This is a genomic window from Pseudomonas shirazensis, from assembly GCF_050496565.1.
Classification (GTDB): Bacteria; Pseudomonadota; Gammaproteobacteria; order Pseudomonadales; family Pseudomonadaceae; genus Aquipseudomonas; species Aquipseudomonas shirazensis_A.
On the sequence record NZ_JBNWAE010000011.1, the window covers coordinates 1 to 115,343 of the forward strand.

101 protein-coding genes, 5 tRNA genes and 2 pseudogenes (1 of these 108 running past the window's edge) are annotated in these 115,343 nt (G+C 61.6%); 81 read left to right on the plus strand and 27 right to left on the minus strand.

The window, feature by feature from the left end; genetic code table 11:
• Positions 1-95: 95 nt before the first annotated feature.
• Together ACQZ2L_RS16650 and ACQZ2L_RS16655 are read right to left on the minus strand one after the other, a co-directional pair.
• Positions 96-458, minus strand: a complete 363-nt coding sequence (locus ACQZ2L_RS16650) for a YbaN family protein (RefSeq protein ID WP_430327022.1) — start codon at positions 456-458, stop codon at positions 96-98.
• An 8-nt stretch (positions 459-466) separates the two neighbouring features.
• Positions 467-1,054, minus strand: a complete 588-nt coding sequence (locus ACQZ2L_RS16655) for a UPF0149 family protein (protein ID WP_430327023.1) — start codon at positions 1,052-1,054, stop codon at positions 467-469.
• A gap of 246 nt (positions 1,055-1,300) precedes the next feature.
• Here ACQZ2L_RS16655 and recQ point away from each other — a divergent pair, with 246 nt between their 5' ends.
• On the plus strand, positions 1,301-3,439 hold the full coding sequence (recQ, locus tag ACQZ2L_RS16660) for a DNA helicase RecQ (protein ID WP_430327024.1): 2,139 nt from the start codon (positions 1,301-1,303) through the stop codon (positions 3,437-3,439).
• Positions 3,440-3,587: 148 nt separating this feature from the next.
• Positions 3,588-4,025, plus strand: coding sequence for a MarR family transcriptional regulator (locus ACQZ2L_RS16665; protein ID WP_101317654.1), 438 nt, complete (start codon positions 3,588-3,590; stop codon positions 4,023-4,025).
• 46 nt (positions 4,026-4,071) lie between these two features.
• Here the strand turns inward: ACQZ2L_RS16665 and ACQZ2L_RS16670 are convergent, their stop codons facing one another.
• Positions 4,072-6,258: a patatin-like phospholipase family protein gene (locus ACQZ2L_RS16670; protein ID WP_430327025.1), complete on the minus strand. Its 2,187-nt coding sequence runs from the start codon at positions 6,256-6,258 to the stop codon at positions 4,072-4,074.
• Between the two features lie 67 nt (positions 6,259-6,325).
• Between ACQZ2L_RS16670 and ACQZ2L_RS16675 the strand changes: the two genes are divergently transcribed.
• The gene (locus tag ACQZ2L_RS16675; RefSeq protein ID WP_430327026.1) at positions 6,326-6,607 is read left to right on the plus strand and encodes a SelT/SelW/SelH family protein; all 282 of its coding nucleotides are present in this window, start codon (positions 6,326-6,328) and stop codon (positions 6,605-6,607) included.
• Here the strand turns inward: ACQZ2L_RS16675 and ACQZ2L_RS16680 are convergent, their stop codons facing one another.
• A complete protein-coding gene (locus ACQZ2L_RS16680) occupies positions 6,608-7,498 on the minus strand; it encodes a DMT family transporter (RefSeq protein ID WP_430327027.1) in 891 nt (296 codons plus the stop codon).
• Between the two features lie 159 nt (positions 7,499-7,657).
• The gene (locus ACQZ2L_RS16685) at positions 7,658-7,969 is read right to left on the minus strand and encodes an Mpo1-like protein (RefSeq protein WP_430327028.1); all 312 of its coding nucleotides are present in this window, start codon (positions 7,967-7,969) and stop codon (positions 7,658-7,660) included.
• A 154-nt stretch (positions 7,970-8,123) separates the two neighbouring features.
• Here ACQZ2L_RS16685 and ACQZ2L_RS16690 point away from each other — a divergent pair, with 154 nt between their 5' ends.
• Complete coding sequence (locus ACQZ2L_RS16690) at positions 8,124-9,179, plus strand: AraC family transcriptional regulator (RefSeq protein ID WP_430327029.1); 1,056 nt, start codon at positions 8,124-8,126, stop codon at positions 9,177-9,179.
• On the opposite strand, the gene ACQZ2L_RS16695 is transcribed toward ACQZ2L_RS16690, so the two are convergent.
• Positions 9,136-10,590, minus strand: coding sequence for a TrkH family potassium uptake protein (locus ACQZ2L_RS16695; RefSeq protein ID WP_430327030.1), 1,455 nt, complete (start codon positions 10,588-10,590; stop codon positions 9,136-9,138). The genes ACQZ2L_RS16690 and ACQZ2L_RS16695 overlap by 44 nt on opposite strands.
• A gap of 148 nt (positions 10,591-10,738) precedes the next feature.
• On the opposite strand from ACQZ2L_RS16695, the gene ACQZ2L_RS16700 reads away from it, so the two are divergent.
• Positions 10,739-11,293, plus strand: coding sequence for an NAD(P)H nitroreductase (locus ACQZ2L_RS16700; protein WP_430327031.1), 555 nt, complete (start codon positions 10,739-10,741; stop codon positions 11,291-11,293).
• Positions 11,294-11,347: 54 nt separating this feature from the next.
• Here the strand turns inward: ACQZ2L_RS16700 and ACQZ2L_RS16705 are convergent, their stop codons facing one another.
• From ACQZ2L_RS16705 to ACQZ2L_RS16730, 6 genes and pseudogenes are all read right to left on the minus strand, one after another.
• Positions 11,348-12,682, minus strand: a complete 1,335-nt coding sequence (locus ACQZ2L_RS16705; RefSeq protein ID WP_430327032.1) for a sensor histidine kinase — start codon at positions 12,680-12,682, stop codon at positions 11,348-11,350.
• Positions 12,683-12,749: 67 nt separating this feature from the next.
• On the minus strand, positions 12,750-13,166 hold the full coding sequence (locus tag ACQZ2L_RS16710; protein WP_314875957.1) for a Spy/CpxP family protein refolding chaperone: 417 nt from the start codon (positions 13,164-13,166) through the stop codon (positions 12,750-12,752).
• A gap of 369 nt (positions 13,167-13,535) precedes the next feature.
• Entirely contained in the window at positions 13,536-14,213 is a 678-nt protein-coding gene (locus ACQZ2L_RS16715) for a response regulator transcription factor (protein WP_101317674.1), read from the minus strand.
• Positions 14,214-14,220: 7 nt separating this feature from the next.
• A pseudogene (locus ACQZ2L_RS16720) lies at positions 14,221-14,322 on the minus strand (translation initiation factor 2); the annotation flags it as partial.
• A 101-nt stretch (positions 14,323-14,423) separates the two neighbouring features.
• On the minus strand, positions 14,424-14,723 hold the full coding sequence (locus ACQZ2L_RS16725) for a YciI family protein (RefSeq protein WP_314875955.1): 300 nt from the start codon (positions 14,721-14,723) through the stop codon (positions 14,424-14,426).
• Position 14,724: 1 nt separating this feature from the next.
• Positions 14,725-15,321: a septation protein A gene (locus ACQZ2L_RS16730; protein ID WP_314875954.1), complete on the minus strand. Its 597-nt coding sequence runs from the start codon at positions 15,319-15,321 to the stop codon at positions 14,725-14,727.
• A 67-nt stretch (positions 15,322-15,388) separates the two neighbouring features.
• On the opposite strand from ACQZ2L_RS16730, the gene ACQZ2L_RS16735 reads away from it, so the two are divergent.
• From ACQZ2L_RS16735 to ACQZ2L_RS16760, 6 genes are all read left to right on the plus strand, one after another.
• Entirely contained in the window at positions 15,389-16,249 is an 861-nt protein-coding gene (locus ACQZ2L_RS16735; RefSeq protein WP_430327033.1) for a PHP domain-containing protein, read from the plus strand.
• Between the two features lie 13 nt (positions 16,250-16,262).
• Entirely contained in the window at positions 16,263-16,892 is a 630-nt protein-coding gene (locus ACQZ2L_RS16740; protein ID WP_430327034.1) for an L-threonylcarbamoyladenylate synthase, read from the plus strand.
• Positions 16,893-17,002: 110 nt separating this feature from the next.
• Complete coding sequence (locus ACQZ2L_RS16745; protein ID WP_430327151.1) at positions 17,003-17,716, plus strand: segregation and condensation protein A; 714 nt, start codon at positions 17,003-17,005, stop codon at positions 17,714-17,716.
• 20 nt (positions 17,717-17,736) lie between these two features.
• Positions 17,737-18,501 carry an SMC-Scp complex subunit ScpB gene (scpB, locus tag ACQZ2L_RS16750; protein ID WP_430327035.1) on the plus strand — a complete coding sequence of 255 codons (765 nt, stop codon included), beginning with the start codon at positions 17,737-17,739 and terminating at the stop codon, positions 18,499-18,501.
• Between the two features lie 142 nt (positions 18,502-18,643).
• Positions 18,644-19,750 (plus strand): 23S rRNA pseudouridine(2605) synthase RluB, encoded by a 1,107-nt coding sequence (gene rluB / locus ACQZ2L_RS16755; protein ID WP_430327036.1) that lies wholly within the window; start codon positions 18,644-18,646, stop codon positions 19,748-19,750.
• 598 nt (positions 19,751-20,348) lie between these two features.
• Positions 20,349-21,770 (plus strand): amino acid permease, encoded by a 1,422-nt coding sequence (locus ACQZ2L_RS16760; protein WP_430327037.1) that lies wholly within the window; start codon positions 20,349-20,351, stop codon positions 21,768-21,770.
• A 65-nt stretch (positions 21,771-21,835) separates the two neighbouring features.
• Here the strand turns inward: ACQZ2L_RS16760 and ACQZ2L_RS16765 are convergent, their stop codons facing one another.
• The gene (locus ACQZ2L_RS16765; protein ID WP_430327038.1) at positions 21,836-22,720 is read right to left on the minus strand and encodes a LysR substrate-binding domain-containing protein; all 885 of its coding nucleotides are present in this window, start codon (positions 22,718-22,720) and stop codon (positions 21,836-21,838) included.
• Between the two features lie 151 nt (positions 22,721-22,871).
• Between ACQZ2L_RS16765 and ydiJ the strand changes: the two genes are divergently transcribed.
• On the plus strand, positions 22,872-25,892 hold the full coding sequence (gene ydiJ / locus ACQZ2L_RS16770; protein ID WP_430327039.1) for a D-2-hydroxyglutarate dehydrogenase YdiJ: 3,021 nt from the start codon (positions 22,872-22,874) through the stop codon (positions 25,890-25,892).
• A 160-nt stretch (positions 25,893-26,052) separates the two neighbouring features.
• On the opposite strand, the gene ACQZ2L_RS16775 is transcribed toward ydiJ, so the two are convergent.
• The 3 genes from ACQZ2L_RS16775 to phhA all read right to left on the minus strand — a co-directional run bounded on the left by ACQZ2L_RS16775 (position 26,053) and on the right by phhA (position 27,818).
• Positions 26,053-26,181, minus strand: a complete 129-nt coding sequence (locus tag ACQZ2L_RS16775; RefSeq protein WP_430327040.1) for a hypothetical protein — start codon at positions 26,179-26,181, stop codon at positions 26,053-26,055.
• A gap of 452 nt (positions 26,182-26,633) precedes the next feature.
• On the minus strand, positions 26,634-26,990 hold the full coding sequence (locus ACQZ2L_RS16780; protein WP_101317695.1) for a 4a-hydroxytetrahydrobiopterin dehydratase: 357 nt from the start codon (positions 26,988-26,990) through the stop codon (positions 26,634-26,636).
• 39 nt (positions 26,991-27,029) lie between these two features.
• Positions 27,030-27,818, minus strand: a complete 789-nt coding sequence (gene phhA, locus ACQZ2L_RS16785) for a phenylalanine 4-monooxygenase (RefSeq protein WP_181088171.1) — start codon at positions 27,816-27,818, stop codon at positions 27,030-27,032.
• A gap of 254 nt (positions 27,819-28,072) precedes the next feature.
• Between phhA and ACQZ2L_RS16790 the strand changes: the two genes are divergently transcribed.
• The gene (locus ACQZ2L_RS16790; RefSeq protein WP_430327041.1) at positions 28,073-29,635 is read left to right on the plus strand and encodes a sigma-54-dependent transcriptional regulator; all 1,563 of its coding nucleotides are present in this window, start codon (positions 28,073-28,075) and stop codon (positions 29,633-29,635) included.
• 46 nt (positions 29,636-29,681) lie between these two features.
• Here the strand turns inward: ACQZ2L_RS16790 and ACQZ2L_RS16795 are convergent, their stop codons facing one another.
• On the minus strand, positions 29,682-29,942 hold the full coding sequence (locus tag ACQZ2L_RS16795; protein WP_430327042.1) for a DUF2790 domain-containing protein: 261 nt from the start codon (positions 29,940-29,942) through the stop codon (positions 29,682-29,684).
• A 408-nt stretch (positions 29,943-30,350) separates the two neighbouring features.
• On the opposite strand from ACQZ2L_RS16795, the gene acs reads away from it, so the two are divergent.
• From acs to mgtE, 21 genes are all read left to right on the plus strand, one after another.
• A complete protein-coding gene (gene acs / locus ACQZ2L_RS16800) occupies positions 30,351-32,312 on the plus strand; it encodes an acetate--CoA ligase (RefSeq protein WP_430327043.1) in 1,962 nt (653 codons plus the stop codon).
• Positions 32,313-32,909: 597 nt separating this feature from the next.
• The gene (locus tag ACQZ2L_RS16805; protein ID WP_430327044.1) at positions 32,910-33,695 is read left to right on the plus strand and encodes an ABC transporter substrate-binding protein; all 786 of its coding nucleotides are present in this window, start codon (positions 32,910-32,912) and stop codon (positions 33,693-33,695) included.
• 91 nt (positions 33,696-33,786) lie between these two features.
• Positions 33,787-34,476 carry an ABC transporter permease gene (locus ACQZ2L_RS16810; protein WP_101317706.1) on the plus strand — a complete coding sequence of 230 codons (690 nt, stop codon included), beginning with the start codon at positions 33,787-33,789 and terminating at the stop codon, positions 34,474-34,476.
• Positions 34,473-35,171, plus strand: coding sequence for an ABC transporter permease (locus ACQZ2L_RS16815; RefSeq protein ID WP_101317708.1), 699 nt, complete (start codon positions 34,473-34,475; stop codon positions 35,169-35,171). The genes ACQZ2L_RS16810 and ACQZ2L_RS16815 overlap by 4 nt, the downstream gene beginning before the upstream one ends.
• A 22-nt stretch (positions 35,172-35,193) precedes the next feature.
• The gene (locus tag ACQZ2L_RS16820; protein WP_101317710.1) at positions 35,194-35,958 is read left to right on the plus strand and encodes an ABC transporter ATP-binding protein; all 765 of its coding nucleotides are present in this window, start codon (positions 35,194-35,196) and stop codon (positions 35,956-35,958) included.
• 99 nt (positions 35,959-36,057) lie between these two features.
• Positions 36,058-37,038 carry a transcriptional regulator ArgR gene (gene argR, locus ACQZ2L_RS16825; RefSeq protein ID WP_430327045.1) on the plus strand — a complete coding sequence of 327 codons (981 nt, stop codon included), beginning with the start codon at positions 36,058-36,060 and terminating at the stop codon, positions 37,036-37,038.
• A gap of 261 nt (positions 37,039-37,299) precedes the next feature.
• Entirely contained in the window at positions 37,300-38,508 is a 1,209-nt protein-coding gene (locus ACQZ2L_RS16830; RefSeq protein WP_430327046.1) for an aspartate aminotransferase family protein, read from the plus strand.
• 139 nt (positions 38,509-38,647) lie between these two features.
• The gene (gene aruF / locus ACQZ2L_RS16835) at positions 38,648-39,667 is read left to right on the plus strand and encodes an arginine/ornithine succinyltransferase subunit alpha (RefSeq protein ID WP_430327047.1); all 1,020 of its coding nucleotides are present in this window, start codon (positions 38,648-38,650) and stop codon (positions 39,665-39,667) included.
• A 78-nt stretch (positions 39,668-39,745) separates the two neighbouring features.
• A complete protein-coding gene (astA, locus tag ACQZ2L_RS16840) occupies positions 39,746-40,774 on the plus strand; it encodes an arginine N-succinyltransferase (RefSeq protein WP_430327048.1) in 1,029 nt (342 codons plus the stop codon).
• Entirely contained in the window at positions 40,771-42,237 is a 1,467-nt protein-coding gene (gene astD, locus ACQZ2L_RS16845; protein ID WP_430327049.1) for a succinylglutamate-semialdehyde dehydrogenase, read from the plus strand. Before astA ends, astD begins: the two co-directional genes overlap by 4 nt.
• A gap of 23 nt (positions 42,238-42,260) precedes the next feature.
• On the plus strand, positions 42,261-43,610 hold the full coding sequence (astB, locus tag ACQZ2L_RS16850; protein ID WP_430327050.1) for an N-succinylarginine dihydrolase: 1,350 nt from the start codon (positions 42,261-42,263) through the stop codon (positions 43,608-43,610).
• A gap of 16 nt (positions 43,611-43,626) precedes the next feature.
• On the plus strand, positions 43,627-43,923 hold the full coding sequence (locus tag ACQZ2L_RS16855) for a topoisomerase II (protein WP_430327051.1): 297 nt from the start codon (positions 43,627-43,629) through the stop codon (positions 43,921-43,923).
• Positions 43,924-43,933: 10 nt separating this feature from the next.
• Positions 43,934-44,941, plus strand: a complete 1,008-nt coding sequence (gene astE / locus ACQZ2L_RS16860; protein WP_430327052.1) for a succinylglutamate desuccinylase — start codon at positions 43,934-43,936, stop codon at positions 44,939-44,941.
• Positions 44,942-45,221: 280 nt separating this feature from the next.
• A complete protein-coding gene (gene alaS / locus ACQZ2L_RS16865; protein WP_430327053.1) occupies positions 45,222-47,846 on the plus strand; it encodes an alanine--tRNA ligase in 2,625 nt (874 codons plus the stop codon).
• Positions 47,847-47,930: 84 nt separating this feature from the next.
• Positions 47,931-49,166 (plus strand): aspartate kinase, encoded by a 1,236-nt coding sequence (locus ACQZ2L_RS16870; protein WP_101317730.1) that lies wholly within the window; start codon positions 47,931-47,933, stop codon positions 49,164-49,166.
• 166 nt (positions 49,167-49,332) lie between these two features.
• Complete coding sequence (csrA, locus tag ACQZ2L_RS16875) at positions 49,333-49,521, plus strand: carbon storage regulator CsrA (protein WP_314875928.1); 189 nt, start codon at positions 49,333-49,335, stop codon at positions 49,519-49,521.
• A 72-nt stretch (positions 49,522-49,593) separates the two neighbouring features.
• Positions 49,594-49,684: transfer RNA gene (locus ACQZ2L_RS16880), tRNA-Ser, on the plus strand.
• Positions 49,685-49,791: 107 nt separating this feature from the next.
• Positions 49,792-49,868, plus strand: a tRNA-Arg gene (locus ACQZ2L_RS16885).
• Between the two features lie 71 nt (positions 49,869-49,939).
• Positions 49,940-50,016 (plus strand) — tRNA-Arg (locus tag ACQZ2L_RS16890).
• A gap of 73 nt (positions 50,017-50,089) precedes the next feature.
• Positions 50,090-50,166: transfer RNA gene (locus ACQZ2L_RS16895), tRNA-Arg, on the plus strand.
• A gap of 379 nt (positions 50,167-50,545) precedes the next feature.
• A complete protein-coding gene (gene mgtE / locus ACQZ2L_RS16900) occupies positions 50,546-51,988 on the plus strand; it encodes a magnesium transporter (protein WP_186698583.1) in 1,443 nt (480 codons plus the stop codon).
• Positions 51,989-52,076: 88 nt separating this feature from the next.
• On the opposite strand, the gene ACQZ2L_RS16905 is transcribed toward mgtE, so the two are convergent.
• Positions 52,077-52,403: an Arc family DNA-binding protein gene (locus ACQZ2L_RS16905; protein ID WP_033699552.1), complete on the minus strand. Its 327-nt coding sequence runs from the start codon at positions 52,401-52,403 to the stop codon at positions 52,077-52,079.
• A 341-nt stretch (positions 52,404-52,744) separates the two neighbouring features.
• Here ACQZ2L_RS16905 and phnN point away from each other — a divergent pair, with 341 nt between their 5' ends.
• Together phnN and ACQZ2L_RS16915 are read left to right on the plus strand one after the other, a co-directional pair.
• Positions 52,745-53,335: a phosphonate metabolism protein/1,5-bisphosphokinase (PRPP-forming) PhnN gene (gene phnN / locus ACQZ2L_RS16910; protein ID WP_430327054.1), complete on the plus strand. Its 591-nt coding sequence runs from the start codon at positions 52,745-52,747 to the stop codon at positions 53,333-53,335.
• A gap of 111 nt (positions 53,336-53,446) precedes the next feature.
• A tRNA-Arg gene (locus ACQZ2L_RS16915) sits at positions 53,447-53,523 on the plus strand.
• A gap of 235 nt (positions 53,524-53,758) precedes the next feature.
• Here the strand turns inward: ACQZ2L_RS16915 and ACQZ2L_RS16920 are convergent.
• Complete coding sequence (locus ACQZ2L_RS16920; RefSeq protein WP_430327055.1) at positions 53,759-53,998, minus strand: hypothetical protein; 240 nt, start codon at positions 53,996-53,998, stop codon at positions 53,759-53,761.
• Here ACQZ2L_RS16920 and ACQZ2L_RS16925 point away from each other — a divergent pair.
• Both ACQZ2L_RS16925 and ACQZ2L_RS16930 read left to right on the plus strand, forming a co-directional pair.
• Positions 53,942-54,835: pseudogene (locus ACQZ2L_RS16925) on the plus strand (Fic family protein); the annotation flags it as partial. The gene ACQZ2L_RS16920 and the pseudogene ACQZ2L_RS16925 overlap by 57 nt on opposite strands.
• A 254-nt stretch (positions 54,836-55,089) precedes the next feature.
• On the plus strand, positions 55,090-56,640 hold the full coding sequence (locus tag ACQZ2L_RS16930) for a sensor histidine kinase (RefSeq protein WP_430327056.1): 1,551 nt from the start codon (positions 55,090-55,092) through the stop codon (positions 56,638-56,640).
• A gap of 49 nt (positions 56,641-56,689) precedes the next feature.
• On the opposite strand, the gene lpdA is transcribed toward ACQZ2L_RS16930, so the two are convergent.
• The 4 genes from lpdA to ACQZ2L_RS16950 are packed head-to-tail and all read right to left on the minus strand — an operon-like array spanning position 56,690 to position 61,652.
• Complete coding sequence (lpdA, locus tag ACQZ2L_RS16935) at positions 56,690-58,069, minus strand: dihydrolipoyl dehydrogenase (RefSeq protein ID WP_430327057.1); 1,380 nt, start codon at positions 58,067-58,069, stop codon at positions 56,690-56,692.
• Between the two features lie 2 nt (positions 58,070-58,071).
• Positions 58,072-59,358, minus strand: a complete 1,287-nt coding sequence (locus tag ACQZ2L_RS16940) for a dihydrolipoamide acetyltransferase family protein (RefSeq protein ID WP_430327058.1) — start codon at positions 59,356-59,358, stop codon at positions 58,072-58,074.
• The gene (locus tag ACQZ2L_RS16945; RefSeq protein WP_101317744.1) at positions 59,359-60,417 is read right to left on the minus strand and encodes an alpha-ketoacid dehydrogenase subunit beta; all 1,059 of its coding nucleotides are present in this window, start codon (positions 60,415-60,417) and stop codon (positions 59,359-59,361) included.
• Between the two features lie 2 nt (positions 60,418-60,419).
• Entirely contained in the window at positions 60,420-61,652 is a 1,233-nt protein-coding gene (locus tag ACQZ2L_RS16950) for a 3-methyl-2-oxobutanoate dehydrogenase (2-methylpropanoyl-transferring) subunit alpha (protein WP_103436616.1), read from the minus strand.
• A 197-nt stretch (positions 61,653-61,849) separates the two neighbouring features.
• Here ACQZ2L_RS16950 and bkdR point away from each other — a divergent pair, with 197 nt between their 5' ends.
• Both bkdR and ACQZ2L_RS16960 read left to right on the plus strand, forming a co-directional pair.
• On the plus strand, positions 61,850-62,335 hold the full coding sequence (gene bkdR, locus ACQZ2L_RS16955) for a Bkd operon transcriptional regulator BkdR (protein ID WP_054891915.1): 486 nt from the start codon (positions 61,850-61,852) through the stop codon (positions 62,333-62,335).
• A gap of 151 nt (positions 62,336-62,486) precedes the next feature.
• Positions 62,487-63,806 (plus strand): MFS transporter, encoded by a 1,320-nt coding sequence (locus ACQZ2L_RS16960; protein ID WP_430327059.1) that lies wholly within the window; start codon positions 62,487-62,489, stop codon positions 63,804-63,806.
• A 67-nt stretch (positions 63,807-63,873) separates the two neighbouring features.
• Here ACQZ2L_RS16960 and ACQZ2L_RS16965 read toward each other — a convergent pair whose 3' ends face one another.
• The 4 genes from ACQZ2L_RS16965 to flgA all read right to left on the minus strand — a co-directional run bounded on the left by ACQZ2L_RS16965 (position 63,874) and on the right by flgA (position 66,428).
• Positions 63,874-64,617, minus strand: a complete 744-nt coding sequence (locus ACQZ2L_RS16965) for a flagellar brake protein (protein ID WP_430327060.1) — start codon at positions 64,615-64,617, stop codon at positions 63,874-63,876.
• Between the two features lie 79 nt (positions 64,618-64,696).
• The gene (locus ACQZ2L_RS16970) at positions 64,697-65,164 is read right to left on the minus strand and encodes a flagella synthesis protein FlgN (protein WP_430327061.1); all 468 of its coding nucleotides are present in this window, start codon (positions 65,162-65,164) and stop codon (positions 64,697-64,699) included.
• 48 nt (positions 65,165-65,212) lie between these two features.
• Positions 65,213-65,524, minus strand: a complete 312-nt coding sequence (gene flgM, locus ACQZ2L_RS16975) for a flagellar biosynthesis anti-sigma factor FlgM (RefSeq protein WP_430327062.1) — start codon at positions 65,522-65,524, stop codon at positions 65,213-65,215.
• Between the two features lie 151 nt (positions 65,525-65,675).
• Positions 65,676-66,428, minus strand: coding sequence for a flagellar basal body P-ring formation chaperone FlgA (gene flgA, locus ACQZ2L_RS16980; protein WP_430327063.1), 753 nt, complete (start codon positions 66,426-66,428; stop codon positions 65,676-65,678).
• A gap of 65 nt (positions 66,429-66,493) precedes the next feature.
• Between flgA and ACQZ2L_RS16985 the strand changes: the two genes are divergently transcribed.
• From ACQZ2L_RS16985 to fliM, 41 genes are all read left to right on the plus strand, one after another.
• Positions 66,494-67,423: a chemotaxis protein CheV gene (locus ACQZ2L_RS16985; RefSeq protein ID WP_430327064.1), complete on the plus strand. Its 930-nt coding sequence runs from the start codon at positions 66,494-66,496 to the stop codon at positions 67,421-67,423.
• Between the two features lie 49 nt (positions 67,424-67,472).
• On the plus strand, positions 67,473-68,300 hold the full coding sequence (gene cheR, locus ACQZ2L_RS16990) for a protein-glutamate O-methyltransferase CheR (protein WP_103436621.1): 828 nt from the start codon (positions 67,473-67,475) through the stop codon (positions 68,298-68,300).
• 355 nt (positions 68,301-68,655) lie between these two features.
• The gene (gene flgB / locus ACQZ2L_RS16995; RefSeq protein ID WP_430327065.1) at positions 68,656-69,063 is read left to right on the plus strand and encodes a flagellar basal body rod protein FlgB; all 408 of its coding nucleotides are present in this window, start codon (positions 68,656-68,658) and stop codon (positions 69,061-69,063) included.
• Between the two features lie 2 nt (positions 69,064-69,065).
• Positions 69,066-69,509 carry a flagellar basal body rod protein FlgC gene (gene flgC / locus ACQZ2L_RS17000; protein ID WP_314875913.1) on the plus strand — a complete coding sequence of 148 codons (444 nt, stop codon included), beginning with the start codon at positions 69,066-69,068 and terminating at the stop codon, positions 69,507-69,509.
• A 15-nt stretch (positions 69,510-69,524) separates the two neighbouring features.
• Complete coding sequence (gene flgD, locus ACQZ2L_RS17005; RefSeq protein WP_430327066.1) at positions 69,525-70,226, plus strand: flagellar hook assembly protein FlgD; 702 nt, start codon at positions 69,525-69,527, stop codon at positions 70,224-70,226.
• A 27-nt stretch (positions 70,227-70,253) separates the two neighbouring features.
• Complete coding sequence (flgE, locus tag ACQZ2L_RS17010; protein WP_430327067.1) at positions 70,254-71,603, plus strand: flagellar hook protein FlgE; 1,350 nt, start codon at positions 70,254-70,256, stop codon at positions 71,601-71,603.
• Positions 71,604-71,671: 68 nt separating this feature from the next.
• A complete protein-coding gene (locus tag ACQZ2L_RS17015; protein WP_430327068.1) occupies positions 71,672-71,857 on the plus strand; it encodes a hypothetical protein in 186 nt (61 codons plus the stop codon).
• Positions 71,858-72,037: 180 nt separating this feature from the next.
• A complete protein-coding gene (locus ACQZ2L_RS17020) occupies positions 72,038-72,778 on the plus strand; it encodes a flagellar basal body rod protein FlgF (protein ID WP_430327069.1) in 741 nt (246 codons plus the stop codon).
• Between the two features lie 46 nt (positions 72,779-72,824).
• Positions 72,825-73,610, plus strand: a complete 786-nt coding sequence (gene flgG / locus ACQZ2L_RS17025) for a flagellar basal-body rod protein FlgG (protein WP_101317777.1) — start codon at positions 72,825-72,827, stop codon at positions 73,608-73,610.
• Positions 73,611-73,657: 47 nt separating this feature from the next.
• On the plus strand, positions 73,658-74,353 hold the full coding sequence (flgH, locus tag ACQZ2L_RS17030) for a flagellar basal body L-ring protein FlgH (RefSeq protein WP_103436628.1): 696 nt from the start codon (positions 73,658-73,660) through the stop codon (positions 74,351-74,353).
• Between the two features lie 12 nt (positions 74,354-74,365).
• Complete coding sequence (locus tag ACQZ2L_RS17035) at positions 74,366-75,475, plus strand: flagellar basal body P-ring protein FlgI (RefSeq protein WP_430327070.1); 1,110 nt, start codon at positions 74,366-74,368, stop codon at positions 75,473-75,475.
• A gap of 11 nt (positions 75,476-75,486) precedes the next feature.
• Entirely contained in the window at positions 75,487-76,683 is a 1,197-nt protein-coding gene (flgJ, locus tag ACQZ2L_RS17040) for a flagellar assembly peptidoglycan hydrolase FlgJ (RefSeq protein WP_430327071.1), read from the plus strand.
• A gap of 12 nt (positions 76,684-76,695) precedes the next feature.
• Complete coding sequence (flgK, locus tag ACQZ2L_RS17045) at positions 76,696-78,735, plus strand: flagellar hook-associated protein FlgK (protein WP_430327072.1); 2,040 nt, start codon at positions 76,696-76,698, stop codon at positions 78,733-78,735.
• A gap of 13 nt (positions 78,736-78,748) precedes the next feature.
• Positions 78,749-80,338: a flagellar hook-associated protein 3 gene (locus tag ACQZ2L_RS17050; protein WP_430327073.1), complete on the plus strand. Its 1,590-nt coding sequence runs from the start codon at positions 78,749-78,751 to the stop codon at positions 80,336-80,338.
• Between the two features lie 72 nt (positions 80,339-80,410).
• Positions 80,411-83,977: a glycosyltransferase gene (locus ACQZ2L_RS17055; RefSeq protein ID WP_430327074.1), complete on the plus strand. Its 3,567-nt coding sequence runs from the start codon at positions 80,411-80,413 to the stop codon at positions 83,975-83,977.
• Between the two features lie 57 nt (positions 83,978-84,034).
• On the plus strand, positions 84,035-86,764 hold the full coding sequence (locus ACQZ2L_RS17060; protein ID WP_430327075.1) for a glycosyltransferase: 2,730 nt from the start codon (positions 84,035-84,037) through the stop codon (positions 86,762-86,764).
• 182 nt (positions 86,765-86,946) lie between these two features.
• Entirely contained in the window at positions 86,947-87,717 is a 771-nt protein-coding gene (locus ACQZ2L_RS17065) for a class I SAM-dependent methyltransferase (RefSeq protein WP_430327076.1), read from the plus strand.
• A complete protein-coding gene (locus ACQZ2L_RS17070) occupies positions 87,714-88,319 on the plus strand; it encodes an HAD-IB family phosphatase (protein WP_430327077.1) in 606 nt (201 codons plus the stop codon). Before ACQZ2L_RS17065 ends, ACQZ2L_RS17070 begins: the two co-directional genes overlap by 4 nt.
• Entirely contained in the window at positions 88,295-88,957 is a 663-nt protein-coding gene (locus tag ACQZ2L_RS17075) for an NTP transferase domain-containing protein (RefSeq protein WP_430327078.1), read from the plus strand. Before ACQZ2L_RS17070 ends, ACQZ2L_RS17075 begins: the two co-directional genes overlap by 25 nt.
• Positions 88,950-95,024 (plus strand): methyltransferase domain-containing protein, encoded by a 6,075-nt coding sequence (locus ACQZ2L_RS17080; RefSeq protein WP_430327079.1) that lies wholly within the window; start codon positions 88,950-88,952, stop codon positions 95,022-95,024. The genes ACQZ2L_RS17075 and ACQZ2L_RS17080 overlap by 8 nt, the downstream gene beginning before the upstream one ends.
• A gap of 203 nt (positions 95,025-95,227) precedes the next feature.
• Positions 95,228-96,163 carry a ketoacyl-ACP synthase III gene (locus ACQZ2L_RS17085; protein ID WP_430327080.1) on the plus strand — a complete coding sequence of 312 codons (936 nt, stop codon included), beginning with the start codon at positions 95,228-95,230 and terminating at the stop codon, positions 96,161-96,163.
• A 249-nt stretch (positions 96,164-96,412) separates the two neighbouring features.
• Positions 96,413-97,261: a flagellin domain-containing protein gene (locus tag ACQZ2L_RS17090; protein ID WP_430327081.1), complete on the plus strand. Its 849-nt coding sequence runs from the start codon at positions 96,413-96,415 to the stop codon at positions 97,259-97,261.
• Positions 97,262-97,332: 71 nt separating this feature from the next.
• Positions 97,333-97,704, plus strand: a complete 372-nt coding sequence (locus tag ACQZ2L_RS17095) for a flagellar protein FlaG (protein ID WP_430327082.1) — start codon at positions 97,333-97,335, stop codon at positions 97,702-97,704.
• An 80-nt stretch (positions 97,705-97,784) separates the two neighbouring features.
• Positions 97,785-99,185 (plus strand): flagellar filament capping protein FliD, encoded by a 1,401-nt coding sequence (gene fliD / locus ACQZ2L_RS17100; RefSeq protein ID WP_430327083.1) that lies wholly within the window; start codon positions 97,785-97,787, stop codon positions 99,183-99,185.
• A gap of 139 nt (positions 99,186-99,324) precedes the next feature.
• Positions 99,325-99,720 carry a flagellar export chaperone FliS gene (gene fliS, locus ACQZ2L_RS17105; protein ID WP_340611476.1) on the plus strand — a complete coding sequence of 132 codons (396 nt, stop codon included), beginning with the start codon at positions 99,325-99,327 and terminating at the stop codon, positions 99,718-99,720.
• Positions 99,721-99,735: 15 nt separating this feature from the next.
• Positions 99,736-100,032: a flagellar protein FliT gene (locus ACQZ2L_RS17110; RefSeq protein ID WP_430327084.1), complete on the plus strand. Its 297-nt coding sequence runs from the start codon at positions 99,736-99,738 to the stop codon at positions 100,030-100,032.
• Between the two features lie 167 nt (positions 100,033-100,199).
• Entirely contained in the window at positions 100,200-101,675 is a 1,476-nt protein-coding gene (gene fleQ / locus ACQZ2L_RS17115; protein WP_430327085.1) for a transcriptional regulator FleQ, read from the plus strand.
• A 139-nt stretch (positions 101,676-101,814) separates the two neighbouring features.
• On the plus strand, positions 101,815-103,032 hold the full coding sequence (locus ACQZ2L_RS17120) for a sensor histidine kinase (RefSeq protein WP_430327086.1): 1,218 nt from the start codon (positions 101,815-101,817) through the stop codon (positions 103,030-103,032).
• The gene (locus ACQZ2L_RS17125) at positions 103,032-104,414 is read left to right on the plus strand and encodes a sigma-54-dependent transcriptional regulator (protein WP_430327087.1); all 1,383 of its coding nucleotides are present in this window, start codon (positions 103,032-103,034) and stop codon (positions 104,412-104,414) included. The genes ACQZ2L_RS17120 and ACQZ2L_RS17125 overlap by 1 nt, the downstream gene beginning before the upstream one ends.
• A gap of 107 nt (positions 104,415-104,521) precedes the next feature.
• The gene (gene fliE, locus ACQZ2L_RS17130; RefSeq protein WP_430327088.1) at positions 104,522-104,854 is read left to right on the plus strand and encodes a flagellar hook-basal body complex protein FliE; all 333 of its coding nucleotides are present in this window, start codon (positions 104,522-104,524) and stop codon (positions 104,852-104,854) included.
• Positions 104,855-104,868: 14 nt separating this feature from the next.
• Complete coding sequence (gene fliF, locus ACQZ2L_RS17135) at positions 104,869-106,650, plus strand: flagellar basal-body MS-ring/collar protein FliF (protein WP_430327089.1); 1,782 nt, start codon at positions 104,869-104,871, stop codon at positions 106,648-106,650.
• Complete coding sequence (gene fliG, locus ACQZ2L_RS17140; protein ID WP_101317844.1) at positions 106,643-107,662, plus strand: flagellar motor switch protein FliG; 1,020 nt, start codon at positions 106,643-106,645, stop codon at positions 107,660-107,662. The genes fliF and fliG overlap by 8 nt, the downstream gene beginning before the upstream one ends.
• 127 nt (positions 107,663-107,789) lie before the next feature.
• Positions 107,790-108,551, plus strand: a complete 762-nt coding sequence (gene fliH, locus ACQZ2L_RS17145) for a flagellar assembly protein FliH (protein WP_430327090.1) — start codon at positions 107,790-107,792, stop codon at positions 108,549-108,551.
• Positions 108,541-109,902, plus strand: coding sequence for a flagellar protein export ATPase FliI (gene fliI, locus ACQZ2L_RS17150; protein WP_430327091.1), 1,362 nt, complete (start codon positions 108,541-108,543; stop codon positions 109,900-109,902). Before fliH ends, fliI begins: the two co-directional genes overlap by 11 nt.
• A gap of 3 nt (positions 109,903-109,905) precedes the next feature.
• Entirely contained in the window at positions 109,906-110,358 is a 453-nt protein-coding gene (fliJ, locus tag ACQZ2L_RS17155; RefSeq protein ID WP_430327092.1) for a flagellar export protein FliJ, read from the plus strand.
• Between the two features lie 99 nt (positions 110,359-110,457).
• The gene (locus tag ACQZ2L_RS17160) at positions 110,458-110,763 is read left to right on the plus strand and encodes an STAS domain-containing protein (RefSeq protein WP_430327093.1); all 306 of its coding nucleotides are present in this window, start codon (positions 110,458-110,460) and stop codon (positions 110,761-110,763) included.
• 8 nt (positions 110,764-110,771) lie between these two features.
• Positions 110,772-112,463: an ATP-binding SpoIIE family protein phosphatase gene (locus ACQZ2L_RS17165; protein WP_430327094.1), complete on the plus strand. Its 1,692-nt coding sequence runs from the start codon at positions 110,772-110,774 to the stop codon at positions 112,461-112,463.
• Positions 112,464-112,504: 41 nt separating this feature from the next.
• On the plus strand, positions 112,505-112,852 hold the full coding sequence (locus ACQZ2L_RS17170; protein WP_430327095.1) for an Hpt domain-containing protein: 348 nt from the start codon (positions 112,505-112,507) through the stop codon (positions 112,850-112,852).
• 70 nt (positions 112,853-112,922) lie between these two features.
• Positions 112,923-114,218, plus strand: coding sequence for a flagellar hook-length control protein FliK (locus tag ACQZ2L_RS17175; RefSeq protein ID WP_430327096.1), 1,296 nt, complete (start codon positions 112,923-112,925; stop codon positions 114,216-114,218).
• A 161-nt stretch (positions 114,219-114,379) separates the two neighbouring features.
• Positions 114,380-114,877: a flagellar basal body-associated protein FliL gene (fliL, locus tag ACQZ2L_RS17180; protein ID WP_430327097.1), complete on the plus strand. Its 498-nt coding sequence runs from the start codon at positions 114,380-114,382 to the stop codon at positions 114,875-114,877.
• A gap of 9 nt (positions 114,878-114,886) precedes the next feature.
• Positions 114,887-115,343, plus strand: the beginning of a protein-coding gene (gene fliM, locus ACQZ2L_RS17185; protein WP_314875853.1) for a flagellar motor switch protein FliM. Its footprint extends 512 nt past the window's final position; only the first 457 of its 969 coding nucleotides appear in the window; its start codon is at positions 114,887-114,889; the stop codon falls past the right edge of the window.

Below are 115,343 nucleotides of genomic sequence, written 5' to 3' on the forward strand. Positions count from 1 at the left end.
GCCGCAAAGCGGCCCCGGCTATCCCAATTAGATCAGGGATGTTTCATGATTCGCAAAAATCTCGAAAGGGATGCGGCTAAGGCTAGAGGACTGGGTCAACTGCGGCGCAGGGTCTTCTGCTTGAGGATGTACAGGCTCACCAGCACCGCGCTGGTGAGCATGAATAGCCGCGCCCAGAACAACGGCACCAGATAGCAGGACAAACCGATACTGGCCCACATCAGGCCAATCGCGTAGACCTTGCCCTTGAGCGGGATCCCCTCACCACCGAGGTAGTCGCGGATCCACGGTCCCAGCTGCGGGTGAGTGACCAGCCAGGCGTGGAAGCGCGGCGAGCTGCGGGCGAAACAGGCGGCCGCCAGCAGTAGAAAGGGGGTGGTCGGCAACACCGGCAGGAAAATCCCCACCACCCCCAGCGCAACGCTGAGCCAGCCAGCGGCCAGCAACAGGTAGCGCACGGCTGCTGTCAGTGATGGCGCGGCTTGAGCAGCGCTGGCTTTTCTTCCGGGGCGTGCAGCAGCAGGTACAGTGCGGTCAGGGCTTCCGGAATCTGCACGATCATGTCGTCCTGCAGATTGGCGTCCTTGGCGATGTCTTCAAACTCTGGCTGCTCGTCGAACAGACCCGAACCGACCATGATCGGCAGCAGCATTTCGCTGACTTCTTCTTCGGCGTTCTCGAACCAGGCTTCTTCACGCAGGAACACGCCTTCCATGAAGCCGATGCACCAGCCGCGCAGTTCGGAATCGTCCGGGTCTTCACCCAAGTCGAGGTCGCACGGCAGCTCGAACTCTTCGTCACTGGCCAGTTGACGGCTGATGTGAGCCTTGAGGGCGACCAGTGTGGCTTCGATTTCGACGCGCTGGGCGTCGCTGCTGTATTTGGGCTCTTCGGCAAACAGCGCGTCGATCCATTCGCGGTCAGGAACGACCTCGGAAGTGATCGAAAGCGCGGTCAGGTAGCCGTGGGCGGCGACGTAATCCAGCGCTTCTTCGTGCAGCTCGTCGGCATCGAGGAAGACTTGCAGGCGGGTCAGTTGCTCGGCGAAGGACATTACGGGGCTACCTTGAAGAATAAACGATAACGAATTCTAGCACCTTGCTGCGATCACGGGGCAAAGGGAACGTCTGTCACCGTAGCGTCCTGTAGCACTCGTCGCTGGGGTATAATCCGCGGTTTTCAGCCGGGCACAGTGTTTGTGCGGCCCTTGGCAAAAGCTGCTTACGCATTCGCGCGTGTGCCGGACGAGTTTATCGTCCAGCCTGTGTTCGGGAATGATACGGCGATTTCGGAGTTTGCAATGCTCGAACAGGCTCAGCGCGTCCTCAAGGACATCTTCGGCTACGACAGTTTCCGGGGGCGCCAGGCAGCGATCATCGAATGTGTGGCCAATGGTGGCGACGCCCTGGTACTGATGCCTACCGGCGGCGGCAAGTCGCTGTGCTTCCAGGTGCCTGGGTTGTTGCGCCCGGGTTTGACCGTAGTGGTATCGCCGCTGATCGCCTTGATGGACGATCAGGTTGCCACCCTCGATGAACTTGGCGTGGCCGCGGCAGCCCTGAACTCGACCCTGAGCGCCGAGCAGCAACGTGAACTGGCCGGGCGCTTGCGCCGCGGCGAGGTCAAGATGCTCTACCTGGCCCCCGAGCGGCTGGTGCAGCCACGTATGCTCGAGTTCCTGCAGGGCCTCGACGTGTCGCTGTTTGCCATCGACGAAGCGCACTGCGTATCGCAGTGGGGCCATGACTTCCGGCCTGAGTACCTGCAACTGGGGCAGTTGGCCGAGCAGTTCCCGCATGTGCCGCGTATTGCCCTGACCGCCACCGCCGACATGCGTACCCGCGAAGAAATCGTACAGCGTCTGCACCTGCAGGGCGCCGAGCGCTTTCTGTCGAGCTTCGACCGACCGAATATCTTTTACCGCATCGTGCCCAAGGAAGCGCCGCGCAAACAGCTGATGGCGTTTCTTGGCGAGCGCCGCGGCAACGCCGGGATCGTCTACTGCCTGTCACGCAAGAAGGTTGACGAAACTGCGGCGTTTCTCTGCGAACAGGGCTTTCCGGCACTGTCCTACCATGCCGGCCTGGCTGCCGAAACCCGTGCCAGCAACCAGCGCCGCTTCCTCAACGAGGAAGGCCTGATCATGGTTGCGACCATTGCCTTTGGCATGGGCATCGACAAACCCAACGTGCGCTTCGTGGCCCATCTTGACCTGCCCAAATCGCTCGAGGCTTATTACCAGGAGACCGGTCGTGCCGGTCGTGACGGTTTGCCCGCCGACGCCTGGATGGCTTACGGCCTGCAAGACATGGTCATGCTCAAGCAGATGTTGCAGAACTCCGAAGGTGACGAGCGTCACAAACGGGTCGAGCAGCACAAACTCGACGCCATGCTGGCCCTGTGTGAAGAAACCCGCTGCCGCCGACAGTCGCTGCTGGCCTACTTCGACGAAGTCCTCGAACAGCCTTGCGGTCACTGTGACAACTGCGTCGACAAGGTGCAGACCTGGGACGCAACCGAGCCCGCGCGCCAGGCCCTGTCGGCGGTGTTTCGTACCGGTCAGCGCTACGGCGTTGGTCATCTGGTCGATGTGCTGCTGGGCAAGGACAACGAGAAGATCCGCAGTTTTGGCCACGAGAAGCTCTCGGTCTACGGCGTCGGCAAATCCCTGAGTGAGCATGAGTGGCGCTCGCTGTTCCGCCAACTTGTCGCACGCGGCCTGGTCGACATCGACCTGGAAGGCTACGGCGGCTTGCGTCTGTCCGACAGCTGCCGGCCGTTGCTGCGTGGCGAGGTCAACCTGCAGCTGCGCCGCGACCTCAAACCGCAGACCAGCGCCAAGAGCTCCAGCGGCGGCAGCCCGGCCAGCCAGCTGGTGCGTGGCGAAGAGCGCGAAATGTGGGAGGCCTTGCGCACCCTGCGGCGCAAGTTGGCCGAAGAGCACAGCGTACCGCCGTACGTCATCTTTCCCGATTCGACCTTGCTGGAAATGCTCCGCAGCCAGCCTGCCAGCCTTGCCGATATGGGCCAGGTCAGTGGCGTTGGTGCGCGCAAGCTGGAGCGCTATGGCCAGGCGTTTCTTGAGGTGCTCAACGGTGGCGAGAGCGCGCCGGCGCCGAAGGCGGTGCCCGACCTGCGCCATGAACTGGTAAGCCTGGCACGGGCGGGCATGACGCCGATGCAGATTGCCAGCCAGCTTAACTGCAGCGAGAAGAATGTCTACAGCCTGTTGGCCGAGGCGCTCGGCCGGCAGGAACTGAGCCTTGACCAGGCGTTGGATTTGCCCGAAGACCTGATGATGGAAGTGCAGGATGCCTTCCTCGATGGCGAGGGCGAGCTACCCGCGGTGGCAGCTATTGCACCTCAATTTGCCCAGCGCGTGCCGGAGGGTGTGCTGTATTGCATCCGCGCTGCGCTGGCGGCAGAGTTTGAGCTGTAACCAGGCGCGATGCCGCTGGGTGCGGCATCTGGCTGATCCTTGTCATATTTTTTGATGATTATCGGACATTTCCGTGGCGGCCAGCCTTGCCTGGAGCGCAATGCCATGATTAGCTGGCTAATAATTAGTTCTATCCATCGAGTTGTTTATGCCGCTTACCGACAACCAACACCGCTTTGGCATGCAACTGGCCCAGATGTCCCGGGGCTGGCGCGCTGAACTGGATCGCCGACTGGCCGGGCTGAATCTGTCTCAGGCTCGCTGGTTGGTGCTGTTGCACCTCGCTCGCTTCGCCGAGGCGCCGACCCAGCGTGAACTGGCGCAGAGCGTCGGCGTTGAAGGCCCGACCCTGGCGCGCCTGCTCGACAGCCTGGAAACCCAGGGTCTGGTGCGCCGCCAGGCGGTGCTGGAAGATCGTCGTGCCAAAAAAATTCTGCTCTGCCCACCCGCCAAGCCACTGATCGAGCAAATCGAAACCATCGCCAACCAGCTGCGTACCGAACTGTTCAGTGGGGTAGACGAGGCTGACCTGGATATCTGCATGCGCGTCCACGCAAAGATTCTCGGTAACCTGGAAAAATCCTGAGGCGACGCCAGGGCTGCCATGCAGAGACAGCCCCGGCCGCGTTCAATCAGAACGTGTGGCCCAGATTCAGATACACCGCTTTCTGCTGCTCGCTGTTGGCCCCATAACTGAGGTTCAACGGCCCTAGCGGCGTCTCCAACCCTAAAAATATGCTCGCGGCATTGATGTAGCCACTGTCGAACTCGTTGTCGTTGTTCCAGGCCCGGCCGCGTTCGAGCGAGCCGCCGATGTACAGCGGGAAGTCCAGCGGCAGGTAGGCGCGTGGCGTCAGGCGCCGGTAATAGACCATTCGCATCAGGCTGATGTTCTGCCCCGACACCGAATCCTGACGGAAGCCCGACAGTTGCCGTGCACCACCGAGCACGAAGCTTGAGGTAACCACGTCGGCGTCGTTCAGCGTGCGCCCGTAGCGCCCGCCAAGCACCAGCGTATCGGCGCCGCTGCTGAGTGCCTTGTCCACGTTCAGCTCCCACTGACGATAGTTGCTGTCCGAATCCAGCGACTTGTCGTAGTTGCGCAGGGTCAGGCCGATGTCTTCGCCGCTGTGCGGGAAGTACACGTTGTCCAGCGTGTCGAACGAGTACCTGAGCTCGTAGTAGCCCTCGTTGAAGCTGACCGAGGGCAGGTCCTGATCGCCAATGCGAACTTCGGCTTTGCCCCAGGCCTTGCCCACCCCTGCACGCACTTCACCATAGGTACCGATCTGGCGCCCGAGGTTGATGCCGAAGGCGTAACGCTCCAGGCGATACTCGGCGATCGGGTCGCTGTCCAGCGTGGCTTCGATGTTCTGTGAGCCCAGATCCAAATACGGCGCGACGAAATATCGCGAGCCGATGTCCAGTGGCTGGTAGAACTCGCTGTACAGCTCTTGCTGGTCGCCGATCTGCGCCCGCGTCAGCCATTCGCCGCCCAGCCGATTGATGCCGTTGATGCGGTAGCTGGCGCCGAGGTTGAAGGCGCTGTCGCCGCGCATGTCGTCCGACAGGTTGAGGCCCAGGCGTAGGTAGTCGGTACCGCCGCGTTTGCCGCTGGCCTTGATCACCAGGGTGTTGTCGTCGCCCTTGTGCACCACGCGGTACTGCACACCGTCAAAGTAATCCAGGCCATACAGGGTACCCATGTCGGTCTGCAGACGCTCCAGCTCCAGTGGCTCGCCAATCGGCTGGCGAACGTAGTAGCGGATCACGTCGTCACTGACCTTCGAATCATTCTCGACCTTGATTGCGGTAATCACCGGGGTGCGCTGGCGCGGTGAACGGGCCATGGCTAGCTGGGTATCGCCCTCAGCCTGGCGCAGCGTAGCCAGCCGGGCATCGAGGGCGCGGGTGGCGCGGTAGCCGGCCTCGATCATCTCGGCGGTGCGGCCGAAGTCAGTGACGCCGAATGCCGCCAAGGGCGGCTGAATCAGGATGTCATCGCGGTGCAGGTTGGCCAGTTGCTCTTCGGAGTTGCGCCGGGTCATCAGGGTGATCGACTGGTTGAGCACATCCACCACCGTGTTCAATTGCTTGCGGTCGCGCAACGGCGTACCGATGTCGACCACAATGGCCAGATCGACGCCCATCCCGCGGGCGACATCCAGCGGGATGTTGTCGACCATGCCGCCGTCGACCAGCAGGCGCCCGTCCATCTCGACCGGGGCGAACACCGCCGGGATCGACATGCTGGCGCGGATCACCTGCGGCAGGTGGCCACGGCGGAACACCACTTTTTCGCCACTGGCGATATCGGTTGCGACGGCGCGAAAGGGGATGGGCAATTTGTCGAAGTCGCGGGTATCTGCGGTGTGGGCCAGTTTGCTTTCCAGCAGCAAGGCGAGGTTCTGCCCCTGGATCACACCCAGCGGCAGGCCCAGGCTGCCGTCGTCGCGAAAGCTCAGCTTCTGCTTGACCAGAAAGTCGCGGTCATCCTGCTTGCGCCGGAACGGCACGTCCTTGCGCGGTGGCGCATCGGACAGCGCCTGCTGCCAGTCGAGTGTGGTGGCGAGTTTTTCCAGCTCTTCGACGCTGTAGCCCGACGCATACAGGCCACCAATGACCGCACCCATGCTGGTGCCGGCAATGGCATCGACGCGCACGCCTTGCTCTTCCAGCGCCTTGAGCACGCCGATGTGCGCCAGGCCCCTGGCCGCGCCGCCAGACAGCACCAGGCCGACCTTGGGGCGGGTATTTTCGGCAGCTGTGATCGGCAGGCAGGTGAGCAGCAGCATCAGGCACAACAGCAAGCGGTGCATCGTCCAGTCTCAAAGCAGAGGGAAAGGCCGCTAGTATAAGCGGCCACCACTCTGGAGATACGTGATCATGCCTGCGAGCAAGCCCGAAATAGTTATCAATTATTGCACCCAGTGCCAATGGCTGCTGCGCGCCGCCTGGCTGGCGCAGGAGTTGCTCAGCACCTTTGCCGACGATCTGGCCCGGGTCGCGCTGGAGCCGGGCACCGGTGGCGTGTTCCGGGTCAGCTGCAACGGTGTGCAGATCTGGGAGCGCAAGGCCGATGGCGGCTTCCCTGAGGCCAAGCAGCTCAAGCAGCGCGTACGCGACCAGATCGACCCGCAGCGCGACCTCGGCCACAACGATCGCTGATCAGCTGTTCTGGGTTGCAGGCTTGGCGGCGCTGGCCGGCTCGCTGGCCAGGCGGCTGGAGAGAATGATCGCCAGCACGATCAAGGCGCCTCCGGCGAGCATGGTCAGCGAGGGCCGCTCGGCAAATAGCGCCCAGGCCACGGCGATGCCATACACCGGCTCCATGCCGAACACCACGGCGGCGGTGCGCGCCTTGATCACCGCCAGCGCAGCGACGAACAGGCTGTGTGCAATGCCCGTGCAGAACACCCCAAGCAGGCCGATCCAGAGCCAGTCGACGGCGCGAACGTCGGCCAGGCCTGGGGCTGCAAACGGCAGCAGGCACAACGCTACCACCAGGTTCTGCCAGAGCGCTGCCTGCGCCGCCGGCAAGCGGGCGCCACCCGCGCGGTTGGTCAGCGACAACAGTGAGAACAGCAACCCCGACAGCAAGGCCCAGAGCAAGCCACTGGTGGCCTCGCTGGCCAGGTCGAAGGCGGGTGTGACGAGGATCAGGCCGATGCTCACCAGCACGACCAGCATCAGCTCGTTGCGACGGATACGCTCGCGAAACAACAATCCTTCGAGGATTACCGTGAAGGCCGGGAAGCTGGCAAAGCCCAGGGTAGCGATAGCCACACCGGCAACCTTGACCGCGATGAAGAAGCTCACCCAATGGCCGGCCAGCAACACGCCCCCAAGCAGCAAACGGCGCACATCAGGGCCTTTGAGTGGTTGCCAGGTCTGGCGCGTGAGCTGGGCAAACAGGCCGAGCGCCAGCACGGCAAAAGCGGCACGACCAAAAACGATGATGGCCGGGCTGGCCGAGACAGCGAGCTTGCCGAAAACACCGGTCAGGCCGAACAGCAGCGCGCCGATGTGCAGAGCGCCGAGCGCGGTGCGGGGTGTCATGGGAGTCCTTGATGCGGACCGCTGGCGATCACGTATGACGTGTGGAGCAGCGGTAGCTAGAGACAGGTGCAAGCCAGTTTAAGCGCAAGCGGGGGCGCTGTCTGTCGCAGATTTCCTGCCCCAATGCTACGCATCAACGCATACGCGGCGTCCAGGACGCTACAAGCTGACTTTGCCCAGCAGAATATCGCGGAACATGGCGAAATCGCCGATCAGGCTATACCAGGGATGCTGGAACGTCGCCGGACGGTTCTTCTCGAAGACAAAGTGCCCGATCCAGGCGAAGCCATAGCCGGCAACCGGGATCAATAACAGCAGCAACCATTTGCCGCTGGCAATGGTGTAGGCGAGCAGTGCTATCACCAGGCTTGTGCCGACGAAGTGCAGACGCCTGCAGGTGGGGTTGCTGTGCTCGCCGAGGTAGAAGGGGTAGAACTCGGCAAAACTGCGAAACTGCGCTGTGCGGTCCATTACTCTGCTCCCTGAACAACTGCTTATGGCGTGGGTACACGGCGTGGAGCCTGATTAGAGTCTAGAGTCATAGGCAAAGCGGGCCAGTGACAATAAGCGCCAATTGAGTATCCTTGGCATTCACCGCAGGAGCGGTCAGCACAAGAAGCCGGTTATGAGTGAGAGAACCACATCCGCCAGTTGGGCATCGGGCATCGTCAAGGCCCTCGAGCTGGAAGGCCTCGACTGCCGGGCCATGTTCAAGGAGCTCGGCCTGGACTTCGCCGCGCTGGATGACCCGGACGCGCGCTTCCCGCAGGATTCAATGACCCGTCTGTGGCAATTGGCGGTCGAGCTGTCGGGTAACCAGGCGATCGGCTTGAACATGGCACGGGTGGTACGTCCTGCATCCTTTCATGTGGTCGGTTATGCGCTGATGTCCAGCCGTACCCTGGCCGAGGGCTTCGAGCGGCTGGTGCGCTACCAGCGGATCATCGCTGAAAGCTCGGACCTGAGCTTCCGCCTCGGGCCTGAGGGTTACTCGCTGGTGCTGACCGTGCACGGCGACCACCTGCCGCCAACCCGCCACAGTGCCGAAGCCTCGCTGGCGTGCGCGCTGGCGCTGAGCAAATGGTTGAGCGGGCGACCGATCCAGCCGCGGCGCGTGCTTATCCAAGGGCCACAGCCTGACGACATCGAGCCTTACAAGGTGGCGTTTCATTCGCCGCTGGTATTTGGCGCTGCACAAGACGCGTTGGTGTTCGAGCGGGCTGACATGGAAGCGCCGCTGCCCACTGCCAATGAAGCCATGGCGGTGTTGCATGACCGCTTTGCCGGCGAATATCTGGCCCGCTTCTCGGAAAGCCGCGTCACCCACCGGGTGCGTCAGGTGTTGTGCCGGATCCTGCCCCAGGGCGAGCCCAAGCGCGAAACCGTGGCGCAGGCGCTGCACATGTCCCAGCGCACCCTGCAGCGGCGTTTGCAGGAGGAGGGCACCAGTTTCCAGACGCTGCTCGACGACACCCGTCGCGAGTTGGCCGAGCAGTACCTGGCCCAGTCAGGCATGACCCTGCTCGAAACCGCCTACCTGCTTGGCTTCTCCGACCCGAGCAATTTCTACCGGGCGTTTCGCCGCTGGTTCGACGCCACCCCCAGCGAGTACCGCTCGCGCTTGGGCGCCGAGGCCGTCAGTGACGCCAGAACGCCGGCATACATAGAACCAGCACGGTGATGATTTCCAGCCGGCCGAGCAGCATGCCGCCGGCCAGGATCCACTTGGCGGCATCCGGTAACGTTGCGTAATTGCCCGCAGGGCCAATCACCTCACCCAAGCCCGGGCCTACGCCGGACACAGTGCCGGCTGCGCCGGTCAGCGCCGTCATCCAGTCCACCCCCAACAGCGACAGCAGCAGGGCGATCACGCAGATGGTGATGGCGAAGAAGAACGAGAAGGTCAGAATCGAGCGGACGATCTCTTCATCCAGACGATGGCCGTTGTACTTCTGCTTGATCACCGCACGCGGGTGAATCAGCTGATTGAGGCTGGCCTTGAGCAGGATGTAGGCGACCTGAAAGCGGAAGATCTTGATCCCGCCGGCCGTCGAGCCGGAGCAGCCACCGATAAAGCCCAGGTAGAAAAACAGCATCAGCGAGAAATTGCCCCACAGGCTGTAATCGCCCAGGGCGAAACCGGTGGTGGTGACGATCGAGGTAACGTTCAGCGCGACGTGGCGCAGGGCATCCAGCCAGTGCAGTTCGGTAGTTGCCCAGTACCAGGTGCCCAGTACCAGCCAGGTTGCTACCAGCAGGCCCAGCAAGCCCTGCACCTGTTGATCCTTGAACAGCGCCCGGCGGTTGCCGCGCAGCGTCGCCACATACAGCGTGAACGGCATGCTGCCGAAGATCATCACCACCACTGCAACCCAGTGCACCGCTGGGATGTCCCACTTGGCCAGGGACAGGTCCGAGGTGGAAAAACCGCCGGTGGAGATCGCCGACATGGCGTGGTTGATCGCATCGAACAGGCTCATGCCTGCCCACCAGAATGCCAGGCTGCCGAGGAAGGTAATGCCGACGTACACCAGCACGATCGACTTGGCGACCATGTGCGAGCGCGGCATGACCTTCTCCGAGCGGTCCGAGGACTCGGTCTGGAACAGGCGCATGCCACCGATGCGCAGCAGCGGCAAGATCGCCACCGCCATCGCGATGAAGCCGATACCACCCAGCCAGTGCAGCATCGAGCGCCACATGAGAATGCCAGGGGACATGGTGTCCAGCCCGCTCAACACCGTGGCACCGGTGGCGGTAATCCCCGACATGCTCTCGAAGAAGGCGTTGGTATAGCTGATGTGCTGAGTCAACAGGAACGGCAAGGCTGCGAACACACAGACGATCAGCCAGCTGCTGACCGTGAGCAGGTACATGTCCCGTGGGCGCAGGTGCACATGTTCGGGGCGGCCGGGGATGATCAGCGCCAGCCCGGCAATAAACGTGATCAGGCTCGACCAGAGAAACGACGGCATGTCGCCGGTGCGTTCGAACACCAGCAGTGTGGCCATCGGTACGACCATGCTGACCGCCAGGGTGATCAGGAAGATGCCGATGATGAAACCAATGATTCTTAAGGTCGGCAACGCCATGTGATCTGCTCTGACTCGAATCGGAAAGGGCGCCATTCTACCTGTGGGGCTGGTTAAGTAAACGCCCTTGGCGAATGGCGCGGTGCTGCCATGGCAGGCGCCGATAGTGCAGAATGGCAGCACTTTTTATCTGCCAGGAGGGTAGCCGATGGAGGCTCTCGACGCATTGCTCAACCGTGTATCCGTGCCACGCCTGACCGAGCCGGCGCCCAATGCGGCTCAACGCGAGGGGTTGTTCCAGGCGGCGTTGCGCGCGCCTGACCACGGCCAGTTGCGCCCATGGCGCTTCTTGACCATCGAGGGCGAGGGGCTGGCAAAGCTCGGTGAGCTGTTTGCCGAAGCTGTGGCCAAAAAGGGCGACGCCAGCCAGGCCGCACTGGACAAGGCGCGCGCCATGCCGTTGCGCGCGCCACTGCTGATCGTGGTCATTGCGCGCCTGCAGGAGCACTTCAAAGTGCCCAAGTCCGAGCAGCGGCTGGCCGCCGGTTGCGCAGCCCACGGCATCCTCATCGCCGCCCATGCGCAAGGCATCGGCGCTGTCTGGCGCACCGGCGACCTGGCCTTCGACGCCCATGTTCACCAAGGCCTGGGGCTTGAGCCCAACGAGGAGTTAATCGGCTACCTGTACCTCGGCACGCCGCTCAACGAGCCACGCACCCCGCCTGTGCTGGACACGGCCGACTTCGTCCGCGCCTGGGGCTGAGTCGTGCAAGGGGCGCCCTGCGCCCCGTCGCTTTCTGTGTAAAGGAGCGCTCGATCAACTGCCGACGACGGCCGTGACCGGGAACTCCAGACGAGCAACGAAGCCTCCCTGGGCATGGTTGCTCAGGATCAGGCTGCCCCCATGCCGCTCGGCAGCACGCCGGGCAATCGCCAGGCCCAGTCCGTGGCCGGCGGAATCCTGCCCCGGTGCACGGAAGAACGGCTCGCCGAGTTGCGCCAGATACTCCGGCGCAACCCCTGGGCCATGGTCACGCACGGTAATCAGCACCCGCTGCTGCTCGAGCCTGGCGCTGATCTCGATCGGTTTGCCGCTGGGATTGAAGCGCAAGGCGTTGCGCACCAGGTTATCCACGGCGCGCTCGACCAGCGTCGGCCAGCCCTGCAAGGAAAGCCCCGGCGCGGCTTCCAGGCGAATCTCCTGCTCCGGCGCACTCAGTTGGGCATCCTTGCGCACACTGCCCAGCAGCGCGTTGACGTCAATCGGCTCGACCAATGCCTGTTCGGCATCGACTCGGGCCAGGGCAAGAATCTCGCTAATCAGGTCTTCCAGCCGGTCGCATTCGCGGGTCAGGCGCGGCCACAGGGCTTGGCGCTGCTCGGGTTCCGCGCGTTCGGCCAGCGCCAGGGCGATGCGCAGGCGCGCCAGCGGTGAGCGCAGCTCATGTGAGACGTCGCGCAGCAACTGGCGCTGGCTGCCGATCAAACTCTGCAGGCGCGCGCCCATCTTGTTGAAGTCGGTCGCCAGCACGCCGAACTCGTCACGCCGGGCCGCCAGTTGGGCCAGGCTGTTCTGCTGGTAGCTGGTCTGTCCAAGGTCATGCACAGCGCCGCGCAGGCGGCTCAGCGGGCGGGTAATCGACAGCGTCACCAGCAGGCTGAACAAGGTCAGCACCACCAGGGCGATGCCGAGCGCGCTGAGTGGCCAGAGCAGGCTCTCGCGGTGCCAGGCATCCAGCTCCGGGTGCGGGATACGGTAGATCAGCAGGTAGGTCTCGCCGCTGTTGGGGCTGGTGTATTCCTCGGTCAATCGGCGCCACGGCAAGCGTCGCTGGTCATTGTGCTGGCGCGCTTCAAAATCCGCCGCACGGCGTGGGAAGGTGCCCGGCACCACGGCATCACCGGCGTCGTTGAGCACCTGCACATCGACCTTGTAGCGCTGCTTGCGCCGTTCCAGAAAACGCTGGGCCGAGGCCACGCCATCCTGTTCATAGTGCTGCGCCCAGCCGCTGGCCAGGGTATTCAGGCCCGGGTGACGGCTGAGGATCCAGTTGTCCTGGTTGAGCATATGACCAAGCAGGATCGACAGCCCTGCGACCAGGGCGATGGCTAGCCAGAAACTGGCCAGGATGCGCCAGAACAATGAACGCAAGACGCGCACCTCCACAAACGAGAAAAGCCCGGCCCGCTTCTGAGCGGGCCGGGCAGTGGGTTACAGCTTACTGAGCCTTGCCGGCTTTTTCAGCTTTCCAGGCCTGGAATTCCTTCCATTCAGCCTTGCGTGCAGCGCGTTCTTTCTGCTGCGCGTCGAACATCTTCTGTTGCTCGGGCTTGAGCAGGCCGCGGATCTCGCTGTCGGTCTTGTCGTGACGGGCCTTGAGCTCGTCCTGCATGGCCTTTTTATCGGCCGCCGGCAGTTTGTCCAGGTAGCGCTTGGTGATCTCGCGCTGGGCTTTCATGCCATCGCCCTTGAGCTTGCCGATCTGCTGGCGTTGCTCCGGGGTCAGCTCGAGCTGGGCGTAAGGCGCATTGCCGCGGTGATGCGGGCCGTCGTGACGTGGGCCGCCGTCTGGCATGGCCATGGCTACGGTTGGCAGGGCAGCGGCGAACATCAGAGCGATCAGGGTCTTGCGCATGGTGTTTCTCCTCTCATGGGCCGGTTGTTACCGGATGAGCCCAGTTTAGGGAGATCAAGGTCAGGCGCAGTCAGGTCTAGGTAAAGGCAAGGTAAAGAGGTTGCAGGGCGTTGTGGCGCTCTAGAGCCATCGCTTTCAAGATCTTTGGAATTGATTCTCGACTTTAGTCTGCTGGGCCCGCTTTGCGGGCCTTTCGCGACACAAGGCCGCTCCTACACTGACCGCGTATTACCTACTGGCGCGGTCCCCTGTAGGAGCGGCCTTGCCGGGGCGCCGGGCCGGTCGGAAAGGGCTGCAAAGCAGCCCCAGCTATCCCAGATTGGATCAACGATATCTCGTAACGCGCATTGCCTGGATCTGCTGCAACGCTCAGAGGCTGTAGTAATAGCCACGGCTGCGCAGGGCGACGATGCGCGGGCGGCCGTCGGGGTGGGGGCCGACTTTACGGCGCAGGTTGCTGACGTGCATGTCCAGGCTGCGGTCATACAGCGTCAGTTTGCGGCCAAGGCTGATCTGGGCCAGCTCCTGCTTATCCAGCGGCTCACCCGGCTGGCGCAACAGCGCCTCCAGAATGCGGCTCTCGGACAGGGTCAAGGTCATCTCGCGACCTTCGACGCTGACCACGCCACGGGCCGGGCTGAACGCCAGGTCGCCGATTTCCACCTGGCTGCTCGGCGCTGCCGGATGGCTGCGGCGCAATACAGCGCGCAGCCGGGCGGTCAGCTCGCGCGGGTCGCAGGGTTTGGCCAGGTAATCGTCGGCGCCCAGTTCCAGGCCGAGGATCCGGTCCAATGGCTCGCCACGTGCCGAGAGCATCAGCACCGGCAGTTCGGCGTGCTCGCTGCGCAACTGCTTGAGCAGCTCAAGACCGCTGCCATCAGGCAGCATCACGTCCAGCACCACGGCCGCTGGCGCGCATTCGGCCAGGGCCTGACGCGCACTGCGGCCATCATGGCAAGCCCGCACTACAAAACCTTCCTGGGTCAGCCAGCTGCAAAGCAGCTCGCAGAGCTCCTGGTCATCATCAATCAGTAACAGCTCGCTCATGACTCACTCAATTCAACCATTGACGGCGTCTTCTGTGTCCGCCAGTGGCAAAGATACCGCAGACTACCGAGAACAGTGCAACGTCTGCGCCAATTACGCAGCACATTTGTAGGTTCGGCGGTGTTTACTGAGGGGGTATCGGCCGCTCGTCGGATTGGATGAGGGCGATTGGATGCCGGCCCGGTGGGCAGGGCCGGCAGATACAGCGGGTTATGGCATGACCTGCTTGAACGGCTTGACCACTACCTTGTCATACACGCCCGCAGCCACGTACGGGTCAGCATCGGCCCAGGCTTGCGCTGCCGCCAGGCTATCGAACTCGGCGACGATCAGGCTGCCGGTGAAGCCGGCAGCGCCCGGGTCATTGCTGTCGATGGCCGGGTGCGGCCCGGCCAGGACCACGCGGCCTTCACCCTGCAGCTGCTGTAGGCGCTCGATATGCGCAGGGCGCGCGGCCAGGCGTTTGTCCAGAGAGTTGGCGACGTCGCTGGCGATGATGGCGTAGAGCATGTCAATCCTCGGTCTTGGGGGTAGTTGAGTCGCTGTCGTGCAGGTGGCGCGACAGGTAAACGCCTTGGGCGACCAGGAAGATCACGGTCATGCCGAGGCTGCCGAACACTTTGAAGTCCACCCAGAAGTCCTGGAAGGTAAAGGCCACGAACAGGTTGGCCGCACCGCAGATCAGGAAGAAGCAGATCCAGGCCATGTTCAGCCGTGCCCAGATCGCGTCCGGCAGGGTCAGGGCGTGGCCCATGATGCGTTTGATCAGCACCCGGTCACCGATGAAGTAGCTGCCGGCAAAGGCCAGGGCAAACAGCCAGTTGACCACCGGGGCTTTCCATTTAAGGAAGGTTTCGCTGTGGAAGGCCAGGGTCAGACCGCCAAACAGCAGGCAGGCCACCAAGGTCAGCCATTGGCCTTTTTCCAGCTTGCGCTGGCGGATCAACAGCGCGCCGTAGACCACCAGCGAGCTTGCGATCAGTACCGCAGTGGCGCTGTAGATACCGCCGAATTCGAAGCTGTGACCGGCCACTTCGAGTGGGCGTGGGTCGAGCTTGTAGACGATGAAAAACAGCAGCAACGGAATGAAATCGACGAATTGTTTCACAATGGCAGCCAGAAGCGGGATGTGACGGCATAATATCAAACATCGATTCCAGCGAAAGCGCTCCTCCATGAATGTTGATCTGCACTGTCACAGCACGGCCTCCGACGGCGCCCTGGCGCCTTCGATTCTGGTCGCCCGGGCCCACGAGCACGGCGTGCAGACCTTCGCCTTGACCGATCACGATACTATCGAAGGCCTGCCCGAGGCCCGCCAGGCCTGCCTTGAGCGGGGTATGCACTGGGTCAGCGGCATCGAGTTGTCGTGCACCTGGGGCGGCGCGACCATTCACATATTGGGTTACGATTTTCCCCTCGATGCACCGCCGTTGCTCAGCGCCATCGAAGCCTTGCACCGTGGTCGCTGGCTGCGCGCCGAAGAAATCGATCGACGCCTGGCTGCCAAGGGCATGCCCAACACCCTCGAAGGTGCTCGCGCGGTGCAGCAGGAGCTCGGCGACAGCGGCAATGCTCCGGCGCGGCCGCACTTTGCCGACTATCTGGTACGTGCCGGACACGTCAAGGACCGCGGCGAAGCGTTTCGCAAGTGGCTGGGTGCCGGCAAGTTGGGCGATGTGAAGCTGCATTGGCCTACACTCGAGGAAACTGTCGCGACCCTGCGCCAGTCCAACGCATGGGTAAGTCTGGCGCATCCGATGCACTACGAGCTGACCCGCAGCAAGCGTAGACGGCTGATTGCCGACTATATTCAAGCAGGCGGGCAGGCACTTGAAGTGGTCAACGGCATGATGCCGGCTGAGCAGGTGGGCACCATGTCCATCCTTACCCGTGAGTTCGGCCTGCTGGCAAGCGCTGGCAGTGATTTCCACGGCCCCGGCACCTGGGGCGAGATCGGTGCCTATCGGCCATTGCCTGAGGACCTGCCACCTCTGTGGCGTCGATTCAAGCATGAGCAGCCTATGGCGGTTTGAACAGGACGACTTAGTGAGCCAATTTTTCCAGATTCATGCGGAGAACCCGCAAGCGCGCCTGATCAAACAGGCCGTTGAAATCATTCGCAAGGGTGGGGTGGTGGTCTATCCAACCGACTCCGCCTATGCCATGGGTTGCCAGATCGGCGATAAGAGCGCCATCGAACGGGTGCGCCGTTTGCGCCAGCTCGACAAGAACCACAACTTCACCCTGCTGTGCTGCGACCTGTCGCAAATGGGCCTGTTTGCCAAGATCGACACCTCCACGTTCCGCCTGCTCAAGGCGCACGTACCGGGGCCGTATACCTTCATCCTCAATGCCACGCGCGAAGTGCCGCGCCTGCTGCTGCATGAAAAGCGCCGCACCATCGGCTTGCGCGTGCCGTCCAATCCGATCGCGCTGGCGTTGCTGGCCGAGCTGGGCGAGCCATTGATGAGCGTCAGCCTGATCATGCCCGGCGACGAAGAGCCAATGAATGACCCCTACGAGATCCGCCAGGCGCTGGAACATCACGTCGACCTGATCATTGATGGCGGTTTTGGCAATGTCGAAGGGTCGACGGTGATCAACCTCAGCGGTGACGAGCCTGAAGTAATCCGGGTTGGCTGCGGCGATCCGACGCCGTTCCTGGTGGATGCGTGAATCAACTGGCGCAGCCCGAAGCGGCGGCCAGCGACCTTTCGGTACCGCAACAGCTACAGCTAGCGCTGGTGTATGGCGAGGCGGTTACCGAACTGCCGCTGGACCTGTACATCCCGCCGCATGCGCTTGAAGTGATTCTTGAGGCATTTGAAGGCCCGCTCGATCTTCTGCTGTACCTGATTCGCAAGCAGAACATCGACATCCTCGACATTCCCGTCGCGGAAATCACCCGCCAGTACATGACCTACGTCGAGCTGATGAAGTCGGTGCGCCTCGAACTGGCCGCAGAATACCTGCTGATGGCCGCCATGCTGGCCGAGATCAAGTCGCGCATGCTGTTGCCGCGTTCCAGCGAGATTGAAGAGGAGGAGGGCGACCCGCGGGCCGAGCTGATCCGCCGCTTGCAGGAGTACGAGCGCTTCAAGGCCGCAGCCGAGGGTATCGACACCCTCGCTCGGGTTGGCCGCGACGTAATCATTCCCAAGCTCGACGCACCGCAGGCACAGGTGCGCAAGCTGCTGCCTGACGTCAGCCTGGAAGAGATTCTGCTGTCGATGGCTGAAGTCATGCGCCGCAATGACCTGTTCGAGAGCCACCAGATCAGCCGCGAAACACTCTCCACCCGCGAGCGCATGAGTGAGGTGCTGGAGCGCCTCAAGGGCGGGGCTTTTGTGCCCTTTGTCGAGCTGTTCAGCGTCGAAGAGGGCAAACTCGGCGTGGTGGTCACCTTCATGGCGATTCTGGAGCTGGTTAAGGAATCGCTGATCGAACTGGTGCAGAATGAGCCCTTCGCCCCGATCCACGTCCGTGCGCGGACCGACTGAAACAAGCCGACCCAACCCCAATGAACCTGAATGAACCGCGCGACCTGGCGTCGCTGATCGAGGCCTTTCTGCTGGCCTCGGGCAAGCCGCAATCGCTTGAACGGCTGTACGAGCTGCTCGATGAAACCGAGCGTCCGGCACCGGCTGTCTTCAAGAAAGCCCTTGATCTGCTGGCCAAGTCCTGCAATGGCCGCGCCTTTGAGCTCAAAGAGGTCGCCAGTGGCTATCGTCTGCAGGTCCGCGAGAACTTTGCGCCGTGGGTGGGCCGGCTGTGGGAAGAGCGGCCTCAGCGCTATTCCCGCGCCTTGCTTGAAACCATGGCGCTGATAGCCTATCGCCAACCCATCACTCGCGGCGAGATCGAAGACGTGCGTGGTGTGGCGGTCAACACCAACATCGTCAAAACGCTGATGGAGCGCGAGTGGATCCGCATCGTCGGTTACCGCGAAGTGCCGGGGCGGCCAGCGATGTTTGCCACTACCAAGGCGTTTCTCGATCATTTCAATCTGAAGAGCCTCGACCAGTTGCCGGCTCTGGCCGAGCTTCGCGAGATGGAGCCCGAGCCCCTGCTTGACCCTGACGACGCCCCGGTGCCAGCGCATCTGCAGGCGTTGGCTGATGCCAGTCTGGGCGAGCAAGAGGCGGGCGAGGCGCCGACCGAAACCAGCTTCCGCAGCCTGTTGGTCGAGCTGGATGCGATGGAAGAAGGTCTGAAAATTGATTTTGAAGACCTGCCCGAGGCGCAGCCGGATCCGTTGCCCGAAGATGACGCCGAACTGAGTTGACCGTTCGGCGCAAAGCCTGGCTGCCTGCGTAAAAGGCGCTACTCTGCAGTGCGCCTGGCTGATGAACCGCGTATAGTGCGCGCCCCTCTGGCTCATTCGTGGCCAGATACCGCATTTCATTCTTACACCGGGAGGTGCCCAGATGAGTGACAAAGAGCTGCTCGATACCCAACCTATTCCTCCATCCGGCGAAAAACTGCAAAAAGTTCTCGCCCGCATCGGCGTGGGCTCGCGTCGGGATGTCGAGGCCTGGATCAGCCAGGGCCGGATCAAGGTCAACGGCGTTGCCGCAACCCTTGGCCAGCGTGTCGACATGCATGACGCGATCTCGGTCGATGGCAAGCTGATCAAGCGTGTGGAGGCTTCCGAAGCCACCCGCCGGGTGATCATGTACAACAAGCCCGATGGCGAGATCTGCACCCGTGACGACCCGGAAGGCCGTCCAACCGTGTTCGATCGCCTGCCGCGCCCGAAAGAGGGCCGCTGGATCAACATCGGTCGCCTCGACATCAACACCACCGGCCTGCTGCTGTTCACCACTGACGGCGAATTGGCCAACCGCCTGATGCACCCATCCTACGAGATGGACCGCGAGTACGCGGTGCGTGTGCGCGGCGAAGTCGATGACGAAATGCTCGACCGCCTGAAGGCTGGTGTAGTGCTTGAAGATGGTCCGGCAAAGTTCACCGACATCCAGAAAGCGCCGGGTGGCGAAGGCTTCAACCATTGGTACCACTGCGTGGTGATGGAAGGCCGTAACCGCGAAGTACGTCGCCTGTGGGAGTCGCAAGGAGTGATCGTCAGCCGTCTGAAGCGCGTGCGCTTCGGTCCGGTGTTCCTCAACTCCGACCTGCCGATGGGCCGCTGGCGCGAAATGAGCCAGTACGAAATCGACATCCTTGCCGCTGAAGTGGGCCTGCAGCCGGTGGCGCTGCCGACCTTGAACCTCAAGGCCAAGGACAAGATGGAGCGTATGCAGCGCAAGTCCAGCCGTCCGCTGGGCCGTGGCGAGCGTGTACGCAATCTGCGCCCAGCGCAGGAAGGCCAGGCCGAGCGCCCGGCCCGTGCGCCGCGTGAAGACAGCGCTGCTGCGCGCAAGGGCAGCCGTGCTCCGGCCGCCAGTGCGGTGGCCGAGCGTCCAAGCGATGTCCGCAAGCGCAGCAACAAGCCTGATGGTGCCCGCACCAGTGGCGGTCGTCCAACCGGTGGCAAGCCTGCTGGTGGTGGTCGCGGCAAGCCGCGCGGCTGATAGCGTGTGATCTGGGGCGCGCAGCGGCCCCAGTTCGCTCAAGCCCAAACACCCAGGCGCAATGCCTGGCAACTTTTCCATCCGCCTCGTAAAGAAATCCTTACGCAATCACCCGATTCTCAAAGCTAACGCCCAGCGCGTAACGCAAACTTGCCAAACCCCCGCCCCAGAGCCCTCCCTGCACCCAATCAGCCCCTTGCCCAGTCCCCCGCAACACGCTGATATAGCCCCATGCCCTGTGCACAGCCCGGCCAAAGAGCCCGGCTAATAAAACAACAAATGGAGGCGCAATGTACGCCGATCAGTTTGCCACAACTGGCTATTCCCACCGGATCGGTGCGCTTTTCCTACAGGAAATGACGCATCGCGTTGACGCCTGCGCGCTTGCGAGGGTATACAATGCGCCGCGTTTTACCTGTGACCCCCTTGCGTACCGCGCATTTCTGCTGACTCCCGGCTGACCGATCCTGGGCCTGTTGCCCGTCGCGTCCCGTGAATCCAGAAAAAATCCAAGGTAACCACCTTGCCCATTCCGCTGCGCCACGAGTGCGGTGGGTCCGATTCCGTCACAGATAAAAACAAGCAGGTGACTTCGTTCATGAGTGGACAAATCAAGCAGTCAGGCGAGCTCAAGCGGGGCCTGAAAAACCGCCACATCCAGTTGATCGCCCTCGGCGGCGCGATTGGTACCGGCCTGTTCCTCGGCTCGGCCGGGGTAATGGCCTCTGCCGGACCATCGATGATCCTCGGCTACGCCATCTGCGGCTTCATTGCCTTCATGATCATGCGCCAGCTCGGCGAGATGATCGTCGAGGAGCCTGTGGCAGGTTCCTTCAGCCACTTTGCGCACAAGTACTGGGGCGGTTTTGCCGGCTTCCTGTCGGGCTGGAACTGCTGGGTGCTGTACATCCTGGTGGGCATGTCGGAGCTGTCGGCAGTGGGCAAGTATGTCCATTACTGGTGGCCCGAGATCCCGACCTGGGTCACTGCGGCGGCGTTCTTCCTGCTGATCAACGCCATCAACCTGATGAACGTGAAGGTGTTCGGCGAGACCGAGTTCTGGTTCGCGATCATCAAGGTCGTGGCCATCGTCGGCATGATCGGCCTGGGCGCCTACATGCTCACCTCGGGCAGCGGTGGCCCGGAAGCGTCGGTCACCAACCTGTGGGTGCACGGCGGATTCTTCCCCAATGGCGTCACGGGGCTGGTGATGGCGCTGGCGATCATCATGTTCTCGTTTGGCGGCCTGGAGATGCTCGGTTTCACAGCGGCCGAGGCTGACAAGCCGAAAACCGTTATCCCCAAGGCGATCAACCAGGTCATCTACCGCATCCTGATCTTCTATATCGGTGCGCTGGTGATCCTGCTCTCGCTGACCCCTTGGAACGCCCTAGTCGCAAGCATCGAAGCCGCCGGCGGCAGCTATGGCAGCAGCCCATTCGTGCAGGTGTTCTCGCTGCTGGGTAGCGACGTCGCCGCGCACCTGCTCAACTTCGTGGTCCTGACTGCGGCGCTGTCGGTGTACAACAGCGGCACCTACTGCAACGCACGCATGCTCTACGGCATGGCCGAGCAGGGCGATGCGCCGGCCGGCCTGGCCAAGATCGACAAGCGCGGCGTGCCCGTTCGTTCGATCCTGGCTTCGGCTGCGGTCACCCTGGTAGCGGTCCTGCTCAACTACTTCATGCCGCAGCATGCGCTCGAGCTGCTGATGTCGCTAGTCGTGGCCGCGCTGGTGATCAACTGGGCGATGATCAGCTTCTCGCACCTCAAGTTCCGCCAGCACCTTGACCGTACTGGCCAGAAACCGCTGTTCAAGGCGTTGTGGTACCCCTACGGCAACTACCTGGTGATGGCTTTTGTGGTGCTGATTCTCGGTACCATGCTGATGATCCCGGGTATCCAGGTCTCGGTCTACGCCATCCCGGTATGGTTGCTGGTGATGTATGTGGCCTATGTCCTCAAGGGCGGCAAACGTGCCGGTCCTGCCGAGGCAGCTGTGGAAAGCGTGGCCAAGTAGCGCTCGCGGCCTTACGCAAAACCCGATGTCAGGTCACTGGCATCGGGTTTTTTATTGGCTGGGGTTCAGATCTGCGCCAGCAACCAGCTACGGAATGCCCGCAGCGATGGCAGCGCTTCGTTGCGCGGCGGATAGATCAGGTAGTAGCTGCGCTGGCTGGCAAAGGCTGCCCCCGGGCTGTACAGCTCGCCCTTGGCCAACTCTTCTTCGACCAGAATCCGCGGCACCAGGCCAATGCCGATGCCGGCGCGCACCGCCTGGATCAGGTGTGAGGTCAGCTCGAAGCTCGGCCCCAGGCGCATCGATCGGTGTGGCAGCTCGTGATGGGAGAACCACTCGCCCCATGCATGAGGGTTGTTGGCCACGTTCAACAGTACTTCCTGGCTGATCCGCGTTGGGTCCCACTGCTGGCCGTCGCGGGCAGCGTCCGGCGGCAAGATCACCAGCAGTTGCTCGGCATGCAGGCGATGGCAGATCAGGCCGGGCACGTCATTGCTGGCCACGCCGATGGCGGCGTCGATCTCGCTGGTGTCGAAATTGATCGCTTCGATGCGCGAATGAATATGCACCAGCATGCCCGGGTGCGCCGCGTAGAACTCATGCAAGCGCGGCAGCAGCCATTTCGAGCCGAAGGTGGGCAGGGTGGCCAAGCGCAGGGTGCCCACGCCGGACTGGTAGGCCAAGGCCTGCAGGGTCGCGCTGCGAATGCGCCCGAGCGCCTCGCTGAGCTCGCCCTGGTACAGCCGGCCGACGTCGGTGAGCTGCACCTGGCGGCCCTCGCGGCGAAACAGGGTCAGGCCCAGTTGCTGTTCCAGCGCCTGGACCTGGCGGCTGACCGCGCTCTGGGTCAGTGACAGCTCGGCGGCGGCGCGGGTGTAGCTCTCATGCCGTGCAGCTGCCTCGAAGGCCAGCAGCAGTGACATCGATGGCGTCAGGTGGCGGTAATTCATTCATAAAGCTCATCAATAGCGGCAGGAATATCCGTTTGCCCCCAGCGGCAAACTACAGGAACATTGGCCTATTCGTCATCAGTGCCTGCGCGATGCATGCCGCAATGACAGGTTTACCGTGAATCAGCCCATATCAAAAGGCCATCCAACGATGATCGCCCAGTTGCACACCAGCGCGCCTGCCGCCAATTATCCAGAATTCCTCGAAGCCCTGCGTGGCAGTGGCTTCGCCGGCCAGATCAGCGCCGATTACGCCACCCGTACCGTGCTTGCGACCGACAACTCGATCTATCAGCGCCTGCCGCAGGCGGCGGTGTTCCCGTTGCACGCAGACGACGTGGCCAAGGTCGCAGCCCTGATGAGCGAGCCGCGCTTTGCCGGCATCAAGCTGACCCCGCGCGGCGGCGGCACCGGTACCAATGGCCAGTCGCTGACCGATGGCATCATCGTCGACCTGTCGCGGCACATGAACAACATTCTCGAAATCAACGTCGAAGAGCGTTGGGTGCGGGTCCAGGCGGGCGTGGTCAAAGACCAGCTCAATGCTGCACTCAAACCGCACGGGCTGTTCTTCGCGCCCGAGCTGTCTACCTCCAACCGCGCCACCGTCGGCGGCATGATCAACACCGATGCCAGCGGCCAGGGCAGTTGCACCTACGGCAAGACCCGTGACCACGTGCTCGAACTGCACAGCGTGCTGCTCGGCGGCGAGCGCCTGCACAGCCTGCCGATCGATGACGCGGCGCTTGAGCAGGCCTGTGCCGCACCCGGCCGCGCCGGTGAGGTGTACCGCATTGCTCGCGACATTCACGAAACCCAGGCAGAACTGATCGAGACGACTTTCCCCAAGCTCAATCGCTGCCTGACCGGCTACGATCTAGCGCACCTGCGCGACGAGCAGGGCCGTTTCAACCTCAACAGCGTGCTGTGCGGCGCCGAGGGCTCGCTGGGCTATGTGGTCGAAGCCAAGCTCAACGTGCTGCCGATCCCCAAATACGCAGTGCTGGTCAACGTGCGCTACAGCAGCTTCATGGACGCCCTGCGCGATGCCAATGCGCTGATGGCGCACAAGCCGCTGTCGATTGAAACGGTCGATTCCAAGGTACTGCTGCTGGCGATGCAGGATATCGTCTGGCACAGCGTCGCCGAGTACTTCCCGGCGGATGCCGAGCGGCCAACCCTGGGCATCAACCTGATCGAGTTCTGCGGTGATGACCCTGCCGAGGTGAATGCCCGGGTACAGGCCTTCATCGGCCATCTGCAGACTGACAAGGGTGTAGAACGGCTCGGCCACACCCTGGCCGAGGGCGCCGAGGCAGTCACTCGCGTGTACACCATGCGCAAGCGCTCGGTCGGCCTGCTGGGCAATGTCGAGGGCGAAGTACGCCCGCAGCCGTTTGTCGAAGACACCGCCGTGCCGCCTGAGCAGTTGGCCGACTACATCGCCGAGTTCCGCGCGCTGCTCGACAGCTATGGCCTGGCCTATGGCATGTTCGGCCACGTCGATGCCGGTGTATTGCACGTGCGCCCGGCACTGGACATGAAAGACCCGGCCCAGGCGGCGCTGGTCAAACCGATCTCGGATGCGGTGGCAGCACTGACCAAGCGCTATGGCGGCCTGCTCTGGGGCGAGCATGGCAAAGGCCTGCGCTCGGAATACGTGCCGGAGTATTTCGGCGCGCTGTACCCAGCCTTGCAGCGCCTGAAGGGCGCATTCGACCCGCATAACCAGCTCAACCCGGGCAAGATCTGCACCCCGCCGGACAGCGCCGAAGGCCTGACCAAGGTCGATGGCGTGACCCTGCGTGGCGACCTCGACCGGACCATCGACGAGCGCGTCTGGCAGAGCTTTGGCAGCGCGGTGCACTGCAACGGCAACGGCGCCTGCTACAACTACGACCCCAACGACGCCATGTGCCCGTCCTGGAAGGCCACCCGCGAGCGCCAGCATTCGCCCAAGGGCCGTGCCTCTTTGATGCGCGAGTGGCTGCGCCTGCAAGGGGCGGCGGATATCGACGTGCTGGCGGCGGCGCGCAACAAGGTCTCCTGGCTCAAGGGCTTGCCGATGCGGCTGCGCAACAACCGTGCGCAGCAGCAGGGTCAGGTCGACTTTTCCCACGAGGTGTACGACGCCATGGCTGGTTGCCTGGCCTGTAAATCCTGCGCAGGGCAGTGTCCGATCAAGGTCAACGTGCCGGACTTCCGCTCACGCTTCCTTGAGCTGTACCACGGCCGTTACCAGCGGCCACTGCGCGACTACCTGATTGGCTCGCTGGAATTCAGCATCCCGTACCTGGCCCACGCGCCCGGTCTGTACAACGCGGTGATGGGCTCGAAGTGGGTCAGCAAGCTGCTGGCCGACAAGGTCGGCATGGTCGACAGCCCATTGATCAGCCGCTTCAACTTCCAGGCGACGCTGACCCGTTGCCGCGTGCAGATGGCCACTGTGCCGACCCTGCGCGAATTGACCCCGGCCCAGCGTGAGCGCAGCATCGTGCTGGTGCAGGATGCCTTCACCCGCTACTTCGAAACGCCGCTGCTGGCCTCGTTCATCGAGCTTGCCCATCGCCTCGGTCATCGAGTTTTCCTCGCGCCCTACAGCGCCAACGGCAAGCCGCTGCACGTGCAGGGCTTCCTCGGAGCGTTCGCCAAGGCGGCGATTCGCAACGGCAGCCAGCTCAAGGCGCTGGCCGACTGTGGCGTGCCATTGGTGGGCCTGGACCCGGCCATGACCCTGGTGTATCGCCAGGAATACCAGAAGGTCGAGGGGCTGCAGGACTGCCCGAAAGTGCTGTTGCCGCAGGAGTGGCTGATAAATGTGTTGCCTGAACAAGCGCCAGCCGCTGGCGCCAGCTTCCGCTTGATGGCGCACTGCACCGAGAAAACCAACGTACCGGCCAGCACTCGGCAATGGGAGCAGGTCTTTGCACGTATGGGCCTGACATTGGTCACCGAGGCCACCGGCTGCTGTGGCATGTCTGGCACTTATGGGCATGAGGCGCGCAACCAGCAGACCTCACGGACTATCTTCGAGCAGTCGTGGGCGACCAAGCTGGATAAACAGGGCGAGCCCCTGGCGACTGGCTATTCCTGCCGCAGTCAGGTCAAGCGCCTGGCTGACAAACAGTTGCGCCATCCGCTCGAAGTCGTGCTGCAGTTTGCCCTTCGCTGAGTTTCAGCGAGGGTAGGCGGGAGTCATGGAGAGGTGACCGCAGGAGGGCGCGGTAGGTCTGGCTGATGAGGCTGGGCTTGCCGGCGGCATTCTGGACGGTGTGAAAACGTGATGAAGTGGGGTTTCCCGTGTTCAGCCGTTTTCACACTGCCGTGCGCGGTTATTCCTGATCAGCGCTGGATGTATCGTCGCCATTCTGCTCGACGGCTGGCGTCGGTTCAGCGTGGGCGGCAACGGTGTGCTCTTCGGGGTTCAGGCTTGGGAAGGGATGATTCGGGATCTCATGCATCTCGTCGTCCTCGCAAGTGTGAGTTGAAAAGGCTGCGCCAGGCGCGTGTGTGGCTTTGAAAAAGCTTGGGCAGGATACAGCAGTCGACATGACAGTTTGAACTTTTTGCCGATCAGCTGTCGGCTAGCGTCTCGGCCGGGTCGGTCGTTAGTCTGGATCTTGTGGCCCCTCAGCTATCTTACGGCCAGCCCTTTCAAGGTTTTCATACTCCCTGAAATGCTGTGGGCGCTTCTTCTCCAACCCCGCGCATCAACGCCGTACGCGGTGCCCGTAGGAGCGGCCTTGCGTCGCGAAAGGGGCGCGTAGCGTCCCCAGATTCTCAGGTCCGCCGCAAAATCCCCGGGCCCGCCTTGCGGGCCTTTCGCGACGCAAGGCCGCTCCTACGGGGACCGCGTACGGCGCTATGCGGGTGGCGGCCCTGTCGATATCGGACAGGACGCCATTGCGAGGGTTTACTTGCGGCCTTCGGCGTTCTTGGCCACTTCATCGGTGCGGGCGCACATGATGAAGTCATTGCGATGCAGGCCTTTGATCGAATGGCTCCACCAGGTCACGGTGACTTTGCCCCATTCGGTCATAAGGCCTGGGTGGTGGCCTTCGGCTTCGGCGATTTCGCCAACGGCATTGGTAAAGGCCAGGGCGTGCTTGAAGTTCTTGAACAGGAATACCCGTTCCAGCTCCATGTGGCCGTCACGCACTTCGATGTTCCAGTCGGGGATCTGCCGGATCAGCTCGGGCAGTTCGGCTTCGCTGACCTGCGGGGCGTCGGCGCGGCAGGCTTCGCAGTGGGCTTGGTTCAAGGCATTCATGGTGTGGTTCCAATTCGAGTTGTTATCGTCAAGGTGGCTTCAGGCAGCGACCTTGGGTGGAAACTTGGGTGCATGCAGGCCCAACTGCATGCCTTGATGGACCATGCCCATGATGTCTTCATGGGCCAGGTCGAACAGGCGCTTGAGGTTGGGCAGGACGAAGTACACCGGCTGCAGGATGTCGATGCGATAAGGCGTACGCATCGCCTCGATCGGGTCGAAGGCTTGATGCTCGGGCTCGCTGGACAGACTGTAGACCGTCTCTTTGGGCGAGGAGAGGATGCCGCCGCCATAGATACGTTGGCCTTGCGCGGTATCCATCAAGCCGAATTCGATGGTCATCCAGTACAGCCGGGCCAGGTACACCCGCTCTTCCTTGGTCGCAGCCAGGCCAAGCTTGCCATAGGTGTGGGTGAACTCGGCGAACCATGGGTTGGTCAGCAGCGGGCAGTGGCCGAAGATTTCATGAAAGATATCCGGCTCTTGCAAGTAGTCCAGTTCTTCACGGGTGCGGATGAAGGTGGCCACCGGGAAGCGCTTGCTGGCGAGCAATTCGAAAAAGGTCTGGAACGGGATCAATGCCGGTACGCGTGCAACCTGCCAGCCTGTAGTGGCGCCAAGCACTTTGTTGATCTCGCCCAATTGGGGGATGCGCTCATGGGGCAGTTTGAGCTGCTCGATGCCGTCCAGGTACTCCTGGCACGCACGGCCTTCGATTACCTTTAACTGGCGGGTAATCAAAGTATTCCAGACTGCGTGCTCGTCTTGCGGGTAGTCGATAAAACCGTTCGCATCGGGCTCGCGGGCCACGTAGTGCGTCTGTTTCATGTGGCTCTCCTGGTGAGGGCTTTATTGTTTTGATTGCGACTGCCCCTAGGAATATCCCGTTGCCGAAGGTTTTGCACCGGGTTTACGCGCGCGTTAACCTGTTTCTGGCTATGGTTTCGTAACGTTAATTTTACAAAATGCCAGTGATCCCGGAAAATCACGGCCATGTGCGCTAGCCAAGCGCTATTTTTGTCAGCTTATCTTTACGACTTTTCTGCATGCCGGCTAGAAATCGGCAGCTACGAGACCTCTACATGCGTATCAAAGTGCATTGCCAGAACCGCATCGGCATCCTGCGGGACATCCTCAACCTGCTGGTGGAGTACGGCATCAACGTGCTGCGCGGTGAGGTAGGCGGCGACCATGGCAATGCGATCTACCTGCATTGCCCAAATCTGGTGAACCTGCAATTTCAGGCGTTACGGCCCAAATTCGAGGCCATCACTGGCGTATTCGGCGTCAAGCGCGTCGGCTTGATGCCCAGTGAGCGCCGGCACATGGAATTGAATGCGCTGCTGGGCGCGCTCGAGTTTCCGGTGCTGTCGGTGGACATGGGCGGCAGCATCGTCGCCGCCAACCGCGCCGCCGCGCAGTTGCTGGGCGTGCGTGTGGACGAGGTGCCGGGCTTGCCGCTGGCGCGCTATGTCGAGGACTTCGACCTGCCTGAACTGGTCCGCGCCAACCAGTCGCGGATCAACGGCCTGCGGGTCAAGCTCAAGGGCGATGTGTTTCTGGCAGATATCGCGCCGCTGCAGTCCGAGCACGATGAAAGCGAAGCGCTGGCCGGTGCCGTACTGACCCTGCACCGTGCCGATCGCATCGGCGAGCGTATCTACAATGTGCGCAAGCAGGAGCTGCGCGGCTTTGACAGTATCTTCCAAAGCTCGAAAGTAATGGCGGCAGTAGTGCGCGAGGCGCGGCGCATGGCGCCACTGGATGCGCCGCTGCTGATCGAAGGTGAAACCGGCACGGGCAAGGAGCTGTTGGCGCGCGCCTGTCACCTGGCCAGCCCGCGCGGTCAGGCGCCATTGATGGCGCTCAACTGTGCCGGCTTGCCGGAGTCGATGGCCGAGACCGAGCTGTTTGGCTACGGGCCGGGTGCATTCGAAGGTGCCCGCGCCGAGGGCAAACTCGGTCTGCTCGAGCTGACCGCAGGCGGTACCCTGTTCCTCGATGGCGTGGCCGAGATGAGCCCGCGTCTGCAGGTCAAGCTGCTGCGCTTTTTGCAGGACGGTTGCTTTCGTCGGGTCGGCAGTGATGAAGAGGTATACCTGGATGTGCGGGTCATCTGCGCGACCCAGGTAGACTTGTCCGAGTTGTGCGCGCGGGGTGAGTTCCGCCAGGACCTGTACCACCGCTTGAACGTGCTCTCGCTGCACATTCCGCCGCTGCGTGAATGCATGGATGGCCTGGACGGCTTGGTCGAGCATTTTCTGGATCAAGCCAGTCGGCAGATTGGCTGCCCACTGCCCAAGTTGCTGTCGGCGGCCATGGATAAACTTGCACACTATCATTGGCCGGGCAATGTGCGGCAACTTGAGAACGTACTGTTTCAAGCCGTTTCATTGTGTGAGGGTGGTGTAGTTAAAAGCGAGCATATCCGTTTGCCGGATTATGGTGTGCGCCAACCGTTAGGCGAGTTTTCCCTGGAGGGGCAACTTGCCGATATTGTCGGGCGTTTTGAAAGGGCGGTGTTGGAGTCGTTGTTGGCGGAGTTTCCAAGTAGTCGTGCGTTGGGTAAACGCCTGGGTGTTTCACATACGACGATCGCCAACAAGTTGCGAGAATACGCGTTGGGTAAATCAGCGGATCAATAGGGCGGATTAAGCGAAAGGGGCCTTGCGGGCCCCTGTTTCATGCTGCTTAACCGTTCGAGCAGCCGTTGCCCATTACTCGGTATTCGAGAATGTGCTGTTGGCCCTGCGAGTCTTCATAGGTCATGCGGGCCGGTACCACTTCGCAGACATTGGGCACAGCGCTCATCGAGATAACACGGGCGATGTCCAGGTGCTGCGAGTAGTTGTACTGTTCAACCGGGATCTGCTTGGCGCTGTTTGCAAGGTCGTCGGCCAGTGCCGCGGTGCTGCAAAGAGTGCCAAGTGCCAATACCAGTAACGCTTTCATTTTCGATTTACCTATACAGGGGCGAGAGGGTGCACGCAGCGCGTGTGGCGCTGCGCGTAAAACGATAATCAAGGGTTTTAATTATCTTGGGATTAACACCTGCTGGGTGGGGGCTACTGTCGGAAGTTAATCGCCTTGCCGTTGTTGGCGAGAGGAATTCTAGGCCGCGTTGTACGGCTGAAACAGAGCGGGTTTTGATAAAGACTGTTGGCAGATTCTGTAACAATCCCGCGCCGCTGTGCTGTGGCGAGGCTGGCGAAGTGCTGGCATGGCTGATCTAGAGCCATCGCTGAGGGCGCAGTGGGTAAAGGAGGGGGGCGCTACTACCAACGTCGAATGGCCCTGAGCACTCTGTTACAGTTAAAAACGGTTCCATACAAAAACAACTATTACACCGAGGTATCACAGATGAGTGCGGCTCCACTGTATCCCGTTCGTCCCGAGGTTGCGGCGACCACCCTGACCGACGAGGCCACCTACAAGGCCATGTACCAGCAGTCGGTGATCAACCCCGACGGTTTCTGGCGCGAGCAGGCTCAGCGGCTGGACTGGATCAAGCCGTTCACCAAGGTCAAGCAGACCTCGTTCGACGACCACCATGTCGACATCAAGTGGTTCGCCGATGGCACCCTCAACGTTTCCTACAACTGCCTGGACCGTCACCTTGAAGAGCGTGGCGATCAGGTAGCAATCATCTGGGAAGGCGACGACCCTTCCGAGAGCCGCAACATCACCTACCGCGAACTGCACGAGCAGGTCTGCAAATTCGCCAACGCCTTGCGTGGCCAGGACGTGCACCGCGGTGACGTGGTGACCATCTACATGCCGATGATCCCCGAAGCTGTGGTCGCCATGCTGGCCTGTGCCCGTATCGGTGCGATCCATTCGGTGGTGTTCGGTGGCTTCTCGCCAGAAGCGCTGGCGGGGCGGATCATCGACTGCAAGTCGAAGGTCGTCATCACTGCCGACGAGGGCCTGCGTGGCGGTCGCCGTACCCCGCTCAAGGGTAACGTCGACCTGGCGCTGACCAACCCGGAAACCAGCAGCGTGCAGAAGATCATCGTCTGCAAGCGCACCGGTGGCGACATCGCCTGGCACCAGCATCGCGATATCTGGTACGAAGACCTGATGAAGGTTGCTTCGAGCCACTGCGCCCCGAAAGAAATGGGCGCCGAAGAAGCGCTGTTCATCCTCTACACCTCAGGCTCCACCGGCAAGCCAAAGGGCGTGCTGCACACCACCGGCGGCTACATGGTTTACGCCGCGCTGACCCATGAGCGGGTATTCGACTACCGCCCGGGTGAAGTCTACTGGTGCACCGCCGATGTCGGCTGGGTCACTGGCCACAGCTACATCGTCTACGGCCCGCTGGCCAACGGCGCTACCACCGTGCTGTTCGAGGGTGTGCCGAACTATCCGGACATCACTCGTGTGTCGAAGATCATCGACAAGCACAAGGTCAATATCCTTTACACCGCACCGACCGCGATCCGCGCAATGATGGCCGAAGGTCAGGCTGCGGTCGAAGGTGCCGATGGCTCCAGCCTGCGCCTGCTCGGCTCGGTCGGCGAGCCGATCAACCCGGAAGCCTGGAACTGGTACCACCAGGCCGTAGGCAAAGGCCGTTGCCCGATCGTCGATACCTGGTGGCAGACCGAAACCGGCGGCATCCTCATCAGCCCGCTGCCGGGTGCGACTGGCCTCAAGCCGGGCTCGGCGACGCGGCCGTTCTTCGGTGTGGTGCCGGCACTGGTCGATAACCTCGGCAACCTGATCGATGGTGCGGCCGAGGGTAACCTGGTGATTCTCGATTCGTGGCCAGGTCAGTCGCGCTCGCTGTATGGCGACCATGATCGTTTCGTCGACACCTACTTCAAGACCTTCCGCGGCATGTACTTCACCGGTGACGGCGCCCGTCGCGACGAAGATGGTTACTACTGGATCACCGGTCGTGTGGATGACGTGCTCAACGTTTCCGGCCACCGCATGGGCACCGCCGAGATCGAAAGCGCGATGGTCGCTCATCCCAAGGTCGCCGAGGCGGCGGTGGTGGGTGTGCCGCACGACATCAAAGGGCAGGGTATCTATGTCTATGTCACCCTCAATTCCGGTATCGAGCCTAGTGAGCAGCTACGCCTTGAGCTGAAAAACTGGGTGCGCAAGGAGATCGGCCCAATTGCTTCGCCGGATGTCATCCAGTGGGCGCCAGGGCTGCCGAAGACCCGCTCGGGCAAGATCATGCGGCGGATCCTGCGCAAGATCGCCACGGCTGAGTACGATGCTCTGGGTGACATTTCGACCCTTGCGGATCCTGGGGTGGTGCAGCATTTGATCGATACGCACAAGTCGATGAACCTGGCTTCGGCCTGATTGATCGGTGTACTGGGGCTGCTTTGCAGCCCTATCGCGACACGAGGCCGCTCCTACAGTTGACCGCGTAAGATGCATGTACGCGGTCCCCGTAGGAGCGGCCTTGTGTCGCGAAAGGGCTGCAAAGCAGCCCCAATCCACAAAACCCCGCCTCGGCGGGGTTTTTGCATTCTGTTACTTCGACATTCATCGGTAACCGATTCTGTCACCGCTGTCGCACCAGGGCGGGGCATGGCTACCCAAACGAGCCCCAAAACAGGGCTTAAGACGCCGTCGGCAAAACCGATGACACGCTACACTTGCCGTATTACAAGGCTTTGCCAATAATAGGCGCACTTATTGCTTCGTTTACAGGTTGTTTCCTTTTCGCTCTTGCATAAACCGTAAGGGCTGTCAATATCGCCCGCTGCTGTTTCATGCGCTTCTATAACTAGTTGTCGCTTTGAAGAAATATCGACTAACGGGCTGTCGTTAGAATGCCACTCACTCGCTCGTGGTCTGCGGCCCTGGTCGATACCTCTCGCGGCTTGCGTTGTACCCATTCGCATTCGGGCAGCTGTTACCACCTGCCTTGTATCGTACCGATGGAGTTACCTGATGAAGAAGCTTGCACTGCTTGGCGCCTTGGCGCTGTCCGTGTTTTCCCTGGTATCGCACGCCGATGAAAAACCGCTGAAAATCGGTATCGAGGCCGCTTACCCTCCTTTTGCCTTCAAGCAGCCTGACGGCAGCATCGCTGGCTTTGACTACGACATCGGCAATGCCCTGTGCACCGAGATGAAGGTCAAGTGCACCTGGGTCGAGCAAGAGTTCGACGGCCTGATCCCGGCACTCAAAGTGCGCAAGATCGACGCGATCCTATCGTCGATGTCGATCACCGACGATCGCAAGAAGTCGGTCGACTTCACCAATCGCTACTACCTGACCCCGGCACGTCTGGTGATGAAGGACGGCACCACCGTCAGCGACTCGCTGGCCGAGCTCAAGGGCAAGAAGATCGGCGTGCAGCGCGGCTCGATCCACAACCGCTTCGCCAATGAAGTGCTGGCCCCGCAAGGCGCAACTGTCGTGCCTTACGGCACTCAGAACGAAATCTACCTGGATGTCGCTGCCGGTCGTCTCGATGGCACCGTCGCCGACGCCACCCTGCTTGAAGACGGCTTCCTCAAGACCGACGCCGGCAAGGGCTTTGCCTTTGTAGGTCCGGCCTTCACCGACGCCAAGTACTTCGGCGACGGTATCGGTATTGCTGTGCGCAAGGGTGACAAGGAAAACCTTGACCGGATCAACGCTGCCATTGCCGCGATTCGCGCCAACGGCGAGTACAAGAAGATCCAGGACAAGTACTTCAATTTCGACATCTACGGGCCTGAGGCCAAGTAAGACGTCGGACCGCAACTGTGCAATGGTGCAAACAGCAGAGGCTCTGAGGTTTGCACCATTTTTCATTCCCTAGGTCTGAGGAATCCCAATCATGTTGAAAGGCTACGGGGCAGTCATCCTCGATGGGGCGTGGCTGACGCTACAGCTCGCCCTGTCGTCGATGGCCCTGGCCATCGTGCTCGGTCTGATCGGCGTGGCGCTGCGCCTGTCGCCGGTGCGCTGGCTGGCCTGGCTCGGCGATATGTATGCCACGGTCATCCGCGGCATCCCGGATCTGGTGTTGATCCTGCTGATTTTCTACGGCGGCCAGGACTTGCTCAATCGGCTGGCGCCGCTGCTGGGCTATGACGACTACATCGACCTCAACCCGCTGGCTGCCGGTATCGGTACGCTGGGGTTCATCTTTGGCGCGTACCTGTCGGAAACCTTCCGCGGCGCGTTCCTGGGCATTCCCAAGGGGCAGGCCGAGGCCGGTGTGGCGTACGGCATGAGCAGTCGCCAGGTGTTCTTCAGGGTGATGGTGCCGCAGATGATCCGCCTGGCCATTCCGGGCTTCACCAACAACTGGCTGGTACTGACCAAGGCCACCGCGTTGATCTCGGTAGTGGGTCTGCAAGACATGATGTTCAAGGCCAAGCAGGCGGCTGATGCCACCCGCGAACCCTTCACTTTCTTCCTGGCGGTGGCTGCGCTGTACCTGGTGCTTACCAGTGTTTCGCTGCTGGCGTTGAAATACCTTGAACGGCGCTACTCGGTAGGCGTCAAGGCGGCAGAACTATGATCTTTGACTACAACGTCATCTGGGAAGCCATGCCGCTGTACCTGGGCGGCTTGCTGACCACCCTGAAACTGCTGGCGTTCTCGCTGCTGTTCGGTTTGCTGGCAGCGGTACCGCTGGGGCTGATGCGAGTGTCCAAGCAGCCGCTGGTGAATGTGCCGGCATGGCTCTACACCTATGTCATTCGCGGCACGCCAATGCTGGTGCAGCTGTTCTTGATCTACTACGGTCTGGCTCAGTTCGAGGCAGTGCGCGAGAGTATCTTCTGGCCGTGGCTGTCCAGCGCGACCTTCTGCGCGTGCCTGGCATTTGCCGTCAATACCAGCGCCTACACCGCTGAAATCATCGCCGGCAGCCTCAAGGCCACGCCCCATGGCGAGATCGAAGCAGCCAAGGCGATGGGCATGTCGCGCTACAAGATGTACCGCCGTATCCTGCTGCCGTCGGCCATGCGCCGGGCACTGCCGCAGTACAGCAACGAAGTGATCATGATGCTGCAGACCACCAGCCTGGCCTCGATCGTGACCCTGATCGACATCACCGGCGCGGCGCGCACCGTCAACGCCCAGTACTACCTGCCTTTCGAGGCCTACATCACCGCGGGTGTGTTCTACCTGTGCCTGACCTTCATTCTGGTGCGCCTGTTCAAGATGGCTGAACGCCGCTGGCTGGGCTACCTGGCGCCGCGCAAGCACTGACCGCTCTGTGAGAACCGACAGCATGTACAAACTCGAAGTCCAAGACCTGCACAAGCGCTATGGCAGCCATGAAGTGCTCAAGGGTGTTTCCCTGGCGGCCAAGGCTGGCGATGTGATCAGCATCATCGGCTCCAGCGGTTCAGGCAAGTCGACCTTTCTGCGTTGCATCAACCTGCTCGAGCAACCGCACGCGGGCAAGATTCTGCTCAACAACGAAGAGCTCAAACTGGTTGCCGGCAAGGAAGGCGCGCTCAAGGCGGCCGACCCGCGCCAGCTGCAACGGATGCGTTCGCGCCTGTCGATGGTGTTCCAGCATTTCAATCTGTGGGCGCACATGACCGCGCTCGAGAACATCATCGAAGCGCCGGTGCATGTGCTCGGCATGAACAAGAAAGAAGCCCTGGAAAAAGCCGAGCATTACCTGGCCAAGGTCGGCGTTTCGCACCGCAAGGACGCCTACCCTGGGCATATGTCCGGTGGTGAGCAGCAACGTGTGGCGATTGCCCGTGCGCTGGCCATGGAGCCGGAAGTGATGCTGTTCGACGAACCCACTTCGGCACTCGACCCGGAGCTGGTCGGTGACGTGCTCAAGGTCATGCAGTCGCTGGCCCAGGAAGGCCGCACCATGGTCGTGGTGACCCACGAAATGGGCTTTGCCCGCGAGGTCTCCAATCAGCTGGTGTTCCTGCATAAAGGGATCGTCGAGGAGCGTGGCAATCCGCGTGAAGTGCTGGTCAATCCGCAGTCGGAACGGCTCCAGCAGTTTCTCTCGGGCAGCTTGAAGTAACGCTGCACCTTTGCACCAGAATAGGGCATGCTGCGCAGCGAGCGCAGCCATCCCTGGCGCAACTGACGCCACCTCTTCTCAGGTTTCGGACCACGCCCTATGACCACCCAGCGTATCGGCTTTCTTATCTGGCCCAGCACCCGGCCGCTGACCTTGGCTTTGGCCGAAGAAGCACTGCTGGTGGCCCAGCGGGTACATCCGGAAGTTATCTACGATCTGGTGTTTCTCCAGGCCGAACCTGTCGAGCAGCAGGGCTGGCAGTTGCCGGGTGAGGCCTGGAACGGCCGTCTCGAAGGTTTCCAGAAACTCTTCGTGCTGGCTGATGAGCCGCCGCAGACGGTCACAGCCGCGCTGTCGTCCGGGCTCAAGCAGCTGGCTCGCAGCGGTTGCGTGATCGCCGGGTTGTCGGCGGGCGTCTATCCCCTCGCGCAGCTGGGCCTGCTCGATGGTTATCGCGCCGCGGTGCACTGGCGCTGGCAGGATGATTTTGCCGAACGCTTCCCCAAGGTGATTGCCACCAGCCATCTGTTTGACTGGGACCGTGATCGCCTGACCGCCTGTGGTGGCATGGCCGTGGTCGACCTGCTGCTGGCCGTGCTGGCCCGTGACCATGGCGCCGAGCTTGCCGGTGCGGTATCCGAGGAGCTGGTGGTCGAGCGCATTCGTGAGGGTGGTGAGCGCCAGCGTATCCCGCTGCAGAACCGCCTTGGCTCAAGCCACCCCAAGCTGACCCAGGCCGTGCTGTTGATGGAAGCCAACATCGAAGAGCCGCTGACCACCGATGAGATCGCCCAGCATGTGTGCGTGTCGCGGCGCCAGTTGGAGCGGATCTTCAAGCAGTACCTCAATCGCGTGCCGAGTCAGTATTACCTCGAGCTGCGCTTGAACAAGGCGCGACAGATGTTGATGCAGACCAGCAAGTCGATCATCCAGATCGGTCTGTCGTGCGGGTTCTCATCGGGGCCGCATTTTTCCAGCGCCTACCGCAACTTCTTCGGCGCGACGCCGCGGGAAGACCGTAACCAGCGGCGCAACAACAGCCCTTTCGAGCTTAGTTCGGCGCCTTCGGTCGACAAGTAGCGCCTAGGGGCCGCAAAACGGCCCCGGCAAGCATGTGAACAACTGTTCTCTCAATTACCCACCACCTCTCCCCGACGCAGCGTCCCTCCTTTACACTGCGCGATTGCGACAGTGTTTGTCGCATTGCCGAAAACCTCTGTGCAACACGGTTTGGCGCTGTAACAAGTTGTCGCTTGGCCGCAAGGACAGGCGCTGATCAGTCCTTACAATCCCCCCATCGCTCGCCAATCCCAGGCCAGCGTTTCTCTTCAGGAGACTCAGATGTCCGTTGAGCAAGCCCCGGTGCAACGTGCCGATTTCGACCAGGTCATGGTTCCCAACTACGCCCCGGCGGCGTTCATTCCGGTGCGAGGCGAGGGCTCTCGAGTCTGGGACCAGGCGGGTCGCGAACTGATCGACTTTGCCGGCGGCATCGCGGTAAACGCCCTGGGTCATTGCCACCCGGCGCTGGTCAAGGCATTGACCGAGCAGGCCAATACCCTCTGGCATGTGTCCAACGTATTCACCAACGAGCCGGCCTTGCGTCTTGCGCACAAGCTGGTCGACGCGACCTTTGCCGACAAGGCGTTCTTCTGCAACTCTGGCGCCGAGGCCAACGAGGCTGCGTTCAAGCTGGCCCGTCGTGTCGCCCATGATCGCTTCGGCCCGGACAAGCACGAAATCATCTCCACCGTGAACAGCTTCCACGGTCGCACCCTGTTTACCGTCAGCGTCGGTGGCCAGCCGAAGTACTCCGACGGTTTTGGTCCGAAGATCACCGGCATCAGCCATGTGCCTTACAACGACCTTGAAGCGCTCAAGGCACAGATCTCCGACAAGACCTGCGCGGTGGTGATCGAGCCGATCCAGGGCGAGAGCGGCGTAGTGCCGGCTGACCTGGCTTACCTGGAAGGTGCGCGCAAGCTGTGTGACGAGCACAACGCGCTGCTGATCTTCGACGAAGTGCAGACCGGTGTCGGCCGTACCGGCCACCTGTATGCCTACCAGCATTACGGCGTGACCCCAGACATCCTCTCCAGCGCCAAGAGCCTGGGCGGCGGCTTCCCGATCGGCGCCATGCTGACCACCGACGACATCGCCAAGCACCTGGTCGCCGGCACCCACGGCACCACCTACGGCGGCAACCCGCTGGGCTGCGCCGTGGCCTGTGCAGTGCTGGATGTGATCAACACGCCGCAGACCCTGGCCGCCGTCACTGCCAAGCATGAGCGCTTCAAGGCACGCCTGGAGAAGATCGAGCTGTTCAGTCTCGTCCGTGGTGTCGGTTTGCTGATCGGTTGCGTGCTGACCGATGCCTGGAAAGGCAAGGCCAAGGACGTGCTCAATGCCGCAGAAAAAGAAGGCCTGATGGTGTTGCAGGCTGGCCCGGACGTAGTGCGTTTTGCACCGAGCCTGGTCGTCGAGGATGCCGATATCGACGAAGGCCTGGACCGCTTCGAGCGTGCCGTGGCCAAGCTGCTGCAGGGCTGACCTTCAGCGATTCTGTCGCCGTTGTCAGCAGTGCCAGCGGCGACAGCAGAATTTCAGCGCGGGTGCCTTGCCTCAGGCGGGCACCCGCCGTTTTGCCGCACCACGCTGTGCGGCCTGTATTCCCGAAAGGAGTGACACCATGCTGGTAATGCGCCCCGCGCAAATGGCTGACCTGAATGAAGTGCAGCGCATGGCTGCGGACAGCCCGGTTGGTGTCACTTCGCTGCCTGATGACGCTGCGCGTCTGGGCGACAAGATTGCCGCATCGGAAACCTCGTTTGCCGCCGAGGTTAGCTTCAATGGCGAAGAGAGCTACTTCTTCGTGCTCGAAGACACCAGCACCGGCAAGCTGGCCGGCTGCTCGGCCATCGTTGCCTCGGCGGGCTACTCGGAGCCGTTCTACAGCTTCCGCAACGAGACCTTTGTGCATGCTTCGCGCGAGCTGAAGATCCACAACAAGATCCACGTCCTGTCGCTGTGCCACGACCTCACCGGCAACAGCCTGCTGACCAGCTTCTACGTGTTGCCGGAGTTGGTTGCCAGCGGCTTTGCCGAACTCAATTCGCGCGGCCGCCTGCTGTTCATGGCCGCCCACCCGGAGCGCTTTGCCGACTCGGTGGTTACCGAGATCGTCGGCTACAGCGACGAGCAGGGTGAGTCGCCGTTCTGGGATTCGATCGGGCGTAATTTCTTCGACCTGAACTATTCCGACGCCGAGCGCCTGTGCGGGTTGAAGAGCCGGACCTTCCTCGCCGAGCTGATGCCGCATTACCCGATCTATGTGCCGCTGCTTCCGGACCACGCCCAGGAGGCGATGGGCCAGGTGCATCCGCGGGCGCAGATCACCTTCGATATCCTCATGCGCGAAGGTTTCGAGACCGAGCATTACATCGACATCTTCGACGGTGGCCCGACCCTGCACGCACGTGCCTCGGGGATTCGTTCGATCAGCCAGAGCCGAGTGGTCCCGGTCAAGCTCGACGATGCCGCGGTCAAGGGTGGTCGCGCCTATCTGGTCTGCAATGGCCAGCTGCAGGATTACCGCGCCGTGTTGCTGGAACTGGACTGGGTGCCGGGCAAGCCGGTCAGCCTGAGTAGTGAAGCGGCCGATGCCCTGGGCGTCGGTGAAGGTGCCAGCGTGCGCCTGGTCGCTGTGTGACTGGCCTGGCCGTAGCGCCAGCGCCCGCGACCCGCACCCGTCTTGCGGCCGGCACAGACCGCCGCTCAAGGAGATAGCATGATCGTTCGTCCCGTACGCAGCAGCGATTTACCCGCGCTCATCGAAATGGCGCGCAGCGCCGGTACCACTGGCCTGACCACCTTGCCGGCCAACGAAGAGCGGCTGGCTCAGCGCGTGCGCTGGGCTGAAAAGAGCTTCACCGGTGAAGCCGGGCGGGCCGACACCGATTACCTGTTCGTGCTGGAAAACGATGAAGGCCTGGTGGTCGGCATCAGTGCCATCGCCGGCGCCGTCGGCCTGCGTGAGCCCTGGTACAACTACCGGGTCGGCCTGACGGTGAGCGCTTCGCAGGAGCTGAATATCTACCGCGAGATCCCGACACTGTTCCTGGCCAACGACCTCACCGGCAACTCCGAGTTGTGTTCGTTGTTCCTGCGCAGTGATCACCGCAATGGCCTCAACGGTCGCTTGCTGTCGAAGGCGCGCATGCTGTTCATCGCCGAGTTTCCTGAGCTGTTCGGCAAGAAGGTCATCGCCGAAATGCGCGGTATCTCTGACGCCGCAGGCCGTTCGCCGTTCTGGGAGTCGCTGGGCCGGCACTTCTTCAAGATGGAGTTCAGCCAGGCAGACTATCTGACTGGCGTGGGCAACAAGGCCTTCATCGCCGAATTGATGCCCAAGTTCCCGCTGTACACCTGCTTCCTTTCCGAGGCTGCGCGCAGTGTGGTCGGCCGGGTGCACACCGACACCGAGCCGGCGCTGGCCATGCTCGAGCGCGAAGGCTTCAACTACCAGGGCTACGTCGACATCTTCGATGCAGGCCCGGCAATCGAATGCGACACGGCAAAGATCCGTGCTGTGCGCGAAAGTCAGAACCTAGTGCTGGCAATTGGCACCCCGGGCGAAGATGCCACGCCGTACCTGATCCACAACCGCAAACGTGAAGACTGCCGCATCACCGCAGCGCCAGCACGGCTGGCGGCCGGCACGCTGGTGGTTGACGCGCTGACGGCGAAACGCCTGCGCCTGGGCGTGGGTGACCACGTGCGCGCAGTCACCTTGTCCGCCAGCCGGGAGGCGCAGTGATGACAACCCATTACATCGCAGGGCAATGGCAGGCCGGCCAGGGTGAGGCGCTGCAGTCGCTGAACCCGGTCACCCAGGCGGTCGTCTGGGCAGGGCAGGGCGCTGCTGCTGGCCAGGTTGCAGATGCAGTAGCCGCAGCTCGCCAAGCTTTTCCGGCCTGGGCTCTGCTCAGCCTGGAGGCACGCATCGCGGTGCTGGAAGCCTTCGCCGAGCAGCTCAAGGCCAATGCTGACGAACTGGCCCGCTGCATCGGTGAAGAAACCGGTAAACCGTTGTGGGAGTCGGCCACCGAAGTCACCAGCATGGTCAACAAGGTGGCGATTTCGGTGCAGAGCTATCGTGAACGCACCGGTGAAAAAAGCGGCCCGCTCGGCGATGCGACTGCCGTGCTGCGGCACAAGCCCCATGGCGTAGTGGCGGTGTTCGGCCCGTACAACTTCCCCGGCCACTTGCCCAACGGGCATATCGTGCCGGCGCTGCTGGCTGGCAACTGCGTGGTGTTCAAGCCCAGCGAGCTGACCCCGAGAGTGGCCGAGCTGACGGTCAAATGCTGGATCGCGGCGGGTTTGCCTGCGGGCGTGCTCAATCTGGTTCAGGGCGCCCGCGAGACTGGCGTGGCGCTGGCTGCCGATACCGGTATCGACGGTTTGTTCTTCACCGGCTCCAGCCGCACCGGCAACTTGTTGCACCAGCAATTTGCCGGGCGCCCGGAGAAGATTCTGGCGCTGGAAATGGGCGGCAACAATCCGTTGGTGGTCGATCAGGTCAAGGACCTCGACGCGGCCGTCTACACCATCATTCAGTCGGCGTTCATTTCTGCTGGTCAGCGCTGCACCTGTGCGCGTCGCTTGCTGGTGCCCGAGGGCGCCTGGGGTGACAGCCTGCTGGCGCGGCTGGTCGAGGTCTGCCGCAGCATCACGGTTGGCGCCTATGACCAGCAACCGGCGCCGTTCATGGGGTCGGTGATTTCCCTGGCGGCAGCCCAGGCCCTGCTTGATGCTCAACAAGCGCTGATCGGCAAGGGTGCGCTGGCACTGCTGGCGATGACTCAGCCGCAAGCAAGCGCAGCGCTGCTGACGCCTGGCATCATCGACGTCACAGGCGTTGCAGAACGCCCAGACGAAGAATTCTTCGGGCCGTTGCTGCAGGTCATTCGTTACGCCGACTTCGACAGCGCGATCGACCAGGCCAACGCCACTCAATACGGCTTGGCCGCCGGTTTGTTGTCCGATTCGCATGCGCGCTACCAGCACTTCTGGCTGCGTAGCCGCGCCGGTATCGTCAACTGGAACAAGCAGCTCACCGGTGCCGCCAGCAGTGCGCCATTCGGTGGCGTCGGCGCCAGCGGCAACCACCGCGCCAGCGCTTACTACGCAGCCGACTACTGCGCTTACCCCGTGGCATCGCTGGAGACCGCCAGCCTCGCCTTGCCGGCGACATTGACGCCGGGCGTCACCCTATAACAAATGGTCTCGGAGCCTTGCCGATGAAATCCTATGAAGTGAATTTTGATGGCCTGGTAGGGCCGACCCACAACTACGGCGGCCTGTCGTACGGCAACGTGGCCTCGCAGAGCAACAGCCAACAGTGCTCCAACCCGCGTGAAGCGGCGCGTCAGGGCCTGGCCAAGATGAAGGCGCTGAGCGACATGGGCTTCAAGCAGGGCGTGCTCGCCCCGCAGGAGCGCCCGGACGTTGCTGCCCTGCGCCGGCTCGGCTTCAGCGGCAGTGACGCCGAGGTGATCCGCCGCGCCGCCCAGGAGGCCATGCCGTTGCTGGTCGCCAGTTGCTCGGCCTCGAGCATGTGGGTAGCCAACGCGGCCACGGTCAGCCCGAGCGCCGACACCGCCGATGGCCGCGTGCATTTCACTGCCGCCAACCTCAACTGCAAGTACCACCGCAGCATCGAGCACCCGACCACCAGCCGCGTACTGGCGGCGATGTTCGCCGATGAGCAGGTATTCGCCCACCACCAGGCGCTGCCGGCGGTGGCCCAGTTTGGTGATGAAGGCGCAGCCAACCACACGCGCTTCTGCCGCAGCTATGGCGAGCCTGGTGTGGAGTTTTTTGTCTACGGCCGCAGTGCCTTCGACAGCCGCTACCCGGCGCCGCAGAAGTACCCGGCACGCCAGACCCTGGAAGCTTCGCAGGCCGTCGCTCGCTTGCACGGCCTCAGCGCTGACGGGGTGGTCTACGCTCAACAGAATCCAGCGGTGATCGACCAGGGCGTGTTCCATAACGACGTGATTTCGGTAGGTAACGGCGAAGTGCTGTTCTACCACGAGGATGCCTTCCTCGAGACCGATGCGGTGCTTGCTCAGCTGCAGGCCAAACTGGCCAGCAAGGGCGGCAGGTTCCAGGGCATCTGCGTGCCACGGGCGGCGGTGGCAGTGGAGGACGCGGTGCGTTCCTACCTGTTCAACAGCCAGCTGCTGTCACGCGAAGACGGCTCGATGCTGCTGGTGGTGCCAGAAGAGTGCCGCAACAACCCGCGGGTCTGGGACTACCTGAGCCAGTTGACCAGCCAGGGTGGCCCGGTCAAGGAGGTCAAGGTGTTCGATCTCAAGCAGAGCATGCAGAACGGCGGCGGCCCGGCGTGCCTGCGTCTGCGCGTGGCCTTGAAAGAATCCGAGCTGGCGGCGGTCAATCCAGGGGTTATCATGTCGGCGCCGCTGTACGACAGCCTTATCCAGTGGGTCGATCGGCACTATCGCGATCGCATGAGCGACAGCGACCTGGCCGACCCACAACTGCTCAACGAATGCCGTACGGCCATGGATGACCTGACCCAGCTGCTCAAGCTGGGCTCGGTCTATCCGTTCCAACGCCAACCCTGAAGAGAGAATTAAGTAAATGTCTGACGCCCTGCAGTTGATCCTTGAAGATACTGATGGCACCCAGCTGGAAACCTCCTGCACGCGCTTTGCAATCCTCTGGCAGGGCAAGGAAGTCTGGATTCAGCAGGACGGCCGCGGCCAACTGCTGATCGGTGTGGATGTCGCTGAAGGCGATGCCGAGTTCGCCAACCTGCTGCTGCGCCCGATGGCCACCAACCTGGTCAGCCTGCAGCTGGAGATGGAGCCGGCGGAGCTGGGCGACGACGATGAGGATGGCCACGTGCACGGCCCGGATTGCGGTCACCACCACTAAGGATGTGCCTATGCTCGCCCTCGGCAAACTGCTTGACCTGACGCTTGGCGGCCGTGAGCCGGGCGAGAAGACTCAATCGACATCAGCAGGCCTGCGCCTGCGCTGGCTGGGGGAGGGCGCGCTGGAAGTGACGCCGCCGAAGGTGGAAGACGGTACCTTGCACCTGCTGCTGTCGGCGGGTATCCACGGTAACGAGACCGCGCCGATCGAGTTGCTCGATCAGCTGCTGCAGGGCATCGCCAGGGGCGAGATCGTGCCGCAGGCGCGGATACTGTTTCTGTTCGGCAGCCCCCTGGCGATGCGCGCCGGCCAGCGCTATATCGAGCAGGACCTGAACCGTCTGTTCAATGGCCGGTACGAATCGTCGAGCGGTTTCGAAGCGCTGCGGGCCGCCGAGCTGGAGCAGTACGCGCGGACCTTTTTCGGTAGCGCAGGGCGCAATCGCCTGCATTACGACCTGCACACCGCGATCCGCGGTTCCAAGATCGAGCAGTTCGCCTTGTATCCGTACAAGGATGGCCGGCAGCACTCGCGGCGTGAACTGGCGCGCCTGAGCCAGGCCGGGATGCAGGCGGTGTTGCTGCAGAGCAAGACCTCGATCACCTTTAGTGCCTTCACCTACGAGCAGCTCGAGGCCGAGGCGTTTACCCTCGAACTGGGCAAGGCGCGCCCATTTGGGCAGAACGAAGAGGTCAACCTTGATCGCCTGCACAAGCGCCTGGTGCAGATCATCGAAGGCGAGGAGCCCACGGGCGATGACAGCTTGAACGGCTTGCAGCTGTTCAGCGTGGCTCGCGAGATCATCAAGCACAGCGACCACTTCCACCTGCACCTGCCGGATGACATCGAAAACTTCTCCGAGCTGAGCAAGGGCTACCTGCTTGCAGAAGATCTGGCTGAAACCCGCTGGATCGTCGAGGAGGAGGGCGCGCGGATCATTTTCCCCAACCCCAAGGTGCGCAACGGCCTGCGTGCGGGCATTCTGATCGTGCCTGATTCGGGGCAGCGCCTGAGCTGATCCGTACCATTTGTCGCTGGCTGTGCGCTGCGCGGCCAGCCTCGATCAACGCATCCCGGCTGATTTTCCCTGCCCCAGCGGTAATTGGCTTGCCAGCGGCCAAACCCTCGCCTTAGCATCCCCTTCAAGTTTTTAGCCGTGCTGACCTGAAATTGCCTGCAAACGACCTTTCAGGGCGCATAAACACACTGCATCCAGCTTGCAGGACCGATATAATGCGGCCCTTTGCCGTCGTTTCGACGTGTTTGCCTTAACGGCCGCCGTTTCCGTGGAAGAACCTATGAAAAGCGCAGAAATCCGTGAAGCCTTCCTTCGCTTCTTCGAGGAGCAGGGCCACACCCGTGTTGCCTCCAGCTCCCTGATCCCGGGCAACGACCCGACCCTGCTGTTCACCAATGCCGGCATGAACCAGTTCAAGGACTGCTTCCTTGGCCAGGAGAAGCGCGCCTACACCCGCGCCGCCAGCAGCCAGAAGTGCGTCCGCGCCGGCGGCAAGCACAACGACCTGGAAAACGTCGGGTACACCGCGCGTCACCACACCTTCTTCGAAATGCTGGGCAACTTCAGCTTCGGTGACTACTTCAAGCGTGACGCGATCACCTACGCCTGGACCTTCCTGACTTCGCCGCAGTGGCTGAACCTGCCCCAGGAAAAACTCTGGGTCACGGTCTATGCCAGCGATGACGAAGCCTACGATATCTGGACCAAGGAAATCGGCGTGCCAGCCGAGCGCATGGTGCGCATTGGCGACAACAAGGGCGCGCCTTACGCTTCGGACAACTTCTGGACCATGGGCGACACCGGCCCGTGCGGCCCGTGCACCGAGATCTTCTTTGACCACGGCGCCGATATCTGGGGCGGTCCACCCGGCTCGCCAGAAGAAGACGGCGACCGCTACATCGAGATCTGGAACAACGTCTTCATGCAGTTCAACCGCACCGCCGATGGCGTCCTGCACCCGCTGCCAGCGCCGTCGGTGGATACCGGCATGGGCCTGGAGCGGATCAGTGCGGTGATGCAGCATGTGCACTCGAACTACGAGATCGACCTGTTCCAGAACCTGCTGGTAGCCGCGGCCCAGGCCATCGGTTGCAGCAATGACGGCCAGCCATCGCTGAAAGTCGTCGCCGACCACATTCGTTCGTGCGGTTTCCTCATCGCCGATGGCGTGCTGCCGTCCAACGAAGGCCGTGGCTACGTGCTGCGCCGGATCATTCGCCGTGCTTGCCGTCACGGCAACAAGCTCGGTGCCAAGGGCAGCTTCTTCTACCAGATCGTCGCCGCCCTGGTTGCCGAGATGGGCCAGGCCTTCCCTGAGTTGAGCAGCCAGCAGGCGCACATCGAGCGCGTGCTCAAAAGCGAAGAAGAGCAGTTCGCCAAGACCCTCGAGCAGGGCCTGCGCATCCTCGAGCAGGACCTGGCCCAGCTGCAGGGCACTACCGTTCCGGGTGACGTGGTGTTCAAGCTGTATGACACCTATGGCTTCCCGATGGACCTGACTGCCGACATCGCCCGTGAGCGTGAGCTGACCATCGACGAAGCCGGTTTCGAGCGCGAGATGGAAGCCCAGCGCGAGCGCGCCCGCTCCGCCAGCGCCTTTGGCATGGACTACAACAGCCTGGTCAAGGTTGATGTCGCTACCGAGTTCCTCGGATACAAGGCGACCACGGCCCGGGCCAAGGTCGTCGCGCTGTACAAGGACGGCCAGGCTGTCGAGCAACTGCATGAAGGCGACGAAGGCGTGGTGGTGCTTGATCGCACGCCGTTCTACGCCGAGTCCGGCGGCCAGATCGGCGATGCCGGCTACCTGCAGGCCGCCGACGTGCGCTTCGATGTGCGTGATACCACCAAGACCGCCGGTGCATTCCTGCACCACGGTGTAGTCGCCAGCGGCGCGCTGCGCGTAGGCGCCGAGGTTGAAGCGCAGGTGGATGCCGAAGTGCAGCACGCCACCTCGCTGAACCACTCCGCGACTCACCTGCTGCACGCGGCGCTGCGCCAGGTGCTCGGTGATCACGTCCAGCAGAAAGGCTCGCTGGTCGACAGCCAGCGCCTGCGCTTTGACTTCAGCCACTTCGAGGCGGTCAAGCCTGAGCAGCTCAAGGCGCTGGAAGACATCGTCAACCGCGAAGTGCGCAAGAACTCCGAAGTGCAAACCGAAGAGACTGATATCGAAACCGCCAAGCGCAAAGGTGCAATGGCGTTGTTCGGCGAAAAATACGGCGACAGCGTGCGCGTGTTGAGCATGGGCGGTGATTTTTCGGTGGAGCTGTGCGGTGGCATCCATGCCAAGCGCACCGGCGACATCAGCCTGTTCAAGATCATCAGCGAAGGCGGCGTGGCCTCTGGCGTGCGCCGTATCGAAGCGATCACCGGGGCTGCGGCGCTGGCCTACCTGAACACTGCTGAAGAGCAGGTCAAGGAAGCTGCGCAACTGGTCAAGGGTAACCGTGACAACCTGATCGACAAGCTGGCGGCGGTGCTCGAGCGCAACCGTCAGCTGGAAAAACAGCTTGAACAGCTGCAGGCCAAGGCCGCCAGCGCTGCCGGAGACGATCTCTCCAATGCAGCCGTTGAGGTCAAAGGCGCCAAGGTCCTCGCCGCCCGCCTTGATGGGCAGGATGGCAAGGCTCTGCTGGCGCTGGTCGATCAATTGAAGAACAAGCTCGGCCACGCAGTGATCCTGCTGGGCAGTGAGCATGAGGGCAAGGTCGTGCTGGTGGCTGGCGTGACCAAAGACCTCTCCGGCCAACTCAAGGCCGGCGATCTGATGAAGCAGGCCGCTGCAGCGGTTGGCGGTAAAGGCGGTGGTCGTCCGGACATGGCCCAGGGTGGCGGCGTCGACGTCGCTGCACTGGACAGTGCCCTGGCCCTTGCTGTGCCGTTCGCCGAACAGCGGCTTTGAGATGAAACGGCCCGCTAGCGATAGCGGGCCGTTTCAGGTTGGATTGTTTATTGGGTGCCCATCACGGGCAGAGGCAGCTTTGAAATGGCGTTGATCGTACAGAAATTTGGCGGCACCTCTGTCGGATCCATCGAGCGGATCGAGCAGGTTGCCGACAAGGTCAAGAAATTCCGCGAGGCAGGCGATGACCTGGTCGTGGTCCTGTCGGCCATGAGCGGGGAGACCAACCGCTTGCTGGACCTGGCCAAGCAGATTAGCGACAAGCCGGTTCCGCGTGAACTGGACGTGATCGTGTCGACTGGCGAGCAGGTGACCATTGCCCTGCTGGCCATGGCCTTGATCAAGCGCGGCGTGCCAGCGGTGTCCTACACCGGCAACCAGGTGCGCATTCTCACCGACAGCGCACACAACAAGGCGCGCATCCTGCAGATCGACGACCAGAAGATTCGCGCCGACCTCAAGGCCGGCCGTGTGGTTGTCGTGGCGGGCTTCCAGGGCGTCGACGAGAACGGCAGCATCACCACCCTCGGCCGTGGCGGCTCAGACACCACTGGTGTGGCCCTGGCGGCTGCGCTGAAGGCAGACGAGTGCCAGATCTACACCGACGTCGATGGTGTCTACACCACCGACCCGCGGGTGGTACCGCAGGCGCGCCGTCTGGAGAAGATCACCTTCGAAGAGATGCTGGAAATGGCCAGCCTCGGTTCCAAGGTGCTGCAGATCCGCTCTGTCGAATTCGCCGGCAAGTACAACGTCCCGTTGCGCGTGCTGCACAGTTTCAAAGAGGGTCCAGGTACCCTCATTACCATTGATGAAGAGGAATCCATGGAACAGCCGATCATTTCCGGTATCGCCTTCAACCGTGATGAAGCCAAGCTGACCATTCGTGGCGTGCCGGATACCCCAGGCGTTGCCTTCAAGATCCTCGGCCCGATCAGCGCTTCGAACATCGAAGTCGACATGATCGTGCAGAACGTTGCCCACGATAACACCACCGATTTCACCTTCACCGTGCACCGCAACGAGTACGAAGCGGCGCACAAGGTGCTGGAAAACACTGCGCGCGAAATCGGCGCGCGTGAAGTGATCGGCGACACCAAGATTGCCAAGGTATCGATCGTCGGCGTCGGCATGCGCTCGCACGCCGGCGTTGCCAGCCGCATGTTCGAAGCGCTGGCCAAGGAGACCATCAACATCCAGATGATCTCCACGTCCGAAATCAAGGTTTCGGTGGTAATCGAAGAGAAGTACCTCGAACTGGCCGTGCGCGCCCTGCACACCGCCTTCGAGCTGGATGCGCCTGCCCGCCAAGGCGAGTAACGCGTAGCCAGGAGGAGGGCGCGGCTTGCCGCGCCCTTCGCGTTTCCGGCCGCCGGATAGGCCCTGTCCTGTCCTCTCTGGCAGCCACACACGCTGACTGTGCGTCCCGCAGCCAGCGCGCTACCTCAGACTGTTGTCCCTGATTGAACTGCGTAAGGAGAAAGCTATGTTGATTCTGACTCGTCGGTGCGCCGAGAGCCTGATCATTGGTGACGGTGAGATCACCATTACGGTGCTGGGTGTCAAAGGCAACCAGGTACGAATTGGCGTTAGCGCGCCCAAGGAAGTCGCGGTTCACCGCGAAGAAATCTACCTGCGAATCAAGAAAGAGAAGGACGAAGAACCAACCCTTTAATTTTTATCAGATTTTTTTTAAAAAAGGGTTTGCAAACGGGGAGGGCTCTGGTTATAGTACGCCCCGTGTTGCGGTGAGGTGGCCGAGTGGCCGAAGGCGCTCCCCTGCTAAGGGAGTATACCTCATAAGGGTATCGGGGGTTCGAATCCCCCCTTCACCGCCATTATTCGCTTAGGGCGCTTCAACTGGCCAAGATCACTAAGTCGTTGAAATTAAACGAAAAAGTGCTTGGCAAATCGGTAAAGCGATCTATAATGCGCGGCAAGACATGGACTCATAGCTCAGCTGGATAGAGTACTCGGCTACGAACCGAGCGGTCGCAGGTTCGAATCCTGCTGAGTCCACCATACAACATGAAGGTTTTGCTTGCAGAGCCGGATTGTTCAACCAGTGGTAATCTGGTCTAAAACTACCAACTGGACTCATAGCTCAGCTGGATAGAGTACTCGGCTACGAACCGAGCGGTCGCAGGTTCGAATCCTGCTGAGTCCACCATATAGCACGGTGGTTGTGCTTGCACAGGCACCTTGTTTCAACCAGTGGTAACCTGGTCTAAAACTACCAACTTGGACTCATAGCTCAGCTGGATAGAGTACTCGGCTACGAACCGAGCGGTCGCAGGTTCGAATCCTGCTGAGTCCACCATCTTCATCAAGAGGCCCGCTTTTATAGCGGGCTTTTTGTTGTCTGCAATTCACCGAATTGTCAGTAAGCCGGACTAGACTGTGCGAGTAGGGCGCCCATGCGACAGGCCCTGCACCTATGTGCTTTTTCTCTGACGCCCACCGTCGCACTGATAGCTTTGCGCGTTGTCATAAGATAATCGCGTAAACGATTGTTCTGACCAAAAATTTAAGCAATCCGACAGCTCTTGCAGTGTATGATTGCGCCCGTCAGCCCCGCCGGGGCTTGTGGAATACCACCATGGACTTACCCAGTAGTTACCCCTTAATCCGATTTGCCAAAATAGATCTGATCGATTGATCTCCCCGGCGTGCTCCGCTGCTGGGAGTGGAGTTCGCCTATGACCGAAGTCGAAGTAAAGAAAAGCCAAGACAGCCTGCAGGATCGCCTGGCCCAGGTGATCGACCTGCTGCAGCGTCAGCGTGTTGTTGAAGACCTGACCCACCGTCAGGAGGGGCAGCACAATACCCTGGTGGAGAGCCTCGTCCACCGCCAGAACCTGGTCGAGCTGCAACGCAAGCTCGATGACCTGCACCCTGCCGACATCGCCTACATTCTCGAAGCACTGCCGCTCGACGACCGCCTGACGGTCTGGCAGTTGGTGCGCTCCGATCGTGACGGCGACATCCTCCTGGAAGTATCCGACGCCGTCCGCCAGACCCTGATCGCCGACATGGACGATCACGAGCTGCTGGCCGCTGCCAAGGAAATGGACGCCGACGAACTCGCTGACCTGGCTCCCGAGCTGCCGCGTGACGTTGTCCACGAGCTGATGGAAACCCTCGACGCCCAGCAGCGCGAGCGGGTCCGCTCGGCGCTGAGCTACGACGAGGATCAGGTCGGTGCACTGATGGACTTCGAGATGGTCACCATCCGCGAAGACGTCAGCCTGGAAGTGGTACTGCGTTACCTGCGCCGGCTCAAGGAGTTGCCAGGCCACACCGACAAACTGTTCGTGGTCGACTCCGATGGCATGCTCAAGGGCGTGTTGCCGATCAAGCGCCTGCTGGTCAATGATCCGGACAAGCAGGTGGCTGAGGTCATGGCCACCGACCCGGTCAGTTTCCACCCTGACGACGACGCCTACGACGCCGCGCAAGCGTTCGAGCGTTACGACCTGGTATCTGCCCCTGTAGTCGACAAGAGCGATCGCCTGATCGGCCGTCTGACCATCGACGAGATGGTCGACCTGATCCGTGAGGAAAGCGAAAGCGAAGTCCTCAACATGGCCGGTCTGCGCGAAGAAGAAGACATTTTCGCCTCGGTCTGGCGCTCGCTGCGCAACCGTTGGGCATGGCTGGCGATCAACCTGATTACCGCGTTTCTTGCCTCTCGCGTAATTGGCCTGTTCGAAGGCTCGATCGAGAAGCTGGTGGCCTTGGCGGCATTGATGCCGATCGTTGCTGGTATCGGCGGCAACTCGGGCAACCAGACCATCACCATGATCGTCCGCGCCATGGCGCTGGACCAGGTCAGCCCGGGCAACACCTCGCGATTGATGCGCAAGGAGCTGGCGGTTTCCTTGATCAACGGCCTGGTCTGGGGTGGTGTGATCGGGGTAGTGGCGTACCTGCTCTATGGCAGCTGGTCGCTGGGCCTGGTGATGACCGGGGCAATGACTCTGAACCTGCTGTTGGCGGCGCTGATGGGGGTATTGATCCCGATGACCCTGGTGCGCCTTGGCCGTGACCCGGCAATGGGTGCCAGCGTGATGATCACGGCAGTGACAGACAGTGGCGGCTTCTTCATCTTCCTTGGCCTGGCCACGATATTCCTGATGTAAAACCACTGCCGGCGCCTGCTTGAGGGGCGCCGGCAGCCAGAAACAACAAAGCCAGCTTGCGCTGGCTTTGTTGTTTCTGGCGGTTTGATCAGGACGCGTCGGCGGCCATTTCCACATCGTGGGCGATCAAGGCTACCAGAGCGTTTTGTTGGCGGTGGGAGAGCTGGCGGAAGCGTTGCAGCAGCTCTCGCTCGTGCAGGCTCAGCTCAGGGCTGTCCAGGCGCATGCTCAGCTCGTCGCCCAGTGCACCTTCCTGGATAAGGCTCTGTTCCAGGCGGGCAATGATCTCGGAGTTCATGCTGCGGTGATGGTTGCGGGCTACCTCGGCAATGCGCTCACGCATCCCGTCTGGCAGACGAACGACAAACTTGTCAGCGGTGCGGCTTGAATAAATAGCCTGTTTCAATGGGCGCATATAAATTGACCGGTTTACTGGTTCAGGGGAAGCGGTTGTCAAATGCCGCGCGGTGGAAATCTGACCGTCGCGACGGCAAAATGTTCAACCGTCGTGTATTTTTGGCGTTCATCTTGCCTCAAATCTGCCGTTTCCTTGGCGTCAATTCTGTGACAAATAGTGATCCGCATAAAGGCTTTTTGCCAGTACCAATTATCAGAAATGAGCACTGGTTTGAAAAGTCTAGCGTTTGTCGGATCTACTGAACGTCAGACCTTTGCCGTCAAAATCTGGTAACAGTCGGAAAAGGGCAGGGAAAACACCTAGAATGCGCTCGGTCCCTAACAGTGAGCATAGTGGCTATGCAATATGACGCAAGCGGCAGTCCATCGACAGTAGGTAGGCTGATATTCATCGTTGGACCCTCCGGATCAGGAAAAGATTCCCTGATCGACGCGTCCCGGGCGAAATTGACCGAGCACGGCATCATGGTTGCCCGCCGCGTCATTACCCGCTCGCCCGAAGCACAGGGCGAGGCCGCGCAGGGTGTCAGCCCTGAGCAATTCGAGCAGATGCGCGCAGAGGGGCATTTTGCCATGTATTGGCAGGCAAATGCTCTGGCATATGGCATTCCGGCGCAGATTGATCAGTCGCTGCAAGCCGGCAAGCATGTTCTGGTGAATGGTTCGCGGGCCTACCTGGCCGAAGCGCGGCGGCGTTACCCGGACCTGTTGGCAATCCGCCTCGAAGTAAATGCGGCGGTATTGCGTCAGCGTCTGCTGGCGCGTGGCCGAGAGACCCCGCAAGCCATCGAGCAGCGTTTGCAACGCAGCGCCGAACTGCAGGTGATCGACGCCGACAACGTGCATGTGTTGGACAACTCGCACACGCTGGAGCAATCGGTCACCAGCCTGTTTGCCTTGCTGCAGGCCGAGGGCTTACTGCGCGCCTGACTCCACTGTGACAAGTCTTACGCAGCAAAAGCCTGAATCGGGCATGACAAACGGTCTGGCGCTGGTTAACATGCTCGCCGTCACGCTCATCGGCGCTCGCCGGTGACACTGGTCCCAGTAGCTCAATTGGATAGAGCATCCCCCTCCTAAGGGGAAGGTTGGCCGTTCGAACCGGCCCTGGGACACCAATATTCAGCCAATAGGCTTAATTTTCTCTAGCTTTCTCGGCAGCGATTTCTGTTTAGTCCTTCACATTAGCCCTCGCCTGTCCATTTGTAACTGAAGCGCGTCGACGCCGATCAATCCTGAAATGTTTCCGCGCAGGGAATCTTGGGAAGGGTAACGTCGCAGCCTGAATCAGCGCGTAATGGCGATCAGTGCAAAAATTTCACGCGATAGCGACTAAATGAGGATTTCTACGCATCAGTGAAAAAATCGTCTGGAAGGCAGCCCACATGAAAGAAACTGCCGCCGTAGCGCCGCGCTGGAAACTTCAGAAAAAATCGTGATACTGGCGAAATCTGAAAATTTTCGTCGCGCGCTGAAGAAAATATCGGCGAGCCCACGTGTATTGAAGGAAATAATCCATGCGTTCAGCGGGCTGAAGAAGCGCCCACCGAGCAAAAGGCCCGGCGCTTTATCCAGCTCATGCGCCAAGCGCATGAGCGGCTGCCGCTGACCGAGGACTATCTGGTCCAATTGCAGAACGCCACCGTCTCGAACCCGTTTGATCTGGCGGCAGCGTTTCGTCATGAGCAGAACCACTTGGCCAACGGGCTGCAAGGGGCGGCAGGCGTTAGCTATGTCCCGCCGCCACCGGATCTGTGCCGTGACTTGATGGAAGGCTTGATGCGTTTCGCCAATACAGCGCCCCAGCAGGTCGATCCTTTGGTTGCCGCGAGCATCATCTCTTTCGGCTTCGTGTTCATTCACCCTTTCATGGATGGCAACGGGCGATTGTCTCGATTCTTGATTCATCACGCTCTCTGCCAAAGCGGAGCCCTGAATTACGGGCTGCTCTTACCGGTATCGGTAGCGATGAAGAGGGAGGAACGTATGTACCTGGAGACGCTGCAGGCGTTCTCCAGGCCGGTCCGGGAGTTCTGGCAGGTCAATTGGATCGATTTCGAACAGTACGGGTTTGAGTTCCAAGGCTCGGACGCAGTGTACCGCTATTGGGACGCGACACCGAGCGTGGTGTTTACCTGTCAGATGGCCAAACGTGCGCTTGAAGTAGAACTGCGCGAAGAAACTGCATTCCTGGAGAGCTATGACACCGTTTACAAGGCGGTAGATGAGCAATTCGACGTTCGTGGCAGTGATCTCGCGGCCTTGGTGATGATGTGCCTGACAAATGGCGGGGTTGTCTCGAACAACCGGCGTAAGCAGTACCTCCACAGAGTGCCGGAGTCGATCTTCGACTGCATCGAGGAGGCCGCCCAAGGCGTGCTTGCCGCAAGGCGTGCGGCAATTGAAGAGTCACCAGAGGCTGAGGGTTAGCCACCCGTTGAGCCAAGCAATGGCTGATGGCGGGTAGGCCGTTCGAACCGGTCCTGGGACACCATCTCCTCGCGCAGCAACCGACCACGTACCGCCGTCGGCCAATCCAGACATTTCCCGCCCGACCCGGCACTTTCATGCTAGATTCTCGGAAATTCTCGACCATTTCCATGCTGCAACGCCCAACTTGATCCCAACCGATCGGGATTACTGCGCTGGGCACGCTTATTCACTACTCTGTGGAAGACATCACAATGCAGCAATCTCCTGCCGACGAGACCATTCGTGCGGCATTGCAGAGGTCCCATGCGCGGCTTCATCGCCAGCATGAGTTGGTGGTCGAGTTTGGCGTCGCCTCGCTCAAAGCGAGTGACCTTGACCTGTTGCTTACCCAGGCCTGCGTCGTGGTTGCCGAAGGCATGCAGACGCGCTTTGCCAAGGTGCTGACGCCGCTGCCCGACAGTGAAGGCTTGCTGCTGTCGCACGGGGTTGGCTGGGACGAAGCCGATATCGGTCACGCGACGCTGGGTGGTGATGTCGCCAGCCCGGCGGGTTATGCCATCGCCACCTACCGCCCGGTGCTGTCCAATCACCTTGGTCAGGAGCACCGCTTCCGTACCCCTGAGCTGCTGAAGAAGTACGGTATCGAACGTGCCATCAACGTGCCGATTCGTGGTGCGATGACGCCGTTCGGCGTACTTGAGGCCGACAGCACTGACGGTGATGATTTCATCGAGAGCGATATCGTCTTTCTCGAAGGCATCGCCAACGTGCTGTCGATGGCAGTCGAGCGGCTGGCGGCAGGTAACGCCGAGGCGCTGCCCGATCCGTATTCGGAGAGCATGCTCAACGCCAGCCCGGACTGCGTGAAGGTACTGTCGACCGATGGCGAAATCGAGTTCATGAACGATGCCGGCATGTGCCTGATGCAGGTCGGTGACCTGGCCAAGGTCAAAGGCAAGCCTTGGCCGCAGCTGTGGCCAGAAGAGTCCAAGGATCTTGTGCTGAGCGTTATCGAGAAGGTCAGCAGCGGCGAATCCGCTCGCTTTGAAGCGTTCTGCCCGACTGCCAGCAATGAGCCCCGGTGGTGGGATGTCACCGTGGCGCCGATCGTCAGCGCGGATGGCGAGATCAGCAAGCTGATCGCGGTGTCCCGCGACATCACCGAGCGCCATCACCATGAGGCCCAGCTGCTGTCACTGATCGCCGCGCAGAACTCCAAGCTCGACGAAAGTGACCTGTTCCTTGAAGAGATTCACCACCGGGTAAAAAACAGCCTGCACCTGGTCAACACCTTGCTTATGTTGCAGGCCAACCTGACCGCGGACGAAGCGGTCAAGCTCCAGCTGGAGACTGCCGCTGGGCGCGTGGTGACGATTGCCAGCGTGCACGAGCGCTTGTACCAGGCGACAGAAAGCCAGGACATCGATGTGGTTGAGTATCTGGGTGCGCTGCTGGGTGATCTGGGCAGCGCGCTGGGTGATCGCAAGATCTCGTTGGAGGCTACGTCGTTTGTGCTGGCGCAAGAAAGAATGGCGCCGCTGGGGATGGTGGTGTCCGAGCTGATCACCAATGCGCTCAAGTACGGCAAGGGCAAAATCGAGGTCAGCCTGCACAAGGCTGAGGATCATGCCTTGATCACCGTGACCGACCAGGGTGACGGCTTCCCGGAGACCTTTCCCAAACCCAGTGGCACCGGGTTGGGCATGCGCCTGGTCAAGAGTTACTCGGGTTACGGCGACAGCGCGATTTCGGTTGATCGGCTGGAAGGCAAAAGTACTATCCAGGTCCGCTTCAAACTGTGATCCAAAGCCAAGCATGCACCGCGCAGCGCGGTGCACGCCGGTTCTGCCTTTAGATATGCAATGCCTGCCCCAAGGCCCGCAACGCGGCTTCCTGCACCGCCTCGCCCAGGGTTGGGTGGGCATGGATGGTGCCGGCAATGTCCTCCAGCCGCGCGCCCATCTCCAGCGACTGAGCAAACGCCGTCGACAGTTCTGAAACAGCCACGCCCACTGCCTGCCAACCCACGATCAGATGGTTGTCGCGCCGCGCGACCACGCGCACGAAGCCGGTCTTGGATTCGAGGGTCATGGCTCGACCATTGGCGGCGAACGGGAACTGCGCAACGATGCAGTCCAGCCCTTGCTGGCTGGCTTGCTCAGGCGTTTGCCCAACTACCACCAGCTCCGGATCGGTAAAGCACACCGCGGCAATTGCGGTGGGCGCAAAGCGCCGCGCGTGGCCGGCGATCAGTTCAGCGACCATTTCGCCCTGGGCCATGGCGCGGTGCGCCAGCATCGGCTCACCCGCCACATCACCGATCGCCCAGACGTTGCGCATGCTGGTCTGGCAGCGCTCATCAATGGCCACGGCAGCGCCGTTCATGCTCAGCCCCAGACTTTCCAGATTGAAGCCTCGCGTGCGTGGCCGACGGCCGACGGCGACCAGTATCTGATCAGCCTCCAGCTTTAGCTGCTGGCCGTCGGCAGTGCACGCCTGCAAGGAGCCGCCCTCATAGCCTTCGACGCTGTGGCCCAGGTATGTGGCGACGCCGAGTTTTTTCAACGACTCGGCTACCGGTGCAGTCAATTCGGCGTCGTAAGTCGGCAAGATCCGCTCACGCGCCTCGACCACGCTGACCTGCACGCCAAGCTTGCGATAGGCGATACCCAGTTCCAGGCCGATATAGCCGCCGCCCACCACCACCAGGTGCTTGGGCAGCGCCTTGGGCGCCAATGCTTCAGTGGACGAGATTACCGCGCCACCCAGCGGCAGCATCGGCAGGTCGACGCTGCTGGAGCCAGTGGCCAGCAGCAGATGATCACAGCGGATCAACTGGCCATCGACATCGACGCTCTTGCCATCGACGACCTTCGCCCAGCCATGGATCACGGTCACGCCATGCTTTTTCAGCAAAGCCGCCACGCCGCTGGTCAAGCGATCGACAATGCCGTCTTTCCAGGCAACGCTGCGGCTGATGTCCAACTGCGGAGTAGCCACGCTGATGCCCAGCGCGGCGTGCTCGCTGTGGCGGCAGGTCTGGTGAAACTGCTCGGCCACATGGATCAGCGCCTTGGATGGGATGCAGCCGACGTTCAGACAGGTGCCGCCGAGGGCCTGGCCTTCAATCAATACCGTAGGGATGCCCAGCTGGCCTGCACGGATCGCGGCGATATAACCGCCAGGGCCGCCGCCGATGATCAGCAGGGTGGTGTTGAGGGTCTGAGTCATGCTCACTCCACGAACAGGCAGGCGGGTTGCTCAAGCAGGCCGCGCACGGCCTGAATGAACAAAGCGGCGTCCATGCCATCGACCACGCGGTGATCGAACGAGCTGGACAGGTTCATCATCTTGCGCACGACGATCTGGCCGTCGACCACCCCCGGCCGTTCGACCATGCGGTTGACGCCGACGATCGCTACCTCCGGAGTGTTGACTACAGGCGTGCTGACAATGCCGCCCAGTGCGCCAAGGCTGGTAAGGGTGATGGTCGAGCCGGACAGCTCGTCACGGCTGGCCTTGTTGTTGCGCGCCGCGTGGGCCAGGCGGGTGATCTCGCTGGCATTGCTCCACAGGCTGCCGGCCTCGGCGTGACGCAGTACCGGTACCATCAAGCCATTGTCGCCTTGGGTGGCAATGCCGACATGCACCGCACCATGGCGAGTGATGACCTGGGCTTCGTCGTCATAGGTGGCGTTGATCTGCGGGAAGTCGCGCAGGGCGACGACCATCGCCCGCACCAGCAACGGCAGCAGAGTGAGTTTGCCGCGGCTCTCGCCGTACTTGCGATTGAGCTGTTGGCGCAGGGCCTCCAGCGCGGTCACGTCGATTTCTTCAACGTAGCTGAAGTGGGCAACGCGGCGCTTGGCGTCCTGCATGCGCTGGGCAATCTTGCGGCGCAGGCCGATTACCGGCACCTGTTCGCTGTCGGTACGCCGGCTGTAACCACTTGGCGCCTGGCCGGCAGCGGACTGCGGTTTGCTCATGAAGCTGTCGAGGTCTTCGTGCTGAATACGCCCGGCCGGGCCACTGCCGTGCACATAACGTAATTCGATACCGGCATCCAGCGCGCGCTTGCGTACGGCAGGGGAGGCCAGTGGTTTTTCGTTGGCCTGGCGTGGCACGATTTCAGCGCTGGGCTTGCTCGCCGCAGGCTGGCTGGCGACGCTGGCCGGGATAGCTACTGGCGCTGGCGCTTCAGTGTGTGCAGTGCTGACGGCAGGCGCCGCAGCTGCTGCGGCCGGTTTGCTGTCTGGCGTATCGACATGGTTGCCGCTGCCTTCGACTTCGATGCGGATCAGCTCGCTGCCGACCGCCATGACTTCACCCGGCTGGCCGCCGAGGGCCACTACCGTGCCGCTGACCGGCGAGGGGATTTCCACCGTGGCCTTGTCGGTCATGACATCCGCTACTACCTGGTCTTCGGCAATCACATCGCCGACCTTGACGAACCACTCAACCAACTCGACCTGCGCGATGCCTTCGCCGATGTCCGGCATCTTGATGACGTGCGTACCCATTCAGACCTCCATGACCTTTTTCAGTGCCGCGCCGACCCGCGAAGGGCCTGGGAAGTACGCCCATTCCTGCGCGTGCGGGTAGGGCGTGTCCCAGCCGGTGACGCGTTCGATCGGCGCTTCGAGGTGATGGAAGCAGTGCTCTTGCACCAGCGCGACCAGTTCGGCGCCAAACCCGCAGGTACGCGTGGCTTCGTGCACGACCACGCAGCGGCCGGTTTTTTTCACCGAGTCGACAATGGCGTCCAGATCCAGCGGCCACAGGCTGCGCAGGTCGATGACTTCGGCGTCGACACCGGTTTCTTCGGCAGCCACTTGCGCGACATAGACGGTGGTGCCGTAGGTCAGCACGGTCACATCGTTGCCGGGCCGCACGATCGCAGCCTTGTCCAGCGGCACTTTGTAGTAGCCGTCCGGCACTGCGCTCTGGGCGTGCTTGGCCCATGGTGTCACCGGGCGGTCGTGGTGGCCGTCGAACGGGCCGTTGTACAGGCGCTTGGGCTCGAGGAAGATCACCGGGTCGTCGCATTCGATCGAGGCAATCAGCAGGCCCTTGGCGTCATAGGGGTTGGACGGCATCACCGTGCGCAGCCCGCAAACCTGGGTGAACATCGCCTCAGGGCTCTGGCTGTGGGTCTGGCCGCCATAAATGCCGCCGCCACAGGGCATGCGCAGGGTCAGCGGCGAGATGAACTCACCGGCCGAGCGATAGCGCAGGCGGGCCATCTCCGAGACGATCTGGTCGGAGGCGGGGTAGAAGTAATCGGCGAACTGGATTTCCACCACCGGGCGCAGCCCATAGGCACCCATGCCGACGGCAGTGCCGACGATGCCGCTTTCGGAAATCGGCGCATCGAACACCCGCGACTTGCCGTACTTGGTCTGCAGGCCTTCAGTGCAGCGGAACACACCGCCGAAGTAACCGACGTCCTGGCCATAGATGACCACATTGTCATCGCGCTCAAGCATCACATCCATGGCCGAGCGCAAGGCCTGGATCATGGTCATGGTAGTGGTGGACATGGCGGTTTCCAGGTCGATGCTGTTGTTGTGATCGTTCATGTTCAGACCCCCAGCTCTTGGCGCTGACGGCGCAGGTGCTCAGGCATTTCCTTGTACACGTCCTCGAACATCGAGGCGGCACTGGGGATCTGGCCATTGCTCATGGTGCCGTACTGTTCGGCTTGCTTCTGTGCCTTGATCACTTCGGCTTCGAACTCGGCAGTGACCGCCTGATGCTCTTCTTCGGACCACTGGCCGATGTGAATCATGTGCTGCTTGAGGCGGGCGATCGGGTCGCCCAGCGGGAAGTGGCTCCAGTCATCGGCAGGGCGGTACTTGGAAGGGTCATCCGAGGTCGAGTGTGGGCCCGCGCGGTATGTGACCCATTCGATCAGGGTTGGGCCAAGGCCACGGCGGGCGCGTTCAGCGGCCCAGCGCGAGGCGGCGTACACCGCAACGAAGTCGTTGCCGTCGACGCGCAGCGAGGCAATACCGCAGCCAACCCCACGGCCGGCAAAGGTGGTCGACTCACCACCGGCGATTGCCTGGAAGGTCGAGATCGCCCACTGGTTGTTGACCACGTTGAGAATCACCGGCGCACGGTAGACGTGGGCAAAGGTCAGGGCAGTGTGGAAGTCCGACTCGGCGGTAGCGCCGTCGCCGATCCAGGCCGAGGCGATCTTGGTATCGCCCTTGATCGCCGAGGCCATCGCCCAGCCGACGGCCTGGACGAACTGGGTGGCGAGGTTGCCGCTGATGGTGAAGAAGCCGGCCTCGCGCACCGAGTACATGATCGGCAGCTGACGGCCCTTGAGCGGGTCGCGCTCGTTGGACAGCAGCTGGCAGATCATGTCGACCAGCGACACGTCACGGGCCATCAGGATGCTTTGCTGGCGGTAGGTCGGAAAGCACATGTCGCTGCGGTTCAGCGCCAGCGCCTGAGCGCTGCCGATGGCTTCTTCGCCCAGGCTTTGCATATAGAAGGACATCTTCTTCTGGCGCTGGGCAACCACCATGCGGCTGTCGAAGATACGCGTCTTGAGCATGGCGCGCATACCCTGACGCAGGATCTGCGGGTCGATGTCGGCAGCCCATGGGCCAACGGCGTTGCCATGCTCATCGAGCACGCGCACCAGGCTGTTGGACAGGTCTGCGGTTTCGGCAGGCTCGACATCGATGGGGGGCTTGCGCACCTGGCCTGCATCGTTCAGACGCAGGTAGGAAAAATCAGTCTGGCAGCCTGGCCGGCCGGTAGGCTCGGGCACATGCAAACGCAGGGGGGCGTACTCGTTCATGCTGTTTACGCTCGCTCGAATATTGTTTTTGTGAGCTTTGAAGCGGTCGCCACTGAATGCCGGCTCGTGACCAGCAGGTCAGTGCTGACTACATGGTAGTGGGAGCGCAGGAGAATATTTCTCTCTTGTTGATTGCCTTTGCGCGCAGGCCCAGATAAACATTCCGCATAAACACAAAAAACTGGTGATTTTGTCTCATGCGCAAACTAGATCGGACCGATATAGGCATTCTCAACAGCCTGCAGGAAAACGCCCGCATCACCAACGCCGAGCTGGCCCGCTCGGTCAACCTGTCACCGACGCCGTGCTTCAATCGGGTCAAGGCCATGGAAGAGCTAGGCGTGATTCGCCAGCAAGTGACCTTGCTCTCGCCTGAGGTGCTGGGGTTGGACGTTAATGTGTTCATCCATGTCAGCCTGGAAAAGCAGGTCGAGCAGTCGCTGCATCGGTTTGAGGAAGAGATCGCCGAGCGGCCCGAGGTGATGGAGTGCTACCTGATGACCGGTGATCCGGATTATCTGCTAAGGGTGTTGTTGCCGAGTATCCAGGCGCTGGAGCGGTTTCTCGACTACCTGACCCGCTTGCCGGGGGTAGCCAACATCCGCTCCAGCTTCGCCCTCAAGCAGGTGCGGTACAAAACGGCGCTGCCGCTGCCAGCCAATGGCATGACCTTGCGTGAATGAGATGGACGATGTGCGAGGGTGTACAGGAACTCTGCCGTGACCCTCCCATCGAAGCTAGACCTTTTTGCTGACTGCGGCCTGCAGCCCGGCCTGTTTGCCCTTATGCTTGCCAGCATACCCTCCACCTGAATCGGGAGCCCCTCAGGGACGCATGCGCCAGATCTGGAAGTCTTTTCGTTCACTGTACTTTGCCGCGCTGATGATGCTGATCGGCTCCGGCCTGCTGAGTACTTATCTGGCGCTGCGCCTGGCGGCCGAAAACGTCGACAGCCTGTGGGTGGGTGCCTTGATGGCGGCCAACTACTTTGGCCTGGCGCTGGGCGGCAAGATCGGCCACCGGTTGATCGCCCGGGTCGGGCATATCCGTGCCTACGCGACCTGCGCCGGTATCGTCGGCGCGGCGGTGCTGGGCCATGGCCTGACCGACCTGTTGCCGGTGTGGGTCGGGCTGCGGGTGATCGTCGGTCTGGGCATGATGTGTCAGTACATGGTCATCGAGAGCTGGCTCAATGAGCAGGCCGATGCCAAGCAGCGCGGTGCCGTGTTCAGCGGCTACATGATCGCCTCGTATCTGGGCCTGGTGCTGGGTCAGTTGATTCTGGTTGTGCACCCCGAACTTGGCCCTGAGCTGTTGATGCTGGTGGCCATGTGCTTCGCCCTGTGCCTGGTGCCTGTGGCGATGACCCGGCGCATTCACCCGGCGCCGTTGCATCCAGCGCCGATGGAGCCGAAGTTCTTCATCAAGCGCGTGCCGCAGTCGCTGAGTACCGTGCTGAGCGCGGGGCTGATCGTCGGCTCGTTCTACGGTCTGGCGCCGCTGTACGCTTCCAATCAAGGCCTGAGCACCGAGCAGATCGGTCTGTTCATGGGTTGCTGCATCTTTGCCGGGTTGCTGGTGCAGTGGCCGCTGGGCTGGTTGTCCGACCGTTATGATCGCGCAGTGCTGATCCGCAGCGCGGCGGGCGGCCTGGCGTTGGCGGCGTTGCCGCTGGCGATCCTGCCCAGTGTGCCGCTGGAAGTGCTGTTTGCGGTTGGCTTTGTGATTTCGCTGTTGCAGTTCTGCCTGTATCCGCTGGCAGTGGCGTTTTCCAATGACCATGTCGAGAGCGAGCGGCGGGTGTCGCTGACTGCGATGTTGCTGGTTACCTACGGCGTGGGCGCCTGCATCGGGCCGTTGGCGGCAGGCGTGATGATGAAGCTGCTCGGGCCGCAGATGCTCTATGCATTCTTCCTGTTCTTCGCGCTGGTGCTGGTTTGGCGGATTCGGCCGAAGGCTGTTACTGGTTTGCACCAGGTGGAGGATGCGCCGCTCGGACACGTCGCGATGCCGGCGGCTGGCTCGCCATTGTCGGCGGCGCTCGACCCGCGGGTGGATGAGCAGACTGTGCAGGATGTGATGCAGACGCCGGTGGCGGCCGAGGATACCGAGGAGGATCAGGTTGGTCCGGAGGGCAGGCCTTCCGAGCTGTGAAGGTTCGGCGCGATCCGCTCCTACACAAGGCAAACTGCGTTTCATCCACAGGAGCAGGCGCAGAATCTCAGTAGTCGTCTTTATCGAACCGTCGCGCTTCACGCTGCAGCTGGTACACGAAGCTTTCGATCTTGCGCTGCGCCTGGCCACTCAGGTTGTGGAAGCGCACGCCAGCGAAGGTGGTATTGATGCGTTCTTCGAAGTGCAAATGACGCAGCTCGACCATCACGTCCACCAGCCCCAGCGGGTTGCCCGCCTTGAATCGCTCGTAAACCTGGCCCAACTGCAGACGCTCTTCAACGTTGCCTTCAAAACGCATCTTGCAGCCTGTGGCGGAGATATCCAGCAGCTTGCCACGCAGTGCGCCATTGCCTTTGATATGCGTGCCATCAAGGGTCACGTCGACCAGCTGCGACAGCTTCAGCGCGGCGCGGAACGCGTTGCGGCGCTGGTGGTAGACGACTTCTTCCGGCAGGGGGCCGCGGTAGCTGCGGTGGCCATCGACCTGGGTGATGGTCAGCGGTGTGTTGCATTCCCAGGCGATACGCACGCCGTCATGGAAGCCTTCAACACGGAACGGTTCGCCGTTCTCTATGAATTTTTCCCCGTCGCGCGGGATCATTTCATCCAGTGCCAGGCTGTTGCTGTCACGGTCAACATCCACCACATAGCTCTGGAACCGCTGGCTACGCTCGTGGAAGGTGATGATCAGCGGATCGTGGCTATCCAGCAGTTGACGCAAGTTGGCGACAATTTCCAAAGGGGTATTGAGCACCTTTGGCGGCTGGGGAGCATCGGATTCATTGAACACGGGTTATAAATCTCCAGGCAAAAACGACACACGCAATTAACGGCATTTTGCCAGTAGTACCGTGCAATGTCAGAAAAAATCACACTTGGCTGATAGCCCGCGGCTTTGCCAGCGGAGAGGTGGCGCCACGGCTGTCATACAGCGACGGAGAATCGCCGCCCATGAGGATGCGGATCTGATTGGAAGTGGCGTGTTGCTGCACCTGGATGATCCGGCCATTGGTCTCGTTGACCTGTTGGCAGGTGTCCATCAGTTGGGTCAGCACGCCGAGCTGCTGCATGATCAGCTCGCCATTGGGCGAGAGGTCGGCAACTGCCTGCACACCGGCGCGATCCGCCGTGAGGCCGAGGCTGGTGAGCAGGTGGTTGCGGCGCTGGCCCTGCTGCTCGAGCAACACGATCAAAGATTGCTTGCGGGCGAGAATGGTCTCGAGCACCTCGATTTCGCGGCCATGCAGGGCGACTGCCTCGCTCTGTAGCAGCTCGAGCAGTTCCTGGGTAGGCGCGATGTCGTCTTCGATCAGTTGCAGCAGGGTTGTGTCGTGCATGGCTGGCTCTTTGGCTTGTAGCGTCCTTGAAGTCAGCGCGCCGAAGGCTTAGCGCTGAGCTTCGAAATCAAGCAATTTACTGGCGACCCGGCCGGCGTCGACCTGGTAGCTGCCATCGGCGATCGCCTGCTTCAACTCGGCCACGCGGGCGCTGTTGACGACGGGCTGGTCGCGCAGCTTGTCGCTGATCTTCTGCAACTGCTGTGCCTCTTGGCTGAAATGTACCGCTTCTCCGCTGACGCTGGAGCGCGCTGGCGCTTCGCTGGCTTCACCGCTTTTCTCGGTGCTGCCGGCCGCGGTGCCGCCTCGTACGCCGCCAACTGACGGCGAATTGTTCAAACGACTGAAGTCGATGACCATGATCAGAAACCTCTGGGTATTAAGACGCTTGCCATGTTTTCGGCCAACCCGAAGAAAACTTTAGGCACGAATACGAAGCTTCCTGTCAGCAAACTTCGCTACCCGATTTCTGACACAGTTTAGGTAATGCGGTTCCTTACCGCCAGCGCTGTTACATCGCGACTTCGACCTGGCCGGGGCCGGTAACGCGTGCCTTGACCACCCGTTTGGAGTTTAGGTTGCGCACCCTGATCTGTTCGCTGAAGCCGCCCTTGCTCAATGCTTCGCCGGGCATGCGTACGCTAAGGGTGCCGCTGCGGGCAACGATCACCACTTGATCACCCTTGCGGATCAGCTCTGCCTGTTCAAGGTGTTGCGGGGTCAGGACCTGGTCGAGCACCACCGGACGCATCAGTTTCATGCCCAGGGCCTGGTCCAGGCTGCCGAGAAATCCCTGGCTGAGGGTGCCGACGTCGCGCTCGCGCAGGGTCACGTCGTCCTCGCTGACCACGCTTTCGCGCTTGAGCGGGCGGGCCATGACCACCACTTCGCGAAACAGCCTGACCTGGGCGGGGACAAACACCGTCCACGGCGCCGCGCTGTCACAGCGTACACGTACCGTGACCCGGCCCAGCGGCTGCGCCGGGCTTTCCAGCGATGCATCCAGCGGCTGGCTGCACAATGGCATGCGCAGGCGCGGGTCGAGGTTGTTGACCTGGATCTCGTAACGCCCGGCAGTCTGGGTGGTCGCCAGATAATCTTCGACGGTGAATTCAAGAAACCCTTGGGTGACACCGATAAGCTGTTCAGGCAAGGTTACCGCGTCGGCCAGCGCCCGAGCGCCAGATGCCAGCAGGCACAGCGCGGCCAGATTAATGGCCAGCAGGCGAGTCAGTCGTCGGGAAAATGTCGTTTTAATGTACATGACGCTCAAAAAAGCAAAGCCCGTGCCGACTTTAACAAGAAGGCAGAAACGATAAGGAGTCTGGCATGGCTGGTGTTATGGATTCGGTCAACCAGCGCACGCAGCTGGTTGGGCAGAATCGTCTGGAACTGCTGCTGTTTCGCCTCAATGGCGCGCAGTTATATGGGATCAACGTGTTCAAGGTGCGTGAGGTGCTGCAGTGCCCGGCGTTGACCCTGTTGCCCAAGTCGCACCCAGTGGTGCGCGGCGTCGCCAATATTCGCGGCGCGACCATTCCGATTCTTGACCTGTCGATGGCGACCGGCCTGCCGGGTCTGCAGGAAGATATCCGCAACAGTTTCGTGATCATCACCGAGTACAACACCAAGACGCAGGGCTTTTTGGTGCATTCGGTCGAACGCATCGTCAACATGAACTGGGAAGAGATCCATCCGCCACCCAAGGGTACTGGTCGCGACCATTATCTGACGGCAGTGACCCGGGTCGACAATCGCATGGTCGAGATCATCGACGTGGAGAAGGTGTTGGCAGAAGTTGCGCCATCGTCCGAGTCGGTGTCTGTCGGCGTGGTCGACCAGGAGGTGCACAGCAAAGCGGTGTCGCTGCGGGTGTTGACGGTGGATGACTCGTCGGTGGCGCGCAAACAGGTCAGCCGTTGCCTGCAGACGGTCGGGGTCGAGGTGATCGCCCTCAATGATGGCCGTCAGGCGCTGGATTACCTGCGCAAGCTGGCCGATGAGGGCAAGCGTCCGGAAGAAGAATTCCTGATGATGATTTCTGACATCGAGATGCCGGAAATGGACGGCTATACCCTGACGGCGGCAATCCGTAGTGATCCGCGCATGCAACAATTGCACATCGTCCTGCATACTTCGTTGTCTGGGGTGTTCAACCAGGCCATGGTCAAGAAGGTCGGGGCCGATGATTTCCTGGCCAAGTTCCGGCCGGACGATCTCGCTCAGCGGGTCGTTGACCGGATCAAGGCTACGCATTAAACCGGTCGGGGTACGCCCCGGCCTCAGCGATTGAAAAGAGGCGGTTGCATTGTCTACGGGTAATTTGGATTTCGAACAGTTCCGGGTCTTCCTGGAAAAAGCCTGTGGCATCCTGCTGGGCGAAAACAAGCAGTACCTGGTCTCCAGCCGTTTGAACAAGCTGATGGAGCAGCAGGGGATCAAGTCGCTCGGTGAGCTGGTGCAGCGTATCCAGACCCAGCCGCGCAGCGGTCTGCGTGAGCAGGTAGTCGATGCGATGACCACCAACGAAACACTGTGGTTTCGCGATACCTATCCGTTCGAAGTGTTGAAGAACAAGGTTATTCCGGAGTTCATCAAGGGCAATCCGGGGCAGCGCCTGCGCATCTGGTCGGCAGCCTGTTCGTCGGGGCAGGAGCCTTACTCGCTGTCGATGTCGATCGACGAGTTCGAGCGGGGCAACCTCGGCCAGCTGAAAATGGGCGCGCAGATTGTCGCGACCGATTTGTCGGGGACCATGCTGACCAACTGCAAGAGTGGCGAGTACGACAGCCTGTCGATTGCCCGTGGTTTGTCGCAGGAGCGTCTGCAGCGCTACTTCGATGTCAAGGCGCCGGGGCGTTGGGCGATCAAGGCGCCGATTCGCAGCCGGGTCGAGTTTCGTTCGTTCAACCTGCTCGACAGTTATGCGAGCCTGGGCAAGTTCGATGTGGTGTTCTGCCGGAACGTGCTGATTTACTTTTCGGCACAGGTGAAGCGCGACATCTTGCTGCGCATCCATGCCACGTTGAAGCCTGGCGGGTATTTGTTCCTTGGCGCGTCTGAAGCGCTCAACGGCTTGCCGGATCATTATCAGATGGTGCAGTGCAGCCCTGGGATTATCTACCAGGCCAAGTAATTGCCAGACGCGATCCGTGTAGGAGCGGCCTTGTGTCGCGAAGGGGGCGCGTAGCGGCCCTACATCTTCAGCTTCGCCGCCGACATCGCCGGGCCCGCTTTGCGGGCCTTTCGCGACACAAGGCCGCTCCTACAAGGAGCAGCGCTACTGGCGTCAATTTTTTGATTTGCCGCTTTTGCCGCCCAACTTTTGCCGCCCACCTCCCGTCAAGCGGAAGCAGTTTGCCGCTTTTCTGGCATACACACCCTGGTAAACCAGCCCAAAACCGCAGATCCCGTGCCTTCCAGCGCGTTGGCACAAGCCTTGCTATAACTTCGCCAACGTCACTCCGGCCCATCGGCGAAGGTTTGCATCCATGAGCATCAGTTTCGACAAAGCGCTTGGCATCCATGAAAAGGCCCTGGGTTTCCGCGCCCAGCGCGCAGAAGTCCTGGCCAACAACATCACCAACGCTGACACGCCCAACTACAAGGCGCGTGACATGGACTTTTCGTCGGTGCTGGCTGCCGAGAGCGACAAGCAGCAAAACGGCCGCTTCGCGCTTGACCGCACCAACACCCGCCACATCGATGCGCAAGGCCTGGCCATGGGTGACGACACCCTCAAGTACCGTACGCCGACGCAGCCGTCGATTGATCAGAACACCGTCGACGCCCAGATCGAGCAGGCCAACTACACCGAAAACGCGATCGGTTTCCAGGCCAGCTTCACCTTGCTCAACAGTAAATTCAAAGGGCTGGTATCGGCCCTGCGCGGAGAGTAACCATGTCCCTTGCCAACGTTTTCAATATCGCCGGTAGCGGCATGAGCGCGCAGAACACCCGCCTCAACACCGTCGCCTCGAACATCGCCAACGCCGAGACCGTCTCTTCGAGCATCGATCAGACCTACCGCGCACGTCATCCCGTGTTCGCCACCACCTTCCAGCAGGCCCAGGCCGGCATGGGTCAGTCGTTGTTCCAGGACCAGGGTGAAGCAGGGCAGGGCGTGCAGGTGACGGGCATCATCGAAGACCAGAGCAATCTGGAAGCCCGCTACCAGCCTAATCACCCGGCGGCCAACAAGGACGGTTACGTCTACTACCCGAACGTCAACGTGGTCGAGGAGATGGCTGACATGATCTCGGCGAACCGTTCGTTCCAGACCAACGCCGAGCTGATGAACACTGCCAAGACCATGATGCAGAAGGTACTGACCCTGGGTCAGTGATAAGGAATTCAGACCATGGCTATCAACAGTACCAACCTCAATGAAGTGATCGCAGCCTCTGGTGTCAGTACCGGCACCAAGAAAGCGGCCACTGACACCGCCTCCAAGACCGGCACCGATACGCTGGGCAAGGACGCGTTTCTGCAGTTGCTGGTTTCGCAGATGCAGCACCAGAACCCGCTTGAGCCACAGGGCAACGGCGAGTTCGTCGCGCAGCTGGCGCAGTTCAGTAGCCTCGAAGGCATCACCTCGCTGAACGAGTCGGTCAACACCATTACCAGCTCGCTCGGCTCGTCGCAGGCGCTGCAGGCGTCGTCCCTGGTGGGTCGCTCGGTGATCGTGCAGAACGACAAGGCCGTGGTCGACACCGCCGATAGCTTCAACGGCCAGTTCGTTGTGCCGCAAGCTGTCAGCGAGGCCAAGATCACGGTCAAGGACAAGGACGGCAATACCGTCAAGACCATCGAGCTGGGTGAGCAGAAAGCCGGTTACGCCGACTTCATTTGGGACGGCGCCAATGAGAAGGGTGTCAAGGTTGATCCGGGTACCTACACCTTTACTGCCAGCACTACCTATGAGGGCAAGGCGGTACAGATGAATACCCTGCTGCCGGCCAAGGTCACCAGCGTCAGTTTCAGCGCCAGTGGCGATATGGTGCTCAACCTTGCCGGCGTCGGCAAGGTCTCTCTTTCCGACGTACAAACCATCGGTATCTAAGGCCAGAACGGCACAAGGAGCAACAGCATGTCTTTCAATATCGGCCTTAGCGGTCTGTACGCAGCCAACAAGCAACTCGACGTCACCGGCAACAACATTGCCAACGTCAACACCAATGGCTTCAAGTCCTCGCGTACCGAGTTCGCCGACGTCTACGCCGGCGCCAACCGTCTGGGCGTGGGCAAGAACCAGATCGGCAATGGCGTGCGCCTGGCCGCGGTTTCCCAGCAGTTCAGCCAGGGTGATGTGAACAACACTGGCAACGTGCTCGATATGGGTATCCAGGGTCGCGGCTTCTTTGTTCTGTCCGACAACGGCACTCAGGTCTATACCCGTGCCGGTGCGTTCCAGAACAACAAAGACAACTTCGTGGTGACTTCAGACGGCCTGCGGCTGCAGGGTTATGCCGCTGATGCCACCGGCAAGATCCAGAAGGGTATCCTCACCGACCTGAAGATCGACACCTCGTCGCTGGCGCCAAAAGCCACCACGCTGATCGATCAGGGCATCAACCTGAACTCCTCGGCGACCTCGATCCCGCTGCCGGCTAACCCGCCTGGCGCGGGTGACATCGTCTTCGATCCGGCCGATGAAACCTCCTACACCAAGTCGTTCCCTACCAAGGTTTTTGACAGCCAGGGTAACGAGCACACCATGGAGCAGTTCTACCGCAAGACCGACAAGAACGAGTGGACCATGTACACCTTGGTCGACGGCCGTAACCCGATGGATCCGACCAGCACCGCACCGCTGGTAGGGACTGTCAGCTTCAACGAAGACGGTAGCGTTGCCTCGATGGCGGCCGATCAGACTGGCCTGCCAACCGGCGCTGAATGGAGTGTGACCAACAACGTCTTCTCCATGAAGGGCTGGATCCCGGCTGAAAAAGACGGTGCAGGCAACTGGGGTTCCAACGGTTCGGCCGGCAATGCCGATGGCATGCGTCTGTCGATGAACAGCACTACCTCGTACAACACCGAGACCGCGCGCATGTCGCAGTCGCAGGATGGTTACGCCACGGGTGTGCTGTCGAGCCTGAGCATCGATTCCACCGGCGTCATGTTCGCCAGCTTCAGCAACCAGCAGTCGCGGGCCATCGGCCAGGTGGCACTGGCCAGCTTTGCCAACGAGCAGGGCTTGCAGCAGATCGGCGGCACCCGCTGGACCGAGACCTTCGCGTCGGGCATTCCAGGTGTTGATTCGCCCAAGACTGGCACTCTGGGTGGCGTCGAGTCCAACTCGCTGGAAGCCTCCAACGTCAACCTGACCCAAGAGCTGGTAGAGCTGATCAAGGCGCAGAGCAACTACCAGGCGAACGCCAAGACCATCTCGACCGAGAGCACCATCATGCAGACCACGATTCAGATGGTCGGCTAAAACGCTGAGGTTGTGCGCTGAACGAGCCCCTTCATTGCAAGGGGTTCGTCGTTTCAAGCGGGGTGAACATGAGAAAACTGATCATTGCCAGCGCGGCGGTGCTGTATCTGCTGCAGGCGCAGGCGGGTACCGCGCCGTGGTGGCGTTGGGAGAGCCAGGTCGACGGCCGGCTGGTCTGTTCGCAGTGGTCGCCGGGCGAGGGCTGGAAGCGTTTTGCCGGGCCGTTCAACAACGCCGGTTGCCGCGAGTTGTAACCAATTGCCGTCGGCGGCAAGCAAGCGCCGGATATCCGGCGTGAGTATTTCCCCTTCATCGCCCAAGAGCCCGTAAACACGGGCTTTTTCATGCTTTGTAAAAGTTGGTTCGGAACTTGCTTTATTGCCTGCATAGCAGCGGCGAGCGGCAAGCAATCGCCAGTGCAGCGGAGGAAGACTGTGGACAAGATGCTTTACGTGGCCATGACCGGCGCCAGCCAGAACGCGCTGGCGCAAAAGGCCCATGCCAACAACCTGGCGAACGTTTCAACCAACGGTTTCCAGCGCGACCTGGAACAGGCGCGCTCGATTCCGGTGTTTGGCGACAGCTTTCCGTCGCGGGCGTTTGCGCTGTCCGAGCGGCCGGCCACCGACTTTACTGGCGGTGCGCTGGTCGAGACCGGCCGCGAGCTGGATGTTGCCGTGGCCGGCAATGGCTTCATCGCCGTGCAGGCCCCTGATGGCAGTGAAGCCTATGTACGCACTGGCAGCCTCAATATCGATGCCTTGGGCGTACTGCGCGCTGGTAATGGCATGCCGGTGATCGGCAATGGCGGCCCGATCGCCGTGCCGCCCGAGCAGAAGGTCGAGATCGGCGAAGACGGCACCATCAGCATTCGCGCCATGGGTGAAGACCCGCGGGTGATGGCCGAGGTCGACCGGATCAAGCTGGTCAACCCGGATATCAAAGGCCTGACCAAGGGCGTCGACGGCATGATCCATACCGCCAGCGGCCAGCCGGCGGATGCCGACATCAACGTCAAGGTGGTCTCGGGCTTCCTCGAGTCGAGCAACGTCAATGCGGTCGAGGAAATGACCTCGGTGCTGGCCTTGTCCCGCCAGTTCGAACTGCACGTGAAGATGATGAATACGGCCAAGGAAGGCGATGAAGCCATGGCTCGGGTTTTGCAAATCAGCTAATCAACTTTGAACGGGTGCCGAAAAACAGGCGCGCGAGGAGAACACTATGCTTCCGGCACTTTGGGTCGCCAAGACCGGTTTGTCCGCCCAGGACACCAACCTGACGGTCATTTCCAACAACCTGGCCAACGTTTCGACCACAGGTTTCAAGCGTGATCGCGCCGAATTCCAGGACCTGCTGTACCAGATCAAACGCCAGCCTGGCGCTCAGTCGACCCAGGACAGCGAGCTGCCTTCGGGCCTGCAGGTCGGTACCGGTGTGCGCATTGTTGGCACCCAGAAGAACTTCCAGACCGGCAGCCTGCAAACCACCGAGAACCCGCTCGACCTGGCTGTAAACGGTCGCGGCTTCTTCCAGGTCTTGCAGCCTGACGGCACCGTGTCCTACACCCGTGACGGTACCTTCCACCTGAACTCCGATGGCCAGGTAGTGACCGCCAACGGCTTTGCCCTGGAGCCTGCGATCGTCGTCCCCAACGACGCCCAGACCTTCACCGTGGGCCAGGACGGCACCGTGTCGATCACCACCGCCGGCAACCCGGCAGCGCAGATCATCGGCAACCTGCAGACGGCTGACTTCATCAACCCGGCAGGCCTGCAGGCAATGGGCAACAACCTGTTCCTGGAAACCGCTGCCAGCGGCGCACCCCAGGTCGGTACGCCTGGCCTGAACGGCTTTGGCACCACCCTGCAGCAGACCTTGGAAAACTCCAACGTCAGCACCGTGGAAGAGCTGGTCAACATGATCACCACCCAACGTGCCTACGAGATGAACTCCAAGGTCATCTCCACCGCCGACAAGATGCTCGGGTTCGTCACCCAGCAGCTGTAAACCTTAGGTCGCTGTTGCAGCGCCAGTTCTACCGTGAGGGAAGCGTCATGAGTCGTCTGTTGTCCGTATTCGCCCTGGGTGGGGCGGTGTTGTTGGCCGGTTGCGTCGCGCCGACGCCCAAGCCCAACGACCCGTACTACGCGCCGGTGTTGCCGCGCACCCCATTGCCGGCGTCGGCCAACAACGGCTCGATCTACCAGGCTGGTTTCGAACAGAACCTGTATGGCGACCGCAAGGCGTTCCGGGTCGGTGACATCATTACGATCACCCTCAACGAGCGTACTTCGGCCAGCAAGAGCGCCAACTCGCAGGTCGGCAAGGACAGCAAGGCCAACCTCGGTTTGACCTCGTTGTTCGGCGCCATCCCCAACACCAATAATCCGTTGGGCAGTGGTGACCTGTCGCTCGAGGCCGGCTACAGCGGTAGCCGCGCCACCAAGGGTGACAGCAAGGCGGCCCAAGGCAACACCTTGACCGGTTCGGTCACCGTTACCGTCGCGGAAGTCCTGCCCAACGGCATCATTGCCGTGCGTGGCGAGAAGTGGATGACGCTCAATACCGGCGACGAGCTGGTGCGGATTGCCGGGCTGGTGCGCGCCGATGACATTGCCACCGACAACACCGTGCCGTCGACCCGCGTTGCCGATGCGCGCATCACCTATTCGGGTACCGGCTCGTTTGCCGATGCCAGCCAGCCCGGTTGGCTGGACCGCTTCTTCCTCAGCCCGCTTTGGCCTTTCTGAGTACGGATGCCCATGCTTAATTTCAGGCAGCTGATTGCCGCTACCGTGCTTGCAACCTGTGCGTTCAGCGCCCACGCCGAGCGCCTCAAGGACATCGCCAGTATCTCCGGCGTGCGCACCAACCAGTTGATCGGTTATGGCCTGGTGGTCGGCTTGAACGGCACCGGTGACCAGACCACGCAGACCCCCTTCACCCTGCAGACCTTCAACAACATGCTCTCGCAGTTCGGCATCAAGGTGCCGCCAGGTTCGGGCAACGTACAGTTGAAGAACGTAGCCGCGGTGTCGATTCATGCGGACTTGCCGGCGTTTGCCAAACCGGGGCAGGTGGTGGATATCACCGTGTCGTCGATCGGTAACTCCAAGAGCCTGCGCGGCGGCAGCCTGCTGATGACCCCGCTCAAAGGTATCGATGGCAACGTCTACGCCATCGCCCAGGGCAACCTGGTGGTTGGCGGTTTTGACGCCGAAGGCCGCGATGGCTCGAAGATCACTGTCAACGTGCCCTCGGCTGGGCGCATCCCTGGCGGTGCCAGTGTCGAACGGGCCGTGCCGAGTGGTTTCAACCAGGGCAACAGCCTCACCTTGAACCTCAATCGCCCCGATTTCACCACCGCCAAGCGCATCGTCGACAAGGTCAACGAGCTACTCGGCCCAGGTGTTGCCCAGGCCCTCGATGGCGGTTCGGTGCGCGTCACCGCGCCGATGGACCCAAGCCAGCGTGTCGACTACCTGTCGATCCTGGAGAACCTCGAGATCGACCCGGGCCAGGCCGTTGCCAAGGTCATCATCAACTCGCGTACCGGCACTATCGTGATCGGTCAGAACGTCAAGGTTTCACCGGCTGCGGTGACCCACGGCAGCCTCACTGTGACCATTACCGAAGACCCGATCGTCAGCCAGCCGGGGGCGTTCTCCAATGGCCAGACGGCCGTGGTGCCACGCTCGCGGGTGAACGCCGAGCAGGAAGCCAAGCCGATGTTCAAGTTCGGCCCGGGCACCACGCTGGATGAGATTGTCCGAGCGGTCAATCAGGTCGGGGCAGCGCCCAGTGACTTGATGGCCATCCTTGAAGCGCTGAAACAGGCCGGTGCTCTGCAAGCCGACCTGATCGTGATTTGAGGACGTTTTAGATGAACTCCAAGAGTCTGGTTTCCAGCCAAGCCGACAGCGGTGCCTACACCGACCTCAACCGCCTGACCTCGCTCAAGCACGGTGATCGCGACAGTGAAGCGAACGTGCGCAAGGTCGCCCAGGAGTTCGAGTCGCTGTTCATCAGCGAGATGCTCAAGGCCTCGCGCAAGGCCAGTGACGTGCTCGCTGAAGACAACGAGCTGAACACCGAGACGGTCAAGCAGTACCGTGACATGTACGACCAGCAGCTGTCCGTGAGCATGTCCCGTGAAGGTGGCGGTATCGGCTTGCAGGATGTGCTGGTGCGGCAGTTGTCCAAGCAGAAGAACCCGGTCGCGACGCCCAACCCGTTCCTGCGCGGCGAGGGCGCAGGCCCGGCGCTGTGGGGGACCAAGGTGGCGACACCGGTACAGGGCGATACCAGCAGTGCCGCGCGCAATGACGTGGCCGCGCTCAATTCGCGGCGGTTGTCGCTGCCCGGCAAGCTGACCGATCGGCTGCTGGCCGGGATTGTACCGTCTGCCGGTAACCCCGCACTGGCCGGCACTGGCGCGGCATTGCCGGCGCGTGACGGGCAGCTGGTCAATGGCGTGGTCAAGGGCGACTGGGAGCCAGCGCAAGCGTTTGCTGCCGCCGATGGCGGTACGCGCATCCTCGGTCGGGCCATGGCTCAGCCACCGCTGGCGCCGAAAAGGGCCTTTGGCAACAGTGACGAATTCGTCTCGACCATGCTGCCAATGGCTGAACAAGCAGCCAAGCGCATCGGCATCGACCCGCGCTATCTGGTAGCCCAGGCCGCGCTGGAAACCGGCTGGGGCAAGTCGGTGATGCGCAACACCGACGGCAGCAGCAGCCACAACCTGTTCGGCATCAAGGCCACCGGCAGCTGGCAGGGCGGTGAAGCACGGGCGATCACCAGCGAGTTCCGCGATGGTGCCTTCGTCAAGGAGACGGCCGCGTTCCGTTCCTACGACTCGTATCAGGACAGCTTCCACGACCTGGTCAGCCTGCTGCAGAACAATTCGCGCTATCAAGATGCGGTCAAGTCAGCCGATAACCCAGAACAGTTTGTGCGAGAGCTGCAGAAGGCCGGGTATGCGACCGACCCGAACTACGCCAGCAAGATCTCGCAGATCGCTAAACAGATGAAGTCGTACGAGAGCTACGCAATGCTCGGTACCACCACGCAACGTTAAGGGTAGAGAACCATGGCGAGTTTGCTCAATATTGGCATGTCAGGGCTTGGAGCCGCACAGTCAGGGTTGTACACCCTGGGTAACAACATCGCCAATGCCGATGTCGAGAGCTATTCGCGCCAGCAGAACGTGCAGAAGACCAAGGGCGGCCAGCAGACTGGTCAGGTCTTCATCGGTACCGGCACCACGCTGGCCGACGTGCGTCGGGTGTACAACGCGTTCCTCGAGAACCAACTGCGCACCACCACCTCGCTGTCCAGCGATGCTACCTCTTACCTGAACCAGATCACGCCGCTGGATACCGCCCTGTCGAGCGCCGACACCGGTATCACTGCCGCCCTGCAGAGCTTTTTCAGCGCCATGCAGGACGCCTCGGCCAAGCCGACCGAAGACGCTTCGCGCCAGTTGCTGCTGACCAGCGCGCAGACCTTGGCCAAGCGCTTCAACACGCTGTCGGCACAGCTCAATCAGCAGAACAGCAACACCAACGCCAACATGGGTTCGCTGGCCACTCAGGTCAACAACCTGACCAAGACCATTGCCGATCTGAACGAGCAGATCTCCAAGGTCAGCGTGGTCACCGGCCAGCCCAACGATCTGCTCGACCAGCGTGACGGCGCAGTTCGCCAGCTGACGTCGCTGATCGGCGCCGATGTGGTCGAGCAGAAAAACGGCAACTACGACATCTACCTGAAAAACGGCCAGGCGCTGGTGCTGGGCAACACCACCCAGACCCTGGGCGTCGAGCCAACCGCGACCGACCCGACCCGCATGAGCCTGATCCTCAATCGCGGCTCGACCAAGATGGACATCACCAACAGCACCAGTGGTGGTGAGCTTGGTGGCCTGATTCGCTACCGCAAAGAGACGCTCGACCCTGCGCTCAACGAGCTCGGTCGGGTGGCGCTGGTGGTGGCCGACGCCATCAACAGCCAGCTGTCCCAAGGCATCGACAAGAACGGCAACTTCGGCGCCAGTCTGTTCGGCGACATCAACAGTGCCAAGGCCATCAGCGAGCGCAGTATTGCCAGGCAGGGCAACACCGGCACCGGCAATATCAACGTGACCATTGCCGATACCGGCAAGCTCGGCACCAGTGACTACCAGGTAAGCTTCAACAACCCGGCCAATCTGAAAGAGTACACCGTGCGCAAGCTGCCGGAAGGCACGGACATGGGTACGCACAACCTCGACGACGACCCGGCGCCGGTGTTCGACGGCTTCAGCTTGTCGGGTAACGGTGGCACCTACGCTGCCGGTGACAGCTTCAAGATCACCCCGACCCGTAACGCTGCCGCCAACATCGAGTCGGTGCTGACCGATCCCAAGCGCCTGGCCATGGCCTCGCCGCTGACCGCCACCAGCGGTTCGGGCAACAAGGGCACTGGCGTGATCACCCAGCCAACCCTTACCAGCAAGCTGGATATCTACGACGCAACCGAGCTCAACAAGCTGCAGACCGGCCTCAAGTACTCCACCCCGGTCAAGCTGGTGTTCGGCGATGACGGCGCTTCGCCGCAGAGCTACACCTTGTACAACGCCAAGGGTGATTCGATCGGTACCGGCACGATCATCCCGGGGCAGGACAATAAGCTGCAGTTGTCGGTGCCGCTGACCGATGCCAACGGCAACGCCCTGGGTGGCAACTTCAGCTTCGAGATGAACGTCAACGGCTCGCCAAAGAACGGTGACAGTTACAGCGTTGCATTGACGGGTTCAGGCTCGGCGGATAACCGCAATGCCCAGTCGGTACTCGACCTGCAAACCAAGTCCACCGTAGATGTGGGCGCCAACGGCAAGGGCATCAGCATCACCGACGCCTATGCCAAGTTGGTCTCCAACGTCGGCGGCAAGGCTGGCCAGGCGAAGATGGACAGCGATGCCACCGGAGCCTTACAGCAGTCGGCGCTGGACGGCCGCAATTCCCTGTCTGGTGTTTCGGTCGATGAAGAAACGGGCAACCTGATCAAATTCCAGCAGTACTACACCGCGTCGTCGCAGATCATCAAGGCGGCCCAGGAAACCTTCGCCACCTTGATCAACAGCCTTTAAGGAGCCGTAGACCGTGCGCATTTCCACTTCGCAGTTCTACAACACCAACAGCGCCAACTATCAGCGCAACTTCGCCAATCTGGACAAGACTCGGCAAGAGGCTTCCGACGGCTTGCGTATTCGCAGCGCTGCAGATGATCCGGTAGGCGCCGCGCGCCTGCTGCAGCTTGAGCAGCAACAGAACATGCTCAAGCAATACAGCGGCAATATCACCAATGTGCGTAATGCGCTGGGGACCACCGAGAGCACCCTGAACTCGATCGGCACCATTTTGCAGCGGGTCAACGAACTGGCGATCAGTTCCGGCAACGCCGGCTTCACCGACGCCGACCGCAAGGCCAATGCCGATGAGCTGTCGTCGCTGGAAGATCAATTATTCTCGCTGATGAACAGCAAGGACGAGAACGGCAAATACCTGTTCTCCGGCTCCAAAGGTGACACCCAGCCGTACGTGAAGAATGCCGATGGCACTTTCAGCTACCAAGGTGACCAGAGCAGCCTGGTCCTGCAGGTCGGCGACATGCTCAGCTTGGCGGCCAACGAGACTGGCTACAGTGCTTTTGAACAGGCGCTCAACACCAGCCGCACCGAGACGACTCAAACCGCGCCGAACCCGGATGATGGCCGAGTCAGCCTGTCCAACGGCCAGGTTGCCGGCAGTTCGGTGTTCAACGATCGCTTCCGCAGCGGTGAGCCCTACACTGTCGAGTTCGTCAGCAGCACGCAGATCAAGATCACTGCCGCCAACGGCGACGACGTCACCAGTGAAGCGACCCAGGGCGGCAAGTTCGATCCCAATGGTGACAACACCATGATCAACTTCCGCGGCGTAGACTTGCGCCTCGACATCAGCTTCAAGGCAGGTGACAGCGCCGACCCAGATGCGGCCATCAGCGGCCATACCTTCACCCTGGGGGCCAAGGCAGATACCGTCAGCGGTACGCGTAGCCCTGGCAACGGTGCAAGTGGCAGCCAACTTACAGGTGCCAGTATCACTGACCAGGACAAGTACAAGGCAGCGTTCCCTGGCAGCGGGGCCGTACTCAAGTTCTCCGCGACAGATCCAACCCAGTTCGAACTTTATGCCGCGCCTTACAGCGCCGACAGCCGCCCGATCGGCAGCGGCATATTGTCAGGTACGGGTGCCAACACGACCGCCACGGTGGCAGGCTTGACCTTCAAGTTTTCCACCGCGCCGGATGCCGGTGACTCGTTCGCGATCAAGGCCGACACCCACCAGACCCAGAACGTGCTCGACACCATCAGCCAGTTGCGCACCGCGCTGACCACGCCGATGGACAACGACCCAGTGGCCAGACAGAACTTCCTCGCCTCGCTGGATTCGGCGATCGGCAACATTGCCAGTGGTATCGACCAGGTCAGTTCGTCGATCAGCTCGATCGGCGGTCGTGGCCAGGCGCTGGACGTGCAGGCCGAGACCAACGAATCGCTGAGCACAGAAAACACCAAGACCCAGAGCTCGATCCGCGAAAGCGATCCGGCCGAGGTGATGATCCGCCTGCAAATGCAGAGCAACATGCTCCAGGCTTCGCTGCAGGCCTATGCCAAGGTTGCCGGGCTGTCGCTGCTCAACTACATCTGATCCCTCCCGCGTCAGCGCTCGCGCAGTGCCTGGTAATGGGCCCTGCGCGAACCTTCTCCCAGGTTCCCCATCGTGAATCAATCGGCTCTCGTCAGCATCCTCATCCCGGCTTTCAATCCAGAGTTTGTCCAGAACGCGTTGATGAGTGCGCTCAACCAGGACTACCCGCACCTGGAAGTGGTGGTGTGCGATGACAGCCAGGGCGACGACATCCAGGCTATCGTCGATCAGGTCAGCAGCCAGACTGGCAAGCCCGTCCGCTACCAGCGCAACGCGCAGACGCTGGGCTTTGCCGGCAACCTGCTGGCGTGCCTGGAGCAGGCCCGTGGCGAGCTGACCAAGTTTCTCTGTGATGACGACCTGCTGTTCACCGACTGTGTGAGCTTGCAGGCAGCTTTGATGAGCGAGCACGCCGATGTCAGCATGACCATCTGCCAGCGCATGCTGTGTGCGGCGGACGACTCGCTGCTGCCGTCACGCATGCTCAACATGGTGATGTGCCCGGATGACGCCGTGGTCAAAGGCACCGACCTGCTCGAGGCGCTGGAATACGCGACGCCCAACCTGTTCGGCGGCCTGAGCAGCGCGTTGCTGCGACGCGGCCTGGTGCAGGAGTTTCTGCCGCAACTGGTGCAGGCTGGGTTTGTTGCGCGTCTGGATCTGGCGCTGTACATCTGCATGTTGCGCCGCGGCAACCTCGGCCACCTGGATCGCTTTCTCAGCCTGGAGCGGCTGCACCCGCGCCGGCTCAGCCACCAAAGCAGCATCACTTTGTCGTACCCGATCGAGAGCGACTGGATCAAGGCCATGCTGCTGGCCCGCAGCAGTGAAGCAGCGCCGGCAAAGGGCTGGGTACGTTATCTGCCGTTGCCCGAATATGTCGATGGGGACAGTGCGCTTTGGCAGGAATACGACCTCAATGGTCTCGGTGCCTTGCAGGCGGCGCGCACACAGCAGCAAGTTGGCAGCGACTGCATGTCATTCGGCGAGGTCTACGCGCAGTGGCTGGAATGCCGCACGCTGACCGCAGCCCAGCTCAAGCTGCTGCCCAAGCGTATTCAGCAATGGCCAACGCAACCGCGCATCGTCTGTGTAGTCTGGGCGCAGGCCGGGCAGGAGCAAGCCCTGCGTACCACGCTCGAGAGCGTTTCTGCGCAGTCGTATGCAGCTTCTGCCTGCTGGCTGCTGGCACCTGCGCAGATCAATTTGCCAGCTGGCGTCAAGCTCGAACACCTGCCGCTGCAGGGGGACGGTCTGGAGCAGTTGCAGCGTCGTCTGCAACTGACCGACGACGTCGACTGGATCTTCCTGTTACAGGCGGGTGATCGCCTGGTGCCACATGCACTGGCGATCATGGCTGAGCGCATGGTCATGCGCGAGCGCGCCTGCCTGTACCTCGACGAGGACAGCCACGATGGCGTCAGCGCCAGTGCGCCGATCTTCAAGCCAGACTTCAACCTCGACCTGATGCGCAGCCTGCCTTATGTTGGCCGCCTGCTGGCGTTCGAATGCAAGGCTCTGCAGGCAGTTGGCGGCTTCGACACCAGTTTTGGTGTGCTTGCCCCGCACGACCTGCTCTGGCGCCTGGCCGAACAGCGTGGTCTGCATGTTGTCGAGCACATCGATGAATTGCTGGTGCACAGCGAGTCGAATTTCAGTCAGTGGCTCGGTGACCCTCGTTGCATCGCCCAAGCGCCGCGTGTGGTGCAGGCCCACCTGCGTCGGCTTGGCGTCGATGCCGAAGTGACCTGTGCCCCTGATCAGGCCCTGTGTCAGGTCAGCTACATGCATGAGGGCCAGGCCGGGGTGTCGATACTGCTCGACGTCGGCTCTGACCTGAACAGCGCTCGGCGCTGCCTGGAGTCGGTGTTCGAACACACCACTTACAGCAATTTTGAAGTGCTGTTGATTGCCGAGGCGCAAACCTCGCCCGAACTTCGTCAATGGCTCGACGCCATGCAGGGCCTGGGCAGCGATCAACTGCAGGTGATCAGCGTTGCCGGCGACAACCGCGTGGCGCGCCTCAACCAGGCCGCTGCGAACGCCCGTGGCGACTATCTACTACTGCTCGACAGCGCGTGTGTTGCCTTTGATCCGCGCTGGCTGGTCGAGCTCATGGCCCAGGCCCGTCGGCCCGAAGTCGGCATGGTCGGGCCCAAACTGTGCAGCGCTTCTGGCGCTGTGTTCAATGCCGGGTTGATCCTCGGCCTGCATGGTGAAGTCGGCAGCCCGTTTGTCGGCATGCCGGCGGACGGTAGCGGTTATATGTACCGGTTGATGTCGGCGCAGAACCTCAGTGCGCTGTCACTGGACTGCATGCTGGTACGCCGCGAACTGTTCGACAGCGTCGGCGGCTTCGATGTCGACGGCTTGCAGGGCGGCTTGCATGACGCCGACCTGTGCCTGCGCATAAGCGAGGCAGGCTACCTGCTGGTATGGACGCCTGCAGCCGTGCTCGCACGCTTGTCCTCGGCTGCAACGTTGCCGGCCAGCAGCCTCAGCCAGAGCCGCGACCGCGAGGTGTTCTATCAGCGTTGGCTGAGCAAGATCGCACGCGACCCTGCATATAACCGTAACCTCAACCTGAAGATGGCCAGCTTCACCCTGGAACCTGGCCAGCGCCAGGGTTGGGATCCGTTCATCAAGCGCGTGCTGCCGTCGGTGTTGGCATTGCCAGTGAACTCCTCTGCGGTCGGCCACTACCGCGTGTCGCATCCATTTCAGGAACTGGAAAATGCTGGCTGGATCCAGGGGCGGCTGAACTACAGTCTGCCGACTCTGATCGAGCTGGAGCGGGAAAAACCCGACGTGGTGATCCTGCAGTACCGCAGCAAGCTGAGTTCGGTGACGCACTTGCAGCAGTTGCTGCCCTCATCCAGTGCCCGGCATGTTTACGAAATCGACGATTACATCATCGATATCCCCAAGCGCAACGACCATTCGCGCAACATTCCCGGGGATATCCGCGAGCTGATCAGCCAGAGCATTGCCCTCTGCGACCGCCTGGTGGTTTCTACCGAGCCACTGGCCGATGCCTTGTCGAGCATGCACAGCGACATCCGGGTGGTGCCGAACATGTTGGCCGCGCGCATTTGGTCCCATCTGTCCAGTACCCGCCAGACCACTTCGCGGCCGCGCGTGGGTTGGGCGGGCGGCACCAGCCATCGTGGCGATCTGGAACTGTTGCTGGAGGTGGTCAAGTCCCTCGCCGACGAGGTTGACTGGGTATTCTTCGGCATGTGCCCGGATTCGCTGCGGCCCTATGTCAAAGAGTTTCATCAGGGCATTCCGATGGCGATGTATCCGCAAAAGTTGGCCGGCCTCAACCTGGACCTTGCCTTGGCGCCGCTGGAACAAAATCTGTTCAACGACTGCAAGAGCAACCTGCGTCTGCTTGAGTACGGCGCCTGTGGCTTCCCGGTGATTTGTTCGGATACGAAGGCCTACGCGGGTTATCTGCCGTGTACACGTGTTGCTGGCAATAGCTCGCAGGCCTGGCTTGAGGCGATTCGCATGCACTTGGCCGACCCTGACGCCAGCTATCGCCAAGGCGATGCTCTGCGTGAGGCAGTGCTGAGAGATTACGTGCTCACCGAACGTCACCTGCAACACTGGGCCAACGCCTGGTTGGCCGACTGAAGCGCCACGACGGCGGGCCGTTTGTGACACCACTGAATTTTGAGTATCGGGTACCCCATGACTGAACAATCCTGCGTCAATACCTTGCCGGCCCTCGACATCAGTGTGCTGTTGCTGGGCAGTGCCGATCACGAGTATCGCGCCCGCGCCAGCGCATACCTGGCTGGCCACGGCTGCCAGCCCCGGGTGGTCGACGCCAGCAGCGCCGAGCAGTTGCGCGCCGGCCTTGGTCAGGCGCTCGAACAGCTGAACACGCCGTTGGTGGTGCTGGCCAGGGACACCGACCTGCTGCTGCCCGAGGCCATGCTCGAGGCGCAGCAGTGGCTGGCCGCCCACCCGCAGGTTCAGGGCGCGCAGGGCTATGCCCTTGGGATGCGCCCAGGTAACAGTACCGTGAGCTATCACCGACTTGGCGAAACGGCCCATCAGCAGGTGCCGGGCGACGTTCGCGAGCGCGTGCTGCAGCACGCCCTGAGCGGCCTGCAGCCGTGGCGTGCAGTGCTGCGGATAGACGCCTTGCGTGCTGCGCTGGCGCAGGCTCCGGACAACCTTGAAGGCGAAGATTGGCTGCTGGGCCTGGCCTTCGCCCTGCTTGGTCAGGGTGAGATTCACGTATTGGCGCAGACCATGGTGGTCTGCGAGTGCTTCGAGTACACGCCCGACGCGGATGCGCTGGCACCTGCTGTGCGTGCGCTGCGCCAGTGGGATGAACAACGAGGCGGTGCTTTTGCAGATGAGGACGGCTTTGCCATCCTGCGCCAGTTCGTCCTGATGACCGGCTCCAACGTCACTGCGCCGCTGCTGTTCGTCTCACCGTGGGCTAGCGTAGTCCACGACCCGGTGCGCGCCTTCGAGCCACGCCAGTACGTTGAGCTGCCTTACTACAATGCGGCTCTGTTTCAGCAATTATCCGCGCTCGAGTTCCTGGTGCATGCCTGGCCAGTCGGTAAGGCCCATGTGCGGGCAGTCGAGGGCGCCTGGATACGCCAGCGCGACCTGCTGCAGCAGCACCCCAGCGACAACCCAGGCACCCTGCGCGGGCGGTATTGGCAGGCACTGTCGGTCAATCTGTTCGCGCCGCAGGTCTGCCAGCTGCTGCTGGAGACCTTGGCCGAGGACAGCGAAGAACAGCGCCGCGAGCTTGAGTCCTGGCTCGCCCGCCTGCAGCAGGTAGGCGCGCCGTCGTTGTCCGAGCGACTGGCACGCACACCCTCTGGCGCTGTCCTGCAGACGCTGGCTGCGGCCACTTTGGATGCAGCTGGGCGCAAGCGTGTGCAGGCGCACCTGGCTAGCGCCAAGGCAGTGCCGATAGCGTTGCTGGTACTCGACCTGGAAGACGACAACGAGGCCCTGCAGCGCACCTTCGACAGCATCGCCGGCAGCGGCCTGCGTGACCTGCGCATCGTAGTGCTGAAAGCTGGCGGCCTGCCGGCAATCACCACTGCCCGCGACACGCTGCACTTCGTCAAGGTCACTGCCGATACCGTGGTGTCCCATCTCAATCAGCTCAGCCGACAATTGCCGAGTGACTGGCTGATGCTGTTGCAGGCGGGTGACGAACTGGCCGGTAGCGGCCTGTTGCGCTTGCAGGTCGAGTTGGCCCAGGCCGCCGGCTGTCAGGCAGTGTGTGGCAATGAGGTGCAGCGTGACAGCGATGGTCGCTTGATCGCGGTTCAACGCCCAGGGGCTGATTTTGACCTGCTGCGCAGCCGCCCGGACCTAATGGCGCCGCATTGGCTGATTCGCCGTGAGGTGCTGGTCCAGCTCGGCGGCTATCGCGATGCTTGCCGCCAGGCACTCGACTTCGACCTGCTGCTGCGCCTGGTCGAGGCGCACGGTATGGGTGGGCTGGCGCATGTCGACGAGTATCTGGTGGTGGGCTGCAACAACCGTGAGGCAATGCTGCCTGATGCGCTGCTCACGCTTGACCGCCACTTGACCCAGCTGGGTTATCGCGGGCAGATAGCGCAGGGGCCAGATGCGCGCCTGCAGATTGACTTCCGCCATCCGGCCACGCCGTTGGTGAGTATTCTGCTGGCTGCAGGCAGTGACATGCAGCAGCTGGCGAGCAGCCTTGCGAGCATCCAGCAGCGCACCCGTTATCCGCGTTATGAAGTGCTGGTGGTGACGCAAGGCGAGCAACGTCAGGAAGCCAGCATGGGCGGTAGGGTAAAGATGCTCGCCTGCCCATCGGAGTCGCTTGCCAGCCGCCTCAACATGGCCGCCATCGAAGCCCGTGGCGATTATCTGGTACTGCTCAGCGACCGCAGCCAGGTGTCTACCCCGGGCTGGATCGAGGCACTGCTCAATCAGGCGCAGCGCCCGGAAGTCGGTGTGGTTGGCTGTCAGATGTATGACGGTGCCGGTCACGTCAGCCATGCCGGCTACGAGTTGCTCGACAACCAGCAGGTGCACGCCAGCTGGTTGGGCTGCGGTGACGGCACCGAGGCGTTGGGGCTGGACGTGGTCCGCGCCAGTCAGGCGGTTTCCGCTGATGGCTTGATGGTACGCAAGCAGGTATTCGATGCGCTGGGTGGCCTGAGCCCGGAGCAACCGCTGGATATCGCCCTGTGCCTGCAGGTGGCGCAGGCCGGTCTGCTGGTATTGATGGCGCCCCAGGCGCAGCTGTTCAACCCGGCGCTGCCGCGGTTGAGCGATGCTTCGCACCAGGCACTGGCTGCTCATGCGCCGTGGGCGTTCGCCCGTGCCGTCGCCGCCGATGGCAGCCTGGGCATTGCCCGGCCAGCAACGACGGCGGGGCCGCAGTGGTTGCATGAGTTGATTTGATTGACGGTAATCAACCAAGCCGGGCACTGCCCGGCCTTTTTCTGCGCGTTGGCAAACATCTTGCTTTGAGCCCTTGAATCCAAGCAAGTGTTGGATTTCTGACTACGTCGAGCCCCCGCCGGATGGGTGGCCTCGCCAACGTTTTCGGCGATCCAGCATGACGTCAATTAGCAGGAGAGATCTTGAACGATTCTCGACGTATCAAGGGAAAGCATGTAGCCATCGACTACGACGCTACCCGCGCTTTTTTCGAATCACGTGGCAAGCGCGAATACGCCAACGTGCTGAGCGCGACCATGTACCAGGATCACAACGCTGAACTGGTGGAAAAGCGCGATCAGGCCGAAAAAGCGGCGATGGCCGACATCCTCGGCCTGGGCCAGGTACGGCGGATCCTCGACATCGGCTGTGGCACGGGACGCTGGGGCTGGTACCTGGCCGGCAACTGCCAGGGGCTGCAATACCTCGGCCTGGACTTCAGTGCCAGCCTGATCGAAAAGGCCCAGCAGGAGAGCGTCAAGCGGCAGTTGGCGGGTTTGCACTTCCAGGTCATGTCGGCTACCGATATCCAGCCGCAGGCGCTGCTGCTGCCGGCGCCATTTGACCTGGCGTTGATTTCCGGGCTGCTCATCTACCTCAACGATGCCGACTGCATCAAAGTGCTGCGCGACGCTGCCCAGCTGATCGTGGCTGGTGGTGGCGTCTATCTGCGCGAGCCGGTCGGTGTCAGTGAGCGGTTCACCCTCGACCGCTTCTATTCGCAAGAGCTCGCCGATGAGTACTCGGCAATCTACCGCACCGCCGACGAACTGCGTGCATTGATGCAGCAGGCCTTCGAAGGCCTGGGCATGAGCGTCGAGCATGAGGGCTTTCTGTTCCCCGAAGACCTGGAAAAACGCGCCGAGACCCGGCAGTACTTCTTCGTCCTGCGCCGTCAAGGAAGCGAGCTATGAGCACCGCGTACTGCTTTGATCTGGACGGCACCCTGACCCGTCAGGAACTGCTGCCGCTGATTGCCACCTCGGTGGGTCTGGAAGATGAGATCAGTGCTCTGACTCAGGCCACCATCGCCGGCCTGCTGCCGTTCGACAAGTCGTTCAAGCTGCGCGTCAGGCTGCTGCGCGATGCGCGACTGGACTGGATCCACGCCGCGCTCGACCAGCATGTCGAGTTCGACCTGGCGATTCTCGACTTCATCCGCTGCCACCCGGAACAGGCGTTCGTGGTCACCGGCAACCTCGATCTGTGGGTGAAGCCGGTGCTGGACAAGCTCGGCATCCACAGTTTCAGTTCCACTGCGCGCCTCGACGCACAAGGTCAACTGGATGGCGTTGAGCACATTTTGCACAAGGGCGATGCGGTCAGCAGCTTGCGTTCGCGCTTTGACCGCATCGTCGCGGTGGGCGAGGGCATGAACGATGTGCCGATGTTCGAGGCGGCCGACTGGCGCATTGCCTTCGGCGGTGTTCATCAGCCTAACAAAGAGCTGGTCAAACTCAGTGATTTCGTTACTTACGATGGGAAGGCTCTATGTCGCCTGTTAAGCACGCTGTAATCTGCGCCGCCGGGATCGGCTCGCGGTTGGGGCTGAACAAGCCCAAATGCCTGGTCGAAGTGGCCGGGCGCTCGTTGCTTGACTGGCACCTGGAGCGCTTGCAATGGGCCGAAAGCGTGTGGCTGGTGGTCGGCTTTCAGGAAGAAGAGGTGATCGCTCATGCCATTGCCCTGCGCCCTGACCTGATCGTGGTGCGCAACCCCGAATACGCCCGCACCAACACATTACAGAGCATCTACCGCGTCTCGCGCCATCTTGATGAGCGCATGCTGGTGCTCGATGCCGACACGGTCATGGATGCACGCAGCTTCGAAGAATTTCTGCAGGCGGCCGAGCACAATGAGCAACTGATTGGCGTTTCACCTTACCTGACCAGCGACGGCGTGCGTGTGCAGTTGGATGACAGTGGCAGCCAGGTCATTGGTTTTACCCGCCAGCCGCACTACGCGTTGGAGTGGACCGGCATCGCTGTGATCAATCCGCAGATCGTGGTCGATCAACCGATCTTCGTCTATCAAGCACTGGAAGCCTGCCTGCCTTTGCCCGCCTTCAAACTAAAGGCGTTCGACATCGACACCACGGCAGATCTGGATATGGCACGTAAAGTTTTCGCGACGCAGTGGGGCGACGATGAGTAATAACCTGCAGGGCCAGGTTGCACGGCAATTCTGGAGCCAGTCCGAACGCGGTCAAATCGGTCCAGCCCAGCTCTATGAGCGTCAGCGCGATTGCTTGCTGTCGCAGGTTTTACCATCGCTGCCAGCAGACGCCCAGGTGCTCGACATTGGCTGTGCCGATGGTGAGTTCAGTTTGCTCTTTGCTCGTGCTGCAGCGCGGGTGGTGGCATTCGATGTGGGCGAGAAACTGATCGACCAGGCCCGCCAGAAGGCCCGCGAGCAACAGGTCGACAACATCGAATTCCATGTTGCCGACGTATTCCAGTTCACCTGCGAACAGCGCTTCGATGCAGTCAGTCTGATGGGTGTACTGACGACTATCAGCGATGACACCGCCGCCGCGCGGGTAGTGTTGCGGGCGCTGTCACTGCTCAAGCCAGGCGGGCAGTTGATCCTCAAGGACTCGGTACTGCTGCAAGGCAGCGAAGCGCGCACCCTGCTCAATGATCAGTATGAGGCCAAGTACCGTCCAGAGTCGCGCTACGTGGCCCTGATTCGTTCGCTGGGCTTGCGCGAAGTGGCACGGCATCCGCTGTTGACCATGCACAATTGTGGCCAGACCAGCGTGCTGTATGTGTTCAAGCCGGTGCTCAGCGCGCCTGCAGCGCTGCCCATTGCCGGGCTGCGAGTAGCCTGCTACGCCAGCATGCCGTTCCACTTCCGCTCGTTGCGGCCCCTTGCTGCTTGTTTCGAAACCAGCCTGCTGAGCCTGTCGATCGAAGAGGTGATGCAGTGGCAGCCGCAGGTAATCGTGGTTGCTGACGGCTGGTCGGTGGAATTCTGGCGCGATTACTGCGATGCCCATCAGGTGCTGCTGATTGGCATGCGCCATGGCTCGGTGACCCGCTACGGCTTTGCCGAACAGCAGTACAACCATGCCGACTACCTGTGTGGCAGTGTTTGGGATATTGAAGACACGCTGCTGTCGAATGTGCACCCCCGCCATGGCTTCCTGTTGACCGGCAACGCCTGGGTCGACCAGGTATTCAAGCTGCCAGCGCGGCCGGTCAGCGATGCTGCACCGACCATACTGTTTGCGCCGACCTACAACCCGGAACTCAGTGCAGCGGTGTATTTCGGCGAACGCATCGTACCGCTGATCCGCACCCTCTATCCGCAAGCGCGGATCATCATCAAGCCCCACCCGGCGATCGTGCAGCATGAGCACAGCTTTGTCGTCGACAAGGCGTTATTCCGTGATTTGATGGGCAAGTGGCGCCAGCAGGTGGCCGTCGATCCATTGTTGGAGCTGGTTGACGACCCCGAGGCAAGCATCGCCGACAGTTTTGCCGAAGCCGATATTCTGGTGGCGGACCGCTCCTCGTTGCTGTTCGAATTCATGGCGCTGGATCGGCCGATTCTGCTTTATTCCAGCGAAGCGCGGGTTGGCCACTGGGAGTACAACCCTGATGCACCGGGCAATGCCTGGCGCGACATCGGCATGGAGTTCGGTGACGATCAGGCGTTTCTTGAATTGCTGGGCGATGCCTATAACCTGCATCAAACTCATTGCAGGGCGGCTCAACGCGAGCGCGTTCAGCAACTGTATGGGGATTTCGCCGACGGCCGCAGCGTTGAGCGAGTAGCAGCAGCCATCGCCCAGGCGCCGCGTCTGCATGTGGTGATCGATGGCCGCCAGAGTACCGCTGCCACGCAGTTGCAGCAGGCCTTCGAGCAGACGCTGGCGTTCAAGCACGTTAGCGTGATCGGCAGTTTGGCTGATGCTCAGCACTGGTTGGCTGCTCGCAGCGCAAACCCAGGTGCAGACCATAGTTACCTGCTGGTGGATGGCGAGTTTGCTGGTGTTCCTGGCAGTGCCCACCAGATCAGCGACGGCTTGGCCGCGCTGGCTAAAGGCGCGCTGGATGCATTGTCCTTGAACGATTCGCGCGTGCCTGCCGACGATGCGCCTGCCAGCGACAGTCAGGCTTGGGTGCGTCAGCGTCTACGTGGTGCCTTGCAGCAATGGCAAGGGCACAAGGCCTGGCAATTGTTGCCGGCGCACGCCTTGCAGCGCACCTTTGCACAGCTACCGGCAGTCGTCGACGACGAGGTGTTCAGCACCCTGTGGCAAACCCTGGAGGCTGTCGGACAACACGCCGAGTGGCAAACCGACACGCTCAATGTTGTCCTGCGTGGCTGGATCCTGCGCATCGTCGGCGGTACGCCGGGGCGTTACTTCGTCGGGCCGAATGCGACGTTGCAGTTGACCCCAGCGGTCATTGGCCAGGCGCCGTCGGCGGCTGGGGTGGAGGTCCTCCTCGGGGCGTTGCCAGGTCAGCAGTACGACGTGTTCCCGTTCACTACCGAAGTCTGGGTCAACGGTCGCTACCTGAACGAAGTTACCCTTGGCAACCAGGGCGCGCAGCGCCTGTTGCTGCCGTACCAGGCCAATGAGCACGGCGTCACAGACATAGAACTGCGCAGCAGCGGCAGCTTCCCGGGGATGCCTGGGCTGGCCGGGCCGCTGTCATTGCAGCTGGCCTTGCTGGGCCCGGCAGCAGTAGCCGCGCCGGCACGGGCGCAGATTCACCAGATCTTCTACTCGGACGAAACCCGCGCCCTGCTGGAACCAGGCTACACCCCGCTGGACAATGTCGGGCAGCGTCCGGATTGGGCTGAATACTGGCCTATGCGCACTCTGCTGATGAACCAGCCGCTGGATGAAAACGTCTTTTACGGGGTGTTGTCGCCACGCTTCAAACAGAAGACCGGGCTCGACGCCAAGCAGGTGTTCAGCTTCGTCGACTCCGCACCCGATGACGCTGATGTTTTGCTGTTCCCGGTGTTCTTCCCGGACGGCGCGCGCTACGAAAACATTTTTATCCAGGCATTGGTGCATCACCCCAATATCTGGCCGGTGTGTGTCGAGATGGCACGCCAGGTTGCCCCAGGCGTGGATCTCGCGACTCTGGTAATGGACTCGCAGCAGAGCCAGTTCTGCAATTACTTCATTGCCAAACCGCGCTTCTGGCGACACTGGTTCAGCAAGGCCGAGAGCATCTTCCAGGCGGCTGAACTGGCGCGTGATGGGCAGTGGTCAACGCCCTATGGCGAAGCGCTGAATACCCCGACTCTGCACCGCGGAACACAAGGTTATGAGTGCAAAGTGTTTGTCATGGAGCGGTTGCTGTCGTTGCTGCTGGCAACCGACTCGCAGTGGCGGGTACACGTCAATGCGGCCATGCTGCCTAGCGCCGCCGATGGAGGCCTGAGCCCGCAGTTGATCGAACTCGATCAGTTGAAGAGCCGCCTGCGTGAGGCGGATACCGTCGAAGGCCGGCAGGCTTTCGAGCGGCTGCGCAATCAGGTGTTCTGTGAGATCTATGCGCAACCGATCGCCGATATCCTCGCCAAGGGCGGCCAGGTCGCGACGGCGACCGAGCAGCTCGAGGCGGCCATGCAGCAGTTCCCACTGCTGCCGGCTGCACTGGACGTACCCGCCTGGCTCGCAGAACGCATCCCGAACGCTGCGCAGCAGGCGCTGATCGACGAGCGTCTGACCACCGCTGGCATGCCCAGGATAGGGGTGCTGGTAGTGGATCGCGAAGGCGATGCAGATCGCCTTGACCTGACCTTGCGTAGCTTGAGCCCTGAGCATAACCGCTACCCAGAGCTGAAAATCGTGGTCTTGTCGGCACTCGATATTGCCGCCACAACCCGCGCTGAAGACAAGCTGCATATTCTGCGCATCGGCAGCGATCCGCTGCAGCCGCAGATCGACCAGGCTGTGCGTGAAGCCGGGATCGACTGGTTCATGCTGGTTGAAGCGGGAAGTGAGTTCACTGCCAGTGGCCTGCTGATCGCTGCCCTCGACGTGCTCGGCACGCCGGGCCTGCGCGCGGTGTATGGCGATGAGGTCGTGCGTGCACCTGACGGCGGTCTGCAGCTGGCGCTGCGTCCAGGGCTGAACCTGGACATGTTGCTCAGCCTGCCTGGGGTCATGGCGCGGCACTGGTTGTTCAACCGGGATGCCTGGCTGCAGTTGGGCGGCTTCAACGCCGGGGCCGGCGCAGCCGCCGAGCTTGATCTGATCCTGCTCCTTATCGAGGACCAGGGGCTGGCAGGTTTGGGCCACATCAGCGAGCCGCTGTTGATCGGTGACAGCCGGCCAGCCCTGGATTGCCCTGATCAACGCGCGATCATCGAGCGGCATCTGCTCGCCCGAGGTTTCGAAGGGGCGGCAGTGACAGCGCCGGCGCCGGGCCGTTTTGAGCTGGATTACGGCGTCGGTGAAAGTGCTCTGGTGAGCATCATGGTGTCTACCGAGCATGGCCTGGAGCGGGTCCGTCGTTGTCTGGATACCCTCTTGGAGAAAACCACCTACCGCACGTTCGAAGTGTTGTTGCTGGATCAATCCAGTGCTGATTCAGAGTTGCAAGCCTGGCTTGACGGTATCGAGCAACTGGGCGCCGAAATGATCAAAGTGGTGCGCCTGCCTGCCGAGTTGTCGTCGGTGCAAGTGCGCAATTTTGCTGCTCAACAGGCGCAGGGCGAGTTGCTGCTGTGGCTGCACGCCGGGATCGCCGTGCTCGAGACCGACTGGCTGCAGCAGCTGGTCAACCATGCCTGTCGCCAGGAAGTCGGCGTGGTCGGCGCGAAACTACTCGCCAGTGACTGCACTGTGCGCCATGGTGGCCTGGTACTGGGCCTCAACGGGCCGGTAGGTCGCATGTTCCGCGACTTGCCGATGGCCAGCGGGGGGTACATGCAACGTCTGCTGGTCGACCAGAATCATGCAGCCGTCAGTGGCCACTGCATGATGATGGGCAAGGCGTTGTTCATCGAAGCCAATGGGTTTGACGAAAGCCCTGAGCTCGCTGCCTTCGCCGATGTTGATCTGTGCCTTCGGTTGCATGCTGCCGGCTACCTGAACGTGTGGACGCCGCGCGCCGCCTTGTTAATCAGCGAGACCGCCGAGCCAGCCGTGACCGCCGAGCAGGAGCAGGCGCTATATAGCCGTTGGCTACCGCTGCTGGCCCGTGATCCTGCATATAGCACGCATTTTGCCCTTGATGCCGGCAAAGCGTTCCAGGTTGCGCCGAGCTGCCTGAGCTGGGATCCGTTGTCTTCATGGCGACCGCTGCCGAAGATTCTCGCTTGCGTGCTTGACGGTCAAGCCGTGCAGCGCAACAGCGCTGCGCCATTGCAGGTGTTACGCCGTGAGGGCCTGGCAGACGGTGCGCTGATCCAGACCCAGCTGTCGGTAACCGAGTTGGAGCGCTATGCTCCGGACAGTCTTGTCCTGCAGGGCGCAATCGGCCAGCAACAGTTGGCTCGGATGCAACGCCGTTCAGCGTTCTCGCGCGCGTTCAAGGTGCTTGATCCGGTCCTCGCCCTCGGTGCTTCAAGCGGGTTGCCAGCTGAGGACTTGCGCAGCCTGCGCCTTGGCTTCGCCGATCGTCTGGTGGTGGCCAACGACGCCCTGGCGGATGCTCTGGCTGCTACTCACGGGTCCATTGTGGTGGTGCCGGACATGCTCGACCCGCAGCGGTGGGGTAACCTCGCTGCTGTTCGTCGGGCCGGCGCCAAACCGCGCGTGGGCATCGTCGGCGAGGCTGCCGATGGTAGTGATATTGCGGTCGTCGAGGCGCTGGTGATGAGCCTGTTCGGCGAAGTCGACTGGGTCCTGCTTGGCAGTTGCGCGGCTAGCCTGCGTCCCTATCTGGCTGAGTGCCATCCAGGTATGAGTCAGCCTGCCGACGCGCAGTGGTTGGCCCAGCTCGGTCTGGATCTGGCGCTTGCACCACTGCAGCCCGGGCTGCTGCGCAACGGCAACCGTCGTGTACTGGAGCTGGGCGCATGCGGCATACCGGTAATCAGCAGTGCGCACTGCTACCCGCGTGAGCTGCCCGTGACTGTGGTCGGCGAGCGCGGCGAAGATTGGCTGGATGCGGTGCGCATGCATCTGCATGATCTCGACGCCACTGGGCGTCTGGGCGATGCGTTGCGCGCGCAAGTGCTGCAACATTGCCTGCTTGAGGGTGACAATCTGCAGCGCTGGCGCAAGGCCTGGCTGGCTGATTGAGGTGGTCAGTACAATGCCGGCGTGCAGTTATGTGCACGCCGGCATTGCTCGGCGTGACGTATTTGTCACAACCGTGACTTGGCAGTCGGAACGTGCATCTCTACTCTATAGAGTCAGCGGGTAGCCATGCCACCAAAGCATGCACGACTAGCGGCCACGGCCCAACACCCGCCTATTTTTGCCATTTCCATCGGGAAGCCACAATGATTGGCATCAAAAGCATCGCCAGCTACGTACCTGTTGAGGGCGTTGACAATTACGCTCAGGGTGCGAAGTTCGGTAAGGATCAGGATTTCATCTTTGGCAAGATCGGTTCGACGTTCTTGCCGCGCAAGGCTGAGGAACAGGAAACCTCCGATCTCTGTGTCGAGGCCGCCAAGGCACTGTTCGCTGGCAACCCGGCGCTGGATCCAGCGTCGATCGATGTAGTCATCGTCGTCACCCAGAACGGCGACGCCGAAGGCTTGCCGCACACGGCTGCAATCGTGCAGCACAAGCTCGGTTTGGCTACGCATGTTGCCGCCTTCGACATTTCGCTGGGCTGCTCGGGTTACGTCTACGGGCTGTACGCAATGAAGGGGTTCATGGACGCCGCCGGCCTCAAGAACGGCCTGCTGATCACCGCCGATCCCTATTCGAAGATTGTAGATCCGGAAGATCGCAACACCACCATGCTGTTCGGCGATGCCGCCACCGCTACCTGGATGGGCGAGGATGCCCGCTGGCAGTTGGGCAAGGCGCTGTTCGGCAGCGACGGCGCGGGTGCCGAGCATTTGCGCACCACTGACGGCAAATTCTTCATGAACGGTCGTCAGGTGTACAACTTTGCCCTGGTGAAAATCCCGGCGCATCTGCAGCAGTTGCTCGACGCCAGCGCGCTGCAGGCAAATGACATCGACCTGTATTGTCTGCATCAGGGTAGCGCGGCTATCGTCGATGCGGTGTCGGCGCGGTTCAATGAAGGCGAACACAAGCAGCGCTTCGTCAAGGACATGGTCGAAACCGGCAATACCGTTTCCTCGAGTATTCCACTGTTGCTCGAGAAGCATGTGCTGGGCTCGCAGCATCAGCGTGTGGCTTTGAGCGGGTTTGGAGTCGGGCTTTCCTGGGGTTCGGCAATCATCGAGCGCCGCGACTGACGCAGTCTGCTCTACAGGTATAACCAACGCCGCCTTTTCAGGCGGCGTTTTCATAGGGTTGGTGGATGTCTGAAACTTGGCGTCAACTCCTTGATTTAACTGGGCTGGCCGGATGCCATTAAAAATTTTTGAAAATCCGCTAAAGCAATCAGCCGTGACGACGATAACTATTACGAAGGTTCTCTGTGCCGCACCCGGGCGAATTGCCAAGGCCGGAAGCCGTAGTACCCAATTAACGAGGAATTCGTCATGGCTTTGACCGTCAACACCAACACTACCTCCCTGGGCGTTCAGAAGAACCTGAACCGTGCTACCGACGCACTCAGCACCTCGATGACTCGCCTGTCTTCCGGCCTGAAAATCAACAGCGCCAAAGACGACGCTGCTGGCCTGCAGATCGCTACCCGTATGACCTCGCAGATTCGCGGTCAGACCATGGCAATCAAAAACGCCAACGACGGTATCTCCATCGCCCAGACCGCTGAAGGCGCGATGCAAGAGCAGACCAACATCCTGCAGCGTATGCGTGAACTGGCTGTTCAGTCGCGAAACGACTCCAACAGCGCCGACGACCGTATCGCTCTGGACAAAGAGTTCCAGTCGATGGCTTCCGAGCTGACTCGTATCGCCAACAGCACTCAGCTGAACGGCAAGAACCTGCTGGACGGCTCGGCTTCGACCATGACCTTCCAGGTTGGCTCGAACACTGGCGACGTCAATCAGATCACCATCAACCTGAACCAGAAGTTCGACGCTGCCTCGCTGGGCATCGGCTCGGGCGTCAACATTCAGGGTTCCAGCGCCACTCTGGCTGAAAGCAACTTCAGCGCCGCTGTAACTGCGATCGACGACGCTCTGCAGACCATCAACAGCAACCGTGCTGACCTGGGTGCTTCGCAGAACCGTCTGACCAGCACCATCAACAACCTGCAAAACATCAACGAAAACGCCGAAGCTGCCCGTGGCCGTGTACAGGACACCGACTTCGCTGCTGAAACTGCCCAGCTGACCAAGCAGCAGACTCTGCAGCAAGCTTCGACTTCGGTTCTGGCTCAGGCCAACCAGCTGCCATCCGCTGTACTGAAGCTGCTTCAGTAATCGCTGATGGTAACCGGCGGGGAAGTGCTCTTTGAAGCGCTTCCCCGCCTTTTCGTTACGAGGTGGTAGGCATGGACATGAGCGTCAAGCTGAACCAGTCTTACCCGGCAGCACGTCCGGTCGAGCAGGTTGTCGACAAGCCCGTTTCCGATAAAGCGGTGGCTGGGTTGGCGGATGCCAGCCGCGTCAGCGATGTAAAAGAACCTTCGGCTGTAATCGATGCCGAACAGGTACGCAATGCCGTATCGGAAATTGAAAAGTTCCTGAGCACTTCTCGGCGTAATCTGGAATTTTCCACCGACGAAGATTCCGGCAAGATAGTGGTCAAGGTCATCGCCAGCGAGACTGGTGAGCTGATTCGTCAGCTACCCTCGGAAGAGGCGCTGCGCATTGCCAGCAGCCTGAGCGATGTCAACAGCCTGCTGTTCGACGCCAAGGTATAATCGGCGGCGAATACCGCAGCAATGAATAGAGGTTGCCCTGCAATAGCGGGGCTGCCGTACAAGTAAAGAGGGGCACTAACATGGCAAGCTCGATCGTTTCCGACTTGGGTCTTGGCTCCGGGCTGAACATCACCAACATCGTCAAGGTGCTGGTACAGTCCGATACCGCTGCCAAGACTGCACAGTTGGCCCGTCAGTCCAGCTACAACACCGCGTACATCTCCGGTGTTGGATCTTTGCGTAGTGCCCTTACTGCTTTCACCACCGCCATGGGCAAGCTCAATGACAAGGCGGCGCCGTCCTTCAACGCTTTCGCCGCGACCTCGGCCAGTGATAGCGTGGTCAAGGCGACTGCAAGCAACACGGCTGTAGCCGGCTCGTACAACATCGAGGTGAAGAATCTCGCCAGTAGCTCCAAGGTAGCCAGTCAGGCGTTTGCCGGTGGTGCCAGCGAGGCGATTCCTGCTGGTGATCTGATCATTGAACAGGGTGGCAAGACCTACAAGATTACTGTCGGCGACGACGCTACCCTGCAGACCGTGCGCGACCAGATCAACAAGGAGTTGGGCAGTTCCGGGCTCTCCGCAAACATCATCGCGGGTGAGGATGGTGCGCGTCTGGTTATCGGCTCGACCACCACTGGTGCTAACACTGACATTAAGGTTAGCGGTATCGCCAAGTTGGAAATCGACGGTACCAAGTCGATGCAGACCGAGGGCGCTGGCTACATCACTGCGGTGGCCAAGGATGCTGTGGTCCTGATCGACGGGTTGGAGGTGAAAAGCGCCTCCAACACCATCAAGGACGCAGTCAGCGGCATCAGCCTCGAGCTGACTGGCGCCAGTGTGCCTAACGTGGCGACCAAAGTGACCGTTGCGCCCAACAATGACGGGTTGAAGACTTCGGTGCAGGGCTTTGTAGATGCTTACAACACCCTGCAGAAAGCCATCACTGCAATGACCAAGACCAGCACCGATGCCGATGGCAATCTGGTGCTCGGCGCTCTGACCAACGATCCGACCACGCGCTCGCTGCTGTCAGACGTGCGCGGTGTGCTGTCCGAGATGGGCGACGGTGATCGTCTGACAACCCTCAGCCAGTTGGGCATCAATACGCAGAAGGACGGTACGCTGGAGTTCAGCGCCACCAAGTTCACTGCGGCCATGAGCGACAAGAAGCTTGGCGGCGAGGTACAGGCATTGTTTACGGGTACCAATGGCATCTTCGAGCGCATGAACAAGGCCATCGATCCTTATAACGCTACCGACGGTAGCTTGGCCACGCGCAAGGCGAATCTCGACAAGGTCGCGAAGAACATCAGCGACCAGCAGGCGGCGCTGGATCGACGTACCGAGTCGCTGACCGAGTCGTTGACCAAAAAGTACGTGGCCCTGGACACCGCACTGGGCAAGATGAAAGCCCAGGCCGACCAGATCACTTCGCTGTTCGAGGCCATCAACGCCCAAGCCAAGAAATCCTGATCCGGCAAACCTGAACAGCGGAAAAGCCCGGTTGCGTCTCTTCGACGCACCGGGCTTTTTATTTAGCCGCTAAAGTTTTTTGACGTGGCGGCGATATACAGGGTATACGCAACCTTTTTTGCTGGAACGAGGCAGATCCATGAACCCGATGTTGGCCCTTCGGCAGTACCAGAAAGTGAACGGCGCGGCGCAAACCTCAGAGGCTAGCCCGCATCGTCTGGTGCAAATGCTCATGCAGGGTGGTCTTGACCGCCTGGCTCAGGCCAAGGGCGCGATTGCGCGCAATGACATTGCCCAGAAGGGCATCCTGCTGGGCAAGGCCATCGACATCATCGGCGGCCTGCGTGAGGGTCTTGACCTGGAAAACCACGCCGACAGCCTGGCCGAGCTGGACAACCTGTACACCTACATGAGCCGGCGCCTGGTCGAAGCCAACGTCAAGACCGATCCGGCGATCATCGACGAAGTCGCCCGCCTGCTGATCACGGTCAAGGAAGGCTGGGATGCGATCGCCGACCAACAGCCGGAAGGCTGATTCAAGGAGCGTGGCATGAGCAGGGTGATCGAGCGTATCGAACAGACCCGTGAGGCGCTGCTGGCAGCCCTTGCTGGCCGCGACTGGGATGCAGTGGGTGAACTCGACCTCGAGTGCCGCCTGTGCGTCGATGACGTGCTGTCCGAAGCCACGCATAACGAAAGCCAGGTACGGGCCAGCCTGGAGCAGTTGCTCGAGGTCTATCGGCATCTGATTGAAATTGCAAGTGGGGAACGTCAAACTTTAGTCGACGAGATGACGCAAATCCGTCAGGCGAAAAATGCCGCCAAGGTATACCATCTGTTCAGCTGACACTGATGAGATACAAAAACTGAGCGCCATAAATTTGACTGTGCGTTTTTTTTTGACTTTACTAGTGGCTGTATTCGAATTTCAGACGTCCGAACACTGACCATTCAGTCGGAATGATGTCGAGCACGCCCTCAGGGCGCCGATATGACTAGGGAAGTTGCTATTGCATGTGGCGTGAAACCAAGATTCTCCTGATCGATGACGACAGCGCCCGCCGCCGCGATCTGGCAGTGGTTCTGAACTTTCTCGGCGAAGACAACATTTCCTGCTCGAGCCACGATTGGCAGCAGGCGGTCGAGTCGCTGTCCTCCAGTCGTGAAGTGCTGTGCGTGCTGATCGGTGCGGTCGACGCACCTTCCAGTGTGCAAGGGCTGCTTAAGACAGTGGCAGGCTGGGATGAGTTCCTTCCGATGTTGCTGTTGGGCGATATTTCTGCTGCGGAGTTCCCTGAGGACCTGCGTCGCCGGGTGTTGTCCAACCTGGAAATGCCTGCCAGCTACAGCCAACTGCTTGACTCGTTGCATCGCGCCCAGGTCTATCGCGAGATGTATGACCATGCCCGCGAGCGTGGCCGTCAACGCGAACCGAACCTGTTCCGCAGCCTGGTCGGCACCAGTCGCGCCATTCAGCACGTGCGGCAGATGATGCAACAGGTGGCCGACACTGACGCCAGCGTGCTGATCCTCGGCGAGTCTGGCACTGGCAAGGAAGTGGTTGCGCGTAACCTGCACTATCACTCCAAGCGCCGCGAAGCGCCGTTCGTGCCGGTCAACTGTGGCGCGATCCCGGCCGAGTTGCTTGAAAGCGAACTGTTTGGTCACGAAAAGGGTGCTTTCACCGGCGCTATCACCAGCCGCGCCGGACGCTTCGAGCTGGCCAACGGCGGCACGCTGTTCCTCGACGAGATCGGCGACATGCCGCTGCCGATGCAGGTCAAGCTGCTGCGCGTGCTGCAGGAACGCACTTTCGAACGTGTGGGTAGCAACAAGACCCAGAGCATCGATGTGCGCATCATTGCTGCCACGCACAAGAACCTTGAGGTCATGATCGAAGAGGGCACCTTCCGCGAAGACTTGTACTATCGCCTGAACGTGTTCCCGATCGAGATGGCACCTTTGCGCGAGCGGGTTGAAGACATCCCGTTGCTGATGAACGAGCTGATCTCGCGCATGGAGCACGAGAAGCGTGGGTCGATCCGCTTCAATTCGGCTTCGATCATGTCGCTGTGCCGGCATGGCTGGCCGGGCAACGTCCGCGAGCTGGCCAACCTGGTCGAGCGCATGGCGATCATGCATCCCTACGGTGTGATCGGCGTGTCCGAGCTGCCGAAGAAATTCCGCTACGTCGACGACGAAGACGAGCAATTGGTCGACAGCCTGCGCAGCGACCTGGAAGAGCGCGTGGCGATCAACGGCCATACGCCGAACTTCTCCAATCACGCGATGCTGCCGCCCGAAGGCCTAGACCTCAAGGACTACCTCGGTAGCCTCGAGCAAGGCTTGATCCAGCAGGCGCTGGACGACGCCAATGGCATCGTTGCGCGGGCCGCCGAACGCTTGCGGATCCGCCGCACCACGCTGGTGGAGAAGATGCGCAAATACGGCATGAGCCGTCGCGACGGCGAGGAGCAGGCAGAGGATTGACGCCTGCCGCTTCTGTGCAAAGGGCTGCAGCGCAGCCCTGATGTGGTCTACACCGCGTTAACCCTATCTCCGGCACGGCTATTGCTATATCGCAGGCAACACACCGTTTTTATGACGGTCAGCCACGCGAGAGAGCACGATGCCCCACGCCGCCCCGATTTCCCGAGCCGCTGATCCGCAGGATCGCATCCCGGTCGAGCAGGAAAGCCGACAGGGCCTTGAGCACGCCTTCGCGTTGTTCAATCAGGTTTCCAGCCAACTGAATCAATCCTACGGCATGCTCGAGGCGCGGGTGCGCGAGCTCAAGGGCGAGCTGGCTGTGGTCAGTGCACAGCGCATGGCTGAACTTGACGAAAAGGAACGCCTGGCCAACCGCCTGCAGAACCTGCTCGACCTGTTGCCTGGCGGGGTGGTGGTGATCGATGAGCACGGCAGGGTGCGCGAGGCGAATCCTGCGGCCTGCGAGTTGCTGGGTGAGCCATTGCTCGGCGAGTTGTGGCGCCAGATCATTGCCCGCAGTTTCGCCCCACGCAAGGACGACGGCCACGAAGTGTCCCTGCGCGATGGCCGTCGTGTGTCGATCGCTACCCGCTCGCTGGATGCCGAGCCTGGCCAGTTGGTCCTGCTCACCGACCTGACCGAAACCCGTCGCCTGCAGGATCAGCTCGCCCGGCATGAGCGCTTGTCCTCGCTCGGGCGCATGGTTGCCTCCCTGGCGCATCAGATTCGTACGCCGCTGTCGGCGGCCATGCTCTATGCCAGTCACCTGGCAGATCCACAGCAGCAGCTGCCCAGCGAAACCCGTCAACGCTTTGCCGGCAATCTCAAAGAGCGCCTGCATGAGCTTGAGCATCAGGTTCGCGACATGCTGGTGTTCGCTCGCGGTGAGTTGCCGCTGGCTGACCGGGTCAGCCCCAAGGGTTTGTTCCAGGCGCTGCAACAAGCAGCACAAGTGCATGTGCAGGGGCACTCGGTACGTTGGCAGTGCGACACCCACCTGGGGGAGTTGCTGTGCAATCGCGACACCCTGGTCGGGGCGCTGCTCAATCTGCTGGAAAACGCTCTGCAGGCAAGTACGCTGCCGGCGCGGGTAAAAATTCATTTGTTCCGCCGTGGGCAGGCGCTGCACCTGTGCGTCAGTGACGCCGGCTGCGGCATCGCGCCAGCGCTGCTGGCGCGCCTCGGTGAGCCGTTTCTGACCACCAAGACCACCGGTACCGGCCTCGGTCTGGCTGTGGTTCAGGCGGTGGTGCGCGCGCATCAGGGTGAGGTGCGCATGCGTTCGCGGGAAGGTCGCGGCACCTGCGTACAGGTGATCCTGCCGCTGCATGGCGAGTTGTCGGCGGAGGCGCACTGATGGGGATCAAGGTGCTGCTGGTCGAAGATGACCGGGTGCTGCGTGAAGCCCTTGGCGATACCCTCGAGATCGGCGGTTTTGCCTACCAGGCGGTGGGCAGTGCCGAAGAGGCTCTGGCTGCGGTCGCCGGGGAAGCGTTCAGCCTGGTGGTAAGTGACGTCAACATGCCAGGCATGGACGGCCATCAGTTGCTGGCGCAACTGCGCAGCAGCCATCCGCAACTGCCCGTGCTGCTGATGACGGCGCATGCCGCGGTTGAGCGGGCGGTCCAGGCCATGCGCCAGGGCGCGGTGGATTACCTGGTCAAACCGTTCGAGCCGCAGGCGCTGCTGAGTCTGGTGGCGCGACATGCCGGTGGCCGCGTCGGCGGTGCTGATGAAGACGGCCCGGTGGCATGCGAACCTGCCAGCCGGCGCTTGCTGGAGCTGGCTGCGCGCGTCGCCCAGAGCGATTCGACGGTGTTGATTTCCGGCGAATCGGGTACCGGCAAGGAGGTCTTGGCCCAGTACATCCACCGCCAGTCTTCGCGAGCGGCGCAGCCGTTTGTGGCGATCAACTGCGCAGCAATCCCGGACAACATGCTCGAGGCGACCTTGTTCGGCCACGAGAAGGGTGCCTTTACCGGCGCCATTGCCGCTCAGCCGGGCAAGTTCGAGCAGGCCGATGGCGGTACCTTGCTCCTTGACGAGATTTCCGAGATGCCGCTGGGCTTGCAGGCCAAGCTGCTGCGGGTATTGCAGGAGCGCGAGGTGGAGCGGGTGGGCGGGCGCAAGCCGATCGCGCTGGATATCCGCGTGCTGGCTACCACCAACCGTGATCTGGCCGCCGAAGTGGCGGCGGGGCGCTTCCGTGAAGACCTGTTCTATCGCCTGTCGGTGTTCCCCTTGGCCTGGTGCCCGCTGCGCGAGCGCAGTGGCGATATTCTGCCGCTGGCCGAGCGCCTGCTGGCGCGCCATGTGGCGAAGATGAAGCACGCGCCGGTCAGGCTGTCTGCCGAGGCGCGCCACTGCCTGCAGAACCATCCGTGGCCGGGCAACGTACGCGAACTCGACAACGCCCTGCAGCGGGCGCTGATCCTGCAGCAGGGCGGTTTGATCGAGGCGGCGGATTTTTGTCTGGGCGGCGTCATTGCCTTGTCTGCGCCGGCGCCCCAGGTCGCGCCCGCGCCAGCCCTCACCAGTGATTTGCCCGCTGATTCCGGTGCGTTGGGCGATGACCTGCGCCGGCACGAATTCCAGATGATCATCGACACCCTGCGCGCCGAGCGCGGGCGGCGCAAGGAAGCGGCCGATCGACTGGGTATCAGCCCGCGCACTCTGCGCTACAAGCTGGCGCAGATGCGCGATGCCGGCCTGGATGTCGAGGCCAGCCTGTTCGGTTGATTCACCTTAATTAACGCGCTTACAGGACGGCTGGCATCGCTCTTGCTAGCACCAGCCTATCCGCTGCATGAGTGTCAAAAAAATGCGGCCGCCGGAGAGAGAAGTTCATGAGCCAAGGTGTTGAATTCAATCGTCTGATGTTGGACATGCGGTCCATGCAGGCCGATGCCATGTCCCTGCCCAAAGTGACAGCTGCGCCTGAGCTGGCGCCAGGGCAGAGCAGTTTTGCCGACATGCTCGGCCAGGCCATTGGCAAGGTCCATGAAACCCAGCAGGCTTCCAGCCAGCTCGCCAACGCGTTCGAAATTGGCAAGAGCGGCGTGGACCTGACCGACGTGATGGTTGCTTCGCAAAAAGCCTCGGTGTCATTCCAGGCGTTGACCCAGGTGCGCAACAAGCTGGTTCAGGCGTACCAGGACATCATGCAGATGCCGGTTTGAGGACTAATTGAGTCATGGCCGAAGCAGTCGTCGATAACGCCCCCGCCAAGAGCGGGCCGCCAGTGGCCAAGCCGCCGCTGTTCGGCATGTCGTTCCTGGAAAACATCTCGCGCATGCCTGCACTGCGTCAGGTCGGCCTGTTGGTCGGGCTGGCTGCCAGTGTCGCCATCGGCTTTGCCGTGGTGCTCTGGTCGCAGCAACCGGACTACCGGCCGCTGTATGGCAGCCTGGCCGGCATGGACACCAAGCAGGTCATGGAAGTGCTCGGCGCCGCCGACATCCCCTATAACGTGGAGCCCAACTCCGGCGCTCTGCTGGTCAAGGCCGACGACCTCTCCCGTGCGCGCCTGAAACTGGCAGCTGCTGGCGTTGCGCCAAGCGACGGCAACGTCGGCTTCGAGATGCTCGACAAAGAGCAGGGTCTTGGCACCAGCCAGTTCATGGAAGCGACCCGCTACCGGCGCAGCCTGGAGGGCGAGTTGGCGCGCACCGTGTCGAGCCTGAACAACGTCAAGGCCGCCCGCGTCCACCTGGCGATTCCAAAAAGCTCGGTGTTCGTGCGCGACGAGCGCAAGCCAAGTGCGTCGGTACTGGTCGAGCTCTACCCGGGCCGTGCACTGGAGCCAGGCCAGGTGATGGCGATCGTCAATCTGGTGGCGACCAGCGTCCCGGAACTGGACAAGACTCAGGTCACCGTGGTCGATCAGAAAGGCAACCTGCTCTCCGATCAACTGCAGGACTCTTCGCTGACCATGGCCGGCAAGCAGTTCGATTACAGCCGACGCATGGAAGGCATGCTCACCCAGCGTGTGCACAACATCCTGCAGCCAGTACTGGGCAATGACCGCTACAAGGCCGAAGTGTCGGCCGATGTCGACTTCAGTGCAGTCGAGTCGACCTCCGAGCAGTTCAACCCTGATCAGCCAGCCCTGCGCAGCGAACAGTCGGTGGATGAGCAGCGCACCAGCAGCCAGGGGCCGCAAGGCGTGCCGGGTGCGCTGAGCAACCAGCCACCAGCTGCCGCAGCCGCGCCGCAAAACGCTACCGCCGCGGCCACTCCTGCGGGCGCCATTCAGCCTGGCCAGCCGTTGCTGGATGCCAATGGCGCGCAGATCATGGACCCGGCCACCGGCCAGCCAATGCTTGCACCGTACCCGGCCGACAAGCGCAAGCAGTCGACCAAGAACTTCGAACTGGACCGCTCGATCAGCCATACCCGCCAGCAACAGGGCCGCCTCAGCCGCCTGTCGGTGGCCGTGGTGGTGGACGATCAGGCCAAGCTCGATGCAGCGACTGGCGAAACCACCCGCGCACCGTGGGGCGCCGAAGATCTGGCGCGCTTCACCCGCCTGGTCCAGGACGCGGTCGGCTTCGATGCCAGCCGTGGCGACAGCGTAACGGTGATCAACGTGCCGTTCGCCGCTGATCGCAGCCTGGAAATCGCCGATATCCCGTTCTACTCGCAGCCGTGGTTCTGGGACATCATGAAGCAGATGATGGGCGTGGTGTTCATTCTGGTGTTGGTATTCGGCGTATTGCGTCCGGTGCTCAACAACATCACCGGCGGTGGCAAGCAGCAGTCTGCTGCCGACGGCGACATGGAGCTGGGTGGGATGATTGGTCTGGATGGCGATCTGGCCAACGACCGTGTCAGCCTGGGTGGCCCGCAAAGCATTCTGTTGCCAAGCCCGAGTGAGGGTTATGAGGCGCAGTTGAACGCAATCAAAGGCCTGGTGGCCGAAGACCCGGGCCGTGTCGCCCAGGTCGTGAAAGAGTGGATCAACGCCGATGAGTGATAACCGAGCCGTTACCGCCAAACTGAGCCGCACCGACAAGGCCGCAATTTTGCTGCTGTCGCTGGGTGAAACCGATGCCGCGCAGGTCCTGCGCCATATGGGCCCCAAGGAAGTGCAGCGGGTCGGCGTGGCCATGGCGCAGGTGGGCAACATCCATCGCGACCAGGTCCAGCAGGTAATGAGCGAGTTCGTCGAAATCGTCGGCGAGCAGACCAGTCTTGGCGTCGGCTCCGACGGCTACATCCGCAAGATGCTCAACCAGGCCCTTGGCGAAGACAAGGCCAACGGCCTGATCGACCGCATTCTGCTCGGTGGCAACACCAGCGGCCTGGACAGCCTGAAGTGGATGGAGCCACGCGCCGTGGCCGACGTGATCCGCTTCGAGCACCCGCAGATCCAGGCCATCGTGGTGGCTTACCTGGACCCTGACCAGGCCGGTGAGGTGTTGGGCAACTTCGACCACAAGGTGCGCCTGGACATCATCCTGCGCGTATCGTCGTTGAACACCGTCCAGCCAGCGGCGCTCAAGGAGCTCAACCAGATCCTCGAGAAGCAGTTCTCGGGCAACTCCAATGCCGCGCGGACCACCCTGGGTGGTATCAAGCGGGCTGCCGATATCATGAACTTCCTCGACAGTTCGGTCGAAGGTCAGCTGATGGATTCGATCCGCGAGATCGATGGCGACCTGTCCGAGCAGATCGAAGACTTGATGTTCGTCTTCAACAACCTCGCCGATGTCGACGACCGCGGCATCCAGGCGCTGTTGCGCGAAGTGGCCTCGGACGTGTTGGTGGTGTCGCTCAAGGGCGCCGACGAGCGGGTCAAGGACAAGATCTTCAAGAACATGTCCAAGCGTGCTTCCGAGTTGCTGCGTGACGACCTCGAAGCCAAGGGCCCGGTGCGGGTCAGCGATGTCGAGACCGCGCAGAAGGAAATCCTCACCATTGCACGGCGTATGGCCGATGCCGGCGAGATCGTGCTGGGCGGCAAGGGCGCCGAAGAAATGATCTGAGCCTTGTTCAGGCTGGCGCTGAAAGGTTCGACCTCAGGCGCCAGCGCTGGCACGCTGGATTTTTCCACCGACGCGCGCGCGAGCAGGGCGTGCGTTGGCCGAACATGGTTTTTGAGAGCCCCACAGCATGTCCACCACCGAACACCCCAGCGACCTGATCCGTGCCCGCGACCTAGAAGGCGTCGACGTCTGGGCGCTGCCCAGCTTTGACCCCGCGCCTGCGCCAGCACCGGAGCCTGAGCCTGAAGTCGTCGAGCCGGAAATCGAAGAGGTGCCGCTCGATGAGGTCCAGCCGCTGACCCTCGAAGAGCTCGAAGCGATTCGTCAGGAAGCCTACAACGAAGGCTTTGCAACCGGTGAGCGCGAAGGTTTTCACAGCACCCAGCTCAAAGTCCGCCAGGAAGCCGAAGAGGCCCTCAGCGCCAAGGTGGGTGAGCTTGAACAGCTGATGGCGCATCTGCTCGAGCCGATTGCCGAGCAGGACACCCAGATCGAGCGCTCGTTGGTGCACCTGGTGGCGCACATGGCGCGGCAGGTCGTCGGCCGTGAGCTGCGCACCGATTCGAGCCAGATCACCCAGGTGCTGCGCAGCGCGCTGAAGCTGCTGCCGATGGGCGCCGACAATATTCGCATCCACCTCAATCCGCAGGACTTCGAACTGGCCAAGGCCCTGCGCGAACGTCACGAAGAGAACTGGAAAATCCTTGAAGACGAAGCGTTGCTGCCCGGTGGTTGCCGTATCGAGACCGCCCACAGCCGCATCGACGCCAGCATGGAAACCCGCATCGAGAAGGCCGTAGCGCAGCTGTTCGACCAGTTGCACGATCAGGCTCTGCATCCGGCGGCGGCCGATATCAGCCTGGACCTGGGTAGCACCGATGCGCCTTGACCGCACCAGCTTCGGCAAGCGCCTGGGCGGCTATGCCGAGGCGATCAGCCTGCCTGAGCAGCCGGTGGTCGAGGGCCGCCTGTTGCGCATGGTCGGCCTGACGCTTGAGGCCGAAGGCCTGCGCGGCGCGGTTGGCAGCCGCTGCCTGGTGATCAACGACGACAGCTATCACCCGGTGCAGGTCGAGGCCGAAGTGATGGGCTTTGCCGGCACCAAGGTGTTCCTCATGCCGGTCGGCAGCATTGCCGGGATCGCTCCGGGCGCACGGGTAGTGCCGCTGGATGACAGCGGGCGCCTGCCGATGGGCATGAGCATGCTTGGCCGGGTGCTCGATGGCGCCGGCCGGGCGCTGGATGGCAAAGGTGGGATGAAGGCCGAAGATTGGGTGCCTATCGACGGGCCGATCATCAACCCGCTCAACCGTGACCCGATCAGCCAGCCACTGGACGTCGGCATCCGCAGCATCAACGGTCTGCTCACCGTCGGCCGTGGCCAGCGCCTGGGGCTGTTCGCTGGTACTGGTGTCGGTAAGTCGGTGTTGCTGGGCATGATGACGCGCTTCACCGAAGCCGAAATCATTGTGGTCGGCCTGATCGGCGAGCGGGGGCGGGAGGTCAAGGAGTTCATCGAACATATCCTTGGTGAAGAAGGCCTCAAGCGGTCGGTCGTGGTCGCCTCACCGGCCGACGACGCGCCGCTGATGCGCCTGCGCGCTGCGATGTACTGCACGCGCATCGCTGAATACTTTCGCGACAAGGGCAAGAACGTCCTGTTGCTGATGGACTCGCTGACCCGCTTCGCTCAGGCCCAGCGGGAAATCGCCCTGGCCATCGGTGAGCCGCCGGCCACCCGCGGTTATCCGCCGTCGGTATTCGCCAAGCTGCCCAAGCTGGTCGAGCGCGCTGGTAACGGCGAGGCCGGCGGTGGCTCGATCACAGCGTTCTACACCGTGCTGTCCGAAGGTGATGACCAGCAAGACCCGATTGCCGATGCGGCGCGGGGTGTGCTCGACGGTCACTTTGTACTGTCGCGGCGCCTGGCCGAGGAAGGCCATTACCCTGCGATCGACATCGAAGCCTCGATCAGCCGGGTCATGCCGCAGGTGGTCGACCCCGATCACCTGCGCCAGGCGCAGAAATTCAAGCAGTTGTGGTCGCGCCTGTCACAAAGCCGCGACTTGATCAGCGTGGGTGCCTATGTGGCCGGCGGTGACCCGGAGACCGACCTGGCGATTGCCTTGCAGGCGCGCCTGGTCGGCTTCCTGCGTCAGGGTCTGGACGAAAACGTCAGCGGCACGCAGAGCCGCGAGCAGCTGGCCGGCGTGTTTGCCACGCCCACAGGCGGTGGCTAAACCATGAGCACGCCGAGCCGTGCCGCGCGCCTGGCGCCGGTTGTAAGCATTGCCGAAGAGGCTGAGCGCAAGGCGGTGCAGCGCCTTGGCCACTTCCAGCAACAGGTGGCCCAGGCCCAGGCCAAGCTGGCCGAACTCGAGCGTTTTCGCGAAGACTATCAACTGCAGTGGATCAACCGTGGCGGGCAGGGCGTCAACGGCAGTTGGTTGCTCAACTATCAGCGCTTTCTGGCCCAGCTCGAGACCGCCATGACTCAGCAGCGGCAGAGCCTGGCCTGGCACCAGAGCAACCTGAACAATGCCCGTGCCACCTGGCAGCAGGCTTACGCTCGGGTCGAGGGCTTGCGCAAGCTGGTGCAGCGCTACATGGACGAGGCGCGCCGGCTTGAAGACAAGCGCGAGCAAAAGCTGCTGGACGAGCTGTCCCAGCGCCTGCCGCGACCCAGCGCTTATTGAGGCATTCGCCGGGTTTGTTGACGCTTGCGCTTGCAACTTTCCGGCGCGTCTTCTAAACCTTCTGAAGCTGCATCCGCCATCATCGAAGGAATCGCTAGCATGGCAGTGGAACCTACGCTTTCCCCCGACGGCAAGAAGCTGACGATTGCGATCAAGGGCCGTTTTGATTTTGCCAAGCATCAGGCGTTTCGCGAGGCTTACGAGCGGCAGAACGGCCGGATCGAGCAGGTCGTGGTCGACCTGAGTGAGGCGACCTATCTGGACAGCTCCGCGCTGGGCATGTTGCTGCTGCTGCGCGACCACGTCGGCGGTGACGACTCTGACGTGCGAGTGATATCGGCCAATTCGGACGTGCGCAAGATCCTGGCGATTTCCAACTTCGACAAACTGTTCGACATCAGTTGACTGCGGTCATGCCGGGTGAGGCCACCTTGCAGGTGCTGATTGCCGAAGATGGCGCTGCCGACCGCCTGTTGCTGGCGCAGATCGTGCGCCGCCAGGGGCATCAGGTGCTGACGGCGGAAAACGGTGCCGAGGCGGTGGCGCTGTTTCGCCAGCACCGACCGCAGTTGGTCCTGCTCGATGCCTTGATGCCGGTCATGGATGGCTTCGAGGCTGCGCGGCAGATCAAGGCGCTGGCCGGCGAGACCCTGGTGCCGATCATCTTTCTCACGTCGCTGAGCGAGGAGCAGGCGCTGGTGCGCTGCCTTGAAGCCGGTGGCGATGACTTCATCGCCAAACCCTACAGCGCGGTGATCCTGGCGGCCAAGATCGGCGCCATGGAGCGCCTGCACAGGTTGCAGGCCAAGGTCCTCGAGCAGCGCGACGAAATAGCCCTGCACCATCAGCATCTGCTCAACGAGCAGCGTGTGGCCAAGGCGGTATTCGACAAAGTTGCCCACACCGGCTGCCTGCAGGCGCCGAACATCCGCTATCTGCAGTCGCCTTTTGCCCTGTTCAATGGCGACCTGCTGTTGGCGGCGTACACGCCGTCGGGTGACCTGCATGTGCTGCTGGGTGATTTTACCGGGCATGGGCTGCCCGCAGCAGTCGGCGCCATGCCGCTGGCAGAGGCGTTTTATGGCATGACCGGCAAGGGCTATGGCCTGGCGCAGACGCTGCGCGAAATGAACGCCAAGCTCAAACGCATCCTGCCGGTAGACATGTTTTGCTGTGCGTTGCTGCTGAACATCAGCTACCAGCGCGGTACGGTCGAGTTCTGGGGCGGCGGCATGCCCGATGGTTACCATCTGGCGGCCAGCGGCGAATTGCTGGCGACCTTGCCGTCCAACCAGCTACCGCTGGGGGTGCTGGCCCCGGAACGTTTCGATGACCGTACCCAGGTGATGCCGCTGGCGCCAGGTGAACGGCTGTTGTTGCTGTCCGATGGAGTGATCGAAACCAGCAACGCCGGTGGGCAGTTGTTTGGGGTGGAGCGTCTGCAGCGGGTGATCGCGTGTAACCGCACCCCCGCGCTGTTGTTCGATGAGTTGCTGCAAGCGTTGCAAGGGTTTGGCGGGCGCGCTCGAGATGATGTCAGCCTGTGTGATATCTGCATGCTCGAGCCGGCCGCGGATTTACCCGCTAATGCCGGCCATGGCGACGGGGGGCGCAGCAGCCCGCTCGATTGGTCGCTAGGCTTCGAACTGCGCGGCGAGACATTGCGGCTAGTCAATCCGGTCCCGCAACTGCTGCAGCTGCTGCAGGAAATCCATGGCCTGCGACCGCTTGCCGGACAGTTGCACAGCGTCTTTGCCGAGCTCTACACCAATGCCCTGGAACATGGCGTGCTCGGCCTTGATTCAGCTCTCAAGGGCGATGCGGCGGGGTTTGCGGAGTTTTACCGGTTGCGCGGTGAGCGACTGGCACGACAGGTGGATGGTTACATTCGGATAGATCTCAAGGTTGAACCCTGGGAGCGAGGAGGGCGTCTGATCATCGAAATCCGTGACAGCGGTGACGGCTTCGATGTCGAGCGGGTGCTGGCAAGGCTGCCACGCCAGGATGCCTTCAGTGGGCGTGGAATACATCTGGTGCGACGGCTGAGTCAGGATGCACAATGGATCGAGGGCGGTCGATGCGCCAAGGTGGAGGTGCTCTGGTGAGCACGCTGCCAGGCTCAGCCGCCTCAACAGGGAGTGAACAGATGATGGAGATGCACATCGATCAGCGGGTCCTGCGTGACTTGCAGGACGTCATGGAGGGTGGTTATCAGCAACTTCTGGAGATCTTTCTGGAAGACTCCGAGCGGCGCCTGAGCCAATTGCATGGCGCGCGAAATGCCAGTGAGTTGGGCATGGCCGCGCACAGCTTCAAGGGCAGCAGCAGCAACATGGGTGCGGTCGGCCTTGCCGCCCTGTGCCAGCAGCTGGAAGAGCGGGTCAAACAGACGCCGGCTTATGGTGTCGAAGATCTGGTCAACCGCATAGACTCCGAATACCGTCAGGTCAAATGCTTCTACCTGCTTGAATGTGAGCGCGTTTCCGGCAGTTGAGAAAAACTGGCGCGAGTCTTGCTTGTCTCTGAGCAGACGATTTTGACGCCTGCCGGCGCGGAGACCCTCGATGCCTGTCGCACCCAACCCACTGATCCAAGTCAGCACCCCCGTCAAGCAGTCCCGGGTCGGCGCCGACAAGCCCTCTGCCGCCGCGTTTGCGCAGGATAAAGGCTTTGATCAAGTGATGGCAAAGCAGGCCCGCGACAGTGTCGGTCAACGTGACGACAAGGTGGCCCAGGCCAAGCCCAAGGACAAGCCTGACGCGGCCTCGGCCGGCAAGGCCGAGCCAAAAGACAAGCCTGCGGTTGCCGCCGACGGCAATACCTTGCCAGCCAGCGACGCCGCGCAGCACGCGGATGCCGGCAGCGAAGGTGATGACAAGGCTTCTGTGGATGCCAGCCTGGTTGCCGGTCAGGTTACCGACGCCCCGGCGGGCGCACAGTTGATTCAGGCCCAGGCGCAAGCGATTGCTCCTGTCTTGCAGGCGGGTGTGCCGGTAACTGCCGCGCCGCAACCTGGCGAGCCGGGCGAGGCTGTATTCGATCCTGAAGCGGACGCCTTGGCCGGTCTGCCAAGCCTGCGCTTTGCGCTTGAGCACAGCGCGCAGGCCAAAGGCACGACCTCGGCGCATGCGGCCAACCCGTCAGAAACCGGCAAGGCACCTGCAGATGGCAATCAGGCTGCCGTCAATACCTTGGCGAACGTGGTCGAAAAAGGCGAGCACGAGGGCGGCAACTCCCAGTCAGGCCACAAAGCCTTCGGCAGCCTGATCGAGGACGGCCTTAAAGACATCAAGAGCGCCAGCAGTGATACCCGTGTCGACAACTTTGCCGACCGCCTGGCCACGCTGACCCAGGCCGCCACCGCCAAGACCGCCAATGCCGTGCCGGTCAACCCCAGCCCGCTGCAACAGCCGTTGGCGATGAACCAGGGCGCCTGGACCGAAGGCCTGGTCAACCGGGTCATGTACTTGTCGAGCCAGAACCTCAAATCGGCGGATATCCAGCTCGAGCCGGCCGAGCTTGGCCGCTTGGACATCCGCGTCAATATTGCCACCGATCAGGCCGCGCAGATTACCTTCGTCAGTGGTCACGCTGGTGTGCGTGACAGCCTCGACAGCCAGTTGCACCGTCTGCGCGAGTTGTTTGCACAGCAGGGCCTGGCCCAGCCTGACGTCAACGTTGCCGACCAGTCCCGCGGTCAGCAACAGCAGGCGCAGCAGGAGGCGTCGCAGTTGTCCGGCGTGGCCGCGCGACGCGGCCCGGCCGCTGAGTCCGGTGAGCAGGGCGAGCTGAGCGAGGTTTCACGCGCGGCCGAGCAGCAAGTGGTGATCGGCGATAGCGCAGTCGATTACTACGCTTGACCCAGCATTTGCTGATCCCGGACGCCGGGCCAGTCTGCCGTCACTCTGTTGGGTGACGACGGGCGGGCCCGGCGTTTTCTCTGCCTTGCCATATCTGGCATAACACTTGCTCAAGCCACGTCATCCACCTACGAACCCCTGATGGACGACGGATTATTGGCATGGCGAAGAGCGAAGCAGTGAAAGACCCCGCCGCAAAAGGCAAACTCAAGTTGATCCTGCTGTTGGTAGTGGCGCTGCTGCTGGCGGTTGGCCTGTCGGTGGGCGCTACCTGGTTCATCATGCACAAGAGCGACGCAGCGCCGGTCGCTGACCCGGCCCTGGCCAACGTCAAGCCGGCAGCGATCTATGAGCCGCTGGCGCCGGCCTTTGTGGTCAATTTCAACCAGAACGGCCGTCAGCGCTACATGCAGGTCAGCATCACCTTGCAAGGCCGTAACCAGGCTGACATCGACGCACTCAAGGTGCACATGCCGGTGATCCGCAACAACCTGGTGATGATGTTCTCGGGACAAGGCTTCGACACCCTGGCCAGCAGTTCGGTAGGCCAGGAAATGCTGCGCCAGAAAGCCACTGCGGTGGTCCAGGAAGTGGCGCAGAAAGAAGTCGGCAAACCGGTCATCGACCAGTTGCTGTTCACCAACTTCGTGTTGCAGTAGGAGTCCGTAATGGCCGTACAGGACCTGCTGTCCCAGGATGAGATCGATGCGCTGCTGCATGGCGTCGACGATGGCCTGGTACAGACCGAAAGTGCTGCCGAACCCGGCAGCATCAAAAGCTACGACCTGACCAGCCAGGATCGGATCGTGCGCGGGCGCATGCCGACCCTGGAAATGATCAACGAGCGCTTTGCCCGCTACACCCGGATCAGCATGTTCAACCTGCTGCGCCGCTCCGCCGATGTGGCGGTGGGCGGCGTGCAGGTGATGAAGTTCGGCGAGTACATCCATTCGCTGTACGTGCCCACCAGCCTCAATCTGGTCAAGATCAAGCCGTTGCGCGGCACCTCGTTGTTCATTCTCGACGCCAAACTGGTGTTCAAGCTGGTCGACAACTTCTTTGGCGGCGACGGGCGTCACGCCAAGATCGAAGGTCGCGAGTTCACCCCGACCGAGCTGCGCGTGG

Coding starts and splice junctions, on each gene's coding strand:
- phhA (WP_181088171.1), bottom strand. CDS start 27,818: ATGAAACAGACGCACTACGTGGCCCGCGAGCCCGATGCGAACGGTTTT.
- ACQZ2L_RS16710 (WP_314875957.1), bottom strand. CDS start 13,166: ATGCGCAAGACCCTGATCGCTCTGATGTTCGCCGCTGCCCTGCCAACC.
- alaS (WP_430327053.1), top strand. CDS start 45,222: ATGAAAAGCGCAGAAATCCGTGAAGCCTTCCTTCGCTTCTTCGAGGAG.
- flgM (WP_430327062.1), bottom strand. CDS start 65,524: ATGGTCATCGACTTCAGTCGTTTGAACAATTCGCCGTCAGTTGGCGGC.
- fliG (WP_101317844.1), top strand. CDS start 106,643: ATGAGTGATAACCGAGCCGTTACCGCCAAACTGAGCCGCACCGACAAG.
- fliH (WP_430327090.1), top strand. CDS start 107,790: ATGTCCACCACCGAACACCCCAGCGACCTGATCCGTGCCCGCGACCTA.
- astA (WP_430327048.1), top strand. CDS start 39,746: ATGATCGTTCGTCCCGTACGCAGCAGCGATTTACCCGCGCTCATCGAA.
- ACQZ2L_RS16940 (WP_430327058.1), bottom strand. CDS start 59,358: ATGGGTACGCACGTCATCAAGATGCCGGACATCGGCGAAGGCATCGCG.
- ACQZ2L_RS16780 (WP_101317695.1), bottom strand. CDS start 26,990: ATGAATGCCTTGAACCAAGCCCACTGCGAAGCCTGCCGCGCCGACGCC.
- ACQZ2L_RS16810 (WP_101317706.1), top strand. CDS start 33,787: ATGTTGAAAGGCTACGGGGCAGTCATCCTCGATGGGGCGTGGCTGACG.
- ACQZ2L_RS16905 (WP_033699552.1), bottom strand. CDS start 52,403: ATGCGCCCATTGAAACAGGCTATTTATTCAAGCCGCACCGCTGACAAG.
- fliE (WP_430327088.1), top strand. CDS start 104,522: ATGAGCCAAGGTGTTGAATTCAATCGTCTGATGTTGGACATGCGGTCC.
- flgA (WP_430327063.1), bottom strand. CDS start 66,428: ATGTACATTAAAACGACATTTTCCCGACGACTGACTCGCCTGCTGGCC.
- ACQZ2L_RS17035 (WP_430327070.1), top strand. CDS start 74,366: ATGCTTAATTTCAGGCAGCTGATTGCCGCTACCGTGCTTGCAACCTGT.
- ACQZ2L_RS17070 (WP_430327077.1), top strand. CDS start 87,714: ATGAGCACCGCGTACTGCTTTGATCTGGACGGCACCCTGACCCGTCAG.
- fliD (WP_430327083.1), top strand. CDS start 97,785: ATGGCAAGCTCGATCGTTTCCGACTTGGGTCTTGGCTCCGGGCTGAAC.
- ACQZ2L_RS16760 (WP_430327037.1), top strand. CDS start 20,349: ATGAGTGGACAAATCAAGCAGTCAGGCGAGCTCAAGCGGGGCCTGAAA.
- ACQZ2L_RS17085 (WP_430327080.1), top strand. CDS start 95,228: ATGATTGGCATCAAAAGCATCGCCAGCTACGTACCTGTTGAGGGCGTT.
- ACQZ2L_RS16725 (WP_314875955.1), bottom strand. CDS start 14,723: ATGCTCTACGCCATCATCGCCAGCGACGTCGCCAACTCTCTGGACAAA.
- ACQZ2L_RS16790 (WP_430327041.1), top strand. CDS start 28,073: ATGCGTATCAAAGTGCATTGCCAGAACCGCATCGGCATCCTGCGGGAC.
- ACQZ2L_RS16985 (WP_430327064.1), top strand. CDS start 66,494: ATGGCTGGTGTTATGGATTCGGTCAACCAGCGCACGCAGCTGGTTGGG.
- ACQZ2L_RS16830 (WP_430327046.1), top strand. CDS start 37,300: ATGTCCGTTGAGCAAGCCCCGGTGCAACGTGCCGATTTCGACCAGGTC.
- csrA (WP_314875928.1), top strand. CDS start 49,333: ATGTTGATTCTGACTCGTCGGTGCGCCGAGAGCCTGATCATTGGTGAC.
- ACQZ2L_RS16665 (WP_101317654.1), top strand. CDS start 3,588: ATGCCGCTTACCGACAACCAACACCGCTTTGGCATGCAACTGGCCCAG.
- ACQZ2L_RS17015 (WP_430327068.1), top strand. CDS start 71,672: ATGAGAAAACTGATCATTGCCAGCGCGGCGGTGCTGTATCTGCTGCAG.
- ACQZ2L_RS17075 (WP_430327078.1), top strand. CDS start 88,295: ATGTCGCCTGTTAAGCACGCTGTAATCTGCGCCGCCGGGATCGGCTCG.
- astE (WP_430327052.1), top strand. CDS start 43,934: ATGCTCGCCCTCGGCAAACTGCTTGACCTGACGCTTGGCGGCCGTGAG.
- fliS (WP_340611476.1), top strand. CDS start 99,325: ATGAACCCGATGTTGGCCCTTCGGCAGTACCAGAAAGTGAACGGCGCG.
- ACQZ2L_RS16695 (WP_430327030.1), bottom strand. CDS start 10,590: ATGGCGTTGCCGACCTTAAGAATCATTGGTTTCATCATCGGCATCTTC.
- ACQZ2L_RS17160 (WP_430327093.1), top strand. CDS start 110,458: ATGGCAGTGGAACCTACGCTTTCCCCCGACGGCAAGAAGCTGACGATT.
- ACQZ2L_RS16735 (WP_430327033.1), top strand. CDS start 15,389: ATGAATGTTGATCTGCACTGTCACAGCACGGCCTCCGACGGCGCCCTG.
- acs (WP_430327043.1), top strand. CDS start 30,351: ATGAGTGCGGCTCCACTGTATCCCGTTCGTCCCGAGGTTGCGGCGACC.
- ACQZ2L_RS16950 (WP_103436616.1), bottom strand. CDS start 61,652: ATGAACGAGTACGCCCCCCTGCGTTTGCATGTGCCCGAGCCTACCGGC.
- aruF (WP_430327047.1), top strand. CDS start 38,648: ATGCTGGTAATGCGCCCCGCGCAAATGGCTGACCTGAATGAAGTGCAG.
- ACQZ2L_RS16765 (WP_430327038.1), bottom strand. CDS start 22,720: ATGAATTACCGCCACCTGACGCCATCGATGTCACTGCTGCTGGCCTTC.
- ACQZ2L_RS16655 (WP_430327023.1), bottom strand. CDS start 1,054: ATGTCCTTCGCCGAGCAACTGACCCGCCTGCAAGTCTTCCTCGATGCC.
- flgG (WP_101317777.1), top strand. CDS start 72,825: ATGCTTCCGGCACTTTGGGTCGCCAAGACCGGTTTGTCCGCCCAGGAC.
- ACQZ2L_RS16685 (WP_430327028.1), bottom strand. CDS start 7,969: ATGGACCGCACAGCGCAGTTTCGCAGTTTTGCCGAGTTCTACCCCTTC.
- flgB (WP_430327065.1), top strand. CDS start 68,656: ATGAGCATCAGTTTCGACAAAGCGCTTGGCATCCATGAAAAGGCCCTG.
- ACQZ2L_RS16795 (WP_430327042.1), bottom strand. CDS start 29,942: ATGAAAGCGTTACTGGTATTGGCACTTGGCACTCTTTGCAGCACCGCG.
- ACQZ2L_RS16675 (WP_430327026.1), top strand. CDS start 6,326: ATGCCTGCGAGCAAGCCCGAAATAGTTATCAATTATTGCACCCAGTGC.
- ACQZ2L_RS16670 (WP_430327025.1), bottom strand. CDS start 6,258: ATGCACCGCTTGCTGTTGTGCCTGATGCTGCTGCTCACCTGCCTGCCG.
- flgJ (WP_430327071.1), top strand. CDS start 75,487: ATGAACTCCAAGAGTCTGGTTTCCAGCCAAGCCGACAGCGGTGCCTAC.
- ACQZ2L_RS16970 (WP_430327061.1), bottom strand. CDS start 65,164: ATGCACGACACAACCCTGCTGCAACTGATCGAAGACGACATCGCGCCT.
- ACQZ2L_RS16855 (WP_430327051.1), top strand. CDS start 43,627: ATGTCTGACGCCCTGCAGTTGATCCTTGAAGATACTGATGGCACCCAG.
- ACQZ2L_RS16945 (WP_101317744.1), bottom strand. CDS start 60,417: ATGAACGATCACAACAACAGCATCGACCTGGAAACCGCCATGTCCACC.
- mgtE (WP_186698583.1), top strand. CDS start 50,546: ATGACCGAAGTCGAAGTAAAGAAAAGCCAAGACAGCCTGCAGGATCGC.
- fliF (WP_430327089.1), top strand. CDS start 104,869: ATGGCCGAAGCAGTCGTCGATAACGCCCCCGCCAAGAGCGGGCCGCCA.
- fliI (WP_430327091.1), top strand. CDS start 108,541: ATGCGCCTTGACCGCACCAGCTTCGGCAAGCGCCTGGGCGGCTATGCC.
- ACQZ2L_RS16775 (WP_430327040.1), bottom strand. CDS start 26,181: ATGCATGAGATCCCGAATCATCCCTTCCCAAGCCTGAACCCCGAAGAG.
- flgH (WP_103436628.1), top strand. CDS start 73,658: ATGAGTCGTCTGTTGTCCGTATTCGCCCTGGGTGGGGCGGTGTTGTTG.
- ACQZ2L_RS17165 (WP_430327094.1), top strand. CDS start 110,772: ATGCCGGGTGAGGCCACCTTGCAGGTGCTGATTGCCGAAGATGGCGCT.
- ACQZ2L_RS17175 (WP_430327096.1), top strand. CDS start 112,923: ATGCCTGTCGCACCCAACCCACTGATCCAAGTCAGCACCCCCGTCAAG.
- ACQZ2L_RS16680 (WP_430327027.1), bottom strand. CDS start 7,498: ATGACACCCCGCACCGCGCTCGGCGCTCTGCACATCGGCGCGCTGCTG.
- ACQZ2L_RS17095 (WP_430327082.1), top strand. CDS start 97,333: ATGGACATGAGCGTCAAGCTGAACCAGTCTTACCCGGCAGCACGTCCG.
- ACQZ2L_RS17170 (WP_430327095.1), top strand. CDS start 112,505: ATGATGGAGATGCACATCGATCAGCGGGTCCTGCGTGACTTGCAGGAC.
- flgC (WP_314875913.1), top strand. CDS start 69,066: ATGTCCCTTGCCAACGTTTTCAATATCGCCGGTAGCGGCATGAGCGCG.
- argR (WP_430327045.1), top strand. CDS start 36,058: ATGACCACCCAGCGTATCGGCTTTCTTATCTGGCCCAGCACCCGGCCG.
- ACQZ2L_RS17080 (WP_430327079.1), top strand. CDS start 88,950: ATGAGTAATAACCTGCAGGGCCAGGTTGCACGGCAATTCTGGAGCCAG.
- ACQZ2L_RS16870 (WP_101317730.1), top strand. CDS start 47,931: ATGGCGTTGATCGTACAGAAATTTGGCGGCACCTCTGTCGGATCCATC.
- flgE (WP_430327067.1), top strand. CDS start 70,254: ATGTCTTTCAATATCGGCCTTAGCGGTCTGTACGCAGCCAACAAGCAA.
- ACQZ2L_RS17110 (WP_430327084.1), top strand. CDS start 99,736: ATGAGCAGGGTGATCGAGCGTATCGAACAGACCCGTGAGGCGCTGCTG.
- ACQZ2L_RS17125 (WP_430327087.1), top strand. CDS start 103,032: ATGGGGATCAAGGTGCTGCTGGTCGAAGATGACCGGGTGCTGCGTGAA.
- fleQ (WP_430327085.1), top strand. CDS start 100,200: ATGTGGCGTGAAACCAAGATTCTCCTGATCGATGACGACAGCGCCCGC.
- ACQZ2L_RS17120 (WP_430327086.1), top strand. CDS start 101,815: ATGCCCCACGCCGCCCCGATTTCCCGAGCCGCTGATCCGCAGGATCGC.
- ACQZ2L_RS16805 (WP_430327044.1), top strand. CDS start 32,910: ATGAAGAAGCTTGCACTGCTTGGCGCCTTGGCGCTGTCCGTGTTTTCC.
- ACQZ2L_RS16960 (WP_430327059.1), top strand. CDS start 62,487: ATGCGCCAGATCTGGAAGTCTTTTCGTTCACTGTACTTTGCCGCGCTG.
- lpdA (WP_430327057.1), bottom strand. CDS start 58,069: ATGACTCAGACCCTCAACACCACCCTGCTGATCATCGGCGGCGGCCCT.
- rluB (WP_430327036.1), top strand. CDS start 18,644: ATGAGTGACAAAGAGCTGCTCGATACCCAACCTATTCCTCCATCCGGC.
- flgD (WP_430327066.1), top strand. CDS start 69,525: ATGGCTATCAACAGTACCAACCTCAATGAAGTGATCGCAGCCTCTGGT.
- ACQZ2L_RS17090 (WP_430327081.1), top strand. CDS start 96,413: ATGGCTTTGACCGTCAACACCAACACTACCTCCCTGGGCGTTCAGAAG.
- ACQZ2L_RS16815 (WP_101317708.1), top strand. CDS start 34,473: ATGATCTTTGACTACAACGTCATCTGGGAAGCCATGCCGCTGTACCTG.
- ydiJ (WP_430327039.1), top strand. CDS start 22,872: ATGATCGCCCAGTTGCACACCAGCGCGCCTGCCGCCAATTATCCAGAA.
- flgK (WP_430327072.1), top strand. CDS start 76,696: ATGGCGAGTTTGCTCAATATTGGCATGTCAGGGCTTGGAGCCGCACAG.
- ACQZ2L_RS16700 (WP_430327031.1), top strand. CDS start 10,739: ATGGAGGCTCTCGACGCATTGCTCAACCGTGTATCCGTGCCACGCCTG.
- scpB (WP_430327035.1), top strand. CDS start 17,737: ATGAACCTGAATGAACCGCGCGACCTGGCGTCGCTGATCGAGGCCTTT.
- fliL (WP_430327097.1), top strand. CDS start 114,380: ATGGCGAAGAGCGAAGCAGTGAAAGACCCCGCCGCAAAAGGCAAACTC.
- astB (WP_430327050.1), top strand. CDS start 42,261: ATGAAATCCTATGAAGTGAATTTTGATGGCCTGGTAGGGCCGACCCAC.
- ACQZ2L_RS17060 (WP_430327075.1), top strand. CDS start 84,035: ATGACTGAACAATCCTGCGTCAATACCTTGCCGGCCCTCGACATCAGT.
- ACQZ2L_RS16920 (WP_430327055.1), bottom strand. CDS start 53,998: ATGCGCTTGGCGCATGAGCTGGATAAAGCGCCGGGCCTTTTGCTCGGT.
- recQ (WP_430327024.1), top strand. CDS start 1,301: ATGCTCGAACAGGCTCAGCGCGTCCTCAAGGACATCTTCGGCTACGAC.
- ACQZ2L_RS16820 (WP_101317710.1), top strand. CDS start 35,194: ATGTACAAACTCGAAGTCCAAGACCTGCACAAGCGCTATGGCAGCCAT.
- ACQZ2L_RS16715 (WP_101317674.1), bottom strand. CDS start 14,213: ATGAGCGAGCTGTTACTGATTGATGATGACCAGGAGCTCTGCGAGCTG.
- bkdR (WP_054891915.1), top strand. CDS start 61,850: ATGCGCAAACTAGATCGGACCGATATAGGCATTCTCAACAGCCTGCAG.
- ACQZ2L_RS16690 (WP_430327029.1), top strand. CDS start 8,124: ATGAGTGAGAGAACCACATCCGCCAGTTGGGCATCGGGCATCGTCAAG.
- ACQZ2L_RS16930 (WP_430327056.1), top strand. CDS start 55,090: ATGCAGCAATCTCCTGCCGACGAGACCATTCGTGCGGCATTGCAGAGG.
- phnN (WP_430327054.1), top strand. CDS start 52,745: ATGCAATATGACGCAAGCGGCAGTCCATCGACAGTAGGTAGGCTGATA.
- fliJ (WP_430327092.1), top strand. CDS start 109,906: ATGAGCACGCCGAGCCGTGCCGCGCGCCTGGCGCCGGTTGTAAGCATT.